Origin of the sequence: Streptococcus infantis (assembly GCF_047463275.1) — a bacterium.
Lineage (GTDB): Bacteria > Bacillota > Bacilli > Lactobacillales > Streptococcaceae > Streptococcus > Streptococcus infantis_AF.
Genome location: NZ_JASHEE010000003.1, coordinates 1 through 115,343 on the forward strand (window position 1 = coordinate 1; position 115,343 = coordinate 115,343).

Sequence of the window (115,343 nt, forward strand, 5' to 3'; positions counted from 1 at the left end):
GTTGTCTTGCCAAAGGCATCGCTGGGTAGCTATGTAGGGAAGGGATAAACGCTGAAAGCATCTAAGTGTGAAACCCACCTCAAGATGAGATTTCCCATGATTTTATATCAGTAAGAGCCCTGAGAGAAGATCAGGTAGATAGGTTAGAAGTGGAAGTGTGGCGACACATGTAGCGGACTAATACTAATAGCTCGAGGACTTATCCAAAGTAACTGAGAATACGAAAGCGTAAGTTTTCTTGTAATTTGATAGATATTCAATTTTGAGTATGTAAGACTCAAAGTTAAGTGACGATAGCCTAGGAGATACACCTGTTCCCATGCCGAACACAGAAGTTAAGCCCTAGAACGCCGGAAGTAGTTGGGGGTTGCCCCCTGTGAGATATGGAAGTCGCTTAGCTTTAGGGAGTTTAGCTCAGCTGGGAGAGCATCTGCCTTACAAGCAGAGGGTCAGCGGTTCGATCCCGTTAACTCCCATATAAGCGGGTGTAGTTTAGTGGTAAAACTACAGCCTTCCAAGCTGTTGTCGCGAGTTCGATTCTCGTCACCCGCTTTGAACTTTGTTCAAGTACCAAGTTTTTAACTTGGGCGCGTAGCTCAGGTGGTTAGAGCGCACGCCTGATAAGCGTGAGGTCGGTGGTTCGAGTCCACTCGTGCCCATTTTTTATAAATATGGTCCGTTGGTCAAGGGGTTAAGACACCGCCTTTTCACGGCGGTAACACGGGTTCGAATCCCGTACGGACTATTTTGTTGGAGGATTACCCAAGTCCGGCTGAAGGGAACGGTCTTGAAAACCGTCAGGCGTGTAAAAGCGTGCGTGGGTTCGAATCCCACATCCTCCTTTATTTATTATTAACGCGGGATGGAGCAGCTCGGTAGCTCGTCGGGCTCATAACCCGAAGGTCGTAGGTTCAAATCCTGCTCCCGCAATATTGGCTCGGTAGCTCAGTTGGTAGAGCAATGGATTGAAGCTCCATGTGTCGGCGGTTCGATTCCGTCTCGCGCCATTTTTTAAATCATACGGAAGGGTAGCGAAGAGGCTAAACGCGGCGGACTGTAAATCCGCTCCTTCGGGTTCGGGGGTTCGAATCCCTCCCCTTCCATCCTCTACGGGCATAGTTTAAAGGTAGAACTAAGGTCTCCAAAACCTTCAGTGTGGGTTCAATTCCTACTGCCCGTGTTTAATAGTATGGCGGGTGTGGTGAAGTGGTTAACACACCAGATTGTGGCTCTGGCATGCGTGGGTTCGATCCCCATCACTCGCCTATTTTATATTATTGGGGTATAGCCAAGCGGTAAGGCAAGGGACTTTGACTCCCTCATGCGTTGGTTCGAATCCAGCTACCCCAGTTACTATTTGCCGGCGTGGCGGAATTGGCAGACGCGCTGGACTCAAAATCCAGTGTCCGCAAGGACGTGCCGGTTCGACCCCGGCCGCCGGTATAGTATTAAAGACAAGGTTTTCGAGCCTTGTTTTTTATTTTTTCTTCTAATTTTTTCTCTCAGAGTTACTTAAAATTACTTATATTTTTTCTATATTTTATTATAAACCTCAATGTTTAATATAACTTTACTATATTTTTACTAAATCTTAATTTATTTCTTTATAAATTTAACTATAATAGGTCTATACCATTTACAAATTACACAGAAAGGTTTATAATGTAATTGACATAATTAATATCAGAAAAATGAATTACGGAGGTTATCATTATGCCTAAATATATTAAAGCGGATCAATTTTTCTATCCTCATGGTGTTCGCCGTGGCGGTTTTCTAGAACTAGTTGATGGTAAATTTGGTAAGCATGTGGATCAAGTATCTGAGGGTGCTGAAATTATTGACTATAGTGGTTATAGTATTGCACCTGGTCTTGTGGATACTCATATTCATGGTTTTGGTGGAGTCGATGTTATGGATAATAACATTGAAGGAACGCTTCATACTATGAGTGAAGGGCTTCTTAGTACAGGTGTTACAAGCTTTTTACCAACAACTTTGACATCTTCATATGAGCAGTTATTAGCAGTAACTGAAAATATTGGGGCTCGTTACCAAGAAGCTACCGGTGCTAAGATTCGTGGTATTTATTTTGAAGGTCCTTATTTTACTGAAAAGTATAAGGGAGCTCAAAATCCAGCTTACATGAAGGATCCTCGAATGGATGAGTTTCGTGCTTGGCAGAAGGCTGCTAATGGTCTTCTTAATAAGATTGCGCTTGCTCCAGAACGTGAAGGTGTAGAAGACTTTGTACGTACTATTACTGGAGAAGGTGTTACCGTTGCTCTCGGTCATTCGAATGCAACATTTGATGAAGCTAAAAAAGCTGTTGATGCCGGAGCAAGTGTTTGGGTTCATGCTTATAATGGTATGCGTGGGTTAACTCACCGTGAGCTTGGTATGGTTGGTGCTATGTATGAATTGCCACATACTTATGCTGAATTGATTTGCGATGGGCATCACGTTGATCCTAAGGCTTGTGACATCCTACTTAAACAAAAAGGTACTGAAAATATTGCTCTTATCACTGACTGTATGACAGCGGGTGGTTTGCAAGATGGTGACTACATGCTAGGAGAATTCCCAGTTGTGGTTGCAAATGGTACTGCACGTCTCAAATCTACTGGGAACTTGGCAGGTTCTATTCTCAAACTTAAAGACGGTTTGAAAAATGTTGTTGAATGGGGCATTGCAAACCCTCATGAAGCTGTTATGATGGCAAGTCTCAATCCTGCAAAATCTGTTCACATTGATGACGTTTGTGGACAAATCCATGAAGGCTACGATGCTGACTTTATCGTTCTTGATAAGGATTTGGAATTGGTAGCAACTTACCTTGATGGTGAAAAACGTTATCAAGCATAATCTCTAAAGTAGAAACTAGTTTAGTTTCTACTTTTTTTAATTTAATTTGTTAATTTTTTCACATATTACTTGATTTTATTTATGAAAAGGCTTACAATTATGATATAAACAATACAAATAAAAAAACGGAGGTAAGCTTTATGAAAGCCTATACTTATGTTAAACCAGGACTTGCTTCATTTGTTGATGTTGACAAACCAGTTATTCGCAAGCCAACTGACGCTATTGTGCGTATTGTAAAAACTACTATTTGTGGAACAGATCTTCATATTATCAAAGGAGATGTTCCTGCATGTAAGAGTGGAACTATCCTTGGCCATGAAGGAATCGGGATTGTAGAGGAAGTTGGAGCAGGCGTTTCAAACTTCAAAAAAGGCGATAAGGTTTTGATTTCTTGTGTTTGTGCCTGTGGTAAATGCTACTACTGTAAAAAGGGAATCTATGCCCACTGTGAAGACGAAGGCGGTTGGATTTTTGGTCATTTGATTGACGGTATGCAAGCCGAATATCTTCGTGTTCCTCATGCTGATAATACTCTCTACCACACTCCAGCTGATTTGTCTGATGAAGCCTTGGTTATGTTATCTGATATCCTACCAACTGGTTATGAAATTGGTGTCTTAAAAGGGAAAGTAGAGCCTGGTTGTAGTGTGGCTATCGTTGGTTCAGGTCCAGTTGGCTTAGCAGCTCTATTGACTGCTCAATTCTATTCACCTGCTAAATTAATCATGGTAGACCTAGACGATAACCGTTTGGATACTGCAGTTTCTTTCGGTGCTACTCATAAGATTAATTCTTCAGACCCTGAAAAAGCAATTCAAGAAATTTATGATTTAACAGATGGTAGAGGTGTGGATGTTGCTATAGAAGCTGTTGGTATTCCTGAAACGTTTGATCTCTGTCAAAAGATTATCGGTGTAGACGGAACAGTTGCCAACTGTGGTGTGCATGGTAAGCCAGTTCAGTTTGATTTGGATACTCTATGGATTCGTAACATTAATGTAACTACCGGTTTGGTTTCTACCAACACAACTCCTCAGCTTTTGAAAGCTTTAGAAAGCCATAAAATTGAACCAGAAAAATTAGTAACTCATTACTTCAAACTAAGTGAAATTGAAAAGGCCTATGAAGTATTTGGTAAGGCTGCAGATCATCATGCGATTAAGGTTATCATTGAAAACGATATTTCAGAAGGTTAATCGAATTTGAATCCAGTTATTCTTTTTAGAATAGCTGGATTTTTTGAAAATATTAGATAATTCGTGAAAGCAAGCAAATTTCTTTCATTGTTCTTAAAATTTCGCTATAATATACGATACAAAGGAAATGAAACTATGTATCGAGTTATAGAAATGTACGGGGATTTTGAACCTTGGTGGTTCATAGAAGGATGGGAAGAAGACGTCATTAGTAGTAAGAAATTTGAAAATTACTATGATGCCTTGAAGTATTATAAATCTTGCTGGTTTGAACTGGAAAAGAAAATTCCACTATATAAAAGTCGAGGAGACTTAATGACCATATTTTGGAATCCGGAGGATAAGCGTTGGTGTGAGGAATGTGATGAATTTCTGCAGCAATATCATTCCTTGGCTTTACTGGAAGATGGTCAAGTTATACCAGATGAAAAATTCAGACCGGGTTATGAAAAACAAACTGGTTTAGAAATCCACTGGACGTGTCGCATCAAAAATGATGGAACAACTTTTTAATAAAGTTGTTCTTTTTTTGTATTTTCTTCGAATAATTAACTGAGGAGGGAATATGGTACAAACACTTGCACAAGAATTGATTAGTCTCGCAAAAAAGGATGGAGCTCAGGATATCTATTTTATTCCCAAGGATAAGGTTTATGAGTTGCATATGCGAATAGGAGATGAAAGGCGTTTGATTAATAGCTATGACTTTGAAAAGTTGGGAGCAGTTATTAGTCATTTTAAATTTATTGCGGGGATGAATGTTGGAGAAAAGCGTCGTAGTCAGCTTGGGTCCTGTGATTATCAGCATGATGGCAAGGTTTCTTCACTACGCTTATCGACGGTAGGAGATTATCGTGGTCATGAAAGTTTAGTTATTCGCCTTTTGCATGATGAAGAACAAGAGTTGCGTTTCTGGTTTCAAGACCTTAAGGAACTGGAAAAGGGCTTTAGGCAACGCGGCCTTTATCTATTTGCAGGACCTGTAGGAAGTGGTAAAACTACCTTAATGCATGAATTAGCTAAGTCGTTGTTTAAGGGACAACAAGTCATGTCCATTGAGGACCCAGTCGAGATTAAGCAAGAAGAGATGCTGCAATTACAACTCAATGAAGCTATTGGACTGAGCTATGAAAACTTGATAAAACTTTCTTTGCGACACCGCCCAGATCTTTTAATCATTGGAGAAATCCGGGATAGCGAAACAGCCCGTGCTGTTGTAAGAGCTAGCTTAACGGGAGCTACAGTGTTCTCGACCATTCATGCAAAGAGTATTCGTGGGGTCTATGAGCGTCTTTTAGAACTTGGTGTCAGTGAAGATGAACTCGCAGTTGTTTTACAAGGTGTTTGCTACCAGAGACTAATCGGGGGAGGAGGAATTATTGATTTTGCAAACCAAAATTATTCAGAACACCAGGCAGAAAAGTGGAATGAGCACATTGATCAGCTTCTTAAAGATGGACATATCACTGCCCTTCAAGCTGAAACGGAGAAAATTAGCTACCAGTAAGCAGAAGAAAATTATCACTCTCTTTAACAATTTGTTTTCTAGTGGTTTTCACTTGGTAGAAATCATTTCCTTTCTTGATAGAAGTCTTTTGTTGGAGAAGGAATATGTTTCACAGATGCGCCTAGGACTATCGAAAGGAAAATCTTTCTCGGAAATGATGGGGAATTTAGGTTTTTCGAGTGCGATTGTCACTCAACTTTCATTGGCTGAAGTTCATGGAAATCTCCATTTGAGTTTGGGGAAAATTGAAGAATATTTGGATAATCTTGCTAAGGTCAAGAAGAAGTTAATTGAAGTTGCGACCTACCCACTTATTTTGCTAGCTTTCTTACTGCTCATAATGTTGGGGTTGCGAAATTATCTCTTGCCCCAACTGGATAGTAGTAACATAGCTACCTTAGTGATTAGTAACCTGCCACAGATTTTTCTTGGGCTTACTCTGGCACTAAGTCTTGCATCTTTAACAGGACTGATATTCTACAGAAAATCTAAGAAGATACAAGTCTTTTCTTATCTGGCTAGAATCCCCTTTTTAGGTGTGTTTGTTCAGTATTATCTAACTGCTTATTATGCTCGGGAATGGGGAAATATGATTGGACAAGGTTTAGAGTTGGCACAGATTTTCCAGATGATGCAGGAGCAAGGGAATCCTCTTTTTAAGGAAATTGGATACGATTTAGATCAATCTTTGCAAAATGGGCATGAATTTTCTAAGGTTGTTCAGACCTATCCCTTCTTTAGAAAAGAGTTGGGATTAATCATTGAATATGGAGAGGTTAAATCCAAGTTGGGAAGCGAATTGGAAATCTATGCGGAAAAAACCTGGGAATCCTTCTTTACCCGAGTCAATCGGACCATGAACCTTGTTCAACCACTGGTCTTTATTTTTGTAGCCCTGCTAATCGTTTTATTGTATGCAGCTATGTTGCTGCCAATGTATCAAAATATGGAGGTGAATTTTTAGATGAAAAAAATGATGATGAAATTAAAAAAAGCTACGGTAAAAGGGTTCACTCTGGTAGAAATGTTAGTGGTCCTTCTTATCATTAGCGTCCTACTCTTACTGTTTGTGCCAAATCTTACTAAGCAAAAGGATGCAGTCAATGATAAGGGGAAAGCAGCTGTCGTCAAGGTGGTAGAAAGCCAAGCAGAACTGTATAGTCTGGATAAAAATGAAGATGCTAGTCTAAGTAAATTACAGGCAGATGGACGTATCACTGCTGAGCAAGCAAAAGCCTATAAGGAATATCATGCAAAACAAAAGACAAGTCAAACAGTTTCGGATTAGGGCTTTTACTATGCTAGAAAGTTTATTGGTCTTAGGAATAGTCAGCCTGTTAGCTTTGGGCTTGTCGAGTTCAGTTCAGTCGACTTTTGCAGCTGTGGAAGAACAGATTTTCTTTATGGAGTTTGAGGAACTTTATCGAGAAACCCAGAAGCGAAGTCTGGCTAGTCAGCAAAAGATGAACTTAATGCTAGAAGAGAGAAGTATTGGGAATGGCTATCAGAAATTAGCCATCCCTAAAGGCATTCAATTGCAGTCCAATCAGTCAATTACCTTTGATAAGGCTGGAGGGAATTCGTCTCTAGCTAGCGTGAGATTTCAAACAAGGAAAGAAGTGGTTCGCTACCAACTATATCTAGGAAATGGAAAGATTAAACGTATTCAAGAAGCAAAAAATTAAGGCGGTTATTTTACTAGAGGCAGTGATTTCGCTAGCCATTTTTGCCAGTATTGCAACCCTCTTGCTGGGACAAATTCAAGAAAGTAGAAAAAGAGAAGTAGAACTTCTAAAACAGGAAGAAGTTTTGCGAGTGGCTCGTATGGCTTTGCAGACTGGACAAAAGCAGTTAACTGTCAATGGCCTTACGGTTCATGTTGTCTCGAATGAGCGAGGTTTGGAGGTATACCATGGAACGGAGAAATTACTGGCGATTCAAGACAAGTAGGGTCAGAGCTTTTACACTTTTAGAATCCTTGGTTGCCCTTATGGTTATTAGTGGTAGCTTGCTCCTCTTTCAAGCTATGAGTCAGCTCTTGGTTTCAGAGGTTCGCTACCAGCAGAGAAGTGAGCAAAAAGAATGGCTCTTATTCGTGGATCAGCTGGAAGCAGAGCTTAACCAATCCCATTATCAAAAAGTGGAAAACAACCGTATTTATCTGAAACAAGATGGTAAAGATATTTCCATGGGTAAATCAAAGTCAAATGATTTCCGAAAAACAGATGCCAGTGGACGTGGTTATCAACCCATGGTCTACGGTCTAAAATCAGCTCGAATTCAAGAAAAAGGGAAGGAGCTGCACTTTCACTTTCAGTTTGAAAAGGGACTAGAGAGGGAATTTATCTATCGTGTTGAAAAAGAAAAAAGTTAGAGCAGGAGTTCTCCTATACGCTATCACTATTGCTGGAATTTTTAGTCTTTTGTTGCAGTTTTATCTAAATCGGCAAGTAGCACATCATCAGGATTATGCCTTAAATAAAGAAAAACTTCTTGCATTTGCTATGGCTAAGAGAACCTATGAAAAAGCTACTTCTGAAAATGGAGAGCAGTCATTTAATGTAGGGACGTCAACTTATCGAAATGACGAGAAATTCTTCACAACGACTATTGACACAGGAAAAAATCAATTTGAATTTTACTTTTCTCCTTTAAAAAAGACCGGTCAAAAGTCTGAGAAAACAGAAAACAAGTCCAAAGAAGGAAATGAGGAGAAAACAGAAGAAGGGAGCAAAAAAGAGACTGCTAGGTCTTCCAAATTAGCACCTTCAAAGAAGGGCACAGAGTAGTTTGGACGAGGTTTTTACCTGAAATCATGCTATAATAGATACATATGGAGGACCAAAAATGGCAAGTGTAAAATTGTATCTAGTGCGTCATGGGAAAACAATGTTTAATACGATTGGGCGTGCTCAAGGCTGGAGTGATACTCCTTTAACAGCTGAAGGTGAGCGAGGCATTCACGAACTGGGAATTGGTTTGCGTGAGTCAGGCTTAAAGTTTGAGCGTGCTTACTCGAGTGACTCAGGACGTACCATCCAGACTATGGGAATTATCCTTGAGGAACTAGGTTTAACAGGTCAAATTCCTTATCGTATGGATAAGCGAATCCGTGAATGGTGCTTTGGTAGTTTTGATGGTGCTTATGATGGGGACTTATTTATGGGGATTATTCCTCGTATCTTTAATGTCGATCATGTGCATCGTTTGTCCTATGCTGAGCTGGCTGAAGGTCTGGTAGAAGTAGACACAGCAGGTTGGGCTGAAGGATGGGAAAAGCTAAGTGGTCGTATCTGGGAAGGCTTTGAAGCCATTGCCAAGGAAATGGAAGCCAATGGTGGAGGAAATGCTCTCGTTGTCAGTCATGGAATGACAATTGGAACTATTGTTTACCTCATTAACGGCATGCATCCACATGGTCTTGATAACGGAAGTGTGACGATTCTAGAGTACGAAGATGGTCAGTTCTCAGTCCAGATTGTTGGGGACTGTAGCTACCGTGAAATTGGACGAGCTGAATTAGACGAGCAAGATAGTTCAGAACAATAACATTCAGCACTAAATTTAGAAGAATTTTTAAAGGATTGATAGAATGCTAATGTCTTAATTCACAAGCTTGAGAGAGCTGAGTGTTTTGACAATAGCATTCTTTTTTGTTAGAATAGCATCAACATGAAAGCATAAGAAGGGACTGACAGAGCTGTCGTTCCCTTTTGTCTATCTTATAAGGGGGAAATATGCTGTTTCAGAAAATAAAAGCCTATAAATGGCAGGCCCTGGCGTCCTTGGTCATGACAGGTCTAATGGTGACAAGTTCACTCTTGCAACCACGATATTTGCAGGAGGTTTTAGAGGCACTGCTAACGGGTGATAATGAAGCTATTTATACTATCGGTTTTTGGTTAATTCTTGTTGCCTTGATTGGTTTGGTCGCAGGTGGCATCAATGTTGTGTTAGCGGCCTATATTGCTCAAGGAGTTTCGTCTGACTTACGTGAAGATGCCTTTCGTAAGATTCAAACTTTTTCATACGCCAATATTGAGAAGTTTAATGCAGGGAACCTCGTTGTGCGTATGACCAACGATATCAACCAGATTCAGAACGTAGTCATGATGACCTTCCAAATTCTCTTTCGACTACCACTTTTGTTTATCGGTTCCTTTATTCTAGCAGTTGTCACCCTACCTTCTCTGTGGTGGGTGCTAGTTCTCATGGTCGTTCTGATTGTTGCCATAATGGGTTTTATGATGGGAGTTGTGGGACCGCGCTTTGCAAAATTCCAGACCTTACTAGAGCGTATCAATGCCATTGCTAAAGAAAATTTGCGTGGTGTGCGCGTGGTTAAGTCTTTTGTCCGAGAAAAAGATCAGTTTGATAAATTTACGCAGGTGTCAGATGAATTGTTGGGAGAAAACCTTTATATCGGTTATGCCTTTTCTGTTATGCAACCTGCAATGATGTTGATTTCTTACGGGGCTGTTTTTCTCTCAATCTGGCTTGTAGCAGGTATGGCAGAGTCAGATCCATCAGTAGTTGGTTCCATTGCTTCCTTTGTAAACTACCTGAGTCAGATTATCTTTACCATCGTCATGGTTGGATTTTTGGGGAATTCAGTCACTCGTGCTATGATTTCCCTTCGTCGTATTCGTGAAATCCTTGATACAGAACCAGCTATGACTTTCAATGATGTGGAAGATGAAGAATTGGAAGGAAGTCTCAGTTTTGAAAATGTTACCTTTACCTATCCAAATGATGAAGAACCTATCCTAAAAGATGTATCCTTCGATATCGCAGCTGGTGAAATGGTTGGGGTTGTCGGAGCAACTGGTGCAGGGAAATCAACCTTGGCTCAGTTGATTCCACGATTATTTGATCCTCAGCAAGGTTCGATCAAGATTGGTGGAAAGGATATTCGGACAGTTAGTGAAGGGACGCTTCGTAAGACAGTTTCTATCGTCCTACAAAAAGCCATTCTCTTTAGTGGAACTATCGCAGATAATCTCAGACAAGGTAAGGGAGATGCGACAGTTTCAGAAATGGAACGCGCAGCTCGCATCGCCCAGGCCAGTGAATTTATTAGTCGTATGGACTTAGCCTTTGAAAGTCCGGTTGAGGAACGTGGGACTAACTTTTCTGGTGGACAGAAACAACGAATGTCTATTGCGCGTGGGATTGTCAGCAATCCTCGTATCTTGATTTTTGATGATTCAACCTCTGCCCTTGATGCCAAATCAGAACGCTTGGTTCAAGAAGCCCTCAACAAGGATTTGAAGGGGACAACTACGATTATCATCGCGCAAAAGATTAGCTCTGTTGTACATGCTGATAAAATTTTAGTGCTTGACCAAGGTCGCTTGATTGGTCAAGGCAAACACGCTGACTTGGTTGCATCAAACCCAGTTTATCGTGAAATTTACGAGACGCAAAAAGGAAAGGAGGAGTAGGATGAAGACATTTGAATTCTTTTGGAACTATTTTAAAGTTTATAAGATATCCTTTGTCGTTGTTATTGCTATGATTATCATTGCAACGGTAGCCCAAGCTCTCTTTCCAGTATTTGCAGGTCAAACAGTCACAGAACTGGCTAATTTGGGTATAGCTTATCAAAATGGAAATCCTGATATGGTTTGGCAAAGTCTATTAGGACTCTTGATGAATCTTGCTTATATTTTGATTGTGCTCGTGGTGTCGAGTCTTATCTATATGGTTTTGATGAGCCGTATTATTGCCGAATCGACAAATGAGATGCGTAAGGGACTTTTTGGCAAGCTTTCTCGCTTGACTGTTTCCTTCTTTGACCGCCATCAAGATGGTGATATCCTGTCACGTTTTACCAGTGATTTGGATAACATCCTACAGGCTTTCAACGAAAGTCTGGTGTCTGTTATGACCAATATTGCCCTTTATATTGGTTTGTTGATTGTCATGTTCGCAAAAAATGTGACCTTGGCTTTGATTACGATTGCTAGCACTCCGATAGCTGTTATCATGTTGATTGTCATTTTGAAATTGGCAAGAAAATACACTAACCTCCAACAAAAGGAAGTTGGGAAGCTCAACGCCTACATGGATGAGAGTATTTCGGGTCAGAAAGCCGTTATTGTTCAAGGCATTCAAAATGATGTGATAGCAGGTTTTGTTGAGCAAAACGAGCGTGTCCGTAAAGCAACTTTTAAGGGCAGAATGTTTTCAGGAATTCTCTTTCCTGTCATGAACGGAATGAGCTTGGTCAATACAGCTATTGTTATTTTTGTCGGTTCAGCTGTCTTACTGAATGATCAGAATATCGAGACAGCAACTGCTCTGGGTTTGATTGTCATGTTTACCCAGTTTTCTCAGCAATATTACCAGCCCATTATCCAATTGGCGGCGAGCTGGGGAAGTTTGCAACTGGCCTTTACAGGTGCTGAACGTATCCAAGAAATGTTTGATGCAGAAGAAGAAATTCGTCCTCAAGATGCTCCAGTTTTCACAGAATTGCGAGAGGGTGTGGAGATTCGTAAGGTGGACTTCTCCTACCTGCCAGGGGAACCGATTCTAAAAGATGTTAGCATATCAGCTCCAAAAGGGAAAATGATTGCGGTTGTTGGTCCGACAGGTTCGGGGAAAACAACCATCATGAACTTAATCAATCGTTTTTATGATGTGGATGCAGGAAGTATCAGTTTTGATGGTAGAGATATCCGAGAATTTGATTTGGATAGCTTGCGAAGCAAGGTGGGAATTGTCTTGCAGGATTCAGTTTTATTTAGCGGAACCATCCGAGACAATATTCGCTTTGGTGTCCCTGATGCTAGTCAAGAAATGGTAGAAGCGGCAGCTAAGGCTACACACATCCATGACTACATCGAAAGCCTGCCAGATAAGTATGATACTCTGATTAATGATGATCAGAGCGTCTTCTCAACCGGTCAGAAGCAGTTGATTTCTATTGCTCGTACCTTGATGACAGATCCCCAGGTCTTAATTTTGGATGAGGCAACATCAAACGTGGATACTGTAACAGAGAGCAAGATTCAAAATGCCATGGAGGCAATTGTAGCAGGAAGAACTAGTTTTGTGATTGCCCACCGCTTGAAAACTATTCTCAATGCCGATCAGATTATTGTCCTTAAGGATGGTGAGGTTATCGAACAAGGAAATCATCATGGATTACTGAAACTTGGTGGATTCTACGCAGAATTGTATCATAATCAATTTGTCTTTGAATAAATAGAAGGTTGTCCTAAACTAGGGCAACTTTTTCTGATAAAAGAAACCTATCACAGTCTTTTAAAATACATATTAGACAGGAAGGAGTTGGAGTGATAAGATAGATTTATCAAAGGAAATTGAAAGGAAAACAGTATGGCGAGAACGGTTGTTGGAGTAGCTGCGAATCTATGTCCTGTGGACGCAGAAGGAAAAAATATTCATTCATCAGTCTCTTGTAAATTTGCTGAGAGTATTCGTCAGGTTGGCGGACTTCCTTTGGTGATTCCAGTGGGTGATGAGTCTGTGGTCCATGACTATGTAGAAATGATTGATAAGCTCATCTTGACTGGGGGACAAAATGTTCATCCTCAGTTTTATGGTGAGGAAAAAACAATTGATAGCGACGACTATAACCTAGCTCGCGACGAGTTTGAGCTAGCTCTTCTACAAGAAGCCTTGCGTCAGAACAAACCAATCTTAGCCATTTGCCGTGGCGTTCAGCTTGTCAACGTTGCCTTTGGTGGAACACTCAATCAGGATATTGAAGGTCATTGGCAAGGCCTACCTTTTGGGACTTCACATTCTATTGAGACAGTGGATGGCAGTGTTGTGTCTAAATTATTTGGTAAAGAAAGTCAGGTCAATTCAGTTCACCGTCAGAGTATTAAAGACTTGGCACCCAATTTCCGTGTGACGGCTGTGGATCCACGTGATCAAACTGTTGAAGCTATCGAATCTATCGACGAACACCGCATTATCGGCTTGCAGTGGCATCCAGAGTTTCTAGTCAATGAAGAAGATGGCAATTTAGAATTATTTGAGTATTTATTAAATGAATTATAACGACTAGAAATTTAGTCGTTTTTTTATTCATTATTTACGAATCTTTATATAATTGTATTTTTACGCAAACGTTTGAATTGTGATAAAAATTGGAAATTTTTAGTATAAAAACTTGAAAAAATTGTTAGTAAGCGTTATGATAGAGAAGAAGAAATATTGGAGGAATACTATGTCACATATTAAATTTGATTATTCAAAAGTATTAGACAAATTTGTTGCCCCGCATGAAGTGGAATACATGCAAGCACAAGTAACAGCAGCAGATGAATTGATCCGTAAAGGAACTGGTGCTGGTAGCGACTTCTTGGGTTGGTTGGACCTTCCTGAAAACTACGACCGCGAAGAATTTGACCGCATCTTGAAAGCTGCTGAACAAATCAAAGCAGACAGCGATGTTTTGGTCGTGATCGGTATCGGTGGATCATACCTTGGAGCGAAAGCTGCCATTGACTTCTTGAACCACCACTTTGCAAATTTGCAAACAAAAGAAGAACGTAAAGCACCACAAATCCTTTACGCTGGAAACTCAATCTCATCTACTTACCTTGCTGACTTGGTAGAGTACGTTTCAGATAAAGATTTCTCAGTAAACGTGATTTCTAAATCAGGTACAACAACTGAACCAGCCATCGCTTTCCGTGTCTTCAAAGAACTCTTGGTCAAGAAATATGGTCAAGAGGAAGCTAACAAACGTATCTACGCAACAACTGACCGCCAAAAAGGTGCTGTTAAGGTTGAAGCAGATGCTAACGGTTGGGAAACATTTGTTGTTCCAGATGATATCGGTGGACGCTTCTCAGTATTGACAGCAGTTGGATTGCTTCCAATCGCTGCGTCAGGTGCAGACATCAAAGCCCTTATGGAAGGTGCTAACGCAGCTCGTAAAGACTACACTTCAGATAAAATCTCTGAAAACGAAGCTTACCAATATGCAGCAGTTCGTAACATCCTTTACCGTAAAGGTTATGCAACTGAAATCTTGGTAAACTACGAGCCATCACTTCAATACTTCTCAGAATGGTGGAAACAATTGGCTGGTGAGTCAGAAGGGAAAGACCAAAAAGGGATTTACCCAACTTCAGCTAACTTCTCAACAGACTTGCACTCATTGGGTCAATTTATCCAAGAAGGAACTCGTATCATGTTTGAAACAGTTGTCCGTGTTGACAAACCTCGTAAGAACGTGATCATCCCTACTTTGGAAGAAGACCTTGACGGACTTGGCTACCTTCAAGGAAAAGACGTTGACTTCGTTAACAAAAAAGCGACTGACGGTGTTCTTCTTGCCCACACAGATGGTGACGTGCCAAACATGTACGTGACTCTTCCTGAGCAAGATGCCTTCACTCTTGGTTACACGATCTACTTCTTCGAATTGGCTATCGCCCTTTCAGGTTACTTGAACGCTATCAACCCATTTGACCAACCAGGTGTTGAAGCATACAAACGCAACATGTTTGCCCTTCTTGGTAAACCAGGATTTGAAGAATTGAGCAAAGAACTTAATGCTCGTCTATAATAGAATAAAAAAGAGTGGTTTTACCACTCTTTTTGCTATTTCTTGAAAAGAGAAATTGGACTCTGGCGAGACTTGTGATATAATATAGAGAGTGAAAAGGCAGACGCCTAGAGACTTTATAGGAGAAGATATGTCAAAAGATATTCGTGTGCGTTACGCACCAAGTCCAACAGGACTATTACACATCGGTAATGCCCGTACAGCATTGTTTAACTATTTGTATGCACGCCACCATGGTGGAACTTTTATCATCCGTATCGAAGATACGGACCGCAAACGTCATGTCGAAGACGGAGAACGTTCACAGCTTGAGAACCTTCGTTGGTTAGGCATGGACTGGGATGAAAGTCCAGAGACTCATGAAAACTACCGCCAGTCTGAGCGTTTGGAACTCTATCAAAAATATATCGACCAACTCTTAGCTGAAGGAAAAGCCTACAAATCTTACGTTACAGAAGAAGAATTGGCAGCAGAACGTGAACGTCAAGAAGCAGCCGGTGAAACACCTCGCTACATCAACGAATACCTTGGTATGAGCGAAGAAGAAAAAGCAGCTTACGTTGCAGAACGTGAAGCAGCGGGTATCATCCCAACGGTTCGTTTGGCAGTTAATGAATCTGGTATCTATAAGTGGCATGATATGGTCAAAGGTGATATCGAATTTGAAGGTGGCAATATCGGTGGGGACTGGGTTATCCAAAAGAAAGATGGCTACCCAACTTATAACTTTGCCGTTGTGATTGATGACCACGATATGCAAATTTCTCACGTTATCCGTGGAGACGACCACATTGCTAACACACCAAAACAGCTCATGGTTTATGAAGCGCTTGGATGGAAAGCACCAGAATTTGGTCACATGACCTTGATCATCAACTCTGAAACTGGTAAGAAGTTGTCTAAACGTGATACCAACACCCTTCAATTTATCGAAGATTACCGTAAGAAAGGTTACCTTCCAGAAGCAGTCTTTAACTTTATCGCTCTGCTTGGTTGGAATCCTGGTGGGGAAGACGAAATCTTCTCTCGCGAAGAACTCATCAAACTCTTTGATGAAAACCGCCTCAGCAAGTCTCCAGCAGCCTTTGACCAGAAGAAAATGGACTGGATGAGCAATGAGTATATCAAGAATGCAGATCTTGAGACTATCTTTGAAATGGCTAAACCATTCCTCGAAGCAGCAGGACGTTTGACAGACAAGGCTGAGAAATTGGTGGAACTCTACAAACCACAAATGAAGTCAGTGGATGAAATCGTTCCATTGACAGACCTCTTCTTCTCAGACTTCCCAGAATTGACAGAAGCTGAGAAAGAAGTCATGGCTGGTGAAACAGTGCCAACGGTACTTGAAGCCTTCAAAGCAAAACTTGAGGCTATGTCAGACGATGAGTTTGTGGTAGAAAATATCTTCCCACAAATCAAAGCGGTTCAAAAAGAGACTGGAATAAAAGGGAAAAATCTCTTCATGCCAATCCGTATTGCCGTTTCAGGTGAAATGCATGGTCCTGAATTGCCAGATACCATCTACTTGCTTGGACGTGAAAAATCAATCCAACATATTGAAAAAATGTTGGCAGAAATTGCGAAATAGCATACAAAAAGAGCTCAAATATTGAGTTCTTTTTATATGTATACTTGTTTGAAAATGCAAAGATTTTAGTGTATAATATGAATTGACAGGGCAAGGAAATAAGTTGATGAGATGGTATTTTTACAACTAGACTCGGCTTAGTCTAACATTATTCCTAATGTTGGTCAGTCTACTTATTTTTTCTTTGCGTTTTGCTGAATAGAAGTAGAAATTCTTTTGTTCATGCAGTTACCATCCCTTACAATGACTTTGTTTTCGATTACCAGAGTTTCTCTACAAAGATTTTGGTCCAATTTGTCCATCTTTTTAGAGAAGTATATCTACTCTTTCTTCTCCAAAAATAGAAAGAAATCGACTTTGCTCTGTTACCTTGCATTATGCAAGGTTTTTTTGTGGAATAGTACTGGGAAATTTACGATTTCGTTTTGGAGTGGTATAATATTAACTATCCTGATGAATAGAGGAACTCGAATGAAAGAATTTAACAAATCAATAAAATTAGAGCATGTGGCTTATGATATCCGTGGTCCAGTTTTGGAAGAAGCTATGCGCATGCGCGCAAATGGAGAAAAAATTCTTCGTTTGAATACAGGGAACCCAGCTGAGTTTGGCTTTACAGCTCCAGATGAGGTTATCCACGACTTGATTATGAATGCCCGTGATAGTGAAGGCTATTCAGATTCAAAAGGTATCTTTTCAGCTCGTAAGGCCATCATGCAGTATTGCCAACTAAAGAAATTCCCCAATGTGGATATTGATGATATCTACCTTGGAAATGGGGTTAGTGAGCTAATCGTTATGTCTATGCAAGGGCTTTTGGATAACGGCGATGAAGTCTTGGTTCCTATGCCTGACTATCCACTTTGGACTGCGGCAGTCAGCTTGGCTGGGGGAAATGCCGTTCACTACGTCTGTGATGAAGAAGCGGAATGGTATCCAGACCTAGATGACATTAAGTCTAAGATTAGTTCAAATACCAAGGCTATTGTTTTGATCAATCCGAATAACCCAACGGGGGCTCTCTATCCTAAAGAACTCTTACTAGATATCATCGAGATTGCTCGTCAAAATGACTTGATTATTTTTGCGGATGAAATCTACGACCGTATGGTTATGGATGGCAATGTCCACACACCAGTCGCAAGTTTGGCTCCAGACCTTTTCTGTGTCAGTATGAATGGTCTGTCTAAATCTCACCGTATCGCTGGTTTCCGTGTTGGTTGGATGGTCTTGTCTGGACCTAAACATCATGTAAAGGGCTACATTGAAGGTCTCAACATGCTTTCAAACATGCGACTTTGTTCGAATGTGCTTGCCCAGCAGGTAGTTCAAACCTCTCTTGGTGGTCACCAGTCAGTGGATGAGTTGCTTCTTCCTGGTGGTCGTATCTATGAACAAAGAAACTTTATTTATAATGCCATTCAAGATATCCCTGGTTTATCAGCTGTTAAGCCAAAAGCGGGTCTTTATATCTTCCCTAAAATCGACCGCAATATGTACCGTATCGATGACGATGAACAATTTGTCCTTAATTTCTTGAAACAAGAAAAAGTGCTTTTGGTACATGGACGTGGTTTTAACTGGAAAGAACCAGATCACTTCCGTATCGTTTATCTACCGCGTGTTGATGAGTTAGCCCAAATACAGGAAAAGATGACTCGCTTCTTGAAGCAGTATCGTAGATAAGGCTTTCATAGCAAAAAAGCTGGAAACATTTGTCAGAGCTATTGACAAATACGTAAGAATCAGATAGAATAGTAAAGTATGTTTAGTAACTGATCACTTTATAGCCGGCTAAACGAATACAAAATCTATGAGGAGGTATTCATCGTGAAACGTACTTATCAACCAAGTAAACTTCGTCGTGCGCGCAAACACGGATTCCGTAACCGTATGTCAACTAAAAACGGTCGTCGCGTATTGGCAGCTCGTCGTCGCAAAGGACGCAAAGTTTTGGCTGCATAATCCAAACAAATGAAACAAAGAAGTCAGTAGGAACTCGAGCCTACTGACTTTTCTGTTTATCTAAAAGAGAGAAACTTCTATGGCAATTGATGTAATCTGCAAACTGTAGAAGATGTATTGGAAAGATGATCAATAGAAAAAGCTCAAAATCAGGAGGGGATTTCTCTGATTTTGAGCTTTTCTTTATTCTTTCAAATGATATGAATAGCTAGCAACGACGACATCTTCGTGCCATCTGAGAGCATATTTTAATTTAAGGCTCATTTGATTGTGGAGAATATTTTGCCAAGGTTTGTTAGGGATAAATTGGGGTACTAGAACTGTAACTGTGTAGTTCTTGTTCTTGGCTTCTTGAGAGATTTTTCGAACATATCGAACTATAGGTGTGATAATATCGCGATAACTAGTATTAATGTTTTTAAGAGTAATATTTGGGAAGTAGTCGGCAAATTCTTGGAGGATTTCTTGGTCTTTTTCCTCAGTTTCCTTGGTGGAAATGTGCATGGCCAAAACTTCATCTCCAATACTTTGAGCGTAATTAATCGCTCCAACACTGACTCGAGTAACATTTCCCACTAAGACAAGGACGACATTGCCATCGTAGGTTTGTTTTTGAATTCCTTCATAAAGTCGAAGTTGTTTGGCCACTTTTTGGTAATGACTGTGGATGGACAAAAATAGGAAGGTTAGGACCAGGATAATTGGGAAGAATGGCCAGATATCTCCAAGCCTGAAGAGGAGTAGAATAAGGACGATAGCGTAACAAATGATAGCGCCGAGGATGTTAGCAAAGGCAGATTTTAAGAAATGGGAGCCTTTTTCTTTTTTCCAGTGGCGAATCATACCTGTTTGAGAAAGTGCAAAGGGGACGAAAACTCCGATAGTATAAAGAGGGATTAAGCGTTCTGTGTTTCCGTTGAAAATAAGCAGAAGGATTATAGCACCAAAAGCTAAGGTTAAAATACCGTTTGAATAACCCAAGCGGTCTCCCTTTTCCATAAAGAGATGGGGCATGTACTTGTTCTTAGCCATATTGTAAGCCAACATTGGAAAGGCAGAAAAACCAGTATTTGCAGCAACGGCTAGGATTAGGGCAGTTGAGAATTGGAAGAGATAATAAACAATCTGACCGAGAGCTGAATCCCCTAAAATCCCTTTAGCCATTTGTGAGAGGATTGTTTCTCCGTGTTGAGGTGTAATCCCCATCCAGTAGTTTAAGAAGGTAATCCCTGCAAATAGAAATCCGAGAATCAGAGACATGATGGTTAGTGTCTGGGCAGCGTTCTTCTCTTTGGGGGTCTTGAAAAATGGAACGGCATTTGAGATAGCTTCAACTCCAGTTAGTGAGGCCGAACCGCTGGTAAAGGCTCTTAAAATTAGGACAATTGAGAGACTTGGGACAGTTTGACCAATTGCAGAAGTTGCATGATAGCTGAGAGAACCTGTCAACAGTTGGAAGATACCAAACAATAAGAGGAAGACCGTACTAAAGATAAAGAGATAGACAGGGATCATCAGAGAACTTGCGGATTCCTTTAGCCCTCGTAGATTTAAAAGCATGAGCAAACATACTAGAAAAATGGAGATGTGGAGGTTGTAAGGATGGAGGGCAGGAAGTGCAGCAGTGATAGCGTCAGCACCTGCTGCCACTGATACGGCTACTGTTAGCATATAGTCAACAAGCAGACTTCCCCCAGCAATCAAACCTAACTCAGGGGAGAGGTTTTCTCGCGTAACCATATAGGCACCTCCACCTTGAGGGTAGGCATGGATGATTTGTCTATAAGAAATGGTCAGGCTAGCTAATAGTAAGAGGACAAAAATGCCAATAGGGAGACTCCACCAGATAGCAAGTGGAGAAAGGCTAGCCAAGACAAGGACGACCTGCTCAGGCCCGTACGCAATAGATGATAGAGCATCGCTTGATAGCATTGCGAGTGCCTGCGTTTTTCCAAGTAGTCCTCCCTCGCCTTCAGTTAAGGACTTAAGGGGACGACCAATAAAGGTATACTTCAGTTTTGTAAACATTTTCTTTCCTTTTCTGAAAAATTTCAACAAGAGTTATTATACTGCTATGAAAAAAAGTCGTCAAGAAAAAATGAGTGATTTCAAAATATTTTTTCCTATAAGGATGAGACTAGTTTTTTTGGTATAATAGAAGGTAGAAAAAACGAGGAAATATAAATGATTTTTGATACTCATACCCACTTGAATGTGGAAGAATTTTTGGGACGCGAAGAAGAAGAACTTGCCTTAGCGGCTGAAATGGGTGTAACTCGGATGAATATTGTTGGTTTTGACAAACCGACTATTGAGCGTGCTCTTGAACTAGTGGACAAGTATGACCAACTCTATGCGACGATTGGCTGGCATCCAACGGAAGCAGGGACATACACAGAGGAAGTGGAGTCTTACTTGCTAGAAAAACTAAAACATCCAAAAGTTGTTGCCTTGGGCGAGATTGGTTTGGACTACCACTGGATGACAGCACCTAAAGAAGTGCAGGAACAAGTTTTCCGTCGTCAGATTCAGCTGTCTAAGGAACTGGACTTACCTTTTGTAGTTCACACCCGTGATGCGCTCGAAGATACCTATGAAATTATCAAAAGTGAAGGAGTCGGTCCCTGTGGCGGTATCATGCATTCCTTCTCTGGTTCTTTGGATTGGGCGGAGAAGTTCGTGGAGCTTGGTATGGCTATTTCCTTTTCTGGGGTGGTGACTTTCAAGAAGGCGACAGATATTCAGGAAGCGGCCAAAGAGTTACCTTTGGATAAGATTTTGGTAGAGACAGATGCACCTTATTTAGCCCCAGTACCCAAGCGTGGGCGTGAAAATAAGACAGCTTACACGCGCTATGTAATAGACTTTATTGCGGACTTGCGTGGTATGACAACAGAAGAATTGGCTGCTGCGACAAGTACCAATGCAGAACGAATCTTTGGATTGGAACGTAAATCATGAAAGAGAAAATTTCCCAAGTCATCGTAGTCGAAGGACGGGATGATACAGCCAATCTTAAACGTTATTTTGATGTGGAGACCTATGAGACTCGTGGCTCGGCTATCAATGAACAGGACCTTGAACGAATCCAACGTCTACACCAACGTCATGGGGTGATTGTCTTTACAGATCCAGACTTTAATGGGGAAAGAATCCGTCGGTTGATTATGACAGCTATTCCAACAGTCCAACACGCCTTTCTCAAACGTGATGAGGCAGTGCCTAAGTCCAAGACCAAGGGGCGTTCTCTAGGAATCGAACACGCTAGCTACGAAGACTTGAAAACAGCGCTGGCTCAGGTGACAGAGCAGTTTGAAGCAGAAAGTGACTTTGATATTAGCCGTAGTGACTTGATTCGCCTTGGTTTTCTAGCTGGAGCAGACAGCCGAAAACGCAGAGAATATCTAGGAGAAAGCCTTCGTATCGGCTATTCCAATGGCAAACAACTCCTCAAGCGTTTAGAGTTATTTGGGATTAGCTTGGCAGAAATTGAAGAGGCTATGAAATCGTATGAGAATTGAGAAACTGCCCCAAAATACCAAGGGAATATGATACAATAGAAGTAATCATATGCTGGTTAACAGGAGATAAAAGGCTACTTGATAGCAAAACTTAGATAAGAGTATTGACAACATCATTTCTTGCCTAAACTGCTAAGGAGTAGTAACAACAAGGAGAAAAAATGGGAATCTTTGACTATTTGAAAAAGACTGAAGCGGAAGAAGAGTCTAAAAACAATGCATGTGTGGGAGTTTTGGACTTTCTCCCTATGAAGGAAACGAATCAATTATTGATCGTTGGGAGTTTAGAAGGCAGTCTCAAGGTTGGGGATCAGTTGCAGTTTTGCAATCCCGACCAAGGATTGGACACTCTTGGTACTGTAGAGGTTAAAAAACTTAGCAGTCAAAACAAAGATGCAGATAGTCTAACGGATCAAGTTCTCGCCCATCTAGTGGTTGATAGGATTCCTTCTTTGGATAAACTGAAAAAAGGAAGTGTGCTCTTTAGTTCAGGTGTTGAGGAAGAGCAAAAATCATCTAGCTATTCAGATGCTCTTTATCGTGCTTTTGTAGCCATCCAAGAGGGGCAATTGACTAATGAAGACTATTTGGCATCTAGCCTTGATGACAGCGTAGAGATTTTACGTCTCTTTTTATGGAAATGCCGTCAAAATCAGGAAACTGAAAGTGAAGAAAGCTATCAAGCCAACACTCGCAAGTTGGAACGTCTAGCGGAAATCGTTAAAGATAAGCTTTTAGAAGCAGATGCAGTTTATGCAGTTTATTCGGAAAAAACGGGCGAACCTTACCTTTTCTCAACCACCTATGATAGGGGGGAAGAAGGGTATTTATGTACTGATCCCATGATTATGCTTCTGACACCATCTTGGTATCGCCAATTCAAGGAAACCATTGACAGCCGACCAAACTCAGTCGTAAAATTGATTGAAAATACGGAAGATAAAAAAGGGATTGAGAATTTCCTTGGGACAGCCTTTTACTTAAACGGTGCCATGGGGGCAATCTTTAATTCCAAGGAAGTCAGCATCAGTGCCTCTGCCTTGGTTCAAAAACCAGATTTTTCTGATTTACCAGAAATACAAGTTCCTGTCATGAATCCTGACCTGGTAAGATGGATGCTCTTGATGGGACAGATGGACCAACCGACTACAGAAGAGCAAGAACTAGTTTATGGGCTTTACTACAAGTTCTTCTCTATGGCTATGCCTAAAGCAAAATTCTTGCTTCCATTAGATGCAACATCAGGATTCCCAGAGGATAATTCAGAAGGAAATTCCTTTGTTTTGGAAAAAGACGCTAACTTTAATATTCCCGTTAGAGAAGGAAAAGATGGGCGAAATTCCGTCCCAGTCTTTACCGATTGGAAACGTCTGAGAATGGTTTTTGATGAAAAGTGGAATGGCATGATTGAAGAAGCTGGAGGCATGATTGAAGGTTTTGACTATGCCATAAACCCAACGGAATACTATGAAGCGGGTGCCTATGTTAGCCTAACAGCTTTTAGAGACATGCAAAAACTTAGTGAGGAACAAGAAGGAAGAGCTCAAGATTAGAAAGATCTTTACATTGGGAAACTTTATAGTTTTATCTACACTTACTTGAACCAGTAACCTTTTTCAAAGATTGTGAAGGGAAACGATATGGCAAATAGAAGTTATATTTACTTAAAAAACGGAGATGAAGTCCGTATTCTAACAGAGGGAATTTACACAATACCTTATTTTTGGCAATTGTTTTGGGATGAAGAAGATTTAAAAGCTCCCATTGCTCTCTGGGAAACAGCAGAAAAACTCGAAGAAGATGAAGAGCAAGCAGAAAAGTTTTACCAAGAGCAGAATGTAGATATCTTGATTCCTATTGAAAAATTCCAGCAAAACGCCCTCCAAAATCGGTCTTTTTTAGAAGAGAATGTTCCACAAGCCTTGAAACTATATGATGCCTTTGTTCGTTATATTCTTGCAAACGTAAAAGATGGTGATGTGTTAGGATTTGATCTTTTGGATGTAGTTTTTATGGACCAAGTCTCTGTAGTCGCTGATAAACTGTTAAAAAATATCCGAGCTATTCGGGAAAATCAACCCAAAGATTTAGATTTTTCTCTAACGGATGAGAACTTAATAGGCCTTGCTATGGGTTTTCCTGATTATTACGCTTCAGAATTATTACCAGAAGACAATATTCTAGATTCGGTTGCCTATCAGGATGAATTGAAGAAAATGAACTCCCAAGAAGATAAAAAACAGTTTGATATGACTGGAGCCGATACAAAAGAGAACAAACATCGTGTTCTATTTGTATTTTGGATTTTGTTGGCAGGAATTATGTTGTTTCTATATATTATTTTTAGCTAATAATTAGAAAAGAGAATAAATGAGAATTGCAGATTACAGCGTGACCAAGGCAGTACTGGAGCGTCACGGTTTTACCTTTAAAAAATCCTTCGGGCAAAATTTCTTGACCGATACCAATATCCTTCAAAAAATCGTGGATACGGCTGAGATTGATGATCAAGTCAATGTTATCGAAATCGGGCCAGGGATTGGTGCCTTGACGGAATTTCTAGCTGAACGTGCAGCTGAAGTCATGGCCTTTGAGATTGATCATCGCTTAGTGCCAATTCTAGCGGATACCCTGCGTGATTTTGACAATGTGACCGTAGTTAACGAGGACATCCTCAAGGTCGACTTGGCGCAGCATATCCAAAATTTTAAAAATCCTGACCTGCCTATTAAGGTAGTAGCCAACTTGCCTTACTATATCACGACGCCTATTCTCATGCACTTGATTGAAAGTGGCATTCCTTTTAGTGAGTTTGTCGTCATGATGCAAAAAGAAGTGGCAGATCGTATCTCCGCTCAGCCAAATACCAAGGCTTACGGTAGCTTGTCGATTGCCGTTCAGTATTATATGACTGCCAAGGTTGCCTTTATCGTACCTCGTACGGTCTTTGTACCAGCGCCAAACGTAGATTCAGCTATCTTAAAAATGGTGCGCCGTCCAGAACCAGCTGTGTCGGTTGAAGATGAGAACTTCTTCTTTAAGGTTTCCAAGGCTAGTTTCACCCATCGTCGCAAGACCTTGTGGAACAACTTGACAGGCTACTTTGGGAAGACCGAGGAAGTTAAGGATAAGTTGACCAAGGCTTTGTACCAAGCAGGCTTGTCACCATCTGTACGTGGTGAAGCTCTCAGCTTAGAAGAATTTGCCAGTCTAGCAGACGCACTTAAAGGACAAGGACTCTAAGATGCAGGGACAAATCATTAAAGCTTTGGCGGGTTTCTACTATGTGGAGAGTGATGGCAAGGTTTATCAAACACGCGCGCGTGGGAATTTCCGTAAAAAAGGCCATACGCCCTATGTTGGGGATTGGGTAGATTTTTCTGCAGAGGAAAATTCCGAAGGTTATATCCTCAAAATTCATGAACGAAAAAATAGTCTGGTTCGTCCACCCATTGTTAATATTGACCAAGCCGTTGTCATTATGTCAGTTAAAGAACCTGACTTTAATAGCAACTTATTGGATCGGTTCTTGGTTCTTTTGGAGCACAAGGGCATTCATCCTATCGTCTATATTTCCAAAATGGATTTACTAGAGGATAGCGAAGAGTTGGATTTTTACGAGAAAACCTATCGTGCTATTGGCTACGACTTTGTGACTAGTAAGGAAGAGCTCTTACCTCTGTTGACAGACAAAGTGACGGTCTTTATGGGGCAGACGGGTGTTGGTAAGTCAACTCTTCTCAATAAAATCGCTCCTGATCTCAATCTAGAAACGGGAGAAATCTCAGACAGTCTGGGTCGTGGTCGTCACACTACTCGAGTGGTTAGTTTTTACAATCTCAATGGTGGGAAAATCGCAGACACACCAGGTTTTTCATCGCTGGATTACGAAATAACAACAGCAGAAGACCTGAATCAGGCTTTTCCAGAGATTGCTAGTGTCAGTCGAGACTGCAAGTTCCGTACTTGTACGCATACTCATGAGCCATCTTGTGCAGTGAAACCTGCAGTAGAAGAGGGCATCATTGCCACTTTCCGTTTTGATAACTACCTACAATTCCTCAGTGAGATTGAAAATCGTAGAGAAACCTATAAAAAGGTCAGCAAAAAAATTCCAAAATAAGGAGAAGCTTATGTCTCAATACAAGATTGCTCCGTCAATTCTGGCAGCAGATTATGCCAACTTTGAATGTGAAATTAAACGCCTAGAAGCAACTGGGGCAGAATACGCCCATATTGATATCATGGATGGTCACTTTGTGCCACAAATCAGCTTTGGTGCAGGTGTCGTCGAAAGCCTTCGCCCTCATAGCAAGATGGTTTTTGATTGTCACTTGATGGTCTCTAATCCTGAACACCATCTAGAAGACTTTGCGCGTGCAGGGGCAGACATCATCAGTATTCATGTAGAGGCAACACCTCATATTCATGGCGCTCTTCAAAAAATTCGTTCTCTAGGTGTCAAACCATCGGTTGTTATCAATCCTGGGACACCAGTTGAAGCGATTAAGCATGTCCTTCACCTAGTTGATCAAGTTTTGGTCATGACGGTTAATCCTGGATTTGGTGGGCAAGCTTTTCTGCCTGAAACCATGGATAAGGTTCGTGAGTTGGTTGCCCTTCGTGAGGAAAAAGGTTTGAATTTTGAAATTGAAGTGGATGGCGGGATTGATGATCAGACCATTGCTCAAGCCAAAGAAGCTGGCGCTACAGTTTTTGTAGCGGGATCTTATGTCTTTAAGGGAGATGTCAATGAACGAGTGCAAGCTCTCAGAAATCAACTGGACTAAAGTTGCAGTTTTTGCAGGGGGAGACCGCGGTCACTACCGAACAGATTTTGACTGTTTTGTCGGTGTGGATCGAGGCTCTCTCTGGGTACTGGAAGAAGAACTTCCTCTTGCTCTAGCAGTTGGTGATTTTGATTCTGTGACTGTAGAAGAACGTCAGTTGATTCAAGAACGTTCGCAACATTTTGTCCAAGCCCATCCAGAAAAAGATGATACCGATCTGGAACTAGCACTGTTAACGATTTTTGAAAAAAATCCTCAAGCTCAGGTGACCATCTTTGGTGCCCTAGGTGGTCGTATTGACCATATGCTGGCCAATGTATTTCTACCCAGCAATCCCAAGTTGGCACCCTATATGCGCCAGATAGAGATTGAGGATGGGCAAAACTTGATTAGCTATTGCCCAGAAGGTACCAGTCAACTAGAGCCGCGTTCGGACTACGATTATCTGGCCTTTATGCCGGTTCGGGATAGCCAGTTGACTATTCTTGGTGCCAAGTATGAACTGACAGAGGAGAATTTTTTCTTTAAGAAAGTTTATGCTTCTAACGAATATATAGATAGGGAAGTTTCGGTGACTTGCCCAGATGGCTATGTGGTCGTACTGCATAGCAAGGACAGGAGATAGGATGGAGATTATATTACTACTGTTACTAATTGCTAACCTAGCCGGCCTCTTTCTTATTTGGCAAAGGCAGGATAGGCAGGAGAAATACCTGACCAAAAGTTTAGAAGACCAGGCAGATAATCTTTCAGACCAGTTAGATTATCGATTTGAACAAGCGCGACAAGCAAGCCAGCTGGACCAAAAAAATCTAGAAGTGGCTGTTAGCGACCGTTTGCAGGAGGTGCGAATCGAATTGCACCAAGGTCTGACTCAGGTTCGACAGGAGATGAATGAAAACCTCCTCCAAACCAGAGATAAGACCGACCAACGACTACAGGCCTTGCAGGAATCAAATGAGCAACGCTTGGAACAGATGCGCCAAACGGTCGAGGAAAAGTTAGAAAAGACCTTGCAGACACGTTTGCAAGCGTCTTTCGAGACAGTTTCCAAGCAATTGGAATCTGTCAATCGTGGCCTTGGAGAAATGCAGACGGTTGCCCGTGATGTCGGCGCTCTTAATAAGGTCTTATCTGGTACAAAAACTCGAGGAATTCTAGGAGAATTACAATTGGGGCAGATTATCGAAGATATCATGACGCCTGCTCAGTATGAACGAGAATTTGCAACTGTTGAAAACTCGAGTGAGCGAGTCGAGTACGCCATCAAGTTGCCTGGGCAAGGTGACCAGGAATATGTTTATCTACCAATTGACTCTAAGTTTCCACTGGCAGATTATTACCGTTTAGAAGAAGCATATGAAGCAGGTGATAAGGAAGAAATCGAAAATTGTCGCAAATCACTCCAAACAAGCGTTAAGCGTTTTGCCAAAGATATCAAGAACAAGTACATAGCACCGCCAAGGACGACCAATTTTGGAGTTTTGTTTGTTCCGACAGAAGGTCTTTACTCAGAAATCGTTAGAAATCCAATTTTCTTTGATGGTTTGAGACGGGAGGAGCAGATTATCGTAGCTGGACCAAGTACCTTGTCAGCCCTTCTTAACTCCCTATCTGTTGGCTTCAAAACTCTAAATATCCAAAAGAGTGCTGACCATATTAGCCAAACTCTAGCCAACGTCAAAACCGAATTTGGCAAGTTTGGTGGTATTCTGATTAAAGCGCAAAAACACCTCCAACATGCCACTGGTAATATTGATGAATTACTAAACCGTCGTACTTCAGCTATCGAGCGAACTCTCCGACATATTGAATTGTCAGAAGGTGAGCCTATGCTTGATTTGCTCCAGTTCCAAGAAGATGAGGAAGAATATGAAGATTAGTCACATGAAAAAAGATGAACTGTTCGAGGGCTTTTACCTGATCAAATCAGCCGATCTGAGACAGACGCGTGCTGGGAAAAATTACCTAGCTTTCACCTTCCAAGATGATAGTGGGGAAATCGAAGGAAAGCTCTGGGATGCCCAACCTCATAACGTTGAGGCCTTTACTGCAGGAAAAGTTGTCCACATGCAAGGGCGTCGTGAAGTTTACAACAACACTCCACAGGTAAATCAAATTACCCTTCGCTTACCTCAGCCTGGCGAACCCAATGACCCAGCAGACTTCAAGGTCAAATCACCAGTGGATGTTAAAGAAATCCGTGAGTACATGGCACAGATGATTTTCAAGATTGAAAATCCCATCTGGCAACGAATCGTTCGGGCCCTCTATACCAAATATGATAAAGAATTTTATTCTTATCCAGCTGCAAAAACTAACCACCATGCCTTTGAAACAGGGCTTGCTTATCACACGGCAACTATGGTTCGTTTAGCAGAGGCAATTGCAGATATCTACCCACAACTCAATAAGAGCTTGCTCTATGCGGGAATTATGCTTCATGACCTGGCTAAGGTTATTGAGTTAACAGGTCCGGACCAGACAGAGTATACAGTGAGAGGAAATCTTATCGGCCATATCGCCTTGATTGATAGCGAGATTACAAAAGCGGTTATGGAACTTGGCATTGATGATACTCGAGAAGAAGTGGTGCTTCTGCGCCATGTGATTCTCAGCCACCATGGATTACTCGAGTATGGTAGTCCTGTTCGTCCTCGTGTGATGGAAGCTGAAATTATTCATATGATTGATAATTTGGATGCGAGTATGATGATGATGTCAACAGCTCTGGCTCTTGTTGATGAGGGTGAAATGACCAATAAAGTCTTTGCAATGGACAATCGTTCCTTCTACAAGCCAAAATTAGACTAGAAACTAAAAAAATGAGCTTTATTTAGACAATAAAGTTCGTTTTTTTTGCTTTAGTGTGTTATAATAGGAAAAAGACTAATTAAAAAGAATGGTGAATAACTAATGAAATTAAGAAGAAGTGATCGGATGGTTGTTATTTCCAATTATTTGATTAACAATCCATACAAATTAACCAGTCTCAATACCTTTGCGGAAAAGTATGAATCTGCCAAATCTTCTATTTCAGAAGATATTGTCATTATTAAGCGCGCCTTTGAAGAAATTGAAATCGGCCATATTCAAACGGTGACAGGTGCTGGTGGTGGGGTTATTTTCACACCTTCTATCTCTACCCTTGAGTCCAAAACAATCATCCAAGAGCTTCGCGATAAACTTTCAGAGAGCGACCGCATTCTTCCAGGAGGCTACATTTATTTGTCTGATCTCCTTAGCACTCCAGCTATTTTGAAAAATATTGGACGTATTATTGCTAAGAGCTTTATGGACCAAAAGATTGATGCTGTTATGACGGTAGCGACCAAAGGGGTTCCGCTTGCAAATGCAGTAGCAAATGTTCTCAACGTACCTTTTGTCATTGTCCGTCGTGACTTGAAAATCACAGAAGGTTCAACTGTGAGTGTTAACTATGTCTCAGGTTCTAGCGACCGTATTGAAAAAATGTTCCTTTCAAAACGTAGCCTTAAAGCAGGAAGCCGTGTCTTGATTGTTGATGACTTCTTGAAAGGTGGAGGAACCATTAACGGTATGATTAGCCTTTTAACAGAGTTTGATTCTGAGTTGGCTGGTGTAGCTGTCTTTGCTGATAATGCGCAGGAAGATCGTGAACAGCAGTTTGACTACAAATCACTCTTAAAAGTTACCAATATTGATGTGAAGAACCAACAAATAGAAGTTGAAGTTGGGAACATCTTCGAAACAGAAAAATAAGAGAGAATAAGATGCTTAAAGGTTGGAACTTTCGTCCCAGCCTTTCTTTGATAATGAATATGAAGGAGCCCTATGAAGACGCCATTTATTAAACGTGAGGACTTAGAAAAGATTGTTGAAGAGTTTCCAACTCCATTCCATCTCTACGATGAAAAAGGTATTCGCGAGAAAGCACGCGCAGTAAACAAAGCCTTTTTTTGGAATAAAGGCTTTAAAGAATACTTCGCAGTTAAGGCAACCCCAACTCCTGCTATCTTGAAGATTTTGCAAGAAGAAGGATGTGGAGTGGATTGTTCTAGTTATGTAGAACTCTTAATGAGTCATAAGCTTGGGTTTACAGGTGCGGAGATGATGTTTTCATCTAACAATACACCAGACCAGGAGTACGCCTATGCCCGCGAATTAGGTGCGACGATCAACTTGGATGCCTTTGAAGATATTGAGCATTTAGAACGTACAACAGGCATCCCTGAGATTATCTCATGCCGTTACAATCCTGGTGGCGTATTTGAACTCGGAACGGACATTATGGATAGTCCTGGTGAAGCTAAGTTCGGGATGACTAAGGAACAGCTCTTTGAAGCCTTTACTATCTTGAAAGACAAGGGAGCAAAAACTTTTGGGATTCATTCCTTCCTAGCTTCCAATACTGTTACTCATCTCTATTATCCAGAATTGGCGCGCCAGCTTTTTGAACTGGCTGTAGAAATCAAGGAAAAATTAGGAATTTCGCTGGACTTCATTAATCTTTCTGGAGGAATCGGGGTCAACTATCGTCCGGACCAGGAGCCTAATGATATTGCTTTAATTGGTGAGGGTGTTCGTCAGGTTTATGAAGAAGTTCTTACGCCAGCAGGTCTTGGTCAAGTTAAGATTTTTACAGAACTAGGACGCTTTATGTTAGCGCCTCATGGAATTCTAGTGACTAAAGTAACCCATAAAAAGAAAACCTACCGAACTTATCTCGGAGTAGATGCATCAGCTGTCAATCTTATGAGACCGGCTATGTATGGAGCTTATCACCACATCACCAATATGATGCATCCTGACGGTCAGACGGAAGTAGTTGATGTTGTTGGCTCTCTTTGTGAAAACAACGATAAGTTTGCAGTTAATCGTGAACTACCTCAAACAGAAATTGGTGATTTGTTAGTCATTCATGATACAGGTGCACATGGCTTCTCTATGGGCTACCAGTACAATGCCAAACTTCGTTCAGCAGAGATTCTCTATACAGAGGACGGTAGTGCACGGCTAATCCGTAGAGCAGAGCGACCTGAGGACTATTTTGCAACTCTCTATGGATTCGACTTTGACAAGGATTAGAAGAATTTTTGAAAATCATGAAAGTTGAAAGTGAAAAACAGTTTGTTTTCTAAAAAATAGACAAAATCTATTGTTTTTCCTTTCAAGCGTGATATAATAAAATTATAAAACGGTTTCAAGGAAGGTGACGTGATGTCAGAAGAAACAATTGACTACGGACAAGTGACAGGAATGGTGCATTCGACAGAGAGTTTCGGGGCGGTAGATGGCCCTGGGATTCGTTTTATTGTCTTTTTGCAGGGCTGTCAGATGCGTTGCCAATATTGCCATAACCCCGACACATGGGCGATGGAAACCAATAAATCTCGTGTACGAACAGTAGATGATGTTCTAGAAGAAGCGCTTCGATATCGTGGTTTCTGGGGAGACAAGGGAGGTATCACAGTCAGCGGAGGAGAAGCCCTCTTGCAGATTGATTTCTTGATTGCCCTCTTTACCAAAGCAAAAGAAAAGGGTATCCATTGTACCTTGGATACTTGTGCCCTTCCATTCCGTAATAAGCCACGTTATTTAGAGAAATTCAACAAACTCATGGCTGTGACAGACTTGGTTCTTCTTGATATCAAGGAAATCAACGAAGCACAACACAAGATTGTAACCAGTCAAACCAATAAAAATATCTTGGCATGTGCTCAGTACTTGTCAGATATTGGGAAACCTGTTTGGATTCGTCACGTTCTTGTGCCTGGATTGACAGACCGTGATGAAGATTTGATTGAGCTTGGTAAGTTCGTAAAAACTCTTAAAAACGTTGATAAGTTTGAAATCCTACCCTACCACACTATGGGAGAATTCAAATGGCGTGAACTTGGGATTCCGTATTCACTTGAAGGGGTTAAACCTCCAACAGCAGATCGTGTCAAAAACGCTAAGGAATTGATGGATACAGAAAGTTATCAAGATTACATGAAACGTGTACATGGATAAAAAGAAGCTTGATGGGAACATCGGGCTTTTCTGATATGAAAAAGAGAGTGGGACAGAAATCGGTAATTCGTTAGAATTCGATTTCGTCGTCCCACCTCCGCACAGTTGAGTAGGGCTGTAAAAGATGATGAAATCAGCGTAGTAGAGCCCACTCAACCACTGTGTCTTGCTCGACAATCCAAAGACAATTGAGAGGCTAGGACTTTTGTCCCAGCCTCCTTTTATTTTTTATCTAGAATGTTGTTTTCCAGAATTGCGTTTTTTATTTTTCTTCTTAGCAGAAGTTGAGATAACTGCTGCTGATTCAGGAGTTACATCTTTACGAGCAGCTGAAGTTTTACTTGCTTTTGGTGGGTTCTTGGCATATTCTTCACGTACTTTTTTACGAAGTTTTGGACGAATGATGTAGTTGACGATGAATTGTTGAAGAATCATCATGAAACCACCGACAACCCAGTAAAGCGTAACGCTGGCGGGTGAGAAAATTGAGAACATGACAATCATCATTGGACTCATATAAATCATCTTCTTGAGTTGTTCTCTTTGAGTCTCGTCTTCAACTCCATGTAGTGAAAGGAGCGATTGGACGTAGTAGAGAACACCTGCACAGGCGATAAGAATCCAACTTGGAGAACCAAGTGCGATTCCTAAGAAGCTAGCTTCAGAAACACCTTCTGTATGTTGAGCTGCAAAGTAGATCGCTGAGAAGAAAGGCATTTGAATGAGGATAGGGAAACATCCTACACCACCAAACATACTGATACCGTGCTCTTTTTGAGCAGCAAAGAGGGCTTGTTGGGCTTCCAGTTTTTCTTCTTGAGTAGTTGCTTCTTTGAGACGAGTTTGATGTGGCTCAAGAACATGCTTGAGGGCGTTCATCTTTTCAGAATGAAGCGTTGCCTTCCATGATTGGTAGATACCAAGTGGCAAAATAATCAAGCGGACGATAATGGTTACAATAATAATAGCGACCCCGAAGCCTAGCCCTTTATCAGTAGCAAAGTACTTGATGGCTTCAGCCATAGGTGCTCCGATTGTATTCCAAATAAATCCTGTTGGTTGTCCAGTTGCTTTATCAACCTGGACACAGCCTGTTAAGACTAATAGCATGGCCACTCCCATGATAGAGAGGGCGATTCGTTTAATTGATTTCACTGTTTTTATTCCTTCTTAAAAATGATACCTTTCTATTCTACTGTTTTTTTTGAAAATATACAATAGTTCTAGAGACCTAATTTGCTACTTTGAAATCTGAATAGGATGGGAAGTTGCTCAATTGAACATCTAGATAAGTTACTTTTGAGAAGGGAGTAGGTCCTTTTCGGATCTCTTGGATGAACTTAGCCATGATAGCTGAAGACTCTGCTTGGGCAAGAATTTCAACGGTTCCGTCATCGTTGTTCCAGACACGTCCAGTGATTCCACCTAGCTCGAGGGCAAGGGTATAGACGCCCCAGCGGAAACCAACGCCTTGAACGCGACCCTGTGCGATCATTTTGACCTTTTGCATACCAAACCTCCTTGGTTGTGTTATAATATATCTATGACTATTATAACCTCTAAAGCCAATTCTGTGGTAAAAAATGCCAAGAAATTGCATCAAAAAAAATATCGAAAATCTTCTTATTTAATTGAAGGATGGCATTTGTTCGAAGAAGCTGTTCAGGCAGGTGCAAAGATAGAGAAAATATTTGCCCTGTCAGAGTATGGTGAAAAATTAGCGGACTACCCTCAGACTGTCTTTGTGGCTGAAGAAATCTTGCTTGATTTGGCAGATTCACAAACTCCTCAGGGCATTGTAGCCATTGTTCAAAAGGAAGAAGAGCAGTTGCCGGATTTGAGCCAAGGGAAATATCTTTTCTTAGAAGACGTGCAGGATCCTGGAAATGTTGGCACAATGATCCGAACGGCAGATGCGGCAGGTTTTTCTGGAGTCATCGTTTCAAGCAAGTCAGCAGATATTTATAGCTTGAAGACTCTTCGATCCATGCAGGGCAGTCATTTTCATTTACCGATTTATCGGATGCCTATTGAAACTTTTGTTGAAGAGGCTAAAAAGGGCAATTTACCAATTCTGGCAACTACTTTGTCCCAAAACTCTAAAGATTATCGTGAGCTTGCTCAGCTAGCAGATTTCGTCTTGGTTATGGGAAATGAAGGTCAAGGCATTAGTCCATTCATGACAAATCAGGCAGATCAACTGGTTCATATTACCATGAAAGGGCAAGCGGAAAGTCTCAACGTTGCCATTGCTGCAGGCATACTCATGTTTTATTTGAGTTAAATTGTTTTATTTTTGTTATAATAAGTAAAAAGATTTCATAAGGAGAAAAAAGATATGAATCAAACAATTATTCAAGAACGTTCTGGTCTGAATCAATTTTATGCAAAAGTCTATGCTTTTGTCGGGATTGGGATTGCCTTATCTGCAATTGTTTCAGCCTTGATGTTAACAACCTTCCAAGATCTTCTTGTTCAGTTAATGCTTAACGCCCGTATATGGCTAATCGTAACAGGAATTGTAGAAGTAGCTCTAGTGATTTTTGCGAGTGGTTTAGCGGTAAAGAATAGTCCAGCAACCTTTCCAATATTTCTGCTCTACTCAGCGGTTAATGGTTTTTCACTAAGCTTCATTGTTTCGCTCTATCTTCCTGGGACAGTTTTGACAGCCTTTATCTCCAGTGCAGCCCTCTTCTTTGTGATGGCTATCGTAGGAGTAGTCATTAAAAAGGATTTGAGTGGAATCGGTCGTGCTTTGATTGCAGCCTTATTTGGTCTGATACTGGCCATGGTTGTTAATATCTTCTTAAATAGTGGCCTAATGGACTACATTATTAGTATTGTTATGGTGCTTGTTTTTGCAGGTTTGATTGCTTGGGATAATCAAAAAATTCGTTATGTTTACGAAGAGTCAGATGGACAGGTAGCTACAGGCTGGGCAATTTCTTTAGCACTTAGCCTCTACCTCGACTTTATCAACCTCTTCCTTAGCTTCCTACGTATCTTTGGAAGAGACGATTAATACTTTTAGAGCTCAAATGAGCTCTTTTTTAATTTTTACTTTCATTTTTACTAGCAAAAGGGTATAATCTTTTTATTATTCAAAAGGAGGGATACATATGAAAAAAAGTTTTATTCACCAGCAGGAAGAGATTTCATTTGTAAAAAATACCTTTACCCAGTATTTAAAAGATAAGTTAGAAGTAGTAGAAGTGCAAGGACCAATCTTGAGTAAGGTTGGTGATGGAATGCAGGACAACCTTTCAGGTATTGAAAATCCAGTTTCAGTTAAGGTTTTGCAGATTCCTAATGAAACCTATGAAGTGGTGCATTCACTTGCCAAGTGGAAACGTCATACCTTGGCTCGTTTTGGTTTCGGTGAAGGAGAAGGCCTCTTTGTTCACATGAAGGCTCTTCGTCCAGACGAAGATTCACTAGATGCGACTCACTCGGTTTATGTGGACCAGTGGGACTGGGAAAAGGTCATTCCTAATGGACAGCGTAATCTAGCCTACCTCAAGGAAACCGTTGAAAAGATTTATAAGGCCATTCGTTTAACAGAGCTGGCAGTCGAAGCCCGCTATGATATTGAGTCAATCTTGCCGAAGCAAATTACCTTTATCCATACTGAAGAATTGGTAGAACGCTACCCAGACTTAACTCCAAAAGAACGTGAAAATGCTATCTGTAAGGAGTTCGGTGCGGTCTTCCTAATTGGTATCGGTGGTGTATTGTCAGATGGAAAACCTCATGACGGACGTGCGCCGGACTATGATGACTGGACAACAGAATCTGAAAATGGCTACAAGGGTCTAAATGGAGATATCCTTGTTTGGAATGATAATTTGGGTGCAGCCTTTGAATTGTCTTCAATGGGGATTCGTGTCGATGAAGACACTCTTCGTCGTCAGGTAGCTATTACAGGAGATGAAGACCGCTTATCTCTTGAATGGCATAAGGCTCTCTTGAACGGACTCTTTCCTTTAACAATCGGTGGAGGAATTGGACAGTCTCGTATGGCCATGTTCTTACTTCGTAAGAAACACATCGGTGAAGTTCAAACCAGTGTTTGGCCACAAGAAGTTAGAGATACTTACGAGAATATTCTTTAATCAATCGAACCGAGAGGTTCGATTTTCTTATTTCATCAGAATTTGGTATAATATACCTTATGAAAATCGTATCAGGAATCTACGGAGGACGTCCTTTAAAGACCTTGGACGGGAAAACAACGCGGCCGACATCAGACAAGGTCCGCGGAGCTATTTTCAATATGATTGGCCCTTACTTTGAAGGAGGGCGTGTGCTAGATCTCTATGCTGGTAGTGGGGGCTTATCCATTGAAGCAGTTTCAAGAGGGATGTCGAGCGCTATCCTAGTTGAGAAGGATCGCAGAGCACAGAATATTGTGGCAGAAAATATCCGGATGACCAAGGAGACCTCTAAATTTCAATTATTGAAAATGGAATCCAGTCGCGCATTGGAGCAAGTGGATGGTGTCTTTGATCTCATCTTTTTGGACCCTCCCTATGCCAAGGAGCAAATCGTATCCGACATTGAAAAAATGGCTGAGAGAAATCTTTTTTCAGAAGATGTCATGGTGGTCTGCGAGACCGATAAATCAGTAGAACTTCCAGAAGAAATCGCCTGTTTGGGTATCTGGAAGGAAAAAATATATGGGATTAGTAAGGTGACGGTTTATGTCAGATAGAATTGGGCTATTCACAGGTTCGTTTGATCCAATGACAAATGGGCATATGGATCTCATTGAGCGTGCAAGTAAGCTCTTTGATAAATTGTATGTAGGGATTTTTTATAATCCACACAAAAATGGATTTTTACCAATAGAAAGTCGGTTAAAGACTGTTGAAAAAGCAGTGGGGCATCTGAAAAATGTTCAAGTCATTGCCTCTCATGATGAATTAGTCGTTGATGTTGCTAGAAAACTGGGTGTCCATGTTCTTGTTCGTGGTTTGCGTAACGCTGCGGATCTTCAGTATGAAGCCAGTTTTGATTTTTACAACCATCAATTAGCAGGAGAGATTGAGACAGTCTATCTCCATAGTCGCCCAGAGCATGTTTACATCAGCTCTTCAGCTGTGAGAGAACTATTGAAGTTTGAACAAGATATTAGCAAGTATGTACCAAATGTAGTCTTGGAGGAGTTAAAGAATGAAGAAAAAAACTAGATGGCCCATATATTTAATCATCGGGCTCATTATCACTTTTACAGCTTTTACGGTACCACTTCCTTATTACATTGAGGTGCCCGGGACTTCAGAAGATATTCGAAAAGTCTTGCAAGTCAATAATAAACCTGACCAAGAGGAAGGTTCTTACCAATTTGTGACGGTAGGAGTTAAACATGCCAGAATGGTGGACTTGGTTTATGCTTGGCTAACACCTTTTACGGATATTCGAAGTGCTAAAGAGATGACAGGTGGTTCTTCAGATGCAGAATTTATGCGAATCAACCAGTTTTACATGGAAACTTCGCAAAATATGGCCAAATATCAAGGTCTGAAGGCGGCGGGCAAGGAGATAGAACTCAAATACCTGGGAGTCTATGTTTTGACTGTGACAGATAACTCGACCTTCAAGGGGATCCTCAATATTGCCGACACTGTAACAGCTGTCAATGATAAGACTTTTGAGAGCTCCAAGGAAATGGTCGACTATGTCAACTCTCAAACGTTAGGTGACAAGGTTAAGGTTACTTACCAAGAAGACGGGAAAGTCAAAACCGCTGAAGGAAAAATCATTACTCTGGAAAATGGGAAAAATGGTATTGGAATCGGCTTGATTGACCGCACAGAAGTGTCAAGTGATGTGCCAATCAAGTTTTCAACTGCTGGCATTGGTGGTCCGAGTGCTGGAATGATGTTTAGTTTATCCATCTATACGCAAATTGCAGATCCAACTCTTCGAAATGGACGTATTATTGCTGGTACAGGAAGTATTGACAGAGATGGAAATGTTGGTGATATTGGTGGAATTGACAAAAAAGTTGTTGCTGCTGCAAAAAAAGGAGCTACTGTATTCTTTGCTCCTAACAATCCAGTAACTGAAGAAGCTAAAAAGGCCAATCCTAATGCTAAAAGTAATTATGACACGGCTGTAGAAGCTGCTGAAATGATTAAGACAGACATGAAGATTGTTCCTGTCAAAACACTTCAGGATGCAATTGATTACTTGAAAAACAACCCATAAAATATAGTGCAAGTCCATAGACTAGCGTAGAAAAAGAGAAGATGGTATAATAGGCAGATGATTCAATTGTTTTTTACCCTCAGTAGTCATATGTTTTTTGTCTACCTAGTTTTTCAACTTTTGAAAGATTTGGTCAAATGGGATCAAATTTTGAAGGTGACTAAGGACAATGCGAGGAAGGTACGACTTTTGGTAGTATTGTGTAGTATCGGTTTAGGATATCTAATCAGTTCTTTTTTCCTAAATCTCTATCAATTATGGCAAGAAGCCGTACGGACATTATTTTAAACTCGAAAGTAAAGGAAAATATTAATGGAAAAAATTGTAGTTCGAGGTGGCGATAATCGCCTAGTCGGAAGTGTCACCATTGAGGGTGCAAAAAATGCAGTCTTACCCTTACTTGCTGCAACTGTTTTAGCAAGCGAAGGAAAAACAGTTTTAAAAAATGTTCCTATCCTATCGGATGTCTTTACCATGAACCAAGTGGTTCGTGGATTAAATGCGAAAGTTGATTTTGATCAAGATGCACATATTGTTGAAGTGGATGCGACAGATGATATCACAGAAGAAGCTCCGTATAAGTATGTTAGCAAGATGCGTGCTTCTATTGTAGTCTTGGGTCCAATCCTGGCTAGGGTTGGTCATGCTAAAGTTTCGATGCCAGGTGGTTGTACGATCGGTAGTCGTCCGATTGACCTTCACCTTAAAGGTTTGGAAGCAATGGGGGCTAAGATCACCCAAACAGCTGGCTATATCGAAGCTAAGGCAGAACGCTTGCATGGAGCCCATATCTATATGGACTTTCCTAGTGTTGGGGCAACCCAAAACTTGATGATGGCTGCAACGCTAGCTGATGGCACAACTGTTATCGAAAATGCTGCGCGTGAACCTGAAATTGTAGACTTGGCTGTCCTCTTGAATAAAATGGGAGCTAAAGTCAAAGGTGCGGGAACAGAGAGCATTACCATCACTGGTGTTGAAAACTTGCATGGTGCAACCCATAACGTTGTTCAAGACCGCATCGAAGCAGGGACATTCATGGTTGCTGCTGCAATGACAGGTGGAGATGTCCTGATTCAAGATGCTATCTGGGAACACAACCGTCCCTTGTTGGCGAAATTACAAGAAATGGGTGTTGAAGTCATCGACGAAGATGAAGGAATCCGCATCCGTTCTCAACGAGACAAACTGAAAGCAGTCCATGTTAAGACACTTCCACATCCAGGATTTCCTACGGACATGCAGGCCCAGTTTACTGCTCTTATGACGGTTGCTCAAGGAGAATCGACTATGATTGAGACAGTCTTTGAGAATCGTTTCCAACATCTAGAGGAAATGCGTCGCATGGGCTTGCATTCTGAGATTATCCGTGACACTGCTCGTATCGTTGGCGGGCAACCTCTCCAAGGTGCAGAAGTCCTGTCTACAGACCTTCGTGCAAGTGCAGCCTTGATATTGACAGGCTTAGTGGCCGAGGGTGAGACTATTGTTGGAAAACTTGTCCATTTGGATAGAGGTTATTATCGTTTTCATGAAAAGTTAGCTCAGTTGGGAGCTAATATTGAACGGGTAAGTGTGGAAGCTGATGAAGATGAATAAACAAGTCTCTTATGTATTACGTAGATTCCTACTAGTTATTATTGTCCTGCTTCTAGGGGTCTTGGCGCTTGGAATTGGCTTGATGATTGGCTATGGTATCGTAGGCAAGGGTCAAGATCCATGGGCGATTTTAGCTCCAGAAAAGTGGCATGAGTTAATTGCGAAATTTACAGGGAAATAGGCTGGGTGACCAGCCTTTTTCTAGGAAGTGAAATGAAGGAGAAAGTATGAACAAAAAAACAAGGCAGGCCCTAATTGGCCTCTTGCTCTTTTTGCTCTTGTCAGCAGGAAGCTACTATATTAAACAAATGCAGTCTTCCAACACTGCACCACAAACACGAGTAAAACAAAAATCCCAGTCGCTTGATACTCCAAGTCAAGAATTGGCAGAGAGTGTACTGACTGATTCGGTCAAAAAACAAATAAAGGGTACTCTTGAGTGGAATGGAGCAGGTGCCTTTATCATAAATGGGAACAAAACGAACTTAGATGCAAAGGTTTCAAGTAAACCCTATGCTGATAACAAGACAAAAACTGTAGGTGGGGAGACGGTCCCAACTGTGGCTAATGCCCTCATGTCAAAAGCAACAAGACAGTACAAAGACCGTGAAGAAACCGGGAATGGTTCAACTTCTTGGACCCCAGCAGGATGGCATCAAGTCAAAAACCTAAAAGGGACTTATAATCACGCTGTAGATAGAGGACATTTATTAGGCTATGCCTTGATTGGTGGTTTAGATGGTTTTGATGCATCTACTAGCAATCCCAAAAATATTGCTGTACAAACAGCCTGGGCCAACCAAGCACGCGCAGAAGATTCGACTGGACAAAACTACTATGAAAGTTTAGTTCGAAAGGCTTTGGATCAAAATAAGCGGGTGCGGTACCGTGTCACATTGCTCTACGCTACAGAAGAAGATTTGGTTCCTTCTGCATCTCAGATTGAAGCCAAATCATCTGATGGTGAATTGGAGTTTAACGTCGTAGTTCCTAACGTTCAAAAGGGAATTCAGTTAGATTACCGAACAGGAAAAGTAACTGTTACAAAGAACTAATAGATGGTCGGTCCCTTATTGTTTCGGTAGGGGATTTACTATAGAAATCACAATTTAATGTGTAGAAGTTGAAAAATATGGTATAATAGTCACAATTATACTTTTTAGGAGAAGGAAAATGGAAGACCCGAGCAGTCAGGATTTGTTACTGCAGTTTGTATTATTAGTTGTTTTGACCTTTTTAAATGCTTTTTTCTCTGCTACAGAGATGGCTATGGTTTCTCTTAGTCGCTCACGTGTTGAACAAAAGGCTGAAGAGGGGGATAAACGCTATATCCGTTTGCTAAAGGTACTTGAAAACCCCAATCACTTTTTATCAACCATTCAAGTTGGTATTACTTTAATTACAATCTTGTCAGGGGCTAAACTAGCAGACTCTCTAGGACAATTGATAGCCTCATGGATGGGAAATAGCGAAACTGCGCACGCAATCGCAAGCTTCCTGTCACTTGCTTTCTTGACCTATATCTCTATCGTTTTTGGTGAACTTTATCCTAAACGCATTGCTCTAAATCTTAAGGATGCCTTGGCAATCCGAACTGTACCATTTATTATTGCTATCGGTAAGATTGTGAGTCCCTTTGTTTGGTTGCTATCTGCATCAACCAATCTTTTGAGCCGTTTGACGCCGATGACATTTGACGATGCAGACGAAAAAATGACTCGTGATGAGATTGAGTACATGCTGACTAAAAGCGAAGAAACTTTGGATGCTGATGAAATCGAGATGTTGCAGGGGATTTTCTCACTGGATGAGCTTATGGCGCGTGAAGTCATGGTTCCTCGAACAGATGCCTTTATGGTAGATATCCAAGATGACACTCAGACCATTATCGAAAGTATCTTAAAACAAAACTTTTCTCGAATTCCTGTTTATGACGGCGATAAGGACAATGTCATTGGTTTGATTCATACAAAGAATCTGCTAAAAGCAGGGTTTACCGATGGTTTTGATAATATTGTATTGAGAAAGATATTACAGGAACCTCTATTTGTACCTGAAACCATTTTTGTGGACGATTTGTTAAAAGAACTGAGAAATTCACAAAGACAGATGGCTATTCTTCTTGATGAATACGGAGGAATGGCTGGTTTGGTAACACTTGAGGATCTCCTTGAAGAGATTGTTGGTGAGATTGATGATGAAACTGACCGTGCTGAAGTCTATGTTCATACTATCGGCGAGGACACTCATATTGTCCAAGGGACAATGAATTTGAACGATTTCAATGATTATTTTGATGTCGAGCTTGAAAGTGACAATGTAGATACCATTGCTGGTTATTATTTGACAGGTGTGGGAACTATTCCAACATCAGAAAAACTCAGTTATGAGTTAGAAAGTGGCAACAAGCATATCACCTTGACAAATGACAAGGTCAAAAATGGTCGTGTAACCAAGCTTAAGGTTCAAATCCAAGAACTTGAATCAGAAGAAGAAACAGAATAAAAACAAAAGCTTTATCAGAGAATACTGATAAAGCTTTTTTGAGCGGTCTTTTTTGTTTACCCTGAAAGCTTGGATTTAAAATCCAAGCTCTAAAAAACACCCTCGCCCCAAACTCGCCCCAAAAGTTTTTTAAAGTTATCCTTTTTTATCCTAAGATAAAAACAAAAAAGCCCGTAAAATCGGGCTTTCTTTTCGGATAAATTCCTATAATAAAAAAGGCGGTAGACGGATTTGAACCGACGATCAAGCTTTTGCAGAGCCGTGCCTTACCACTTGGCTATACCGCCTTAACTTTTATTATTATACCTTGAAAATTGTTTCTCGTCAATAGTTTTCTTTTCTGAAAACATAAGATTCAAATGTTTAAAAAAACATGCGACAAAATATTCTGAAAATTCGTTTACTTTTTAAAAAAACTGTGGTATAATCATCAATATCCACTATTTAAAACGAGGAGTTTAAAAAATGAAAAAAAGTCGGATTCTTGCGGTAGCGGGAGTATCCTTGCTTGCAGTCGGAGTACTTGCTGCATGTTCAAATTCAAATGCAGGTTCAAGCAACACAAAATTAGCATCAGATTATAAATACGTTTATTCAGTTGATCCTGAAACATTGGATTATGTTGTTAACAACGTTGACTCTACTTCTTTTGTTACTACAAATGCGGTAGATGGTTTGCTTGCTAATGATAAATATGGAAACCTTGTACCATCGATTGCTGAATCATGGACAGTTTCACAAGATGGTTTGACTTACACTTATAAGATCCGTAAGGATGCTAAGTGGGTTACTGCTGAAGGAGAAGAATATGCTCCAGTTAAAGCCCAAGACTTTGTGACAGGTTTGAAACACGCGGTAGAAGGCAAATCAAAAGGTTTGTCAGTTATTAGTTCATCAATTAAAGGACTCAACGCTTACATTAATGGTGAAACAAACGACTTTTCAACGGTTGGTGTAAAAGCAGTTGACGACAACACTCTTGAATATACATTGAACCAACCAGAAACTTTCTGGAATGACAAAACAACAAACGGCGTGATGATGCCAATTAACGAAGATTTCCTTAAATCAAAAGGGGAAAGCTTTGGTGCACCTACAGATCCATCTTCTATTTTGTACAATGGACCATTTGTTTTGAAATCAATCACAGCTAAATCATCAATTGAAATGGCTAAGAACGACGCTTATTGGGATAAAGATGCTGTTAAAATTCAAAACATCAAATTTACTTACTGGGATGGTAAAGACCAAGATGTTGTTGCCAAAGGATTCTCAGAAGGACAATACAGTAAAGCTCGTATCTATCCTACTAGTTCAACATATGAAAAATATGCGTCTGAGTTCAAAGATAATATCTTCTTTAATGAACCAGGATCAGCTATCGCTACTGTAAGTGTGAACTATGGTCGTACAACTTATAACCATACTTCAAAAACAACAGATAGCCAAAAAGAATCTACAAGAAAAGCTTTGCTAAACAAGGAATTCCGTCAAGCTCTTAACTTTGCGGTAGACCGTAATTCATACTCGGCTCAGACAAATGGTACAGAGGGAGCTGCGGTTGGAATCCGTAATACTTTCTCACCATATGATCTTCAAGTTGGGGACAAACAGTTTGGTAAACTTGTAGAAGAAAGTCTTGCGAAGACAAACTCAAGCACATGGTCAAACGTATCGCTTGCTGATTCGCAAAATGGTCTCTACAACGAAGAAAAAGCTAAAGCTGCCTTTGCAAAAGCAAAAGAAAGCTTGAAAGCAGAAGGGGTAGAATTCCCAATTCACTTGGATGCTCTAACAATCCAAGAGTCTACAGCAGTTGTAAACCGTGTTCAATCACTTAAACAGTCTATTGAAAACGTACTTGGAGCTGACAATGTTGTCATCGATCTTCAACAAATGACTCAAGCAGAAGCATTACCACTTTCATTTAGTGCTCCAACAGCTAAAGAACAAGACTGGGATATTCATACCTTGACTGGATGGAATCCTGATTACCAAGATCCATCAACTTTCTTAGACCAGTTCACGATTAAAGGCGGTAATACTCGTTTGATTATGGGTATCGATAAAGATACTGATGCATCAGTTATCCAAAAACTTGGTTTGTCTGACTATGAAAAATTACTTGATGAAGCAAACAAAGAAAATCAAGACGTTCAAAAACGTTATGAAAAATATGCCCTTGCACAAGCTTGGTTAACAGACAACGGTTTGACAATTCCTGTAATGGCAGGTCCGAAAGAAACTGCTGTATCATTTGTATCTAAAGTTATTCCATTTACTTCTTCATACTCAGTTGCGGGTCTTAAAGGAGAAACCTCAGGTTACTTGAAGTACACTGAAGTTGGTGAAAAACCTATTACAAAAGAAGAATACCAAAAAGCTCGTGAAAAATGGCTCAAAGAAAAAGCTGAATCAAACGAAAAAGCTCAAAAAGAATTAGCGAGCCACGTGAAATAAATAATGCTCATCAGAACTTTCTCTCCAAAAGGAGAAGGTTCTTTTGGGATTTTAAAGGAAATAATATGAAAAAATATGTTTTTATGCGTATCTTGCGGTCGTTAGTTTCTATCTTTTTAGTAACGACCTTGATTTACACAATCATCTATACGATGGTTCCACGGAAGTTGATCTTCAAACAAGATACTAACTACAATAAAATTGCAACAACAGCTGATAAACGTGATAACTATGAAAATACCGTTTTTGAGCGTATGGGGTATATCGAATATTACGATACGAAAGAGTTGCAGGAAAAAGCTAGTAGCATTGACCCTTCTGTAACCGTTGATGCAAACGATACAAATAAAGCTATCTACGAAAAATATATCCAACAACTTGGTAACGGTTGGACTTTGGGTGTATTCACAGAGAGCGGACAATTCTATGCTACTCGTGAAATCCCTATTTTCGAGCGTGTGTTCAAATTCTATGCAAACTTGCTTGACATTGACCATACAAACAAGATTCAAGACCCGGAAAATCCTAATTTAGAGCGTTATTTGCGATTTGAAAACGATCCGGCTATTGGATGGTCTCTAGTAGGTTCAGGGACTAAACATAAATACCTCTTGTACTTCAACAGTCAATTCCCATTTGTTCACCAAAACTTTGTCAACTTGAACTTAGGAGATTCTTACCCAACTTATGCCAATACTCCTGTTCTTCAAGTTATCACACAAGGTCAAGGACAAACCAAGACTTCAGAAGTTCAATTCCCAACTGGTAAGAAAACATCATCAGTTAACATTTACTCAAGAACCTACAAATCTCCAAGTCAAGCAGATGCACGTGAAGTAGCAAACTATGGTAAGGATGATCCTTATACAGCTACTGAAAGTAACTATCAGTATCCATCAATGATTGCAAGTTCTGCTATCACAGGTTTGATTGGTCTTGCTATTTCATACGCGATTGCAATTCCACTTGGTTCTGCAATGGCTCGATTCAAGAATACTTGGATTGATAGTTTCTCTACAGGAGCTTTAACATTCTTACTTGCTCTTCCAACTATCGCTCTTGTCTATATCATTCGTTTGATTGGTTCTTCAATTGGATTCCCAGATTCATTCCCTATCTTGGGTGCTGGAGACTGGCGTTCATATGTACTACCTGCAGTTATTCTTGGTTTACTTGGTGCACCTGGTTTAGCTATCTGGATTCGCCGTTACATGATTGACTTACAATCACAAGACTTTGTTCGTTTTGCTCGTGCAAAAGGTCTTTCTGAGAAAGAAATTTCAAACAAACACATCTTTAAAAATGCCATGGTACCGCTTGTTTCAGGTATTCCAGGTTCTATTATCGGTGTTATTGGTGGAGCTACTCTTACAGAAACAGTCTTCGCCTTCCCAGGTATGGGTAAAATGTTGATTGACTCTGTAAAAGCGTCAAATAATAACATGGTAGTTGGTCTAGTTTTCATCTTTACTTGCGTCTCAATCTTCTCTTACTTAATTGGGGATATTTGGATGACAATTATTGACCCACGTATTAAGTTGACAGAGAAAGGAGGCAAATAATGTCTACAATGAATAATGATAAATTTCAGTTTGTAAAACGTGATGATTTTGCCTCTGAAGCAATTGATACTCCTGCCTATTCATACTGGGGTTCTGTCTTTAGACAGTTTTTCAAGAAAAAATCAACAGTCATCATGCTCGGTATCTTGATTGCCATCGTTTTGATGAGTTTCATCTATCCAATGTTCTCAGATTTTGACTTTAACGATGTTAGTAAGGTAAATGATTTTAGTGCTCGCTATATCAAACCGAATGGTGAATATTGGTTCGGTACAGATAGTAACGGGAAATCTCTCTTTGATGGTGTCTGGTTTGGAGCTCGTAACTCTATCTTAATTTCTGTAATTGCGACCTTTATCAACCTTGTTATCGGTGTGATTGTAGGTGGAATTTGGGGTATTTCAAAATCGGTAGACCGTATCATGATGGAAGTCTACAACGTTATCAACAATATTCCATCGCTATTGATCGTTATCGTTTTGACTTACTCTATCGGAGCAGGTTTCTGGAACTTGATTTTTGCCATGAGTGTGACTACATGGATTGGTATTGCTTATTCAATCCGTATTCAAATCATGCGTTACCGTGATTTGGAGTACAACCTTGCTTCACGTACACTCGGAACACCAACTTACAAAATCGTCATAAAAAACATCATGCCTCAATTGGTATCTGTTATTGTTACGACTATGTCACAAATGCTCCCTGCATTTATCTCATATGAAGCCTTCCTATCATTCTTTGGACTTGGCTTACCAATCACAGTACCAAGTTTGGGACGTTTGATCTCAGATTATTCTCAGAACGTAACTACAAATGCCTACCTCTTCTGGATTCCATTGACAATTTTGGTTTTGGTTTCCTTATCACTTTTCATTGTTGGACAAAACTTAGCCGATGCTAGTGATCCACGTACACACAGATAGGAGTAGAAATGACGAACAATAAAAATGTAATTTTATCTGCTCAAGATATTGTCGTGGAATTTGATGTTCGTGACAAAGTTTTGACCGCTATTCGCGGAGTTTCTCTTGAGTTGATTGAAGGAGAAGTTCTTGCCTTGGTTGGAGAATCTGGTTCGGGTAAATCAGTTTTGACAAAAACTTTTACAGGAATGTTAGAAGAAAACGGGCGTATCGCTCAGGGGAGCATCGATTACCGTGGACAAGACCTAACAGCACTTTCGTCTCACAAAGATTGGGAACAAATTCGTGGGGCCAAGATTGCAACTATCTTCCAAGATCCTATGACTAGTTTGGACCCAATCAAAACAATCGGAAGCCAAATTACTGAGGTTATCATTAAACACCAAGGTAAAACAGCTAAAGAAGCAAAAGAAATGGCTATCGACTACATGAATAAGGTTGGTATTCCTGATGCTGAAAAGCGTTTTGAGGAGTATCCATTCCAATATTCTGGAGGGATGCGTCAACGTATCGTTATCGCTATCGCTCTTGCCTGTCGTCCAGATGTGCTTATCTGTGATGAGCCAACAACAGCTCTTGACGTAACTATTCAGGCTCAGATTATTGACTTGTTGAAGTCTCTACAAAATGAATACCACTTTACAACAATCTTTATCACACACGACCTTGGTGTGGTAGCAAGTATTGCTGACAAAGTTGCGGTTATGTATGCTGGTGAAATCGTTGAGTATGGTACAGTTGAAGAAATCTTCTACGATCCACGTCACCCATACACATGGAGCCTCTTATCAAGTTTGCCACAGTTAGCTGATGATAAAGGAGAACTATATTCAATTCCAGGTACTCCTCCGTCACTATATACAGAATTAAAAGGTGATGCATTTGCTCTTCGTTCAGATTACGCAATGAAGATCGATTTTGAAGAAAAAGCACCTCAATTTGCTGTGTCAGATACTCATTGGGCTAAAACATGGTTACTTCATGATCAAGCACCAAAAGTTGCAAAACCAGCAGTAATTGCAGATTTACATGACAAGATTCGTGAGAGAATGGGTCTTGTTCATCTAGAAAACTAGGAGGAAGGAAATGTCTGAAAAATTAGTAGAAATTAAAGACTTAGAGATTTCCTTCGGTGAAGGAAGCAAAAAGTTTGTAGCCGTTAAAAATGCTAACTTCTTTATCAACAAAGGTGAAACTTTCTCTCTAGTTGGTGAGTCAGGTAGTGGTAAAACAACGATTGGTCGTGCGATTATCGGTTTGAATAATACCAGTAAAGGGGATATCCTCTTCGAAGGTAAAAAGATCAACGGTAAAAAATCACGAGCTCAAGAAGCTGAAGTAATCCGTCGTATTCAAATGATTTTCCAAGACCCTGCTGCTAGTTTGAATGAACGTGCAACAGTTGACTATATCATTTCTGAAGGTCTTTATAATTTCCATCTATTTAAGGATGAGGAAGAAAGACAAGAAAAAGTTAAAAAAATCATTAGTGAAGTTGGACTTTTGGCTGAACATTTGACACGTTATCCTCATGAGTTTTCAGGTGGACAACGTCAACGTATTGGTATCGCTCGTGCCTTGGTTATGCAACCTGACTTTGTAATCGCAGATGAGCCGATTTCAGCCTTGGACGTTTCAGTTCGTGCCCAAGTTTTGAACTTGCTCAAGAAATTCCAGAAGGAATTGGGCTTGACCTATCTCTTTATCGCCCACGATTTGTCAGTAGTTCGTTTTATCTCTGATCGTATTGCGGTAATTTATAAGGGTGTTATTGTTGAAGTGGCTGAAACTGAAGAATTGTTTAACAATCCAGTTCATCCATACACACAAGCACTTTTATCAGCTGTGCCGATTCCAGACCCAATCTTGGAACGTAAGAAAGTTTTGAAAGTCTATGATCCAGACCAACATGACTATGAAACAGACAAACCTTCTATGGTTGAAATTCGTCCAGGACATTATGTTTGGGCTAACCAAGCAGAATTGGAACGCTATAAAAAAGATATGAAATAATCACTAAAGTTTTATAATCTAGCTAGAAAGCTTCTAGAAAGATTATGAAACTTTTTTATTTTGCAGATAAAAACTTGATAATCTATATAAATTTGATATACTGAATACAATAAGAACTAATCTGTTAGAAATGACATGAACTAGGGGAGAATCACATGGACAACCAACCAAATTTTTTTACAGGAATGGCTAGAATTATTGGGACATGCCTCTGGGTAAAAGGAATGGAAGTACTGACTGAGAAGAAGGAATCTGAGCCAAAAGCCTTAGAGGTCGTTAAATTTCTTGCGGCTTATAAAATGATATCTGCTCTGCCTTGGATTGCGGGACTTCCTAGAAAGGAAGATAAAAAATGAAAATTATTTGGGATATTTTATTTTATATCCTAGTCAAGCCACTGATTACGATTGTAGAATTCATTTGGTATCACATTTGTTTATTTTTTTATGAACTCCTTTTGAATTTGTTATATTCGATTTTTAACTGGATTTATAACTGGCTTTTTAGTTTATTTTAAAAGACTCTGAAAGAAATCAAAAGGATGAGTAATTTACTCATCCTTTTTCTATTTATCTAAATCTTTATAGATTTATTGGGATCACTCTTTTTTACCTTTAAGCAAGAAGGCAGAAGTTAAAGCTAGACTGAGACTTGCCATGAAGAGGAGTGGGCTAGACTCTTCTCCAGTGGCAGGAAGCTGTTTGTCATTTGTAGAATTTTCACCATTGAGCTGGTTTTTATTTGCTAATGGACTAGCTTCTTCGATTTGACTTGAGCTTGGTTGTTGGACTTCTGTTTCAGTCTTGTAGACGATAGCATAAGTAGTCAAATCAATGGTGAGAAACTCAAGCATGCCATTACGAATTGTGAAATCTTGTGCTTTCAAGTCTTTTTCTGGACTGAAGCGATAGAATTCTTGGACTGTGCCAGAAATTGGTAACCGAACCAGTACAGCACCTTTTGCTTGGATTAGTTGACCATTTTCATTCTTGAGTTGAATGTCGTAGGCATCATATTTCTTGCCCAAGAGTTCTTGCTTGTCTACTTTCTGGATTTCAAGATAACTTGCTTCACCTAGCTCATTTGCTCCACTGATGACTTGAACTCCGGTAGCCTGGTCTTTTAAGGCTTTGAGTTTAAACTCAGGAAGAGAGATGATAGGCGCTGATTGGTCGCTCGCAGTACCGATAGGGCCAGTGTATTCAGGAATATCCACGATAGGAGCTGCTTGGTCGCTCGCAGTACCGATAGGCTTAGTATATTCAGGAATATCTACGGTAGGCGCTGCCTGGTCGATCGCAGTACCGATAGGCTTAGTATATTCAGGAATATCCACGACAGGCGCTGCTTGTTCCCCTGCAGTACCGATAGGCTCAGTGTATTCAGGAATATCTACGACAGGCGCTTCCTGTTCTCCCGCAGTACCGATAGGCTCAGTGTACTCAGGGATATCCACAATAGGCGCCGCTTGGTCGCCCGCAGTACCGATAGGCTCAGTATACTCAGGAATATCTACGGTAGGCGCTGCTTGTTCCCCTGCAGTACCGATAGGCTCAGTGTACTCAGGAATGTCCACGATAGGCGCTTCCTGTTCTCCCGCAGTACCAATTGGGTCAGTATATTCAGGAATGGTTACTACTGGAGCAGGCTCGTCCCCTTTGCTTGTAACAACTGGATCTTCTATAGGTGCAGTTTCCCCTTTTGGAAAGACTGTTACAATAGTACTGCTTCGTGTTTCTCCTAGGATAGCATAAGCTTCTATTGGATTGCCAGTTTTACGTTCCGTAGTTTCAGGAATGTCGATTTCTACCTTGTTATCCTTTATGCTTAATACAGTTTGCTCGCCAGAAGTGACAAGATGATTTTCATCGACTTTTCTTAGGAGTAGGGGATCTGTAACACCAGGGAATGTCACAGCAACAGCATCCCAGTTACCAGTTGGTAAAGTTAGGGTAACTGTCTTATCTTCTACCTTTATAGGTTCGAGGCTTGGTGTATTTAATGATACTGATGGAGCTTTTAGAATATCGAATGAATCAAGGGAGATTTTCTTTCGACCGTCTGGAGAATCCGGGTCCACTTTCAAAGTTAGGACATGATCACCATCTGCTAGATTAGTAAACTCTCCAATCAATGCTCCTTTTTCGGTAGCTCCAGCAGTGTAAAAGTCAAGGCTTGGCATTTCTTTTCCATCGAGAGTCACAAGTGCCTTACCAAGGGCAGATGTTTTCAGTCCATAGATACGGATACCTGTACCAGAGAATGGAATTCTTGCAGTTGCTTCAGGGGCGAGACTATCGTCTGCATTAATATCTGCATATTTCTCTGTAGAAGCATAGAGTTCCGCATCAGTCCAGTCTTTAAATGCTGAGCCGTACTGGATACGAGAATCACGATCATCTATCTTCTCAACTGTTTCTCCTTGACCTGGGAAGACCTTGAAGTAGTCTAAGGAAATTTTTGAGCGTTCACTTCCACGTCCCTTATGTTCACGCTTAACAGTGATAGTCATGAGGTGAGGGCCTGAAGAAAGATTTGTATAACGACCAATTAGGACACCCTTTTCAGTAGCTCCATCTGTATAGAAATCAAGCTCACCAACAGATTTGCCATCGATTGTAACCTCAGCAAGTCCTAATTGAGAAGATTTGAGTCCGTAGATTTCAATACCAGGTCCATTGAAAGGAATGGTTGCTGTTGCATCTTTATCGGAATAATTCCCATTTGAGATATCGGCGTATTTTTCTGTTCCGCCAAAGAGTTCTGAGTCAGACCAATCTCCAAAGGCAGCGCCATACTGAATGCGAGAGTCACGATCGTCCATGAGCTCACTAAAGGCGGAAATTGAAGCAACATCAGAAACAGGTGTTGAACGGTCTCCTAGCATAGCCTTAACGGTATAAGTATAGGCATGGCTTGAATCAATAGAACGGTCGATAAAGCGAGTTTGGTTGGTTGTAAACTCACGGACAGTAGAAGTTTGACCAGTTTCATCTCTACTTTCCCGATGGATGACATAATGAGTCGCCCCTTCAACTGTATTGAAGTTGAGTTCAGCAGTCGTTGAATCTTTTCGTTGGGCAGTCAGACGAGTAATACGACCAGGGAAGTTTTCAAAGGTAATGACATCGCCCTTTTGAGTAGCAAGCTGGATGCGATTGTCTTTGATGCGGGTAGCTTGTACTTCCTTACCGTTTACCTTGACAAGGCTAGCTTCGATATTTGGATAGTCTACGACTAAATCTCCACCCACATTAGAAATGAAAGATAGCGTTTCAAGATTCTTTTCTTTCCATTTCATACTGACTTCAAAGTTCCCACGAGCGACTAAACCTGAAACTTGACCGTCTTTCCAGGCATCTGGAAGGGCTGGTAATGGAGCAATGTAGCCTGTGTGAGACTGAAGGAGCATTTCTGCCATACCGCTGGTTGCACCAAAGTTTCCATCAATTTGGAAAGGCGCGTGCGTATCCCAGAGGTTTTCTAGAGTTGAGGATCTGAGTTGTTCTGCCAATAAACGGTGGGCACGATTTCCATCTAGGAGACGAGCCCAGAGGTTGATTTTATTAGCCTTAGACCAACCGGTACCACCATCTCCACGATGGTTTAAGGTTGCGCGTGCTGCTTCTAGATATTCAGGCTGATCCTTGCTAAATAGTGTACCTGGGAAGAGACCAACTAGATGAGAAACGTGACGGTGGTGGTTTTCAATTCCTTCGTTAGTGAATTGAGGACTGTCTTCTTCGTACCATTCCTTGATGCGGCCATCTTGGTTGATATGAAGTGGTTTGAGCTTGTCAAATTTAGCTTTCACTTCGGTAACTAAGTCTTGGTCGACATTGAGATGATTGGCTGCTTCCATATAGTCGTGGAATAGTTGCCAAACCAGAGATTGGTCGAAGGTATTTCCAATCGTGATAGTTCCATGCTCTGGTGAATAGGATGGAGAAGATACCCAACGGTCACTAGCTTTGTCGTAGTGCAAGAAGGAATTCCAGAACTTGGCTGTTTCCTTGAGCATTGGATAAATCTTTTCTTTGAGATAAGTTTCATCCTTGGTGAATTTGTAGTAGTCATAGACGTTCTGCATCATCCAAGCATTGGCAGCAGGAGACCAACCCCAGTAATAATTCCAACCTGGAGTTGTCCAGCCAAATGGTGTTGCCTGAGTATGAACCAACCAACCGTTTTCTTGGCCTTCTTTGGATTCGATACCTGCATATTCTTTAGCAGCGATACGACCATAGTAGCGCATGTCATCAATATAATTGACCATTGGCCTAGCAGTTTCTGCAAGATTGTTCATGTAGGCAGGCCAATAGTTCATTTGAAGGTTGACATTGAGGTGGTAGTCTGAGTTCCAAGGTGGATTGTCTACAGCATTCCAGACTCCTTGCAAGTTGGCAGGAAGGGCATCTGTCCGATCACGGGAAGAACTAATGAGTAGATATCGTCCGTATTGGAAGAAGAGCTCTTCTAGTTTTTGCCCTTTTTCTGGGTTGTAGGTATGCAGAGCTTCTTTTGTAGTTTGGCTAGACTTGCTACCGCCAAGATTTAGTTGAACACGATTGAAGAGACTTTGATAATCCTTGATGTGGTTATTTTTTAGGGTTTCATAATCTTTTGCCTTGGCAGCTTCTACGATAGACTTAACAGTATTTTCTAGGTCAATATCCTTACGATAATTGGTTTTCGGATTTTGAGCAAAGTTGGTCTTGGCACTGAGTAAAAGGGTCGCATAGCTGGCTCCGGTGACAGTTAAATAGCCATCTTGTGCAGTGACTTGTCCGTCTGTCTTGATTCCGAGATAGGAAGCAAATTTCAGACCATTGTCTTTGACAGTTCCTTTGAGCAAAATACCATTAGAATCAGTCGTAACTGCTCCTTGTTTATAATTCGAATATTCCCAGGAGTAGTCGCCATTCGCAATCAAATCTTCAGTCAAGCTATTCCAGAGTGTAAAATCAAGCGTCTTATCCCCTTTTTTACTCAAGTGGGTCACAGTAACATCGTCAGGATAGCTAGAGAAGGTTTCGCGTTTAAAGTTTGTACCGTCTTGGGTATAAGAAGTGGTCGAGATGGCCTCAGAAATATCTAAACCACGATGATAGTCGGTAACATTCTCCAAGCCTTTCTTTTGGTTGTTAAAGACCATAAAGATATCACCAAAAGATAAGTAACGACCATACTGAGCATTGTTTGGTCCGACTAGGTTGCGCTCCGCTAATTGTTTTGCTTTTTGGCGGTTTCCTTCTTCTAATGCCTTACGAATTTCTGCTAAGACCTTATAGCGGTCTTGATAGTTCCCCCCATTATAATCGGTGCTATCCGGTTGCGGCCCACCAGACCAGAGAGTTTTTTCATTGTATTGGATTCTTTCTTCACCGATGAGCCCAAAAACTTTTGCCCCCATTTCTCCATTTCCCACTGGCAGGGCTTGTTTTTCCCAGCCGTCATAAGAAGGAGCAGTTGGTTGGTCGTAATGAAGTTGATAGTTTTCTTGCTTAGTCATAGGAAGTTCTGGTTTTTCACTCTCCTTATTTTCAGAAGGTTCAACTACAGCGTTAGTCTCTGATTGATGATGTATTTGAGGTGTTTCCTTTTCAGGTTTTACCTCTTTGTCAGCTAATTCAGTAGAAGTTTGATTTTCTGTGCTTGGTTGATTTTCCTTACCCTCTTGAGTGGGTTCCTCTACTTTTGTATTCACTTGAACCGTAGTCTCACTGACACTTGCTTGATTTTCTTTCACTTCGATGCCATCGGCAGCTACATTCTGTGTTGCTAGAAAAACAGCTCCCAGTAAAACAGAAGCAGTTCCAACGGTCAATTTTCGGATGCTATACTTACAGGATTTTTCCCAATAGCTCTTCTCCATAAAAACTCCTTTCTCAAATCTGTAAGCGCATACATTTTCTTGTAAAAAAAAATAAGCCTTGCAGAAAGATGTTTCCTTTGTTTTGTATAATCTTAATATAGCAAATAAATCGATTCAATGCAAGGTTTTTTAGGAAAAACTGAATTATTTTACCAAATTTTAGTTCTTTTTTTAATTTTATTGAATTAAAAAAGATAGAGCAGAAAAAGAATCTGAGTAATGTCCTACCCTTTTGAAAGCGTAAATCAAACTAGTCAGGCGTGGGACTTTATGGTATAATATAGAAGATTCAAAAAGAAACAGGAGAAATATTATGGACCTTATTTTAGCAATTGTCTTGATTGTTTTAGCTTTTCTTGGTGGAGCACTTGGAGGAATGTACTTGGTGCGCAAGCAAATTGAAAAAGAATTTGCGGATAACCCACGTTTGAATGCAGAAGCAGTTCGTACTCTGTTGAGTGCAAATGGTCAAAAACCAAGCGAAGCTAAGGTGCAACAAGTGTACCACCAAATCATTCGCCAACAAAAAGCAGCCCTTGCTAACAATAAAAAGAAATAAATAGGAAAAGTCTGGGATGAAAATTCCAGACTTCTCACTATGTTCAACTGATATTTAAGGATAAGACTTTTTCCTTGCATTCTATTGATATTTGATTATGATTAAGAGGGAGATAGTCTGGAGTTTACCAGTCTGTCAGAAATTTCAGTGAGAAATGTAATGATAATGAACTATCAATCAGAAAAATAAGACTAGAAAGAAGACTGTATGGATAATCGACCAATTGGTTTTTTGGATTCGGGCGTTGGAGGCTTGACCGTTGTACGTGAGCTCATGCGCCAGCTTCCTCATGAAGAAATCGTCTATATTGGAGATTCGGCACGGGCACCTTACGGGCCTCGTCCTGCTGAGCAAATTCGTGAATATACTTGGCAGTTGGTCAACTTTCTTTTGACTAAGGATGTCAAGATGATTGTCATCGCTTGTAATACTGCAACAGCAGTTGTTTGGGAAGAAGTCAAGACTAGGTTGGATATCCCTGTCCTGGGTGTCATTTTACCGGGTGCGTCAGCGGCTATCAAATCCAGCCAAGGTGGTAAAATTGGTGTAATCGGAACACCTATGACTGTATCATCTGACATCTATCGTCAGAAAATCCATGATCTGGATCCGGATTTACAGGTGGAAAGCTTGTCCTGTCCCAAATTTGCTCCCTTGGTTGAGTCTGGGGCCCTTTCAACCAGTGTGACCAAGAAAGTAGTTTATGAAACTTTGCGTCCATTAGTGGGCAAGGTAGACAGCTTGATTTTGGGTTGTACCCACTACCCGCTCCTCAGACCCATTATCCAAAATGTGATGGGACCAGAAGTGAAACTGATTGATAGTGGAGCAGAGTGTGTACGGGATATTTCTGTATTACTTAATTATTTCGAGATTAATCGTAGCCGGGATGCTGGCCCTCTACAACACCGTTTTTATACGACTGCAAATAGCCATAGTTTTGCTCAGATTGGAGCGGAATGGCTAGAAAAAGAGATTCATGTGGAGCATGTAACATTATGACAAACAAAATTTATGAATACAAGGATGACCAGGACTGGTATGTAGGTGTCTGGGACGTCTACGGTGGAATCTATAGCCTCATAAAAGATCCTCTTGATCTCGATTTTATGGATTTGGCTCGCATTTTCCGTGATGAGGAAAATGGTTTTCCAATCACGATTACGGTGATGCGCTGGTCTTCCAACTTCCGCTTGCTCTCTTTTATCGTTGAGATTTTAAATGCAGAAGCTGGTCGAAACTTGGAAGTCATTCAACGCCAAGGTGCCTTGCTCTTAGTTGAAAATGGACAACTCTTGCATGTGGAATTGCCTAAAGAAGGAGTAAATGTCGAAGCCTTCTTTGAAACTAGCAAAGTCAGAGAAACCTTGTTGATAGCGACTCGTAATGAAGGGAAGACCAAGGAATTTCGTGCTATCTTTGACAAACTTGGATATGATGTGGAGAATCTCAATGATTACCCAGATCTGCCTGAAGTTGCTGAAACTGGTATGACCTTTGAAGAAAATGCTCGGCTTAAGGCTGAAACCATCTCCAAATTGACAGGTAAGATGGTTCTAGCAGATGATTCTGGTCTTAAAGTCGATGTCCTCGGTGGATTGCCAGGCGTTTGGTCAGCTCGATTTGCAGGAGTGGGAGCCACTGACCAGGAAAACAATGCTAAACTCTTGCACGAATTAGCCATGGTCTTCGAACTCAAGGACCGTTCGGCACAATTCCACACCACTTTGGTTGTGGCTAGCCCAGGTAAGGAAAGCTTGGTGGTCGAAGCCGATTGGCCAGGCTACATTAACTTTGAACCTAAGGGTGAAAATGGTTTTGGCTATGACCCTCTTTTCCTAGTAGGAGAGACTGGGAAATCATCAGCTGAATTAACCCTTGAAGAAAAAAATAGTCAATCTCACCGTGCCTTAGCCGTTAAGAAACTTTTGGAGGTATTTCCATCATGGCAAAGCAAACCATCATTGTAATGAGCGATTCCCATGGAGATAGCTTGATTGTAGAAGAAATACGTGATCGCTATCTTGGGAAAGTTGATGCCATTTTTCACGATGGTGACTCGGAGCTTCGCCCAGATTCACCAATCTGGGAAGGGATTCAGGTAGTTAGAGGAAACATGGATTTCTATTCAGATTATCCAGAACGCTTAGTGACTCAACTGGGTCCTACCAAGATTATCCAGACTCACGGACACTTGTTTGATATTAACTTCAATTTCCAAAAACTAGATTTCTGGGCTCAAGAGGAAGGTGCTGATATCTGTCTCTATGGTCACTTGCATGTACCAAATGCTTGGATGGAAGGGAAGACTCTCTTTCTAAATCCAGGTTCTATCAGTCAACCACGTGGAACCATCAGAGAATGTCTCTACGCTCGTGTGGAAATTGATGACAGCTATTTCAAAGTGGACTTTTTGACACGTAATCATGAGGTTTATCCAGGCTTATCCAAGGAGTTTGCTCGATGATTGCCAAAGAGTTTGAATTCTTTTTGCTGGAGCAAGAGGAAACCTTTTTGACTCCTGCTGAAAATTTGGCTGTGCTCATTGATACTCACAATGCAGATCATGCAATTCTCCTCCTTAGCCAGATGACTTATACACGAGTTCCAGTAGTTACTGCTGAGAAAAAATTTGTTGGGACCATAGGGCTTAGAGATATTTTTGCATACCAAATGGAGCAGGGCTTGAGTCAGGATGTCATGGCAGATATGGATATCGTTCACATGACAAAGAAGGATGTGGCAGTGATCAATCCAGATTATACACTGACGGATGTTTTACATAAGCTAGTGGATGAGTCTTTCCTGCCAGTCGTTGGTAAGGATGGTCTTTTCCAAGGAATTATCACGCGGAAGTCAATCCTCAAGGCTGTCAATGCCCTCCTGCATGATTTTAGTAAGGAATATGAGATTCGAAGCAAATGAGAGAATGGATTTTAACATTTTTAGAAGAAAAGCAAAATCTATCTAGTAATTCTAAACAGTCTTATAAATATGACTTGGAGCAGTTTTTAGATCTTATTGGAGAACGAATTTCTGAGACAAGTTTAAAAATTTACCAAGCTCAACTATCAAATTTTAAAATTAGTGCCCAAAAGCGTAAAGTTTCTGCCTGCAATCAATTTCTTTACTTTTTATACCAGAAAGGAAAGATTGGCACCTTTTATCGTTTGGAATTGCCGAAACAGGCTGAGAAAAAACAAGTCAAGTCAGAGCTTTTGGACTTGAATTCTTTCTGGCAAGAAAGTACCTATGCAGAAGGGCGTTTAATAGCCTTATTGATAGTTGAATTGGGCCTCTTGCCTAGTGAAATTCTAACCATAAAAATTAGTGATGTGAATCTAGATTTCCAAGTATTGAGAATCAATAAAGCCTCTCAACAAAGAATCTTGAGTCTTCCCACAAAATTACTTGCAGAGTTAGAACCCTTGATGGGACAGACCTACCTCTTTGAAAAAACTGGTAAGCCATACTCTCGTCAATGGGCCTTTCGTCAGTTAGAAGCCTTTCTAAAGGAAAAAGGTTTTGCAGATTTATCGGCTCAAGGATTGAGAGAACAGTTTATACTGAGACAAATTGAAGAGAAGGTTGACTTGTATGAAATCGCCAAAAAATTGGGATTAAAAACAGTCATGACCTTAGAAAAATATAGATAATGGATATTAAATTAAAAGATTTTGAAGGGCCTTTGGACTTGCTCTTACACTTGGTTTCAAAGTATCAGATGGATATCTATGATGTACCGATTACAGAGGTTATTGAGCAGTATCTAGCCTACATATCAACCTTACAAGCTATGCGTTTAGAAGTGGCAGGTGAATATATGGTGATGGCTAGCCAACTGATGCTGATCAAAAGTCGTAAGCTCTTGCCAAAGGTTGCGGAAGTGTCTGATTTAGAGGATGACCTAGAGCAGGATCTCCTTTCTCAGATTGAAGAATACCGCAAGTTTAAACTTTTGGGAGAGCAGTTGGAAGTCAAGCACCAAGAACGAGCTCAATATTACTCAAAAGCACCTACTGAGTTGATTTATGAGGATGCTGAACTCGTGCATGATAAGACCACGATCGATCTTTTCTTAGCCTTTTCAACCTTATTGACCAAGAAAAAGGAAGAATTCTCGAAAAACCATACAACCATTTTACGAGATGAGTATAAGATTGAGGATATGATGGTCATCGTTCGGGAATCCTTGGTAGAAGGGCAACAACTATGTCTGCAGGATTTGTTTAAAGAAACCAAGGATTTACAAGAGGTTATTACACTTTTTTTAGCAACCTTGGAGTTGATTAAAACCCAAGAAATTTTCTTGATTCAAAAAGAGAGTTTTGGAGATATCTATCTCGTAAAAAAGAATGAGGAAAATCAAGTAGAGCAAAGTCAGGCTTGATAGAGAGGAAGTATGAGTACTTTAGCAAAAATAGAAGCACTCCTGTTTGTGTCAGGTGAAGATGGAATTAGGGCTCGCCAGTTAGCAGAGCTCTTATCGTTACCACCAACAGGGGTTCAGCAGAGTCTTGAAAAATTAGCCAAAAAGTATGAAAAAGACCAGGATTCTAGTCTGGCACTGATTGAGACAGGAGGGACCTACAAATTGGTAACCAAGCCTCAATTTGCTGATGTTTTGAAGGAATATTCTAAGGCGCCCATTAACCAGAGTCTATCTCGGGCTGCGCTTGAAACCTTGTCCATCATTGCTTATAAGCAACCTATCACACGTATAGAAATCGACGCTATTCGTGGGGTTAATTCGAGTGGGGCCTTAGCTAAGTTACAGGCCTTCGATTTGATAAGAGAAGATGGAAAGAAAGAAGTTCTTGGTCGCCCTAATCTCTATGTAACAACGGATTATTTCCTAGATTACATGGGTATTAACCATTTGGAAGAATTGCCTGTGATTGATGAGCTTGAAATTCAAGCCCAAGAAAGCCAATTATTTGGTGAAAGGATAGAAGAAGATGAGAATCAATAAATATATTGCCCACGCAGGTGTGGCCAGTAGGAGAAAAGCAGAGGAGTTAATCAAGCAAGGCTTGGTGACTGTTAACGGTCAGGTAGTACGTGAATTAGCGACAACCATTAAGTCTGGCGATAAGGTAGAAGTTGAAGGCCAACCCATCTATAACGAAGAAAAGGTCTACTATCTACTTAACAAACCACGCGGTGTGATTTCTAGTGTGACAGATGATAAGGGACGTAAGACTGTTGTCGATCTTTTGCCTAATGTGAAAGAGCGTATCTACCCTGTAGGACGTTTGGACTGGGATACATCAGGTGTCTTGATTTTGACAAATGATGGTGACTTTACAGACGAGATGATTCACCCACGTAATGAAATCGATAAGGTCTATGTGGCGCGTGTAAAAGGGATTGCTAACAAGGAAAACCTCCGCCCCTTAACTCGTGGTCTTGAGATTGATGGTAAGAAAACCAAGCCAGCGGTTTATGAGATTCTTAAAGTAGACCCAGTCAAAAACCGTTCTGTTGTACAGTTGACCATCCATGAAGGACGTAACCACCAGGTTAAAAAGATGTTTGAAGCAGTTGGGCTTCAAGTGGATAAGTTGTCTCGGACACGTTTTGGACACTTAGACTTGACGGGTCTTCGTCCAGGAGAATCCCGTCGTCTCAATAAAAAAGAAATCAGCCAACTACACACCATGGCTGTAACAACTAATAAATAATGAAACGAATTTTAATTGCGCCTGTGCGCTTTTACCAACGCTTTATATCCCCTGCATTCCCACCTTCTTGTAGATTTGAGCCTACTTGTTCAAACTACATGATTGAGGCTATTGAAAAGCATGGATTTAAGGGGGTTCTGATGGGATTGGCACGGATATTGCGATGTCATCCTTGGTCTGAAATAGGTAAGGACCCCGTACCAGATCACTTTTCTTTAAAGAGAAATTCAAAATAAAAAGAATCACAGTCGTGATTCTTTTTTGGTGTAGATAGATCTATAGATTGATGATTTTCACTACCCTTCTCCTATAAAAAGTGGTAAAATGGTTGAAAGAAAGAAGGGATAGAAATGACAACATTATTTTCTAAAATCAAAGAAGTGACAGAACTTTCTGCTATCTCAGGTCATGAAGCACCTGTACGCGCTTATCTTCGTGAGAAAATAACACCTCATGTGGATGAAGTAGTAACAGATGGCCTAGGTGGTATTTTTGGTATCAAACATTCAGAAGTTGCGAATGCACCTCGCGTCTTGGTAGCCTCTCACATGGATGAAGTTGGTTTTATGGTGAGTGAAATCAAACCAGATGGGACCTTCCGAGTAGTCAGCATTGGTGGTTGGAATCCTATGGTTGTTAGCAGCCAGCGTTTTAAACTCTTTACGCGCCAAGGACGTGAAATTCCAGTCATCTCAGGTTCAGTACCTCCACATTTGACTCGAGGCACAGGCGAGCCAACCATGCCAGCTATTTCAGACATCGTCTTCGATGGTGGTTTTGCGGATAAGGCTGAGGCTGAAAGCTTTGGTATCCGTCCTGGTGATACCATCGTTCCAGATAGTAGTGCAATCCTAACAGCTAACGAAAAAAATATCATCTCAAAAGCATGGGACAACCGCTACGGAGTTCTCATGGTGAGTGAATTGGCAGAAAACTTGTCAGGTCAAAAACTAGGCAATGAACTTTATCTTGGTGCCAATGTCCAAGAAGAAGTCGGACTCCGTGGTGCCCATGCATCTACAACAAAATTTGATCCAGAAGTATTCCTTGCGGTGGATTGTTCACCTGCTGGTGATGTTTATGGTGGTCAAGGTAAGATTGGTGATGGAACCTTGATTCGTTTCTACGATCCAGGTCACTTGCTCCTTCCAGGTATGAAGGATTTCCTTTTGACAACAGCTGAAGAAGCTGGCATCAAGTATCAATACTACTGTGGAAAAGGTGGAACTGACGCTGGGGCAGCTCATCTGAAAAATGGTGGCGTACCATCAACAACAATTGGTGTTTGTGCCCGTTATATCCACTCTCACCAAACCCTTTATGCTATGGACGATTTCCTTGAAGCTCAAGCTTTCTTACAAGCCTTGGTAAAAAAATTGGATCGTTCTACAGTAGATTTAATCAAAAATTATTAAACAGAAATGATGGAGGTGATAGGGATGGAAGAACCAAACCTAGAAACCTTGATACGGGATCTTTACAATAATGCCCGTCAAAACCTGAGTGAAGATCTAGTGCTTGCACTTGTAGAGACTGCTAAGCGATTGCCCAGTACCAATGAGCGATTGCTAGCAGTACGGCTATCAGGTCTGGTCACTCTTGAACTTCTCAAGAATCCCAAGACCCCAGCGCCAGAGTTAGTCAATCTGGCCCGCTTTATCCAAAAGGAAGAAGCGAGATACAGGGGTGCAGCCGCATCTTCCTTTATGATTGGAGAGCTATTTAAAATGCTTTGATTCGAAAGAATCAAAGCATTTTTTTCGTTTTAAATTTGTTCTGCCAAAACCTTTTCAGCAAGGTTCATAGCGTGGTCTGATACACGAGTGTAGTGTGAAATAATATCGATAAAGTTGACACCTGCTTGGGTAGAACATTCTCCGTTATTAAGACGTTTGATATGTGTCTTACGAAGAACACGTTCCATATTGTTGATGTCTTCGTGACGTTCCATAAGGGCTTGAGCTTGTTCAAGATCATTATTTTCAACACTCTCAAGAGCATCTTTGACGAATTCACTAGTTTTAAGATAAATCTCTGCTAGTTCTTCTAAGGCAGCCTCAGAGAATTGAACATTCTTGCGTTGCAAGTAATCGTTAAGATTGAGCAGGGCTTCTGCGTGGTCTCCGATACGTTCCAAGTCTCGTGAAGAGTCAAGGATATTGGTTAAGACTTCACTCTCTTTTTGGCTCAAAGCTTCACCAGATAAACTAATGAGGTAACGAGTCAATTTTTCATCAATGGTATTGATAGCTTCTTCAGTCTTATGTCCTTTTTCTGCAACTTTTTCATTAGAGTTGATGATATAGTCGTAAGAGAGGTCAAAGGCTTTCGCAGCATAATTACCCAAGTGTAGAAGTTCTTTTTTAGCATTTCCAAGAGCGATAGATGGAGCTTGTTTGATCAGTTGCTCATCAAGGTAAAGTGGCTCGTATTTGACAACTTCGTCTTCTCCAGGGATAAGTTTGGTTACCAAGAAGGCAAGAGCTCCGATGAATGGAAACTGAATGATTGTATTGGTAATGTTGAAGGTTCCGTGGGCGAAGGCAATGGTCATTTCTGGAGCTAGATTTAAGAAGCTCTCAAACCATTGGATTAAGCCTGTAAATGGAACGAGGAAGATAATACAGATAACAGTCCCGATAACGTTAAAGGCTACATGAGCTGCTGCCACACGTTTGGCTGCAATATTAGCACCCAAGGAAGCTATAATAGCAGTGATGGTTGTTCCAATGTTATCTCCAAAGAGAACTGGTAGTGCACCCTGAAGGTCAATCAGATTACTAGCGTAGAGATTTTGTAGAATCCCGATGGTCGCTGAGGAGGCTTGAATCAGAAGGGTTAAACCTGTTCCGACAAGAACACCCAAGATTGGATTTTTACTAAGTTCTACCATGTAGTCTTTAAAGACTTGTAAATCTTTAAGGGGTTCCATAGCGCCACTCATAAGATTGAGGGCAAAGAAGATACCACCGACACCAAAGACGATTCGTCCGATGTTATTGATGGTTCTATTTTTGGTGAAGAAGAGACAGACTGCTCCGAGAAAGAGCATAGGTAATGCGTAGTCTCCCAATTTAAAACCAATGATAAAGGATGTGACAGTTGTTCCTATATTGGCACCCATGACAATCCCAATGGCCTGACGTAAAGTCAATAGTCCAGCACTAACCAGACCAACTGTAATAACCGTAACACCTGAACTCGATTGAATCAGGGCGGTCATCCCAATTCCAACTAAAATTCCAAAGAAAGGATTGCTAGTATATTTGTCAATGTAAAATCGAAGACGATCTCCAGCTGCTTGTTGCAAACCGTCCCCCATGGTTTTGATACTATATAAGAATAGTCCCAGGCCACCTAAAAAGTGAAATGCAATTTCCTGCCAATTAATGGACATTTTATTTTCCCTCCGAAAACTAATCGCGGAATTTCTCCCATTCTATTTTAAAGGATTAAGAGCAATCTAACAAGTAGTAAACGCATTTTTTTAGAAAAATATCATGAAAATGTAAAAAAGGCAATTGATTGTCTAATTTATATCATTTATTCACCCCTTTATAGATATTTTAGAATGACTGTTGACTCTACTTATAAATATCGTAAAATAAAAATGAACAGTTCTGCTATTTTAAGGGCAGTTACTTTTTTAAAATAAAAATAAAACGCTTACTTTTTTAGAAGTGAAAGGAGAAAAAATGAAGAATCCATTTTTTGAGAAACGTTGCCGCTATAGTATTCGAAAATTATCAGTGGGTGCCTGCTCTTTGATGATTGGTTCGGTTTTATTTGCCAACCAAGCTCTAGCAGAAGAAGTTGCAATCCCAGCGAATGAAACAAGGACTACTGCTGTGGCTACAGAGCAAGCATCGCCTGCCACATCAGAGCAACCAACTACAGCTTCACCAGAGGTATTAAAGCAGTTGGAAGAGACAGAAAACAAGGTTAGTGAACAACCTATTTCAGAAGAAAAACCAACCTTGGACCAATTGACTGCAGCTGATAAGGAAGTAGCTAGTCCGGTTGCTGAAGCGCCTAAGGCTGAAGAAGCACCTGTAGCTACAGAAAATAAGGCTGACGAAGCACCTGTGGCTACAGAAAATAAGGCTGAAGAGAAAGCAACTGTTTCAGATGTTCCTAAGAAAGAAGAAAAAAGTCTTCGACCAAAAGAAATTAAGTTTGACACTTGGGAAGATTTGTTGAAATGGGAACCGGGTGCCCGTGAAGACGACGCTATTAATCGTTCCTCGGTTGAATTGGCTAAACGTTACCGTGGGCATGTAGTTAACGAAAAAGCCAATAAGGATGCCAAGGTTGAAGCTCTTGCTAATACCAACTCTAAGGCTAAAGACCACGCTTCTGTAGGTGGTGAAGAGTTTAAAGCCTATGCTTTTGACTACTGGCAATACTTGAATTCAATGGTCTTTTGGGAAGGGCTGGTTCCAACTCCGGACGTGATTGATGCTGGTCACCGTAATGGTGTCCCTGTATTGGGTACACTCTTCTTCAACTGGTCTAATAGTATTGCAGACCAAGAAAAATTTGCCGAAGCTCTTAAACAAGACGAAGACGGAACTTTCCCTATCGCTCGTAAGTTGGTTGATTTGGCTAAATACTATGGATTTGATGGATATTTTATCAACCAAGAAACAACAGGAGATATCGTAACGCCTCTTGGTAAGAAAATGCGTGACTTCATGCTCTATACCAAGGAATATGCGGCTCAAGTCAATCATCCAGTGAAATATTCTTGGTACGATGCCATGACCTATGAATATGGTCGTTATCATGCAGATGGTTTGGGTGAATACAATTATCAATTCATGGAAAAAGAGGGAGACAAGGTTCCTGCGGATCACTTCTTTGCCAACTTTAACTGGACCAAAGAGAAAAATGACTACTCTGTAACTATGGCAGAATGGCTTGGACGTAGTCAGTTTGATGTTTTTGCAGGTTTGGAATTGCAACAAGGTGGTTCCTACAAGACAAAAGTGAAATGGGATGCTCTTTTTGATGAAAAAGGCAAGCTCCGCTTATCACTTGGACTCTTTGCACCTGATACTATCACTAGTCTTGGTAAAACAGGAGAAGACTATCACAAGAATGAAAATATCTTCTTTACAGGTTACCAAGGAGATCCAACTGGTCAAAAACCAGATGACAAGGACTGGTACGGAATTGCCAACCTTGTAGCTGACCGTACACCAGCAGTGGGACGTACCTTTACAACATCCTTTAATACCGGACATGGGAAGAAATGGTTTGTAGACGGCAAAGTTTCCAAGGATTCTGAATGGAACTACCGTTCTGTATCAGGTATCTTGCCTACATGGCGCTGGTGGCAAACTTCATCAGGTGCTAAACTTCAAGCTGACTATGACTTTGAAGATGCCTACAATGGTGGTAACTCACTTAAGTTTGCGGGTGATTTAGCTGAAAATACCAACCAAGATGTTCGTCTCTACTCTACAAAACTGGAAGTAACAGATAAAACAAAACTCCGTGTTGCTCATAAAGGTGGTAAGGGAAGCAAGGTCTATGTAGAGTTTGCGACCCAGAAAAACTACACCTATGGTGGCGAGAATGCTCGTAAAGAACTGACTCTATCTGACGATTGGACAAAGGATGAATTTGACTTGAGTGCTTTGGCAGGTCAGACTATTTACGGTATCAAGCTCACTTTTGAAAATACTGCTGCCCTTAAGGGCTATCAATTTAACTTGGGTGAGTTGACTGTAACAGATAATCAAGAGGCTCCTCAAGCACCAACAGCTCTCAAAGTAGCTAAACAATCCCTTAAAAATGCCCAAGAAGCAGAAGCCATTGTCCAATTTAGTGGAAATAAAGATGCTGATTTCTATGAAGTTTATGAGAAGGATGGCGATGCTTGGCGCCTATTGACAGGCTCATCTGCTACTACGATCTACCTACCAAAAGTTAGCCGTTCAGCTAGTGCAACTGGTACTAGTCAGGAGTTGAAGGTTGTCGCAGTTGGGAAGAACGGTCTTCGCTCTGAAGCTGCAACTACAAACTTTGAGTGGGGAATGACTGTTCAAGACACAAGTCTTCCAAGACCATTAGCAGAAAACATCGTTCCAGGAGCGACTGTTATCGGAAGTACCTTCCCAGACACAGAAGGCGGCGAAGGTATCGAAGGTATGTTGAATGGAACTATCACTAGCTTATCTGACAAATGGTCTTCTGCTCAGTTGAGTGGTAGTGTTGATATTCGTTTGACCCAACCACGCCGTGTTGTGAGATGGGTCATGGATCATGCCGGTGCTGGTGGAGAATCTGTTAACGATGGTTTGATGAACACTAAAGATTTCGACCTCTACTACAAGGATGAAGCTGGGGAGTGGAAACTAGCTAAGGCTGTTCGTGGCAATAGAGCCCATGTTTCTGATATTACCCTTGATAGCCCAATTACAGCGCAAGACTGGCGTTTGCACGTTATTACATCTGACAATGGAACACCATGGAAAGCCATTCGTATCTACAACTGGAAGATGTATGAAACTCTTGATACGGAGAGCCAAAACATTCCTATGGCTAAAGTTGCAGCGCGTGTTCTAACAGACAATAAGATCCAGCTTGGATTCTCAGAAGTTCCTGCTGGAGCAACAATTACAGTCTATGACAAGGCAGATTCACAAACTCCAATCGCTACCTTAAATACGGTAGTTGGAGGGGATTTAGCAACAGAACCATTGAGCTTTGAAAAACGTCCAAGCCTTCTTTACTATCGTACACAATTGCCAGGGAAAGAAATCAGTAATACTCTTGCTGTAACGATTCCTCAGGATGATAGAAAGATTAAGTCTGTCAGTCTAGAAGCAGCACCTAAAAAGACGACTTACCAAGATGGTGAGGAATTGAATCTTAAAGGTGGTCTTCTCCGTGTCAAATACGAAGGTGAAGAAGCAGATGAAGTCATCAACCTTAGTCATGCTGGTGTTGTAGTCAACGACTACGATGCTCACCATCATGGCGAACAAGAGTTAACAGTAACCTATCTTGGTCTTCCAGTTGCAGGAAGCTTCAAGGTTCAAGTGACTGGTGAAGAAGCTGGTCCAAAAGAAGTCGCAGCCCTGTATATTAGCAAACAACCGAAAATTGACTACTTTGTAGGTGATGCTCTAGACCTATCAGAAGGACGCTTCAAGGTTTTGTATGATGATGAAACTGAGACAGAACATAGCTTTACAGACCAAGGAGTCGAAATTACAGGTTATGATGCTCAAAAAACAGGCCGTCAAAAACTTGAGTTGCACTATCAAGGACAAACTGTCGAATTTGATGTTCTAGTATCACCTAAGGCAGCCATTAACGACGAATATCTGAAACAAGAAATCACATCTGCTCAAGGACGCAAAGAAACATTAGCTTATACATTTGCTGATGCAGAAAAACAAGCAGCTCTCGTTGAGAAGATTGAAGCAGCAAAAGCTGTCCTAGAAAACCATGATGCTAGTCAAGAAGCAGTCAACCAAGCCTTGAACGACTTGAAACAAGCAGGTTCTGACTTGAATGGTGTACAGCTTTATCAAACAGCTAAGGAAGAGCTTGAAACTCTTCTAGGAAAAGTTCGTGAGAAACATGCAGACGATCCAATCATCGCTCAAGCAGAAACTCTTATTGGCTCAACAAATCCAACTCCAGAAGCCTTTGCGGACATGAAAGAAACGCTGAATAAGAAACTAGCTCCTGCAGAAGAAAGCCACCATGTGGGTAGCTTAGAAGAAGGTGAATCTACTCCAACAGTTGAATCTCTACCTGAGCTAGTGGTTGAAACAGAAACTCAAGCCTTCGAACGCCAAGAACGTCCAGCAGGAGACCTCTTATTAGGTGAACGACGCATTGTTCAGGCTGGTGTTGAAGGTCAGACTCGTCGTCTGATTGAAGTTGATGCCAAAGGCAACCGTACTCTTCTTGAGACAGAAGTAGTCAAGGAAGCAGTGGCTGAGATTACTGAAGTTGGTACCAAGGTAGAAAGCCGTGTTCAACCGCTAGACGGACAAAAAGGTTTGACAATTAGTAATCCAGCATTGGAGATTGAGGAAGAAAAAATTGCATACGACCATGAAGAACGAGTAAATCCTAGCCTTCAAGCAGGAGAACGTAGAATCGTTCAGGTAGGTGTAGAAGGCCAAACTCGTCGTCTGATCGAAGTTGATACAAAAGGCAACCGCACTCTTCTTGAGACAGAAGTGGTCAAGGAAGCAGTGGCTGAGATTACTGAGGTTGGTACCAAGGTAGAAAGCCGTGTTCAACCACTAGACGGAGTCAAAGATTTGACAATCAGCAATCCAACATTAGTAGTTGAAGAAGAAAAAGTTGCATACGGCCATGAAGAACGAGTAAATCCTAGCCTTCAAGCAGGAGAACGTCGAATTGTTCAGGACGGTGTAGAGGGTCAGACTCGTCGTCTGATTGAAGTAGATACAGAAGGCAACCGCACTCTTCTTGAGACAGAAGTAGTCAAGGAAGCAGTGGCTGAGATTACTGAAGTTGGTACCAAGGTAGAGAGCCGTGTTCAACCACTAGACGGAGTCAAAGATTTGACAATCAGCAACCCAGCATTGGTTGTTGAGGAAGAAAAGCTTGCATACGGCCATGAAGAACGAGTAAATCCTAGTCTTAAAGCAGGAGAACGTCGCCTCCTTCAAGCAGGAGTTGAAGGACTTCGTCGAAATCTGGTAGAAGTTGACACTGAAGGCAACCGCAGTCTTAAGGGAACAGAGCTTATCAAAGAAACTGTTACTGAGATTGTTGAAATTGGGCCAAAAGAGGATGTCCAAGCTGACAAACCTCTTGCACCTGCTCCAGTAACACAAGCAGCTAAGCAGGAACCAGCAAAAGCAGAAGCACAAGCTGAAAAACCTGAAGGAAAACAACTTCCAAGTACAGGTGAAGGAGTAGATGCAAATCTCCTTGCCCTTGGATTGGTCGGCGTTCTAGGTGGTTTTGGACTACTCGCTCAAAAGAAAAAAGAAGATTAAGCTAGAATTTTGATCTAAAATTGACTTCATACAATAAAAAAGATTTGACTTTTAATGGTCAAATCTTTTTTGCATAGTAGATGAGGAAAAATTGTGGTGTATACTGTCATAGCTTCAAAGGTTATCCTTATTTAATCTTGTGAAATGATTGGAGGAAAAGTTTAAGGTTTTGCTATCTCTTTTATTGATTTTGTGATATAATTAACACGTAAAAAAAAAGAAGGAGTCATATCTAATGGCAAAATTGACTGTTAAAGACGTTGACTTGAAAGGGAAAAAAGTTCTCGTTCGTGTTGACTTCAACGTACCTGTAAAAGATGGCGTGATCACTAACGATAACCGTATCACTGCAGCTCTTCCAACTATCAAGTACATCCTTGAACAAGGTGGACGTGCAATCCTCTTCTCTCACCTTGGACGTGTTAAAGAAGAAGCAGACAAAGAAGGTAAATCACTTGCTCCTGTAGCTGCTGACTTGGCTGCTAAATTGGGTCAAGAAGTTACATTCCTTCCAGGTGTTACTCGTGGTGCTGAATTGGAAGCAGCGATTAACGCTCTTGAAGATGGACAAGTTCTCTTGGTTGAAAACACTCGTTACGAAGATGTTGACGGCAAGAAAGAATCTAAAAACGATCCTGAACTTGGTAAATACTGGGCATCACTTGGAGATGGTATCTTCGTAAACGATGCATTCGGTACAGCTCACCGTGCACACGCATCTAACGTTGGTATCTCAGCAAACGTTGAAAAAGCAGTTGCTGGATTCCTTCTTGAAAACGAAATTGCCTACATCCAAGAAGCAGTTGAAGCTCCAGAACGTCCATTCGTGGCTATCCTTGGTGGTTCAAAAGTTTCAGACAAGATCGGTGTTATCGAAAACTTGCTTGAAAAAGCTGATAAAGTTCTTATCGGTGGTGGGATGACTTACACATTCTACAAAGCACAAGGTATCGAAATCGGTAACTCACTTGTAGAAGAAGACAAATTGGATGTTGCCAAAGCTCTTCTTGAAAAATCAAACGGGAAATTAATCTTGCCAGTTGACTCAAAAGAAGCAAACGCATTTGCTGACTACACTGAAGTGAAAGACACTGAAGGTGAAGCAGTAGACCCAGGATTCCTTGGTTTGGATATCGGTCCTAAATCTATCGCTAAATTCGACCAAGAATTGACTGGTGCGAAAACAGTTGTATGGAATGGTCCTATGGGTGTATTTGAAAACCCTGACTTCCAAGCTGGTACAATCGGTGTGATGGACGCTATCGTGAAACAACCAGGCGTTAAATCAATCATCGGTGGTGGTGACTCAGCTGCCGCAGCGATCAACCTTGGACGTGCAGACAAGTTCTCATGGATTTCTACTGGTGGTGGAGCTTCAATGGAGCTTCTTGAAGGTAAAGTTCTTCCAGGACTTGCAGCTTTGACTGAAAAATAAGAATATAAAAAAGGAGGCTGGGACAAAAGTCCTAGCCTCTCAATTGTCTTTGGAGTTTCGAGCAGGACGCAGTGGTTGAGTGGTCAAAGCACTGCTTTGAGGTGGCGGATAGAACTTGCGAAGCAAGTATCCTAAGTCTTTGTTCGCTTTTTAAGCTTCAAAGATGCCCTATGTTGACGGAAACTATGTTTCCTTTATCTGCAACCTTCAACAGTCTCCCAGACTGTTGAAGCTGTGCGGAGGTGGGACGACGAAATCGAATTCTAACGAATTACTGATTTCTGTCCCACTCTCTTTTTTTTGCGCTCTTTTAAAGTTTGAGAGTCCCGAGGGATAATTGGACAGAATCAAAAAAAAACAGTAAAATAGAGGAATACCAATCTAAATGAAATTTGAGTAATAATCGTGGAAAAAAGAGACAATCATACAAAAACAGCTATTTGCGGTATTATCAATGTCACCCCAGATTCTTTCTCTGATGGGGGCCAATTCTTTGCTATTGAAGAAGCCTTAAAACAGGCTCGAAAATTGATTGCTGAAGGTGCCACTATTTTAGATATCGGTGGAGAGTCTACTCGACCTGGAAGTAGCTATGTTGAGATTGAAGAGGAAATCCAACGTGTCGTCCCAGTCATTGAGACTATCCGTCAAGAAAGTGATGTTTTGATTTCGGTAGACACTTGGAAAAGTCAAGTTGCAGAAGCAGCTCTAAAGGCTGGGGCCCATATAGTCAATGACATTACAGGTCTTATGGGGGATGAGAAGATGGCGGAAGTGGTTGCCAAAGCTGGAGCTCAGGTAGTCATCATGTTTAATCCAGTAATGGCACGCCCTCAGCACCCTAGTTCACTTATCTTCCCTCATTTTGGCTTTGGAGAGCCTTTTACAAAGGAAGACTTAGATGAGTTTGAAAAACTACCAGTAGAAGAATTGATGACAGCTTTCTTTGACCGTGCTCTAGTAAGAGCGGAAAAAGCAGGAATTTCGAAAGAAAAGATCATGCTGGATCCTGGGATTGGCTTTGGCTTGACCAAAAAGGAAAACCTCATACTTCTACGTGACCTTGATAAATTACACGAGATGGGCTATCCTATCTTTTTAGGAGTCTCTCGTAAGCGCTTTGTCATCAATATTCTGGAAGAAAATGGTTTTGAAGTAAACCCGGAAACTGAAGAAGGCTTCCGCAATCGTGATACGGCTTCAGCTCATGTGACTAGTATCGCTGCTAGGCAGGGTGTAGAAGTGGTGCGCGTACACGATGTAGCCAGCCACAAGATGGCAGTCGAAATCGCATCAGCCATTCGTCTGGCAGATGATGCGGAAAATTTAAACCTGAAACAGTATAAATAAGATGAATAAAAACGAAACGAATCAGTGGATAGCTAACTATCGGACAGACCAACCGCATTTTGGTTTGGAGAGGATGGTGAAGCTATTAGCTCTACGTGGCAATCCCCATCTGAAACTCAAGGTTATCCATATCGGAGGAACCAATGGTAAGGGGTCTACTATAGCCTTTTTGAAGAATATACTGGTAAAGATGGGGCTAAGAGTTGGAGTCTTTAGCTCACCCTATCTGATTCATTATACCGATCAGATTGCCATTAATGAGGAATCTATCCCAGAAGCAAGATTAGAGACTTTGATGGTAGACTATCGCTCACTACTTGAGGGGGAGCATGCTCATGATTTGCAGGGAACGACAGAGTTTGAGATTATCACTGCTATAGCCTATGACTATTTTGCTTCTGAGCAAGTCGATGTGGCCATTATGGAAGTAGGTATGGGTGGACTTTTGGATAGTACCAATGTTTGTCAGCCTATCTTAACAGGTATTACGACCATTGGGTTGGACCATGTAGCTCTACTAGGGGATAGCTTGGAAGCTATCGCGGAGCAGAAAGCTGGAATTATCAAACAAGGAGTTCCCCTGGTAACAGGAAATATTGTCCCAGAAGCCTTAGCAGTTATCAACCAAATCGCGAAAGCGAAAGAGGCTCCTAGGCTTGTTTATGGGAAAGATTATCAAGTCAGTCATCAAGGGAGTGTGGGGACGGGAGAAGTCTTTGACTATACAAGCCCGCTTAGACAAGGTCGCTTTCAGGCAGGATTGCTGGGTTTGCACCAAGTAGAGAATGCTGGGATGGCACTAGCTTTACTAGATAGGTACTGCCAGGAGAGTGGACGAGAATTGGCAAGGAATGATATAGTGGCTCAAGCCTTAGAAGAAACAAGTTGGCCAGGACGCTTTGAAGTTGTTTCTAGAAGCCCTTTGATGATTTTAGATGGGGCCCATAATCCCCATGCTATCAAGGCTTTGGTAGAAACATTGCAAGAACGATTTGCTGATTATCACAAGGAAATACTTTTTACATGTATCAAAACCAAGGCCTTGGAGGATATGTTAGACTTGTTAGAAACTTTGCCAGATACTGAGCTGACATTGACTCACTTTGATGACGGTCGAGCGACAGACGAAAAAATACTGAAAAAAGTAGCTTATTCTAGAAATCTAAACTACAAAAGTTGGCAGGCATTTCTAGACCAAAAAATGACAGAAAATGAAGAGAAAAAAACAGTTAGGATAGTAACGGGCTCCTTGTATTTCTTGAACCAGGTGAGAGCCTATCTAATGGAGAGGAAAAACTAGAAAATGGATACACAAAAAATTGAGACAGCTGTAAAAATGATTATCGAAGCGGTCGGTGAAGATGTTAACCGCGAAGGCTTGCAGGAAACTCCTGCACGTGTAGCTCGCATGTACCAGGAGATTTTTTCAGGACTTGGTCAAACTGCGGAGGAGCATTTGTCAAAATCCTTTGAAATTATTGATGACAATATGGTAGTAGAAAAGGATATCTTTTTCCATACCATGTGTGAACATCACTTCTTGCCATTTTATGGGAAAGCTCATATCGCCTACATTCCAGACGGACGTGTGGCAGGTTTGTCAAAGCTAGCACGTACAGTTGAAGTTTATGCTAAAAAGCCACAGATTCAAGAACGCTTGAATATCGAAGTGGCAGATGCTTTGATGGACTATCTAGGTGCCAAAGGTTCTTTCGTTGTTATTGAAGCAGAGCATATGTGTATGAGCATGCGTGGTGTTCGAAAACCAGGAACTGCAACCTTGACAACAGTAGCTCGTGGAGTGTTTGAAACGGATAAAGATCTTCGAGATCAAGCATACCGTCTCATGGGGTTATAAAAATCGATTCAAACGATTTTTTCTAGAAAGGACTAGTTATGGATCAATTGCGCATTAAGGATTTGGAAATTTTTGCCTATCATGGTCTTTTCCCGAGTGAGAAGGAACTGGGCCAAAAATTTATCATTGATGCAAGCTTATCCTATGATATGACCAAGGCTGCTACGGACTTAGATTTGGAAGCTTCTGTCCATTATGGCGAGCTCTGTCAGCAATGGACGACTTGGTTTCAGGAAACCACTGAAGACTTGATTGAAACAGTTGCCTACAAACTAGTAGAGCGCACTTTTGAAACCTATCCAATAGTTCAAGAAATTAAACTGGAACTCAAAAAACCATGGGCGCCTATTCATCTACCACTAGACACCTGTTCAGTAACCATCCATCGCCGCAAACAAAGAGCCTTTATTGCTCTAGGTAGCAATATGGGGGATAAGACGGCTAATCTCGAACTAGCTCTTGGCAAGATGCGTACTCGAGGGATTCGTATTCTCAAAGAATCTAGTGTGATTACAACTGAGCCTTGGGGTGGTGTAGAACAAGATAGTTTTGCCAATCAGGTGGTTGAAGTCGAAACTTGGCTGCCGACTCCAATCTTGTTAGAAACCTTGTTGGACATTGAGGCAGAAATGGGTCGGGTTAGAGAAGTGCATTGGGGACCTCGTTTGATTGACTTGGACTTGCTCTTTGTAGAGGATCAAGTTATTTATACAGATGACCTCATCTTGCCGCATCCTTATCTTGCTGAGCGTCTTTTTGTCCTAGAGTCACTTCAAGAAATAGCGCCTCATTTCATCCATCCAGTCCTAGGACAACCGATTCGTCACTTATATCTTCAATTGGAGAAAGAAAATGGCCAAGGTTTCTGAAACTTATAGTAAATGGAAAAGTATAGGGGAAGGTCTTGTAGCTATTGTCTTAGGCCTTCTCTTAGTTTGTTTTGGGCAGGTAGTTCCGATACTGGGTTACCAACTCCTGATGGCCTACTTTTTCTTGTCGGCAGTTTGGCAACTATTGACGCGATGGTTTCAAGAAAAGTCCCGTAGAGAAAACATATTTGTAACTCTAGCCAAGCTTTTTCTTGCAGTCATCCTATTTGATTCAGTCATCTTACAGGACATCGCTCTCTATATCTTGGTTATCCTCATTGGAAGTTATCAGATTTTTACAGGCCTAATCAGTCTGATTACCTGGTTACTATACCGGAAAAATCATATTCATCCAAGGATTAATTACTTATTTGATGCTGTATGGATGATGGGATTTGGTCTCTATAGTATTTCTCCTTTTCATGATGCGACAAATTTTGAATTACTCTTACTTGGTTTTTACTTGATTATGTTGGGGGCAAGCAGCCTCAGAGATGGATTCTTTTTTGAAAAAGGGAGAAGCAATCCTAAGCTCAAGCGTAGAATGAGAATGACCCTGCCTATATTTATGACAGCCTTGATTCCCATCAGCACCTTACGACGATGGAATGAAAGGTTATCTACTCATCAGACGGAAGAAAGCGAAGTGCATTTGGAGAGAAAAAATGAAAAATCTGTTGATTTAGAAATTTTCATCCATACTTCAGAATCATCTTTCTTCTTGGCCATGGGTCATGTAGATATCTGCTATCAAGGTCAGGTTATTTCCTACGGCTCTTATGACCCACATTCAGAGCGCTTGTTTGGTACAATTGGCGACGGGGTTTTATTTAAGGCCAATCGTGAAAAATATATTGAACTTTGTAAGAGAGAAAGCCAGAAGACCCTATTCACCTATGGTTTAAGCCTGTCTCAACAACAGAAAAAAGCCATCGAAGAACGATTGAGAGAGATAGAAAGCCTCTTGATACCTTGGGAGCCAAGTTCACAACTACTGAAAAGAAGGGAAGGAGAGGTCAAACATACCTACTCTTATCAGCTGAAACACGAGGCTGATGCAACCCTCTATAAGTTCACATCATCTAAATTTAAAACCTACTTTGTTCTCAGTACAAACTGTGTTCTATTGGCCGACTCTATTGTTGGAGAGGCTGGAACTGATATCCTGAGTCCCCAAGGTTTTATCGTCCCTGGGACTTATCAGGACTATCTTGATTTAGAATTTAAAAAACCGAGTGGTATCGTGGTCAGTCGTTCTATTTATTAAAAAAACTCTAGTCAGAAGGCTAGAGTTTTTAAAATAGGTCATTTTCTTCAGGTAGGAGGATGGTTTCCTTACCGTCCATATCCATAACAAGTACTTTCGGTGGGTATAATGGGTCAAAAGGATGATTAAAATCGAAGTCAATCGTAGTCGGTAGATGCTCACTTGAAAAACGGAAGGTGATGGAACCGTTACTGTTTAAGAGCTGAAATTCCAACTCATCTTCTAATTCAAAAACATGCTTTAAAAAATGATCAATAATGTACCAGATTGAGTCAATCACATCGTCTGGGAGATTGGTTACCACACCAAAGCTGGCACAACGTCTATGAGAATCCGTAAAAGCCATCCATTCCTCCTGCTTAATTTTTTATTATCATACTGCAAACTGGCCTAAAAATCAAGAAAAGTAAACTAATTTCAGAAAATATGATTTTTGATACATTTTTTTCAAAGAAAGTTTATATATCCCTTGAAAATGCTTACAATTAGTGGTAAACTAGTAGTGGTGTAAACATGAAAACAAAATTTTCAACATTAGAAAGGAAACGGTATGAACACAGATGATACAGTAACAATTTATGACGTTGCTCGAGAAGCAGGGGTTTCAATGGCAACTGTCAGTCGTGTAGTCAATGGCAACAAGAATGTCAAAGAAAACACTCGTAAGAAAGTTCTAGAGGTGATTGATCGCCTAGACTATCGTCCAAATGCAGTAGCTCGTGGCTTGGCAAGCAAACGAACAACAACTGTTGGGGTTGTCATCCCAGATATCACGAACACTTATTTTGCTGCGTTAGCAAAAGGGATTGATGATATTGCAGAGATGTACAAATATAACATCGTCCTTGCGAATAGTGATGAGGATGATGAAAAAGAAGTGGCAGTAGTGAATACACTCTTTTCAAAACAAGTTGATGGTATTATCTTTATGGGCTATCACTTGACAGAGAAAATTCGCTCAGAGTTTTCACGTTCACGTACCCCTGTAGTTCTTGCAGGAACAGTGGATGTAGAACACCAGCTTCCAAGTGTTAATATTGACTATAAGAATGCTACTGCGGATGCTGTTCGCCATTTGTTGAAGCGTAACAAAAAAATTGCCTTTGTGAGTGGCCCGTTGGTAGATGATATTAACGGTAAAATTCGCTTGGTTGGCTACAAAGAAGCTTTGAAAGCAGCAGGAGTCAACTATAGTGAAGGACTTGTATTTGAATCTAAATATCGCTATGATGATGGTTATGCTTTGGCAGAGCGCTTAGTTTCTTCAAAAGCAACTGCAGCGATTGTGACTGGTGATGAATTGGCAGCTGGTCTCTTGAACGGCTTGGCTGATCATGGAGTTTCAGTCCCAGAAGACTTTGAAATCATTACGAGTGATGATTCTCAAATCGCTCGCTTTACTCGACCAAGCCTTACAACTATCGCACAACCCTTGTATGATTTAGGTGCGATTAGTATGCGTATGTTGACTAAAATTATGCATAAGGAAGAATTGGAGGAACGTGAAGTCCTTCTCCCTCACGGTTTGACAGAACGCAAATCAACTCGCAAAAAGTAATAAAAAACCAGGAATCTAGCTGATTCCCTGGTTTTTTCTCATCCTTCCATATATGTTTGGAGTTGTTCGCCCTTAAGTCCAGCATTGATTGCGATAAGAAGCTTCAGTCGTGCTTTTTGAGCGTTTAGTTCTTTTACAAAATATACACCATCATTCTGAAGACAAACACCACCGCCTTCGTAGGCGTAAACAGGTTCTGCAATCCCATTGAAACAACGTGAGACTAGTGCAATAGGAAGTCCTGCTTGACTGAGAGACTTTAATTTTTCAGCTGTTTCCTTTGGTACATTTCCAGCGCCAAAAGCCTGAATAATCAATCCATCTAGTTGGTCAACAGGAAGTAAATCGAGAAGTTCATCGGTCATGCCCGCATAAACAGGGATAATAGGAACCAATCCTTTAATGCTCTCAAGGTCAAAACGAACACGAGGTTCTGCCGTTTTGAAGTAGAGAATTTCCTGCTTCATAATGAGCCCGAGTGGTCCATGAGTTGGTGTTTGAAAGGTACTAACGTTAGTAGTATGCGTTTTTGTGACATATTTGGCGGCGTGAATTTCATCGTTCATAACGACCAGTACACCCTTATCAGCAGCCTTGTCGTCACTCGCAACGCGTAAGGCGCTAAGATAGTTGTAGACACCATCACTTCCCAGTTCATTGGAGCTTCTCATAGCACCTGTCAGGACGATGGGTATATGAGGTACTTCCATGGTGTCGAGGAAATAAGCCGTTTCTTCTAGGGTATCTGTCCCATGTGTAATAACAACACCATCATAGGCCGATGCCTCTTGTTTAATTTTTTGGTAGAGGGCCAACATATGCTTAGGCTTGATGTGTGGACTAGGCAAATTTAAAAAATCCAAGGAATGGACTTCGATACCTTCGAGAGGATTAGAGATATGATTCATAGGGTTATCAGCACTAGTCCTTACAGCTCCAGATTCATCTGCCTGCATGGAGATAGTGCCACCAGTATGTAAAACAAGGATTTTCTTAGTCATGATTCACTCACTTTTTCTGAAATGTGGTATAATCATTGTATCATAAAAGAAAGGAATGAGATAGAATGGAAGTCAAAGCTGTGTTTTTTGATATTGATGGAACGCTTGTAAATGACAGTAAGAGTGTTTTGAAGTCCACTAAGGAAGCTATCAAGATTGTGAAAGAACAAGGGGTGCTTGTTGGGGTGGCAACAGGGCGAGGACCTTTTTTTGTTAAGGATTTGATGGACGATTTGGACCTGGATTTTGCAGTAACCTACAATGGCCAATATATCTTTAACAAAGATCGTGTTCTTTTTGCTAGCCCTATTGATAAGAGAAGTCTCAGACAAATCATCTCTTATGCCAAGGAAAATCGAAAAGAGATTGCCATGGGAACGCGACAAGACGTTGTCGGTTCTCGGATTATGTCCTTTGGACTCAGCCCTCTTTCACAGCTAGTTAGTCGATTTGTACCTAAATTTTTGACTCGTACTGTTAGTCATTCCTTTAATCGTATGGTCAGTAAGGCCCTTCCTCAGAAGGAAGATGATTTGTTGGACTTAATCAATCAGCCAATCTATCAGGTGCTTATGTTGATGACGCCTGAGGAGACAAACCATGCTGCTGAAGTATTAAATCATTTGAAATTCACCAGAAGTAATCCATTCGCGGCCGATATTATCAATCAAGGAAATTCTAAGTTAGAGGGTATCCGTCGTGTCGGGAAAGAGTATGGTTTTGATCTCAATCAAGTCATGGCCTTTGGGGACTCAGATAATGACTTGGAAATGTTGGCTGGTGTTGGGATGTCTGTTGCCATGGGAAATGGTAGCAGCAGCGTAAAAGAAGTTGCCAAGCATATTACTGCCAGCAACCAAAACGATGGGATTCATAAGGCTTTGGAATATTTTGGAGTTTTGTCTTCTGAAAAAGTCTTTGTCAGTCGTGACTATCATTTTAACAAGGTTAAAACCTTCCATCATATGATGGACGAGCGAACTCAAGAAGAACCAATAGCTTGGGATTTGCAAGGGGCGACCCACCGTTCTAGCTTTAAGATTGAAGAGTTAGTTGAATTTGTCCGTGCTGCAAGCAATTCTGAAGAGGAATTTCAACAAGCTGTACAAGATTTGCACCAGGCACTTGATATAGCTGCCGAAAAAGTATCTCAGTCAACACCAGCTGAGAAAACCCTCGTTGGTCAAGTGGATGCTTTGATTGACACGCTCTACTTTACTTATGGAAGTTTCGTTTTAATGGGGGTAGACCCCGAGAGAATCTTTGAGATTGTCCATCAAGCAAACATGGGTAAAATCTTCCCAGATGGTAAGGCTCATTTTGATCCAGTAACCCACAAAATCTTGAAACCAGATAACTGGAAAGAAAAGTACGCTCCAGAGCCTGCAATCAAAAAGGAAATAGAGCGCCAAATCAAGGCTTATGAACGTCATAAGGAAAGAGAAAATAGAATGAGTTAGAAGCTCCAAGATGAAAAATTAAACTACCTATTGGATTTATTCAATAGGTAGTTTTGTTCATATTAGATTTTGGAGCTAGTTTACACGACTTTTTTCTTTAGATGTTACATCTTTTACAGCTTCGACACCTTCACTTGCTTTTTCTTTAGCAGTTGATACACCACTACTGAAACCAGTTTTAACTTTTTCAAATTGTTCGGATGCAAATTCACCTGTTGACTCTGCTGCGTCAATTACTCTATCTTGAAGACTCACTGAGTCTGCTTCAAATTGTTCTTTTGTTTTGATATCAACAACGTTCACGTTTACTTCAACAACTTCAAGATTTGTCATTTGTGAAACTTCAGAAGTGACAACTTCTTTAATTTTGTTGTATAGTTCAGGAACGTTAATTTTGTATTCTACAACAACATTCAAATCGACAGCAACTTGTGTCTTACCGACTTCGACATTAACTCCGCGAGTAACATTATCTGTGTTAATAATTTTTTCAGTTAAATTAGAGAAAAATCCTCCATCAACGTCCAAAAGACCAGGTACTTTTTCTAATGCTAGACCAATAATTTTTTGGATAACCTTATTTTCATAAGTAAGGCTTCCTTTTACTTCATGAGTAGTAGCAGTAGATTCATTTTTTTCTGTAGAAACGTTTTTTTCCAAGTTTGACATATGCGACTCCTTATTATTTATTTATATAGTTTTTTTGGATATATAATCCAATTACAATTCCTAAAGCTCCGAAAATCAAAACAAATAGTGTTTTGAAGAAACCAAAGGAAATAATTAAACAAGCTAGAATAATACCTATTAAGCCTGATAAAATTGGATACTGATACTTTTTAAGTAATTCCATCTTTTCACTTCCTTAATCTACACGACTTGCAGTTTTTTTGTGTTGAGTTGGAGGTTGATAGTTTTTAACCAAAACTTCAAGTTTTACCTCACGGTCAAGACCAAAAAACTGCCTTAATCCTTGAGTTATTTCATTTTGAATTGACTGGCACTTAGTAGAGACGTTGTCTGATGTAATTATTCTACCTTCCACGTAAACAAAACATTTATTTCTTCTGACATTTACACGGATAGTTGGATTTTTAATCAACTCATAATCATCAACAACACATCTAACGAACCCTTCAATAGCTGAATTTTTTAGTTTAAGCTTATCATCTTTAGTACCTAATTGAATATCCAGATATTGCTTAGGATAAAATAGTATAACTAGGATTGATGATAAAACTAATACTGATAGGATTAATGTCCCCCAAAAGATGTATTTAGAAATGAATGTAGCAAAACTCCATTCTCTCCAGCTAAACAATTGAATGCCTAGGTCACTTGCTTGTTGGTAATCAACCAAGATGGGGAGGAAGACTGTCAAGATAAGAATGCAGAAAATAAGTAAAAGTATTTTCTTTGTTTTTGACATATACAATCCTTTCGAATTAAACTCATAGATTATTGTAACATTTTAGGGAGGTGTACAACAATCTATCATCTTCAAGATAGAAGAATACGGAATTAGTAACTTTGAAAAGTGCTACTATGATAGATGAGGTTAGCTAATTTAGTTAACGAAGGTCTCATATTCCCGAGGGATTGTTAATAGAGAACTAGGAAAATGGAGTAAGTAGTTTCAAAACAAAATGTATGATACCCTTAGACGTAAGAATGCCAAGTCGTCTATAACAAGTGGCAAAATAATGAGTCTCCTTTTCTAAACTGTGATTACATTCTCAGTTGCTTTTAGTATACCACTCTTTGAAACCGCTGTCAATTTTCGAACATCCTCTCCTTTACTTTACAGATTAGTTTAGGATTTTTTGACGAATATAGTCCTTGCTGTATAAAAGGCTATCACTAATAAAAAGCAAGGTCGGGATTTTCCCGACCTCTTTTTTTCTCATTATAAAGTTTTATCCTTGTCTCGAACGACGAGAAGGTCAACGCTTGTATGGCGAAGGATATATTCAGATGAAGAGCCGACAAGCAACCGTTCGAAGGCGTTAAGTCCTGTTGCTCCAACCAAAATCAAATCAACGTGTTCTTGGTCAGGGATTGTTTTAGCCAAAAGAGTTTTAGGATTTCCCATTTCGATGACAACTTGAATATCTTTAAGACCAGCGTCTCTTGCACGCTTTTCATATTCTGCCATCAACTCTTGTGCCTCGACTTGTAACTCTTCGTAAACTTCTGCATCGAATGTTGAAATGCTTTGAAGAGCACGAGTATCAATGACATGGGCAATGGTTAATTTAGCCTGGTTACGCACTGCTGATTGAACTCCTTTGACAAAAGCCAAATCAGCTTCTTTTGAACCGTCGACTGCTACCATGATGTTTTCGTAACGTTGTGTCATAGCAAAAACCTCCTTATTTCTTATCACCTTCATTGTAATCCTTTTCACTAAAAAAGTAAAGTAAAACATGATAGCAAAAATGAGGCTTTTTGACTTTGATTTTGAGAGTGTTATAATTAAAGGATAGAAGGCAAGAGGGGATCATATGACAAAAATTGCGGTACTTTCAGATATTCATGGCAACACAGGAGCATTGGAAGCAGTTCACGCAGATGCGGAAAAGGCAGGAGTTGAGGAATATTGGCTTTTGGGAGATATTCTCATGCCAGGAACCGGTCGAAAAAACATTCTCCAACGATTGGAAGGTTTGCCAATTACGGTTCGAGTTTTGGGGAATTGGGAAGAGAGTTTGTGGCGAGCTGCTCATCGAAAATTAGATACGAGTAGGCCCAGTCATCGCTACCTCTTGCGTCAATGCCAGTATATTATGGAAGAAATTAGTCTAGATGAAATTGAAGCTCTACAGGCATTTCCCATGCACATCCACCGCCAGTTTGGAAATCTGAAGGTAGGGATAAGCCACCATTTGCCAGATAAAAATTGGGGAAGAGAACTGATTCATCTTGGCAAGCAGGAGGATTTTGACCGTTTGGTGACTAATCCTGACTGCGATATTGCCATCTATGGGCATATCCACCAGCAATTTCTACGTTATGGAAGTGGTGGGCAACTTATTTTGAATCCAGGTTCGATTGGGCAACCCTTCTTTTTATCAGCAAATCTACGTAAGGACTTGCGGGCCCAATATATGATTTTGGAATTTGATGACAAAGGATTGAAGGATGTAGACTTTCGTCGTGTTGATTATGATGTTGAGGCAGAATTGCAGCTGGCTAGAGAGTTACAGTTGCCCTACTATAAAATTTACTATGAAAGCTTAGTCAATGGAATTCACCACACTCATAATCAAGAATTACTCCATGAAATTGCTCAAAATGAAGGACATGATGCAGAATTGGATGATTGGCTTAGTCGTAACTCTTGACATTACAACTATAGAAGCTATAATAAATATAAGAGAAGAATGAGTTTAGTTAACGAAAAAGGAGGACTGCATGCAAATTTCAAGTCGATTTACCATCGCAACCCATATGCTAGTTATTATCGCCCTAAAAGGGAAGGAAAGTAAAGTAACCAGTGATTTTCTAGCTAGCAGTGTAGGAGTCAATCCTGTTATTATCCGAAAAACTTTGTCTCAACTGAAAAAAGCAGACTTGATTTCTGTCGCGCGTGGAACTGGAGGGGCAGAGATTATCAAAAATCTTGAGGATATCAGTCTTTTGGATATTTATCAAGCGGTGGAATGCCTTGGAAAGACTGGACAACTCTTTAGTTTCCATGATAATCCTAATCCTGACTGTCCAGTAGGAGCCAATATCCATGGGGTTTTAGATGAAAAGTTAGATAAAATTCAAGAAGCCATGGAAGAAGAATTAAGCCAAACCAGTCTTGCTCAAGTTGTGGCAGATGCAGAGAGTAGGATAGAAGGATAAGAGGACCTAAGGTCCTCTTTTTATTTTTAGCTAATTATGATGAAATGTAATTAGATAAAGGAGAAGAAGATGTATCTTGTTACAGAAATAATATCAGCCTTTATCCGTGAATTTGTAGCTCTATGTGTGACATTAAAGTGGCTCTTTATGTTCTTCTACGGATTATTATTCCTAGCTCTTCTTTTATCCTATAAGGGAATTCTTTGGTAATAAGAAACTCTCCTTATTTTTAAGGAGAGTTTTTATAATAGAAATAGTTGGAAAGAAGTAGACAGAAAAGCTTGATTACTGAAGAAAAAATGAAGTAGAATTATTTCAGCGCTTGTTCTAAGAAGTGATTATCTTATCGCCGATGTGAGAAATAGTTGAGAAGGTTTATCAAGGAAAAGATTGTCGGAACTATAAAGTATTTGGGTCTGAATGTCTGAGAAGCCATGATTTTTAAGAGTCTCCTCAAGTTCCGAAATAATAAAGCCATGGTTTTCTCCATCTGGTACGGTATAATCAGCGATAAATAGTTGTCCTCCGGGAGTCAAATGTTCCTTGAACATAGCTAGACTAGAATCAAGATGAGGCATGTGATGAAGAACACGACTAACGATAATGAGATCGAATGTTTGCTCTAATGGCTTAAGCACTAAGTCTTGTTGAATCAAGTGTAGATTTTCAAGTTTTTGGTTTTTAACCTTGATACGAGCTTGCTCCAGCATTTTTTCTGCGATGTCAACCAAGGTCACTGACTTGGCTTGTTTGGCTAGAGGAAGAGCGATAAGTCCAGTTCCTCCTCCAAAATCCAGGATTGATTTGGTAGATAGTTCAGGGACTTGTTGCTTGATCTCTGCATTTACAAGGTCTGCTAGAAATTGATTTTTGGGAGAATCGAAAGATTCTGCTCGATGATTAAAATGATGTTCCATATCAATAGTGTAGCATAAAGAGAAGATATTTTAAAATGTTGGCTAGGTCTTGTTGGAAAGGGATAGAGTTATCGACTGGTGTTTAGCTTTTTTTTAAGCTTGATAAAGACCGGAGTTTTTTGGGATTTTGATTGAAAGAGTTAAGGAAATAAAGAGGAGAAAAACTAAAAATCATGTTATAATAAAGGGATAGAATCGTAAGAAAGAGTGGATGAATTTTGATTATTCCGACTTATAATTGGCAATTTGCACCTCAAGTTGAGGATGCGGATTTTACAAAAATCGCCAAGAAAGCGGGGCTAGGGCCTGAACCTGCTCGTTTATTATTTAGCCGAGGTATTAAGGATGAGGATAGTTTGTCTCGTTTTTTGGCACCAAGTCTAGATGATTTACATGATCCCTATCTTCTCCACGATATGGACAAGGCAGTGAATCGTATTCGTCGTGCTATAGAGCAGGGGGAATTTATTCTCGTTTATGGAGACTACGATGCAGATGGGATGACATCAGCTTCAATCCTTAAAGAAACATTAGAACAATTAGGAGCTGAGTGTTTAGTCTATCTTCCTAATCGTTTTACAGATGGTTATGGTCCTAATGCCAGTGTCTACAAGTACTTCATTGAGCAACAAGGGATATCCTTAATTGTAACCGTAGATAATGGAGTTGCAGGCCATGATGCTATTGACTTGGCTCAATCTATGGGAGTAGATGTTATTGTAACGGACCACCATTCTCTACCAGAGGTCTTACCTGATGCTTATGCAATCGTTCATCCGGAGCATCCTGAAGCAGACTATCCTTTTAAAAATTTGGCGGGTTGTGGGGTAGCTTTTAAACTAGCTTGTGCCCTCTTGGAAGAAGTGCAGGTTGAGTTGCTTGATTTGGTTGCTATTGGAACGATTGCTGATATGGTCAGTTTGACAGATGAAAATCGTATCATGGTTCAATATGGTCTAGAAGTTTTGCGCAATACCCAAAGACTAGGCCTCCAAGAACTATTTGAAATTGCAGGGATTTCTAGTAGTGACCTTACAGAAGAAACTGTTGGTTTTCAGTTAGCACCACGATTAAATGCCCTAGGACGCTTGGATGATCCTAATCCTGCTATTGAGTTACTAACTGGCTTTGATGATGAAGAGGTGCGTGAGATTGCCCTCATGATTCAAGATAAAAATGAAGAACGTAAGGAAATTGTTCAGGCTATTTATGAAGAAGCTAAAAGCTTGGTAGACCCTAACAAAAGTGTTCAAGTTTTGGCCAAGGAAGGTTGGAACCCAGGAGTTCTTGGGATTGTGGCTGGTCGCTTGTTGGAAGAATTAGGGCAGACAGTTATTGTTCTGAATATTGAAGATGGTCGTGCCAAGGGTAGTGCTCGAAGTATTGAAGCAGTCGATATCTTTGAAGCCTTGGACCCGCATCGGGAACTTTTTATCGCCTTTGGTGGGCATGCAGGCGCTGCAGGTATGACACTTGAAGCGGAACAGCTAGACGCCTTATCGGAAATTTTAGAAATTTATGTAAAAGATAAAGGAATAGATGCCAAGGGCAAGAATACATTATATCTAGATGAAGAATTAGATTTGGAAAGCCTAAGTTTAGAGACGGTTAAAAGTTTTGAACGATTAGCTCCTTTTGGAATGGATAACCAAAAACCTGTTTTTTATATTCGAGATTTTCAAGTTGAAAATGCTCGTTCTATGGGAGCGGGAGATAGTCATCTAAAATTGAAGATTTCTAAAGGGACCGCTAGTTTTGAGGTAGTAGCTTTTGGTCAAGGATCAAAGGCTACAGAGTTTTCTCAGGTAAAACAACTGGAATTGGCAGTTACCCTTTCTGTTAACCAATGGAATGGGCAAACAACCCTCCAGTTGATGATGGTAGATGCCCGTGTGGACGGTGTTCAACTTTTTAACATCCGTAGTAAGAGTGTAGAGATACCAGAGGGAGTACCTGTCCTAGATTTTACCAGTGCTTTGCCAGAAATACTTTCTAGCCCAGCAATCGTTGTAAAAAATATTCCCGAGGATCTCAGTCTACTCAAACAAGTGTTGCAAGAACAGGATTTCTCTGCTATTTACTTTAAAAATGATATCGCTAAAGCATACTATTTGACAGGTTATGGTACAAGAGAGCAATTCGCTAAGCTTTATAAGACAATCTACCAGTTCCCAGAATTTGATATTCGTTATAAGCTCAAGGACTTATCAGCTTTTTTGAAGATAGAACAGATCTTGCTAGTCAAAATGATTCAGATTTTTGAAGAACTTGGTTTTGTTACGATTGAAAATGGTGTAATGAAAGTAAATAAAGATGCTGCCAAGCGGGACATCGCTGAAAGTCAGATTTATCAAAATCTCAAACAAACTGTTAAAAATCAAGAAATGATGGCACTTGGAACAGTACAGGAAATCTATGACTTTTTAATGGAAAAATAGAAGAAAAGAAGCTGAGATAATCTATCTCAGTTTTTTGTTGTCTCTTATAATTTTTAAATTATTTGTTCTTTAGAATGTTATGTAGTAAAAGTATACATATTTGTAACATGACTACAACATAATTCTAAAACAACTGACATGTAAATCAGGTATGATTCTCTTGTCAACAAAAAAATTAAAAATAATCAATAAAATTTTAGGAGAAAATTATTATGAAAAAAACAGTTGCTAAACTGACTCTTGGTTTAACATCTACAGCTATTTTGGCGACAGTTGGAGCTCAAACTGTTAGTGCATCTTCTTACGTTGTCCAAGACGGAGATTCATTTTTTGGTATTGCTACTGCAAATGGCATGGATCCTTATGAGTTGGCAGCAAATAACGGGAAAAGCATTTTTGATATGATCCACCCAGGGGATGTGCTAGAAGTAAGCGGTCCAACTCAGGCTACTTATTCATACGGCGCTCCGGCTTCTGAGGCGACTAGTACTTTGAATCCTGCTTCAGATGATGATGTTGTCGTGAATACTCCGACAGACTATGGGAACTCATATCCTGTTGGTCAGTGTACATGGGGCGTAAAAGAATTGGCTCCTTGGGCTAGTAACTGGTGGGGAAATGCTAATACTTGGGCGATTTATGCTAGTGCTCAAGGTTATCGTGTAGGAGATGTTCCAGTAGTAGGTGCAATCGCCGTTTGGGACGGTGGTGAATATGGACACGTTGCTTATGTGACAGATGTACAAAGTGAAAATTCTATTCAGGTATTGGAAGCAAACTACAGACGTCAAAAACAAATTGCTAACTATCGTGGTTTCTTTAATCCACATGAATTTTTAGGTAAAGTTACTTACATTTATCCCAACTAAAGATGATTAAAAAGATTTAGAGCTTCTAAATCTTTTTTTATTTGTGAGCAAGTTCCTTATTACGATTTTTTGCCGAGTAGCTGTTTGTGAAGTAAGGCCCTAGGTCCTTTGGCGGACAGCGATTTCGCAAAGGGAAAACAAAGCAAAGCGATTCGGTTATTAGTGGTGAATGTTCTCTAGTTGAAATCCTATCTTCATTTTGAAAATTAGTAAAAAAATGGTATAATGAGAGGAAAAGATTCGGATAAAAGTAAATTGGACTTTTACAAAAAGAGAGTTGTGAAGACTCTACAAACACGTTATAGTAATACTTCGGAGGGAAAATGACCAATATTAAATTAACAACTTTAGGCGGTGTTCGTGAAAACGGGAAAAACATGTACATCGCAGAAATTAACGATTCAATCTTTGTTTTAGATGCAGGTTTAAAATATCCTGAAAATGAGCAGTTGGGTGTCGATGTCGTTATTCCAAATATGGAATATCTGTTTGAAAATAGCGACCGTATTGCAGGTGTCTTTTTAACGCACGGACATGCGGATGCGATTGGAGCTCTTCCTTATCTTTTGTCAGAAGTGAAAGTTCCTGTTTTTGGTTCAGAGTTGACAATTGAGCTTGCTAAGCTTTTTGTTAAAGGAAATGATAGTGCTAAAAAATTCGATGACTTCCATGTTATTGATGAAAATACAGAAATCGACTTTGGCGGTACGGAGGTTTCCTTCTTCCGCACAACTCACTCTATCCCAGAGAGTCTGGGTGTCGTTTTGAAAACATCTGAAGGAAGTATCGTTTATACAGGGGACTTCAAATTTGACCAAACGGCTAGCGAATCATATGCGACTGACTTTGGTCGTTTAGCAGAAATTGGTCGCGAAGGAGTTTTAGCTCTTCTAAGCGACTCAGCAAACGCAGACAGTAATATTCAAGTAGCCAGCGAAAGTGAAGTTGGTGATGAAATTACGCAAACCATTTCTGACTGGGATGGACGTATCATCGTAGCTGCCGTTGCAAGTAACCTTTCTCGCATTCAGCAAGTCTTTGATGCTGCTGCAGAGACAGGACGTCGCGTTGTTTTGACTGGATTTGATATTGAAAATATCGTTCGTACAGCCATTCGCTTGAAAAAATTGTCATTGGCTAACGAAAGTCTCTTGATTAAACCTAAAGATATGTCTCGTTTTGAAGACCACGAGTTAATTATCCTGGAAACCGGTCGTATGGGTGAACCGATTAATGGACTCCGTAAAATGTCAATCGGTCGTCACCGCTATGTTGAAATCAAGGATGGAGACTTGGTTTATATCGTTACAACGCCATCAATCGCTAAAGAAGCTGTTATGGCACGTGTAGAAAATATGGTCTACCAAGCAGGTGGTGTCGTTAAACCGATTACTCAAAGTTTGCGTGTATCAGGGCATGGGAATGCGCGTGATCTTCAATTGATGATCAATCTCTTGCAACCTCAGTATCTCTTCCCAATCCAGGGAGAATACCGTGAGTTGGATGCTCATGCCAAGGCTGCTATGGCTGTTGGGTTGCTACCAGAACGTATCTTTATTCCTAAAAAAGGAACTACCATGTCTTATGAGCATGGGGACTTTGTTCCATCTGGTGCCGTTGCTGCAGGTGACGTCTTGATTGATGGTAATGCCATTGGGGATGTTGGAAACGTTGTTCTTCGTGACCGCAAGGTCTTGTCAGAAGATGGTATTTTCATCGTGGCTATCACTGTTAACCGTCGTGAAAAGAAAATCATTGCCAAAGCACGAGTGCATACACGTGGCTTTGTCTATCTCAAGAAGAGTCGAGATATTCTGCGCGAAAGTACAGAGTTGGTGAACCAAACAGTTGAAGACTATCTCCAAGGGGAGGAGTTTGACTGGGCAGACCTTAAAGGTAAGGTTCGTGACAATTTAGCTAAATTCCTTTTTGAACAAACGAAACGTCGTCCAGCCATTTTACCAGTAGTCATGGAAGCAAAATAAGGATTCAATAGCAAGAGAGAAAGTCGAGTTTCGGCTTTTTCTTATCTCAAACGAATAAGGAGCAAGTTATGGCAGTAATGAAGATTGAGTATTACTCAGAAGTTTTAGGTATGGAGTGGGGAGTAAATGTACTCTATCCGGATGCATCTCGGGTGACAGAGCCAAACAGTAAAGATATTCCAGTTCTCTATCTCCTTCATGGAATGTCAGGGAACCACAACAGCTGGCTCAAACGGACCAATGTGGAGCGCTTGCTACGAGGTACCAACCTGATTGTTGTCATGCCAAATACAAACAATGGCTGGTATACAGATACTCAGTATGGCTATAACTACTACACAGCTCTAGCAGAAGAATTGCCTAAGGTGCTCAAACGCTTCTTCTCCAATATGACCAACGAGCGAGATAAAACCTTCATTGCTGGTTTATCAATGGGTGGCTACGGTTCCTTTAAGTTAGCACTGTCAACTGACCGTTTCTCCCATGCCGCTAGCTTTTCTGGGGCGCTTAGCTTCGAGGAGTCTTCTCCTGAGAGTCGAGAGTTAGGAACGCGTGCCTACTGGCGAGGTGTTTTTGGCAAAGTTAATGATTGGGTGAGTAGCCCTTACTCGCTTGAGACCCTTGCCAAAAAGTCAGACAAGGAGACCAAACTCTGGGTTTGGTGTGGCGAACAAGATTATCTCTATTCTGCCAATAATCTAGCAGTTAAAAATCTTAAGAAACTTGGTTTCGATGTGACCTATAGCCATAGTGCAGGAACCCATGAGTGGTATTATTGGGAAAAGCAATTGGAACGTTTTTTGACTACATTGCCAATCGATTTTGTTTTGGAAGAACGCTTGTCTTAATTTTAGCTTTCTTTCAGTTTGTTTTAGTAGAATTAAGAATCTATCTTTAGAATGGGAATCCATGGCTTAAAGATGGGTTCTTATTTTTTTAGAAAGGTGGGCAATTATGGGCTGGATTATTCGTGTGTTATGTCGATTTTTATTAGGGATTTTGCGTATGTTTTGGCGTCTTGTATGGACGCTTATCTTCTTCATTCTCATCACTTTTGGGATTCTCTGGTATGTGACAGGGGATTTATCTGCTACTTTAAATCAAGTTAGCAAAGTGGTCCAAGTCGGCCAAGCAGGTTGGCAACAATGGCAAGAAACTGGTAAATTACAAGGTCTGTCTCAGACGGATCATCATCAAGATTCAGGAGCAAAATGGTCAAAGGCGCAAGCAACTATCTATATTGATCCTCAAATGGATGCCACTTTCCAAAAAGCCTACCTTGAAGCTATTGCTAACTGGAACCAGACAGGGGCTTTTAACTTTGAGCTTGTAACAGAAGCGGACCAGGCCGATATTTTCGCTACCGAAATGAATGATGGTTCGACAGCTGTAGCAGGTGAGGCGGAGAGTCAGACAAATATCCTAACCAAACAATTCATTTCAGTGACCGTTCGCTTGAATCATTATTATTTATCCAATCCAAACTATGGCTATACCTATGATCGTATCATGCATACAGCAGAGCATGAACTAGGTCATGCGATTGGTTTGGAACACACCAATGAAGTTTCGGTTATGCAACCAGCAGGCTCCTATTATGGAATCCAAGCTCAAGATGTAAAAGAAGTTCAAGAACTATATGAGTCTGGGGAATAAGTGATTTTCTAAGGAAACAGGAGCTCTCTGATTTAAGCAATACAGGGGGCTTTTTGTTATAATGGAACTATGAATAACTTGATTAAATCAAAACTGGAGCTCTTGCCGACTAGCCCTGGTTGTTACATTCACAAAGATAAAAACGGCACTATCATTTATGTAGGAAAGGCTAAAAATCTGCGCAATCGGGTGCGATCCTACTTCCGTGGGAGCCATGATACCAAGACAGAAGCCCTGGTGTCTGAGATTGTGGATTTTGAGTTTATCGTGACGGAGTCTAATATTGAAGCTCTTCTTTTAGAGATTAATCTCATAAAGGAAAACAAGCCTAAGTACAATATTATGCTCAAGGACGATAAGTCCTATCCTTTTATCAAAATCACAAATGAGCGCTATCCTCGCTTGATTATCACCCGTCAGGTCAAAAAAGACGGAGGTCTCTATTTTGGTCCCTATCCGGATGTGGGAGCAGCCAATGAAATCAAACGGCTATTGGATCGGATTTTCCCTTTTCGCAAGTGTACCAATCCTCCTTCCAAGGTTTGTTTTTATTACCATATCGGCCAGTGCATGGCTCATACGGTTTGTCGAAAGGATGAAGCCTATTTTAAAGCAATGTCCCAAGAAGTCTCTGATTTTCTCAAGGGACAAGACGATAAAATCATTGATGAACTCAAGAGTAAGATGGCTTTGGCAGCCCAAAGTATGGAATTTGAACGTGCAGCGGAATATCGTGATCTAATCCAGGCCATCGGCACTCTGCGGACTAAGCAACGAGTCATGGCAAAAGATCTTCAAAATCGTGATGTATTTGGTTACTACGTGGATAAGGGTTGGATGTGTGTGCAGGTTTTCTTTGTCCGTCAAGGTAAACTGATTGAACGTGACGTCAATCTCTTTCCTTACTACAACGATCCAGATGAGGATTTTTTGACCTATGTGGGGCAGTTTTATCAAGAAAAGTCTCACTTGGTTCCGAATGAAATCCTGATTCCTCAGGATATTGACGAAGAAGCTATCAAGGCTTTGGTGGATACTAAGGTCCTCAAGCCCCAACGAGGGGAGAAGAAGCAACTGGTTAATCTAGCTATCAAAAACGCTCGTGTTAGTTTAGAGCAGAAGTTTAATCTGTTAGAGAAATCAGTCGAAAAGACTCAAGGGGCTATTGAAAATCTTGGGCGACTTCTACAAATTCCAACCCCAGTCCGTATCGAGTCTTTTGATAACTCTAATATTATGGGGACTAGTCCAGTCTCTGCTATGGTTGTTTTTGTCAACGGAAAACCAAGCAAAAAAGATTACCGCAAGTATAAAATCAAGACTGTGGTCGGACCAGATGACTATGCAAGTATGCGAGAGGTCATTCGTAGACGTTATGGACGGGTTCAGCGTGACGGTTTGACACCGCCAGATCTAATCGTCATCGATGGTGGTCAGGGACAGGTTAACATTGCTAAGCAGGTTATTCAAGAGGAGTTGGGCTTAGATATTCCAATCGCAGGGCTACAAAAAAATGACAAGCACCAAACCCATGAATTACTTTTTGGAGATCCGCTTGAGGTGGTAGAGTTGTCTCGCAATTCTCAGGAATTTTTCCTCTTGCAACGCATTCAGGATGAGGTACACCGCTTTGCTATTACATTCCACCGTCAACTGCGTTCTAAAAATTCCTTCTCCTCTCAGCTTGATGGCATCGAGGGATTAGGTCCAAAACGCAAGCAGAATTTGATGAAATATTTCAAGTCCTTGACTAAGATCAAGGAAGCCAGTGTGGATGAAATTGTGGAAGTTGGCATACCAAGAGCAGTGGCAGAGGCAGTGCATCAACACTTAAATCTAGAAGTAGACTCAGCGCTAGCTCAAGTAGCTGAGAAACCTCTTGAATACAAGGAATAATGTAGCAATGGAATGTTTTGGCTTTAGTGGGTGCAAGCTAGTCGGATTTGTGGTAAAATAGATAAGATATGACAAAAGAATTTCATCATGTAACGGTCATGCTCCATGAGACCATTGATATGCTAGATGTAAAACCTGATGGTATTTACGTTGATGCGACCTTGGGAGGAGCAGGACACAGCGAGTATTTATTAAGTAAGTTAAGCGAGAAAGGGCATCTCTATGCCTTTGACCAAGACCAGAATGCCATTGATAATGCGCAAAAACGTTTGGCTCCCTATATCGAAAAGGGAATGGTCACCTTCATCAAGGATAATTTCCGTCATTTGAAGGATCGCTTACATGACTTAGGTGTGACTGAAATTGATGGAATTTGTTATGATTTAGGTGTGTCAAGTCCGCAGTTAGATCAGCGTGAACGTGGTTTTTCCTATAAGAAGGATGCACCGCTGGATATGCGCATGAATCAGGAAGCTAGTTTGACCGCTTATGAAGTCGTTAATCACTACGACTACCATGACTTGGTACGAATCTTTTTCAAATATGGAGAGGACAAGTTTTCCAAACAGATTGCTCGAAAAATTGAACAGGCGCGTGAACAGAAACCGATTGAGACCACGACGGAATTGGCAGAGATTATTAAATCTGCCAAACCGGCAAAGGAGCTCAAGAAAAAAGGCCACCCAGCCAAACAAATTTTCCAAGCTATCCGTATAGAGGTCAATGATGAACTGGGTGCTGCAGATGAATCAATCCAGCAGGCTATGGATATGCTGGCTCTAGATGGCAGAATATCAGTGATTACCTTCCATTCGCTGGAGGACCGCTTGACCAAGCAGTTATTTAAGGAAGCTTCCACAGTTGAAGTCCCTAAAGGTTTGCCTTTCATCCCAGACGATCTCAAGCCCAAAATGGAATTGGTATCTCGAAAACCGATTTTACCAAGCAAGGAAGAATTGGAAGCCAATAATCGTTCCCACTCAGCCAAGCTTCGAGTGGCAAGAAAAATTCACAAGTAAGAGGAAATAATGGCAGAAAACAGAGGAACAACGAGCCAATTGCTACAAGCTCGTATAAAAAAATTTTCACGTGTTGAAAAGGCCTTTTACTTTTCAATTGCCATCACAGCACTTGTCTTAGCAATCAGTGTAGTCTATATGCAGACTCAACTTTTGCAGGTTCAGAGTGATTTGACAACAGTCAATTCACAAATTGAAGAAAAAAAGACAGAGTTGGATGATGCTAAACAAGAAGTTAATGAATTGATCCGATCAGAACGTTTGACCGGAATTGCAGACTCACAAGACTTGCAATTAAATAATGAAAATATCCGATCGGCGGAGTAGTAAATGAAAAACTGGAAAGAACGAATCATACGCTTTGCCATTAAAAATCGCAAATCTCCAACAGAAAACCGCAGACTAGTGGGAAAGAATTTGAGTCTTCTGGCCGTCTTTCTCTTTGCTGTTTTTTTGGTTAACTTTGCGGTAATTATTGGTACAGGCTCAAAATTTGGTGTTGACCTAGTTAAGGAAGCAAGCAAGGTCCACCAAACAACTCGGACAGTTCCTGCAAAACGAGGAACTATCTATGACCGTAATGGTACACCAATCGCTGAGGATGCAACATCCTACAACATTTATGCGATTATCGATAAGGAATATAAATCTGCAAATGGGAAAATTCTCTATGTAGAGGAGTCTCAGTATAGCAAGGTTGCAGAAGTCTTCCATAAATATCTAGATATGGATGAGTCCTACGTCAAGGAACAACTTTCTCAACCTAATCTTAAGCAAGTTTCCTTTGGGGTAAAGGGAAATGGTATTACCTATGCCAATATGATGTCCATAAAAAAGGATTTGGAAACAGCTAAGGTTGAGGGAATTGATTTTACAACAAGCCCAAATCGAAGCTATCCTAACGGGAAATTTGCTTCATCTTTCATCGGACTAGCGCAGTTGCATGAAAATGAGGATGGTTCAAAGAGTCTCATAGGGACGTCTGGTGTCGAGAGTTCCTTGAATAGCTTGTTAGCGGGAACAGATGGTATCATTACCTATGAAAAAGACCGCTTAGGAAATATTGTTCCAGGTACGGAGCAAGTTACCCGACAGACTGTAAACGGGAAAGATGTCTATACGACCCTATCTAGTCCTTTACAATCTTTCATGGAAAGTCAAATGGATGCCTTCCAAGAAAAAGTCAAGGGTAAATATATGACTGCGACCTTGGTTAGTGCTAAGACGGGAGAGATTCTCGCTACAACTCAAAGACCAACCTTTGATGCTGATACCAAAGAAGGGATTACAGAGGACTTTGTCTGGCGTGATATCCTTTACCAAAGTAACTATGAACCAGGTTCAACCATGAAGGTGATTACTTTAGCTTCAGCAATTGACAATAATACCTTCCCTGGAGGAGAATATTTCAACAGTAGCGAATTGAAGGTAGCTGATGCCACTATCAAGGACTGGGACGTTAACGAAGGTTTGACAAGCGGTGGAATGATGACCTTCTCGCAAGGTTTTGCTCACTCTAGTAACATCGGTATGACTCTCCTTGAGCAAAAGATGGGGGACACTACTTGGCTAGATTACCTCAATCGTTTCAAATTTGGAGTGCCAACTCGTTTTGGTATGAGTGATGAGTATGCTGGGCAATTACCTGAGGACAATATCGTTAATATTGCCATGAGTTCCTTCGGTCAAGGTATTTCCGTTACACAAACTCAGATGCTTCGTGCCTTTACTGCGATAGCTAATGATGGGATTATGTTGGAGCCTAAGTTTATCAGTGCGCTCTATGATCCAAATGATCAAACGGTTCGTAAATCACAAAAAGAAGTGGTGGGGAATCCGGTCTCTAAAGAAGCAGCTAGCTTGACTCGAGATCACATGGTTATGGTTGGTACGGATCCTACCTATGGTACGATGTACAACCACAGTACAGGTAAGGGAACAGTCAATGTTCCTGGCTATAATGTAGCCTTGAAATCAGGGACTGCTCAGATTGCAGATGAAAAAAATGGAGGATACCTCCGAGGGGAAACAAACTATATTTTTTCTGTAGTCTCTATGCATCCAGCAGAAAATCCCGATTTCATCCTCTATGTAACAGTTCAACAACCTCAGCATTATTCTGGGATTCAGTTGGGTGAGTTTGCCAACCCTATCTTGGAGCGTGCTTCTGCGATGAAAGAATCTCTCAATCTTCAATCAACTGCTAAAAGTCTGGATCAGGTTACAACTACGACTAACTATGCTATGCCTTCGACAAAAGACTATAGCCCTGGAGATTTGGCAGAAGAACTACGACGTAACCTTGTTCAACCAATCGTTATCGGTTCAGGAACGAAAATCAAAGAAAGTTCAGCGGCGGAAGGAACCAATCTAGACGCAAATGAGCAGATCTTACTCCTTTCTGACAAGGTAGAAGAGATGCCTGATTTGTACGGATGGTCTAAGAAGAATGTCGAAACTTTTGCAAAATGGCTGGATATCGAAGTAGAATTTGAAGGTACAGGAGAAACTGTAAAAAAACAAAGTGTTCGTACCAATACAGCTTTAAAAAATATACAGAAAATAAAAATAACATTAGGAGATTAGGATGCTAGTTTCTCTCTTTCCTGGAATCCTTACTTTTGTTCTTACAGTGGTAGGAATTCCAGCTTTTATCCGTTTTTATCGTAAAGCACAGATTACTGGTCAGCAGATGCACGAGGATGTGAAACAGCATCAAGCAAAAGCTGGAACACCAACAATGGGTGGAATTGTTTTCCTTATAGTAGGTGTTTTAGTCAGCTTTATCTTTGCACTTTTAACAAATCAATTGACCAACAATGTAGGGATGATTCTCTTTATTCTCGTTTTGTATGGTTTGGTTGGCTTCTTAGATGATTTCCTCAAGGTTTTTCGTAAAATTAATGAAGGGCTCAATCCTAAACAAAAGCTCTTGCTTCAATTAGTAGGAGGAGTTATCTTCTATCTCTTTTATGAAAGAGGAGGGGATGTCTTAAATGTATTTGGGTATCCATTGCACTTAGGCGTTCTTTACATTTTCTTTGCTCTCTTCTGGTTAGTTGGTTTTTCAAATGCTGTTAACTTGACTGACGGAATTGATGGCTTGGCAAGTATCTCAGTAGTGATTAGCCTATCTGCCTATGGAGTCATTGCTTATGTACAAAACCAATTGGATATTCTCCTGGTGATTCTTGCCATGATTGGTGGTCTTCTTGGTTTCTTTGTCTTTAACCATAAGCCTGCTAAAGTTTTTATGGGAGATGTCGGAAGTCTTGCTCTTGGAGGGATGTTGGCCGCTATTTCTATGGCACTGCACCAAGAATGGACGTTACTCCTGATTGGTATAGTGTATGTTTTTGAAACAACATCTGTTATGATGCAAGTTACCTACTTTAAGTTGACTGGCGGAAAACGTATCTTCCGGATGACACCAGTTCATCACCATTTTGAGTTGGGTGGATTTTCTGGTAAAGGTCAAGCCTGGAGTGAGTGGAAGGTCGATTTCTTCTTCTGGGGAGTGGGCTTGCTTGCTAGTCTCGTCACCTTGGCTTTCATGTATTTATTCTAAAAAAGAATATTGGAATATAAAAGAGAAGGATTTATACCCTTCTCTTTTTAGTTCCTATTTTCTTCAATTGAGGAATCCTTTTCTCAAAAAAGTAAAATTATGATAAAATGGAAAAAAAGAAAGATGAAATGATGAGTTATTTTAAAAAGTATACATTTGATAAATCTAAGTTTAAGTTAGGGATGCGCACCTTTAAAACAGGAATCGCTGTTTTTTTGGTCCTCATGATTTTTGGTTTTTTTGGATGGAAGGGTCTTCAGATTGGGGCTCTTACAGCCGTTTTTAGCTTGAGAGAAGACTTTGATAAGAGTGTCCACTTTGGGACATCACGTATTTTAGGGAATAGTATCGGTGGTTTTTATGCGCTGATTTTCTTTCTCTTGAACAACTTTTTTCATGGAGCCTTCTTGGTAACTCTCCTTGTGGTTCCGATATGTACCATGTTAACCATCATGACAAATGTTGCCATGAACAATAAGTCAGGAGTTATTGGGGGAGTTGCAGCTATGTTGATTATTACCCTATCAATTCCGAGCGGAGAGACTGTTTTGTACGTGTTTGCTCGAGTTTTTGAGACTTTTATGGGAGTTTTTGTAGCAATTCTAGTCAATTATGATATTGATCGCTTGCGGAGTCTCATACAGAAAAAATAAAATAATGTCATAAGATATGACATTAACAATTGACGATTGATTTTTTTTAGATTATAATAGACAGAAAGAAGAGGAAGTGCACATGAAGGAAAAAGAATTTCGTCGCAATATGGCAGTTTTCCCCATTGGTAGTGTTATGAAGCTGACCGATCTTTCGGCGCGTCAAATTCGTTATTATGAAGATCAAGAGTTGATAAAACCTGATCGAAACGAAGGTAATCGCCGGATGTATTCTTTGAATGACATGGATCGCTTGTTGGAGATTAAAGATTATATCTCTGAAGGTCTTAACATTGCTGCCATCAAGAAAAAATATGCTGAACGTGAAGCGAAATCTAAAAAACCAGTTAGTCAGACTGAAGTGCGTCGGGCGCTTCGGAATGAGGTTCTCCAACAAAGCCGCTTTGCTTCTCAACAATCACCTTTTGGTCGCGGTTAGGCAACCGCTAGTCGTCATATATAAGGAGAAAAACCATGCCAATCACAGCTGCAGATATTCGTCGAGAAGTTAAGGAAAAAAATGTAACTTTTATCCGCCTCATGTTCTCAGATATTTTGGGAACTATGAAAAACGTCGAAATTCCTGCTACAGATGAACAACTAGACAAGGTCTTGTCAAACAAGGCTATGTTTGATGGATCTTCTATTGAGGGATTTGTACGTATCAATGAATCAGATATGTATCTATACCCTGACTTGGATACCTGGACGGTCTTTCCTTGGGGAGATGAAAATGGTAGTGTTGCGGGATTGATTTGTGATGTTTATACGACAGAAGGAAAACCTTTTGCAGGAGACCCTCGTGGAAACCTCAAGCGTGCTCTTCGTCACATGGAAGAAGTTGGATTCAAATCTTTCAACCTTGGTCCTGAACCAGAATTCTTCCTATTTAAACTGGATGAGAATGGTGATCCAACTCTTGAGGTAAATGACAAGGGTGGTTACTTTGATTTGGCACCTACAGACCTTGCTGATAACACTCGTCGTGAGATTGTTAACGTCTTGACCAAAATGGGATTTGAAGTAGAAGCCAGTCACCACGAAGTTGCCGTAGGTCAACATGAGATTGACTTTAAATACGATGAAGTTCTTCGTGCTTGTGATAAGATTCAAATCTTTAAACTTGTTGTAAAAACAATTGCGCGTAAACATGGCTTGTATGCAACCTTTATGGCTAAACCTAAATTTGGTATCGCTGGTTCAGGAATGCACTGCAATATGTCCTTGTTTGATGCGGAAGGGAACAATGCCTTCTTTGATCCAAATGATCCAAAAGGAATGCAGTTATCAGAAACTGCTTACTACTTCCTTGGTGGTTTGATCAAGCACGCTTACAACTATACAGCTATTATGAACCCAACAGTTAACTCATACAAACGTTTGGTTCCAGGCTACGAAGCCCCTGTTTACATCGCTTGGGCTGGCCGTAACCGTTCGCCACTTGTTCGCGTACCAGCTTCACGCGGAATGGGAACACGTTTGGAATTGCGCTCAGTAGACCCAATGGCAAATCCATATATCGCAATGGCTGTTCTTTTGGAAGTTGGTTTGCACGGTATTGAAAACAAAATCGAAGCACCAGCGCCAATCGAAGAAAATATCTATATCATGACTGCAGAAGAGCGTAAAGAGGCTGGCATTACTGACCTTCCATCAACTCTTCACAACGCTTTGAAGGCTATGACAGAAGACGAAGTGGTTAAAGCAGCTCTAGGTGAACACATCTACACTAGCTTCCTTGAAGCCAAACGTATCGAGTGGGCAAGCTATGCAACCTTTGTCTCACAATGGGAAATTGACAACTACCTAGATCTTTACTAATAACAAATAAGAAGATTGTCCGTGAGGGCAATCTTCTTTTTCTTGCAATTTATATCGAGGTGTGATATATTTTGTATAACGAAGTACGATATATCGAACTGAATAGGAGGTCTTGTTAAATGGGATTAACAGATAAGATTAGACGGGTTTACCTTCCCATGACTGAAACGGGTTTTTATATTCTGTTCTGTCTGCAGAAGGAAAATCATGGCTATGGTATTACACAAAAGGTCAAAGAGATGACAGATTCGCAAGTATCAATTAGTCCTGGAACTATGTATGGAACCCTGTCAAAGATGGAAAAGGATGGCTTGGTTTCCTTTGTCCGAGAAGAGGAAAAGCGTAAAATCTATCAGATAACAGACTTGGGTCGAAAAGTTTTAGACATTGAGTTGAAACGTATTGAACGCCTCTACAGAAACAGTCGGGAGGAACTTTGATGGAAAAGAAAGTTGTTTATAGAATTGCTACCATTGCGGATTATGATAGAGAGGCTCTCTATCTCGGAGAAATGCATGCTCAGGGCTGGAAACTTAAGGAAGTAAGTTATTCTAACTTAGTAGTTGCGGTTAAGTATACTTTTGAAAAGTGCCAACCGGAGCAGGTGGTTTATCAGTTGGACTTTTATCCTATGAAAAAATCAGAGAGAGCTTCCTATTTACAACTATTTAAAGATTGTGGCTGGGAGCATATTACAGACTTTAATGGTTTTTCCTACTTTAGAAAGCTTTATTCTGGAGTTGAGTCGGATGCCGAGTTTGAAATTTATAATGACGCGGCAGGGAAGTTAGCAATGGTCAAGAAGATTTTAACAATGCGGATGCTTCCTATTTTGCTTCTCTTTTTAGCTCTACTACCGGTTTTCTCAAAGTTTGTCAGTGGAGGTAGTTCTTTCAGTTGGGGAATGTTTTTGATTGTTATCATAGACTGTACTTTATTGATAGTTTTCACGATTCAGATTGCTTATATTTTTTGGAGATTGTTTCAAAAGTGGAAAGAATTATCTGATAAATAAAATCATTTTGGAGGTTAGACAATGAATAGCAAAGTACAATTTCGAATGTTTACCATATTTGATTTAGATAAGGTGGAAGATTATTTGCATGAGATGCATTTAAAAGGTTGGAAATTTAAATCGAATCGTTTTGGCTTTTTCTATTTTGAACCATGCCGACCAGATGATGTGATTTACCGTGTGTGGAATACTAGCTACCTTAGAAAAAATGAGGTAGATTTACAAAGTATTAAGGATAGAGGATGGGAATTTGTGGAAAATTGTTCTTATACTGTTTTTAGAAAAGCAACTTGTGATGTAGATTTAAAGGATCAATCTTTCATGAACAATCATCTTAGATGGGCTGGTGTGAAATCTGGACTTCGCACAGCTACAGTTTCTATCTCTGGCGGTCTAGTTGTTTGTATGAGCCTGTTTCGCGAAAGCCTCTCTCAGTCTTTCTTCCTTATTTTTGCCCTATATGCTCTCATGATTTCTTACCTAATCTATAGTTTTTACAGACTTAGACGGAAATATCTGGTTGATTGACATTGGTTTCTAGGTCCTCAGACCGATTTTTAGCACTCTTAATAAAAGAGTGCTAATTTTTTGAGTTTTTGTCTTGACATTCTTTTCTAAGGGTGTATAATAGAATCATAAGTTAGCACTTGGATACATCGAGTGCTAAAAAAAGATCTATCAGAGAGGAGTGACGAGATGGTTACGGAACGTCAGCAGAATATTTTAAATCTGATTATTGACATCTTTACCAAAACGCACGAACCTGTTGGATCCAAAGCCTTGCAAGAGTCTATCAACTCTAGTAGTGCTACCATTCGAAATGATATGGCAGCTCTAGAAAAGCAAGGTTTACTTGAAAAGGCACATACTTCCAGTGGTCGTATGCCGAGTGTGGCTGGTTTTCAATACTATGTCAAACACTCCCTATCCTTTGACCGTTTAGCTGAAAATCAAGTTTATGAGATTGTAAAAGCCTTTGATCAAGAATTCTTCAAGCTTGAGGATATTCTTCACGAGGCAACGAAAATTTTGTCAGACTTGAGTAGTTGTACGGTTGTAGCGCTGGATGTAGAACCAAGTAGGCAGAAGCTAACAGCTTTTGATATTGTTGTCCTCGGGCAACATACAGCTCTTGCTGTTTTTACGCTTGATGAGTCTAGAACAGTTACCAGTCAGTTTTTGATTCCGAGAAATTTCTTGCAGGAAGATTTAAATCGCCTCAAGACCATGATTCAAGAACGTTTCCTGGATCAGACTGTTTTGGATATTCACTACAAGATTCGGACAGAGATTCCGCAAATTATCCAACGTTACTTCACAACAACGGATAACGTTATGGATCTTATTGAGCATATCTTCAAAGAAATGTTCAATGAAAATATCGTGGTTTCTGGCAAAGTCAATCTTTTGAATTTCGCTAATTTAGCGGCCTATCAATTTTTTGATCAGCCACAAAAGGTAGCTTTGGAAATTCGAGAGAATCTGATTGGCGACCAGATGCAAAGTGTCCGAGTTGCGGATAGCCAAGAATCTTGTCTTGCTGACTTAGCAGTGATTAGCAGTAAGTTCCTGATTCCCTATCGTGGATTTGGAATTATTGCGATTATTGGTCCAGTTAATCTGGATTATCAACAATTGGTTAATCAACTTAATGTTGTCAATCGAGTTTTGACTATGAAGTTGACGGATTTTTACCGCTATCTCAGTAGCAATCACTATGAAGTGAATTAAGATTGAAATCATTAAAGGAGGCGAAAATGGCCCAAGATATAAAAAATGAAGAAGTAAAAGAAGAGGAAGTTGTTGAACCAGTAGAAGAAACAACTCCCGAGAAGTCGGAATTGGACTTGGCGAATGAACGTGTCGAGGAATTTGAAAACAAATATCTTCGTGCTCATGCAGAAATGCAAAACATTCAGCGCCGTGCCAATGAAGAACGCCAACTCTTGCAACGCTATCGCAGCCAAGATTTGGCAAAAGCAATTTTGCCGTCACTTGACAACCTAGAACGTGCTCTTGCTGTTGAAGGGCTGACAGATGATGTGAAGAAGGGCTTGGAAATGGTCCAAGAAAGTTTGGTACATGCTCTGAAAGAAGAAGGAATTGAAGAAATTCCAGCAGATGGAGAGTTTGACCATAACTACCATATGGCTATTCAAACAATTCCAGCTGATGATGAGCATCCAGCAGATACCATCGCACAAGTCTTCCAAAAAGGCTACAAACTCCATGACCGCATCCTAAGACCGGCTATGGTGGTTGTGTATAACTAGGCTAGAGAACTTAAAAAACCTTGTCCGAAACGACACTAAACTATGAAAGAAAGATAAAACGCAAGCCGGAGGCTTGCAAGGAAGATATTTCCCGCCGTGGTGAAAGTTTCAGTAGCGTGTGCTACTGAAACAGGGGATTTTTGAGACAGTAGGCTCAAAAATAAGTGATGAAATCCCGAAGGGAGTTGCTCACGTCCCCACCACTTAAGGGGAGTATCAAAAAGAAAAAAGAAGATAAATTTAAGGAGAAAAACACATGTCTAAAATTATCGGTATTGACTTAGGTACAACAAACTCAGCAGTTGCAGTTCTTGAAGGAACTGAATCAAAAATCATCGCAAACCCAGAAGGTAACCGCACAACTCCATCTGTAGTGTCATTCAAAAACGGTGAAATCATCGTTGGTGATGCTGCAAAACGTCAAGCAGTCACAAACCCAGATACAGTCATCTCTATCAAATCTAAGATGGGTACTTCTGAAAAAGTTTCTGCTAACGGCAAAGAATACACTCCACAAGAAATCTCAGCTATGATCCTTCAATATTTGAAAGGTTATGCTGAAGATTACCTTGGTGAAAAAGTAACTAAAGCAGTTATCACAGTTCCTGCTTACTTCAACGATGCGCAACGTCAAGCAACAAAAGATGCTGGTAAAATCGCTGGTCTTGAAGTAGAACGTATCGTCAACGAACCAACAGCAGCAGCCCTTGCTTACGGTTTGGATAAGACTGATAAAGAAGAAAAAATCTTGGTATTCGACCTTGGTGGTGGTACATTCGACGTATCTATCCTTGAATTGGGTGATGGTGTCTTTGATGTATTGGCAACTGCAGGGGATAACAAACTTGGTGGTGACGACTTTGACCAAAAAATCATCGACTACTTAGTAGCAGAATTCAAGAAAGAAAACGGCATTGACTTGTCAGCTGACAAAATGGCTCTTCAACGTTTGAAAGATGCGGCAGAAAAAGCTAAAAAAGACCTTTCTGGAGTGACTTCAACTCAAATCAGCTTGCCATTTATCACTGCTGGTGAGGCTGGACCTCTTCACTTGGAAATGACTTTGACTCGTGCTAAATTCGATGATTTGACTCGCGACCTTGTAGAACGTACTAAAACTCCAGTTCGTCAAGCCCTTTCAGATGCAGGTTTGAGCTTGTCAGATATCGACGAAGTAATCCTTGTCGGTGGTTCAACTCGTATTCCTGCCGTTGTTGAAGCTGTTAAAGCTGAAACTGGTAAAGAACCAAACAAATCAGTTAACCCTGACGAAGTAGTGGCTATGGGAGCTGCCATCCAAGGTGGTGTGATTACTGGTGATGTCAAAGACGTTGTCCTTCTTGACGTAACACCATTGTCACTTGGTATTGAAACAATGGGTGGAGTATTTACAAAACTTATCGATCGCAACACTACTATTCCAACATCTAAATCACAAGTCTTCTCAACTGCAGCAGACAACCAACCAGCCGTTGATATCCACGTTCTTCAAGGTGAACGCCCAATGGCAGCAGATAACAAGACTCTAGGACGCTTCCAATTGACAGATATCCCAGCTGCACCTCGTGGTATCCCACAAATCGAAGTAACATTTGACATCGATAAGAACGGTATCGTATCTGTTAAAGCCAAAGACCTTGGAACTCAAAAAGAACAAACAATCGTTATCCAATCGAACTCAGGTTTGACAGACGAAGAAATCGACCGCATGATGAAAGATGCAGAAGCAAACGCTGAAGCAGATAAGAAACGTAAAGAAGAAGTTGACCTTCGTAACGAAGTAGACCAAGCTATCTTTGCGACTGAAAAGACAATCAAGGAAACTGAAGGCAAAGGCTTCGATGCAGAACGTGATGCTGCACAAGCTGCCCTTGATGATCTTAAGAAAGCTCAAGAAGACAACAACTTGGACGAAATGAAAGCAAAACTTGAAGCATTGAACGAAAAAGCACAAGGACTTGCTGTTAAACTCTACGAACAAGCCGCAGCAGCGCAACAAGCTCAAGCAGGAGCAGAAGGCGCACAAGCAACAGGAAATGCAGGCGATGACGTCGTAGACGGAGAGTTTACGGAAAAATAAGATGCAAAGCCCGTTAAAACCTCACAGTGAAAATAGGAAATCTGACGCAGAAACTTTAGTTTCTAGAAAGATTTACACCTAAAGGTAGCCATATCTGTAATTCGCTAAAGCGAAAACAGCTACGTCTCTTTTTCACCAAGAGGTTAGGGCGTGCTCGATTTAGCCGAAACTCAATTCAGCCTTACTAGTTCTAAAACAAAATATAATCGACTTTGTTTTAGAACGTCGTAATGATAAGAAGAAATCCAGAGGTTGTAACCCAGCCTCTGTTTTTCGGTAAAAAGGGACTGAATCTCATTTATTTGGGAATATAAAAGAAAGGAATTGAACCCGACCTAAATCGTGGTTTGATTCACAATATCAATAGAAAGGAACAAAGAGTGTTCGAGAAATTGAACTCGAGCTCTTAAGTTTCTTACTCAATATGAAAGAAAGGAACTGAACCCGATCTAAATTCTCGGAAAAAAGATAAATCTGTCTAGGAGCATCGCTCCTGTGTCAGATTTCCTATTTTTCAGTCGAATTTTTCGGTCTTGGTATCTTAAATGAACAATACTGAATTTTATGACCGTTTGGGCGTTTCAAAGAATGCATCTCAAGATGAGATCAAGAAAGCCTATCGGAAATTATCTAAAAAATATCACCCAGATATCAATAAAGAGCCTGGTGCTGAGGACAAGTACAAGGAAGTTCAAGAAGCCTATGAGACTTTGAGCGATGAACAGAAACGGGCTGCCTATGACCAATACGGTGCGGCTGGAGCCAACGGTGGCTTTGGTGGTGCAGGTGGTTTCGGTGGCTTCGATGGTGCAGGTGGTTTTGGTGGATTTGAAGATATCTTCTCAAGTTTTTTCGGCGGAGGCGGTTCTTCTCGCAATCCAAACGCTCCTCGTCAAGGTGATGACCTCCAGTATCGCGTCAATTTGACTTTTGAAGAAGCCATCTTTGGTACTGAAAAAGAAGTCAAATACAATCGTGAATCAAGCTGTCGTACTTGTAACGGATCAGGTGCTAAGCCTGGAACAAGTCCAGTTACTTGTAGACGCTGTCACGGTTCTGGTGTTATCAACGTCGATACTCAAACACCGCTTGGTATGATGCGTCGCCAAGTAACCTGTGATGTCTGTCATGGTCGCGGAAAAGAAATCAAAGATCCATGTACAACTTGTCATGGAACAGGTCATGAAAAACAAGCCCACAGTGTCCATGTGAAAATTCCAGCAGGTGTTGAAACTGGTCAACAAATTCGTCTAGCTGGTCAAGGGGAGGCAGGCTTTAACGGTGGTCCTTATGGAGACTTGTATGTAGTAGTTTCTGTAGAAGCAAGCGATAAATTTGAGCGTGAAGGAACAACTATTTTCTACAAGTTAAACCTCAATATCGTCCAAGCAACTCTTGGCGATACTGTCGATATCCCAACCGTTCACGGTGATGTTGAATTGGTGATTCCAGAGGGAACTCAAACCGGTAAACGATTCCGTCTACGTGGTAAGGGAGCTCCAAGTCTTCGTGGTGGTGCTGTTGGTGACCAATACGTCACTGTTAATGTCGTGACTCCAACAGGCTTGAACGAACGACAAAAAGCAGCCTTAAAAGAATTCGCAGCTGCAGGTGATTTGAAAGTCAATCCAAAGAAAAAAGGCTTCTTTGACCACATAAAAGATGCCTTTGAGGGTGAATAAAACAAAAGAGCCATAAGGCTCTTTTTGTGTTATCTTTGAATATTTAGCATCGAAAAATCATTTTCCAGTTAGCCTATTATTTGTACTTTTGCTTGAGTAAGCCAGCTGTATCCATCTCCTGAATGAGTTGCTTGAATTCCGCTTCTTTGCCAGGTTTCACAGTTACGGTATCAATGTGCTTAATCGCCGAATTATCCTGGATATCTACCAAGGTCAACGCCTTTTCGTAGAATGCGATTCCCTTTTTCATGCTTTCCGCATCATTCAAAGTTAGAATTGTGTATGAAGAATGTGATTTCTTTCCGTTTTCTCGGAAATACTTCTCGCCTTCCTCCTCTAAAAATTGTATTAAACCATGGTTAAACAAGTTATCTTCTACTTTTCTATAGGAAATATCTCCTGTGTTTAAGACATAGACTTTGAGTCGGTTTTTTGTAAGGTTTGGGCTTTCTTTTAGGACTGGGTGGCTATTGACGACATCATCAGAGAATGTCACATAAAAATCTAAGCCTCCACCCTCGTAATGATACTTTCCATTTGATTCTACTTTCTCAGGAGGCATGTCAAGGGAGATAAAGATTTGTTTTAAGGCCTCATTTCCTTCTCGGATGTCACTCGGTGAGGCCTTGAAAAGATTGGCCACTAGTAGAAATGCTAGGGCGACAAGAAGACAGAGGCCACCAGAAATAATCAGAACCACTCGCATCAGAACTTTTAAAAATTGTTTCATTTTCATTCCCTCCCTTTTCTGTTAGGAGCTGATAATCCAAGATGGATTTAAGGGGATGTGAGGAAAGTTGGATGCTTTCTGTTTTAGTTTTCTTCAGTTTCTCGTAGTTCTTTTATGACAGCAAGTCTTGTTTGGAGGTCTTTTTCTAAGACTTTAAATTTGTAAGTGAGGTCTTCTTGATACTCCTTGATGACTTCTTTTTGTTGATTGATAATTTGTAAGCTATTTTGGATAACATCTAAATCACCTTTGATTGCTTCAACGCGATCAGTTGTATCTATAACTTCTTCAGTGATAACTTCACGATTCTTAACGAGGAGGTAAGAGCCGACTGCAGAACCTGCAAAAAGTAGTAAGTTTGATAGTTTCATAAGAACTCCTTAAGCGTTTTTGATTGTTTCAGCGACTTGGGCAAGTTTGTCAAAGTCAGGTTCATGGGCAACAAAGTCAATTTTTAGGTCATCATCTGCACTATAGCGAGGGACGAGGTGGACATGGGTATGAAAGACTGTTTGTCCAGCTATCTCTTCGCAGTTGGCAATGATATTCATACCTTCAGCTTGGGTAGCCTTCATAACCTTTTGAGAAATGATTGGAATCTTTGCAAAGAGTTGGCTAGCGCTCGCAGCATCCATTTCTAAAAGATTACGATGGTGTTCTTTGGGTACGACCAAGGTATGACCAGGTGTTACTTGAGAAATATCAAGAAAGGCAAGGACTTGCTCATCCTCATAAACCTTGGCTGCAGGGATTTCTCCTGCGATAATCTTACAAAAAATACAATCTGACATAAAAACCACCTCTAGTGTATTGAATTTTGATATAATATAGCTACATTATACCAGATTCGGAGAAAATATGTTAGAAATTAAAAATCTGACAGGAGGCTATGTTCATGTCCCTGTCTTGAAAGATGTGTCCTTTACAGTTGAAAGCGGACAGTTAGTTGGTTTGATTGGTTTGAATGGTGCAGGAAAATCAACGACTATCAATGAGATTATTGGTCTTTTGACGCCCTATAGTGGGGAGATTAAGATTGACGGATTGACTCTAGGAGAGGATGCTATGAGCTATCGCAAGAAAATTGGTTATATCCCTGAAACTCCTAGCTTGTATGAAGAATTGACTCTCAGAGAGCATATTGAGACGGTTGCTATGGCCTATGGTATCGAGCAAAATCTAGCTTTTGAACGTGTAGAGCCACTTTTAAAAATGTTCCGTTTGGATCAAAAATTGGATTGGTTTCCAGTTCATTTTTCCAAAGGGATGAAGCAAAAGGTTATGATTATCTGTGCCTTTGTCGTGGATCCTAGTCTCTTTATCGTAGACGAACCTTTCCTTGGTCTTGATCCTTTAGCGATTTCAGATTTGATTCAACTTCTAGAAGCGGAAAAGAAAAAAGGAAAGTCTATCCTTATGAGTACCCACGTTCTTGATTCTGCTGAAAAGATGTGTGACTCTTTTGTCATTCTTCACAAAGGTCAAGTAAGAGCCAAAGGAAATCTCCAACAGCTCCGAGACGCCTTTGATATGCCAGAAGCAAGCCTCAATGATATCTATTTGGCTCTGACCAAAGAGGAGGAGCTATGAAGGACTTGTTTTTAAAACGAAAGCAGGAATTTCGCAAGGAATGCTTGGGCTATCTCCGTTATGTGCTCAATGACCATTTTGTCTTATTTTTGTTGGTGTTGTTAGGATTTTTGGCCTACCAGTACAACCAGTTGCTCCAACACTTTCCTGAGAATCATTTCCCAATCCTAATTTTGATTGGGATGATATCTATTTTACTTTTGCTTTGGGGTGGTATTGCGACCTATCTAGAAGCACCTGACAAACTATTTCTTTTAGTTGCTGAAGAAGAAGTGAGAAAACACATCCAGAAGCAAAGTCTGATTTCTTTCATCTTTTGGGTCAGTGTACAGACTCTCTTTTTGCTCCTGTTTGCGCCTTTATTCTTAGCCATGGGTCTTGGTTTGACGGTTTTTGGAGTCTATCTCCTTGTCTTGGGGATAGCAAAATATGTGATTTTTCGCCAAAAGTCTAGCAACTTTTTCCTTGGAAATGGACTTGACTGGGATTATGTCATTGCCCAAGAAAGTAAACGGAAGCAGTTCTTGCTTCGATTCTTTGCCCTCTTTACACAGGTCAAGGGGATTTCAAATAGTGTTAAGCGCCGAGCTTATCTGGACTTTATCCTCAAGGGAGTTCAGAAAGTGCCAGGAAAAATCTGGCAGAATCTTTATCTTCGTTCCTATCTGAGAAATGGAGATTTATTCGCTCTTAGTCTGCGACTCATAATCCTATCTTTGACCGCTATCATCTTCATTGAGCAATCTTGGATTGCAGTCGCAATTGTAATTTTATTCAATTATCTTTTGTTATTCCAACTTCTAGCCCTCTATCATGCCTTTGACTATCAATATTTGACGCAATTATTCCCAGTAGGTAAGGGGCAAAAAGAGAAAGGCTTGAAGGAAATTTTGAGAGCGATTGGGGTCTTTGTATTAATCTTGGAAAGTCTCATAGGATTGCTTGTTTTTAAGGACAAAATTCTTGTTCTAGCACTTGTGGGAGCAAGTCTTGTCTTGCAATTTCTTTATTTGCCGTATCAACTGAGAAGATTGGTTGACGAATAGCATAAAAATTAGTAGAATAATAAGGAAACTTTATTCGGAGGAAAGAAATGGACTTGGGTGATATTGAGCTAACGCTAACCCCGATATCTGGGAAGAGCGGAAAAGCTTATATGGGAAGTTATCCTGATGGAAAACGTGTTTTTATAAAAATGAATACTTCTCCAATCCTGCCTGGTTTAGCTAGAGAGCAAATTGCACCACAATTGCTCTGGAGCCGTCGTTTACCAGACGGCCGTGATATGTCCGCTCAGGAATGGTTGACAGGAAAAATTTTGACGCCAAGTGATATGAACCGTAAACAAATTATCGATATTTTGACACGTTTACACTGTTCACGTCCCTTAATGACCCAGTTGACACGATTGGGCTATGCAATGGAAACACCTTCGGATTTACTTCAGTCATGGGTGAACAAGGCTCCGGATGCTTTAAAAAACAACCAGTATCTACGTATGGTTTTAGGTGATTTACGTGAGAATCTTCCTGGCTTTAGGGAAGATTATGCAACCATAGTCCATGGGGATGTCCGTCATAGCAACTGGTTTGAGACAGAGAGTGGCTTGATTTATTTAGTAGATTGGGATTCCGTTCGCTTGACTGATCGTATGTTTGATGTGGCCTATCTGCTCTGTCACTATATCCCAGAGTATCAGTGGCAAGAATGGCTAACTAATTATGGCTATAAGTATAATCAAACTGTCTTGAATAAGTTATATTGGTATGCTCAACTGTCATTTTTGAGCCTCATTACCAAATACTATGAAAATCAAGATTTGGATAATGTAAATCGGGAAATCTATGCTTTGCGTAGCTTCCGAGATAAGTATGGAAAGAAAAAATGAGAGTTAGAAATCGTAAAGGGGCAACAGAACTGTTAGAGGCTAATCCGCACTATGTTGTCATAAATCCCGCAGAAGCTAAAGGAAAGTGGCGAGATTTATTTGGCAATGACAATCCAATCCATGTAGAGGTTGGTAGTGGCAAAGGTGCTTTCGTAACAGGAATGGCCAAACAAAATCCTGGAATCAACTATATCGGGATTGATATTCAGAAGTCTGTATTAAGCTATGCTTTAGACAAGGTCTTAGAAGTTGGAGTTCCCAACATCAAACTTCTATGGGTTGATGGTTCAGAATTGACCAATTATTTTGAAGATGGTGAAATCGACCGCTTGTATTTGAATTTCTCGGATCCATGGCCTAAAAAACGCCATGAGAAGCGTCGTTTGACTTATAAGAGCTTCTTGGACACTTTCAAACGAATCTTGCCTGAACACGGTGAAATTCACTTCAAGACAGATAATCGTGGCTTGTTTGAATATAGTTTAGTGAGCTTTTCACAATATGGCATGAAACTCAATGGTGTTTGGTTAGATTTACATGCCAGCGACTTTGAAGGAAATGTCATGACGGAGTATGAGCAAAAATTTTCAAGCAAGGGTCAAGTCATTTATAGAGTTGAAGCTCAGTTTTAATGTGAAGACTTGTTAGTGAAAAACTGTCGTTCACTCAAATGGAATGTAAACATGTACCTCAAGGATTTAGTTCTGTCTTCGACAGAACTAAATCCTTGAGTTTTTTAATAGATTTGGGATTTTGATAAATTTGTACTTGTGCCCTGATAAGTGGTATAATGTAGGGGTTATGAGAAGAAGCATAAAACCTGTTGTAGTCTATCTTTTCTTTCTCCTTGTGATAGGTGGTCTGATTTTTTTGGATCATCAACACCATCGACAAGCAGATGTGCAAGTAGAAAAAACTGAGAAAACTACACAAAACAGTGAAACAGATAAGGATAAGGTTGTTGAAGATAGATTAGCTAAGATGACTTTGGAGGAGAAAGTAGGACAATTATTCTGGGCTAGAGTTCCTGCCAATAATCAAATAGAAGATCTCAAATCCTATCATTTGTCTGGTTATATCTTATTTGGACGAGATTTTGAAGGACGAACCTTAGAGGATATGAAGGCTTTGACAAGTCGCTACCAGGCCGTTTCCAAGACACCTTTGTTAATTGGTTCCGATGAAGAAGGAGGAACAGTAACTCGTATCAGTTCGATTTTGGAGACTCCTTTC

At 40.6% G+C, this 115,343-nt stretch carries 112 protein-coding genes, 13 tRNA genes and 2 rRNA genes (1 of these 127 running past the window's edge); 111 read left to right on the forward strand and 16 right to left on the reverse strand.

Translation table 11 applies throughout. From position 1 onward, the window contains the following. The 32 genes from QM923_RS04585 to rpmH form a co-directional block, all read left to right on the forward strand. A 23S ribosomal RNA gene (locus QM923_RS04585) occupies window positions 1–207 on the forward strand; the annotation flags it as partial. 76 nt (window positions 208–283) lie between these two features. Next, a 5S ribosomal RNA gene (rrf, locus tag QM923_RS04590) occupies window positions 284–399 on the forward strand. Window positions 400–403: 4 nt separating this feature from the next. After that, a tRNA-Val gene (locus QM923_RS04595) sits at window positions 404–476 on the forward strand. Between the two features lie 5 nt (window positions 477–481). Continuing rightward, window positions 482–552, forward strand: a tRNA-Gly gene (locus tag QM923_RS04600). Window positions 553–585: 33 nt separating this feature from the next. Beyond that, a tRNA-Ile gene (locus QM923_RS04605) sits at window positions 586–659 on the forward strand. A 14-nt stretch (window positions 660–673) separates the two neighbouring features. Beyond that, window positions 674–745 (forward strand) — tRNA-Glu (locus QM923_RS04610). Between the two features lie 7 nt (window positions 746–752). Then, window positions 753–842, forward strand: a tRNA-Ser gene (locus QM923_RS04615). 14 nt (window positions 843–856) lie between these two features. After that, window positions 857–930: transfer RNA gene (locus QM923_RS04620), tRNA-Met, on the forward strand. A gap of 4 nt (window positions 931–934) precedes the next feature. Continuing rightward, window positions 935–1,007 (forward strand) — tRNA-Phe (locus QM923_RS04625). Between the two features lie 15 nt (window positions 1,008–1,022). Further along, window positions 1,023–1,103 (forward strand) — tRNA-Tyr (locus QM923_RS04630). A gap of 6 nt (window positions 1,104–1,109) precedes the next feature. Further along, a tRNA-Trp gene (locus QM923_RS04635) sits at window positions 1,110–1,180 on the forward strand. A gap of 12 nt (window positions 1,181–1,192) precedes the next feature. Then, a tRNA-His gene (locus tag QM923_RS04640) sits at window positions 1,193–1,265 on the forward strand. A 13-nt stretch (window positions 1,266–1,278) separates the two neighbouring features. Further along, a tRNA-Gln gene (locus QM923_RS04645) sits at window positions 1,279–1,350 on the forward strand. Window positions 1,351–1,359: 9 nt separating this feature from the next. Next, a tRNA-Leu gene (locus QM923_RS04650) sits at window positions 1,360–1,443 on the forward strand. Between the two features lie 270 nt (window positions 1,444–1,713). After that, window positions 1,714–2,865 (forward strand): N-acetylglucosamine-6-phosphate deacetylase, encoded by a 1,152-nt coding sequence (gene nagA, locus QM923_RS04655; RefSeq protein ID WP_414291050.1) that lies wholly within the window; start codon window positions 1,714–1,716, stop codon window positions 2,863–2,865. Between the two features lie 140 nt (window positions 2,866–3,005). Next, window positions 3,006–4,064: a zinc-dependent alcohol dehydrogenase family protein gene (locus QM923_RS04660; protein ID WP_004251543.1), complete on the forward strand. Its 1,059-nt coding sequence runs from the start codon at window positions 3,006–3,008 to the stop codon at window positions 4,062–4,064. Between the two features lie 135 nt (window positions 4,065–4,199). After that, entirely contained in the window at window positions 4,200–4,577 is a 378-nt protein-coding gene (locus tag QM923_RS04665) for a DUF1033 family protein (RefSeq protein WP_016466894.1), read from the forward strand. Window positions 4,578–4,629: 52 nt separating this feature from the next. Next, the gene (gene comGA / locus QM923_RS04670; protein WP_303407199.1) at window positions 4,630–5,571 is read left to right on the forward strand and encodes a competence type IV pilus ATPase ComGA; all 942 of its coding nucleotides are present in this window, start codon (window positions 4,630–4,632) and stop codon (window positions 5,569–5,571) included. After that, window positions 5,519–6,535: a competence type IV pilus assembly protein ComGB gene (gene comGB / locus QM923_RS04675; RefSeq protein ID WP_414291278.1), complete on the forward strand. Its 1,017-nt coding sequence runs from the start codon at window positions 5,519–5,521 to the stop codon at window positions 6,533–6,535. The genes comGA and comGB overlap by 53 nt, the downstream gene beginning before the upstream one ends. Next, window positions 6,536–6,859: a competence type IV pilus major pilin ComGC gene (comGC, locus tag QM923_RS04680; RefSeq protein ID WP_414291051.1), complete on the forward strand. Its 324-nt coding sequence runs from the start codon at window positions 6,536–6,538 to the stop codon at window positions 6,857–6,859. It begins immediately after the preceding gene. Beyond that, on the forward strand, window positions 6,822–7,256 hold the full coding sequence (comGD, locus tag QM923_RS04685; protein ID WP_070460860.1) for a competence type IV pilus minor pilin ComGD: 435 nt from the start codon (window positions 6,822–6,824) through the stop codon (window positions 7,254–7,256). Before comGC ends, comGD begins: the two co-directional genes overlap by 38 nt. Continuing rightward, on the forward strand, window positions 7,219–7,521 hold the full coding sequence (gene comGE, locus QM923_RS04690) for a competence type IV pilus minor pilin ComGE (RefSeq protein ID WP_024053803.1): 303 nt from the start codon (window positions 7,219–7,221) through the stop codon (window positions 7,519–7,521). Before comGD ends, comGE begins: the two co-directional genes overlap by 38 nt. Continuing rightward, a complete protein-coding gene (gene comGF, locus QM923_RS04695; RefSeq protein WP_414291052.1) occupies window positions 7,484–7,945 on the forward strand; it encodes a competence type IV pilus minor pilin ComGF in 462 nt (153 codons plus the stop codon). The genes comGE and comGF overlap by 38 nt, the downstream gene beginning before the upstream one ends. Further along, entirely contained in the window at window positions 7,923–8,360 is a 438-nt protein-coding gene (gene comGG / locus QM923_RS04700) for a competence type IV pilus minor pilin ComGG (RefSeq protein ID WP_414291053.1), read from the forward strand. The genes comGF and comGG overlap by 23 nt, the downstream gene beginning before the upstream one ends. A 58-nt stretch (window positions 8,361–8,418) precedes the next feature. Continuing rightward, on the forward strand, window positions 8,419–9,120 hold the full coding sequence (locus tag QM923_RS04705; RefSeq protein WP_414291054.1) for a histidine phosphatase family protein: 702 nt from the start codon (window positions 8,419–8,421) through the stop codon (window positions 9,118–9,120). Window positions 9,121–9,308: 188 nt separating this feature from the next. Then, window positions 9,309–11,015, forward strand: coding sequence for an ABC transporter ATP-binding protein (locus tag QM923_RS04710; RefSeq protein ID WP_414291055.1), 1,707 nt, complete (start codon window positions 9,309–9,311; stop codon window positions 11,013–11,015). Between the two features lies 1 nt (window position 11,016). Next, the gene (locus QM923_RS04715) at window positions 11,017–12,783 is read left to right on the forward strand and encodes an ABC transporter ATP-binding protein (RefSeq protein WP_414291056.1); all 1,767 of its coding nucleotides are present in this window, start codon (window positions 11,017–11,019) and stop codon (window positions 12,781–12,783) included. A 135-nt stretch (window positions 12,784–12,918) separates the two neighbouring features. Then, the gene (locus QM923_RS04720) at window positions 12,919–13,608 is read left to right on the forward strand and encodes a gamma-glutamyl-gamma-aminobutyrate hydrolase family protein (protein WP_006151433.1); all 690 of its coding nucleotides are present in this window, start codon (window positions 12,919–12,921) and stop codon (window positions 13,606–13,608) included. A 169-nt stretch (window positions 13,609–13,777) separates the two neighbouring features. Beyond that, entirely contained in the window at window positions 13,778–15,127 is a 1,350-nt protein-coding gene (locus QM923_RS04725) for a glucose-6-phosphate isomerase (protein ID WP_004251578.1), read from the forward strand. A gap of 130 nt (window positions 15,128–15,257) precedes the next feature. Then, window positions 15,258–16,718, forward strand: coding sequence for a glutamate--tRNA ligase (gene gltX, locus QM923_RS04730; protein WP_414291057.1), 1,461 nt, complete (start codon window positions 15,258–15,260; stop codon window positions 16,716–16,718). A gap of 471 nt (window positions 16,719–17,189) precedes the next feature. Next, window positions 17,190–18,404, forward strand: coding sequence for a pyridoxal phosphate-dependent aminotransferase (locus QM923_RS04735; RefSeq protein ID WP_004251584.1), 1,215 nt, complete (start codon window positions 17,190–17,192; stop codon window positions 18,402–18,404). 144 nt (window positions 18,405–18,548) lie between these two features. After that, complete coding sequence (gene rpmH / locus QM923_RS04740; protein WP_000831905.1) at window positions 18,549–18,683, forward strand: 50S ribosomal protein L34; 135 nt, start codon at window positions 18,549–18,551, stop codon at window positions 18,681–18,683. A 183-nt stretch (window positions 18,684–18,866) separates the two neighbouring features. Here the strand turns inward: rpmH and QM923_RS04745 are convergent, their stop codons facing one another. Next, window positions 18,867–20,711 (reverse strand): APC family permease, encoded by a 1,845-nt coding sequence (locus QM923_RS04745; protein ID WP_414291058.1) that lies wholly within the window; start codon window positions 20,709–20,711, stop codon window positions 18,867–18,869. Between the two features lie 156 nt (window positions 20,712–20,867). Between QM923_RS04745 and QM923_RS04750 the strand changes: the two genes are divergently transcribed. From QM923_RS04750 to pflA, 13 genes are all read left to right on the forward strand, one after another. Beyond that, window positions 20,868–21,644 carry a TatD family hydrolase gene (locus QM923_RS04750; RefSeq protein ID WP_414291059.1) on the forward strand — a complete coding sequence of 259 codons (777 nt, stop codon included), beginning with the start codon at window positions 20,868–20,870 and terminating at the stop codon, window positions 21,642–21,644. Further along, window positions 21,641–22,204 (forward strand): ribonuclease M5, encoded by a 564-nt coding sequence (gene rnmV / locus QM923_RS04755; protein WP_414291060.1) that lies wholly within the window; start codon window positions 21,641–21,643, stop codon window positions 22,202–22,204. The genes QM923_RS04750 and rnmV overlap by 4 nt, the downstream gene beginning before the upstream one ends. Window positions 22,205–22,365: 161 nt before the next feature. Then, window positions 22,366–23,757, forward strand: coding sequence for an SseB family protein (locus tag QM923_RS04760; protein ID WP_414291061.1), 1,392 nt, complete (start codon window positions 22,366–22,368; stop codon window positions 23,755–23,757). Window positions 23,758–23,844: 87 nt separating this feature from the next. Next, window positions 23,845–24,555 carry a dimethyladenosine transferase gene (locus QM923_RS04765; RefSeq protein WP_414291062.1) on the forward strand — a complete coding sequence of 237 codons (711 nt, stop codon included), beginning with the start codon at window positions 23,845–23,847 and terminating at the stop codon, window positions 24,553–24,555. 19 nt (window positions 24,556–24,574) lie between these two features. Then, a complete protein-coding gene (rsmA, locus tag QM923_RS04770) occupies window positions 24,575–25,447 on the forward strand; it encodes a 16S rRNA (adenine(1518)-N(6)/adenine(1519)-N(6))-dimethyltransferase RsmA (RefSeq protein ID WP_414291063.1) in 873 nt (290 codons plus the stop codon). Window position 25,448: 1 nt separating this feature from the next. Continuing rightward, window positions 25,449–26,327, forward strand: coding sequence for a ribosome small subunit-dependent GTPase A (gene rsgA, locus QM923_RS04775; protein ID WP_414291064.1), 879 nt, complete (start codon window positions 25,449–25,451; stop codon window positions 26,325–26,327). 10 nt (window positions 26,328–26,337) lie between these two features. Continuing rightward, window positions 26,338–26,994 carry a ribulose-phosphate 3-epimerase gene (gene rpe / locus QM923_RS04780; RefSeq protein WP_414291065.1) on the forward strand — a complete coding sequence of 219 codons (657 nt, stop codon included), beginning with the start codon at window positions 26,338–26,340 and terminating at the stop codon, window positions 26,992–26,994. Continuing rightward, on the forward strand, window positions 26,957–27,619 hold the full coding sequence (locus QM923_RS04785) for a thiamine diphosphokinase (RefSeq protein ID WP_414291066.1): 663 nt from the start codon (window positions 26,957–26,959) through the stop codon (window positions 27,617–27,619). The genes rpe and QM923_RS04785 overlap by 38 nt, the downstream gene beginning before the upstream one ends. Before the next feature lies 1 nt (window position 27,620). Beyond that, on the forward strand, window positions 27,621–28,877 hold the full coding sequence (locus QM923_RS04790) for a DNA recombination protein RmuC (RefSeq protein ID WP_414291067.1): 1,257 nt from the start codon (window positions 27,621–27,623) through the stop codon (window positions 28,875–28,877). Beyond that, on the forward strand, window positions 28,867–29,808 hold the full coding sequence (locus QM923_RS04795) for a 3'-5' exoribonuclease YhaM family protein (protein ID WP_371500052.1): 942 nt from the start codon (window positions 28,867–28,869) through the stop codon (window positions 29,806–29,808). The genes QM923_RS04790 and QM923_RS04795 overlap by 11 nt, the downstream gene beginning before the upstream one ends. 102 nt (window positions 29,809–29,910) lie before the next feature. Beyond that, on the forward strand, window positions 29,911–30,735 hold the full coding sequence (purR, locus tag QM923_RS04800; RefSeq protein ID WP_006147832.1) for a pur operon repressor: 825 nt from the start codon (window positions 29,911–29,913) through the stop codon (window positions 30,733–30,735). 72 nt (window positions 30,736–30,807) lie between these two features. Next, a complete protein-coding gene (locus QM923_RS04805) occupies window positions 30,808–32,061 on the forward strand; it encodes a diaminopimelate decarboxylase (protein WP_414291068.1) in 1,254 nt (417 codons plus the stop codon). A gap of 132 nt (window positions 32,062–32,193) precedes the next feature. Further along, entirely contained in the window at window positions 32,194–32,988 is a 795-nt protein-coding gene (gene pflA / locus QM923_RS04810) for a pyruvate formate-lyase-activating protein (protein WP_004251620.1), read from the forward strand. Window positions 32,989–33,216: 228 nt separating this feature from the next. On the opposite strand, the gene yidC is transcribed toward pflA, so the two are convergent. Both yidC and QM923_RS04820 read right to left on the reverse strand, forming a co-directional pair. Continuing rightward, window positions 33,217–34,143, reverse strand: a complete 927-nt coding sequence (gene yidC, locus QM923_RS04815) for a membrane protein insertase YidC (RefSeq protein WP_414291069.1) — start codon at window positions 34,141–34,143, stop codon at window positions 33,217–33,219. Window positions 34,144–34,219: 76 nt separating this feature from the next. Next, the gene (locus QM923_RS04820) at window positions 34,220–34,498 is read right to left on the reverse strand and encodes an acylphosphatase (RefSeq protein WP_001174501.1); all 279 of its coding nucleotides are present in this window, start codon (window positions 34,496–34,498) and stop codon (window positions 34,220–34,222) included. A 33-nt stretch (window positions 34,499–34,531) separates the two neighbouring features. Here QM923_RS04820 and QM923_RS04825 point away from each other — a divergent pair, with 33 nt between their 5' ends. From QM923_RS04825 to QM923_RS04875, 11 genes are all read left to right on the forward strand, one after another. Further along, window positions 34,532–35,272, forward strand: coding sequence for a TrmH family RNA methyltransferase (locus QM923_RS04825; protein ID WP_414291070.1), 741 nt, complete (start codon window positions 34,532–34,534; stop codon window positions 35,270–35,272). Window positions 35,273–35,326: 54 nt separating this feature from the next. After that, window positions 35,327–36,010: a Bax inhibitor-1/YccA family protein gene (locus QM923_RS04830; protein WP_414291071.1), complete on the forward strand. Its 684-nt coding sequence runs from the start codon at window positions 35,327–35,329 to the stop codon at window positions 36,008–36,010. A gap of 97 nt (window positions 36,011–36,107) precedes the next feature. Continuing rightward, a complete protein-coding gene (gene asnA / locus QM923_RS04835; RefSeq protein ID WP_036752234.1) occupies window positions 36,108–37,100 on the forward strand; it encodes an aspartate--ammonia ligase in 993 nt (330 codons plus the stop codon). A 59-nt stretch (window positions 37,101–37,159) separates the two neighbouring features. Beyond that, complete coding sequence (rsmD, locus tag QM923_RS04840; RefSeq protein WP_414291072.1) at window positions 37,160–37,699, forward strand: 16S rRNA (guanine(966)-N(2))-methyltransferase RsmD; 540 nt, start codon at window positions 37,160–37,162, stop codon at window positions 37,697–37,699. Beyond that, window positions 37,689–38,177: a pantetheine-phosphate adenylyltransferase gene (coaD, locus tag QM923_RS04845; RefSeq protein ID WP_414291073.1), complete on the forward strand. Its 489-nt coding sequence runs from the start codon at window positions 37,689–37,691 to the stop codon at window positions 38,175–38,177. The genes rsmD and coaD overlap by 11 nt, the downstream gene beginning before the upstream one ends. After that, entirely contained in the window at window positions 38,161–39,198 is a 1,038-nt protein-coding gene (locus QM923_RS04850; protein ID WP_414291074.1) for a SepM family pheromone-processing serine protease, read from the forward strand. Before coaD ends, QM923_RS04850 begins: the two co-directional genes overlap by 17 nt. 57 nt (window positions 39,199–39,255) lie before the next feature. Further along, window positions 39,256–39,486, forward strand: coding sequence for a DUF1146 family protein (locus QM923_RS04855; protein WP_033587493.1), 231 nt, complete (start codon window positions 39,256–39,258; stop codon window positions 39,484–39,486). A 24-nt stretch (window positions 39,487–39,510) separates the two neighbouring features. Next, window positions 39,511–40,797, forward strand: a complete 1,287-nt coding sequence (gene murA / locus QM923_RS04860) for a UDP-N-acetylglucosamine 1-carboxyvinyltransferase (protein ID WP_414291075.1) — start codon at window positions 39,511–39,513, stop codon at window positions 40,795–40,797. Next, a complete protein-coding gene (locus QM923_RS04865; protein WP_414291076.1) occupies window positions 40,784–40,978 on the forward strand; it encodes a DNA-directed RNA polymerase subunit beta in 195 nt (64 codons plus the stop codon). Before murA ends, QM923_RS04865 begins: the two co-directional genes overlap by 14 nt. Window positions 40,979–41,024: 46 nt before the next feature. After that, window positions 41,025–41,852: a DNA/RNA non-specific endonuclease gene (locus QM923_RS04870; protein WP_006147845.1), complete on the forward strand. Its 828-nt coding sequence runs from the start codon at window positions 41,025–41,027 to the stop codon at window positions 41,850–41,852. 118 nt (window positions 41,853–41,970) lie between these two features. After that, complete coding sequence (locus QM923_RS04875; protein WP_036752256.1) at window positions 41,971–43,302, forward strand: hemolysin family protein; 1,332 nt, start codon at window positions 41,971–41,973, stop codon at window positions 43,300–43,302. Window positions 43,303–43,518: 216 nt separating this feature from the next. Here QM923_RS04875 and QM923_RS04880 read toward each other — a convergent pair. Then, window positions 43,519–43,589 (reverse strand) — tRNA-Cys (locus QM923_RS04880). Window positions 43,590–43,767: 178 nt separating this feature from the next. Here QM923_RS04880 and QM923_RS04885 point away from each other — a divergent pair. From QM923_RS04885 to QM923_RS04910, 6 genes are all read left to right on the forward strand, one after another. Continuing rightward, on the forward strand, window positions 43,768–45,762 hold the full coding sequence (locus tag QM923_RS04885; RefSeq protein WP_414288230.1) for a peptide ABC transporter substrate-binding protein: 1,995 nt from the start codon (window positions 43,768–43,770) through the stop codon (window positions 45,760–45,762). Window positions 45,763–45,827: 65 nt separating this feature from the next. Beyond that, window positions 45,828–47,324, forward strand: coding sequence for an ABC transporter permease (locus QM923_RS04890; RefSeq protein WP_414291077.1), 1,497 nt, complete (start codon window positions 45,828–45,830; stop codon window positions 47,322–47,324). After that, window positions 47,324–48,250, forward strand: coding sequence for an oligopeptide ABC transporter permease OppC (gene oppC / locus QM923_RS04895; RefSeq protein WP_414291078.1), 927 nt, complete (start codon window positions 47,324–47,326; stop codon window positions 48,248–48,250). Before QM923_RS04890 ends, oppC begins: the two co-directional genes overlap by 1 nt. A gap of 8 nt (window positions 48,251–48,258) precedes the next feature. Beyond that, complete coding sequence (locus tag QM923_RS04900; protein ID WP_414291079.1) at window positions 48,259–49,326, forward strand: ABC transporter ATP-binding protein; 1,068 nt, start codon at window positions 48,259–48,261, stop codon at window positions 49,324–49,326. 10 nt (window positions 49,327–49,336) lie between these two features. Next, window positions 49,337–50,263: an ATP-binding cassette domain-containing protein gene (locus QM923_RS04905; RefSeq protein WP_414291080.1), complete on the forward strand. Its 927-nt coding sequence runs from the start codon at window positions 49,337–49,339 to the stop codon at window positions 50,261–50,263. Window positions 50,264–50,418: 155 nt separating this feature from the next. Beyond that, on the forward strand, window positions 50,419–50,619 hold the full coding sequence (locus tag QM923_RS04910; RefSeq protein WP_006147852.1) for a hypothetical protein: 201 nt from the start codon (window positions 50,419–50,421) through the stop codon (window positions 50,617–50,619). Window positions 50,620–50,861: 242 nt separating this feature from the next. Here QM923_RS04910 and QM923_RS04915 read toward each other — a convergent pair whose 3' ends face one another. Next, on the reverse strand, window positions 50,862–56,138 hold the full coding sequence (locus QM923_RS04915; protein WP_414291081.1) for an SIALI-17 repeat-containing surface protein: 5,277 nt from the start codon (window positions 56,136–56,138) through the stop codon (window positions 50,862–50,864). A gap of 313 nt (window positions 56,139–56,451) precedes the next feature. Between QM923_RS04915 and QM923_RS04920 the strand changes: the two genes are divergently transcribed. From QM923_RS04920 to QM923_RS04975, 12 genes are all read left to right on the forward strand, one after another. Then, window positions 56,452–56,697, forward strand: a complete 246-nt coding sequence (locus tag QM923_RS04920; protein ID WP_004251708.1) for a YneF family protein — start codon at window positions 56,452–56,454, stop codon at window positions 56,695–56,697. Window positions 56,698–56,904: 207 nt separating this feature from the next. Continuing rightward, the gene (gene racE / locus QM923_RS04925) at window positions 56,905–57,699 is read left to right on the forward strand and encodes a glutamate racemase (protein WP_414291082.1); all 795 of its coding nucleotides are present in this window, start codon (window positions 56,905–56,907) and stop codon (window positions 57,697–57,699) included. Then, the gene (locus tag QM923_RS04930) at window positions 57,696–58,667 is read left to right on the forward strand and encodes a nucleoside-triphosphate diphosphatase (protein WP_368909445.1); all 972 of its coding nucleotides are present in this window, start codon (window positions 57,696–57,698) and stop codon (window positions 58,665–58,667) included. The genes racE and QM923_RS04930 overlap by 4 nt, the downstream gene beginning before the upstream one ends. Continuing rightward, window positions 58,643–59,164 carry a metallophosphoesterase gene (locus tag QM923_RS04935; protein ID WP_414291083.1) on the forward strand — a complete coding sequence of 174 codons (522 nt, stop codon included), beginning with the start codon at window positions 58,643–58,645 and terminating at the stop codon, window positions 59,162–59,164. The genes QM923_RS04930 and QM923_RS04935 overlap by 25 nt, the downstream gene beginning before the upstream one ends. After that, window positions 59,161–59,622, forward strand: coding sequence for a cyclic-di-AMP-binding protein CbpB (cbpB, locus tag QM923_RS04940; protein WP_414291084.1), 462 nt, complete (start codon window positions 59,161–59,163; stop codon window positions 59,620–59,622). Before QM923_RS04935 ends, cbpB begins: the two co-directional genes overlap by 4 nt. Then, window positions 59,619–60,353, forward strand: coding sequence for a site-specific tyrosine recombinase XerD (gene xerD / locus QM923_RS04945; RefSeq protein WP_414291085.1), 735 nt, complete (start codon window positions 59,619–59,621; stop codon window positions 60,351–60,353). Before cbpB ends, xerD begins: the two co-directional genes overlap by 4 nt. Next, window positions 60,353–61,087, forward strand: a complete 735-nt coding sequence (locus QM923_RS04950) for a segregation/condensation protein A (RefSeq protein ID WP_414291086.1) — start codon at window positions 60,353–60,355, stop codon at window positions 61,085–61,087. Before xerD ends, QM923_RS04950 begins: the two co-directional genes overlap by 1 nt. A 12-nt stretch (window positions 61,088–61,099) precedes the next feature. Further along, complete coding sequence (gene scpB, locus QM923_RS04955; protein ID WP_414291087.1) at window positions 61,100–61,669, forward strand: SMC-Scp complex subunit ScpB; 570 nt, start codon at window positions 61,100–61,102, stop codon at window positions 61,667–61,669. Further along, window positions 61,656–62,381: a pseudouridine synthase gene (locus tag QM923_RS04960; RefSeq protein ID WP_004251725.1), complete on the forward strand. Its 726-nt coding sequence runs from the start codon at window positions 61,656–61,658 to the stop codon at window positions 62,379–62,381. The genes scpB and QM923_RS04960 overlap by 14 nt, the downstream gene beginning before the upstream one ends. Beyond that, entirely contained in the window at window positions 62,381–62,617 is a 237-nt protein-coding gene (gene yidD / locus QM923_RS04965) for a membrane protein insertion efficiency factor YidD (protein ID WP_414275052.1), read from the forward strand. The genes QM923_RS04960 and yidD overlap by 1 nt, the downstream gene beginning before the upstream one ends. A gap of 114 nt (window positions 62,618–62,731) precedes the next feature. After that, the gene (pepA, locus tag QM923_RS04970; protein WP_414291088.1) at window positions 62,732–63,796 is read left to right on the forward strand and encodes a glutamyl aminopeptidase; all 1,065 of its coding nucleotides are present in this window, start codon (window positions 62,732–62,734) and stop codon (window positions 63,794–63,796) included. A gap of 24 nt (window positions 63,797–63,820) precedes the next feature. Further along, entirely contained in the window at window positions 63,821–64,117 is a 297-nt protein-coding gene (locus QM923_RS04975) for a bacteriocin immunity protein (protein WP_414291089.1), read from the forward strand. A 29-nt stretch (window positions 64,118–64,146) separates the two neighbouring features. Here QM923_RS04975 and QM923_RS04980 read toward each other — a convergent pair whose 3' ends face one another. Further along, window positions 64,147–65,778 (reverse strand): Na/Pi cotransporter family protein, encoded by a 1,632-nt coding sequence (locus tag QM923_RS04980; protein WP_414291090.1) that lies wholly within the window; start codon window positions 65,776–65,778, stop codon window positions 64,147–64,149. A gap of 298 nt (window positions 65,779–66,076) precedes the next feature. Here QM923_RS04980 and QM923_RS04985 point away from each other — a divergent pair, with 298 nt between their 5' ends. From QM923_RS04985 to QM923_RS05015, 7 genes are all read left to right on the forward strand, one after another. After that, the gene (locus QM923_RS04985) at window positions 66,077–71,380 is read left to right on the forward strand and encodes an endo-beta-N-acetylglucosaminidase (RefSeq protein ID WP_414291091.1); all 5,304 of its coding nucleotides are present in this window, start codon (window positions 66,077–66,079) and stop codon (window positions 71,378–71,380) included. 235 nt (window positions 71,381–71,615) lie between these two features. After that, the gene (locus tag QM923_RS04990) at window positions 71,616–72,815 is read left to right on the forward strand and encodes a phosphoglycerate kinase (RefSeq protein WP_414291092.1); all 1,200 of its coding nucleotides are present in this window, start codon (window positions 71,616–71,618) and stop codon (window positions 72,813–72,815) included. A 405-nt stretch (window positions 72,816–73,220) separates the two neighbouring features. Next, window positions 73,221–74,165 (forward strand): dihydropteroate synthase, encoded by a 945-nt coding sequence (gene folP / locus QM923_RS04995; RefSeq protein WP_414291093.1) that lies wholly within the window; start codon window positions 73,221–73,223, stop codon window positions 74,163–74,165. Between the two features lies 1 nt (window position 74,166). Further along, window positions 74,167–75,465: a bifunctional folylpolyglutamate synthase/dihydrofolate synthase gene (locus tag QM923_RS05000; protein ID WP_414291094.1), complete on the forward strand. Its 1,299-nt coding sequence runs from the start codon at window positions 74,167–74,169 to the stop codon at window positions 75,463–75,465. A gap of 3 nt (window positions 75,466–75,468) precedes the next feature. Next, the gene (folE, locus tag QM923_RS05005; protein WP_414291095.1) at window positions 75,469–76,023 is read left to right on the forward strand and encodes a GTP cyclohydrolase I FolE; all 555 of its coding nucleotides are present in this window, start codon (window positions 75,469–75,471) and stop codon (window positions 76,021–76,023) included. Between the two features lie 38 nt (window positions 76,024–76,061). Then, on the forward strand, window positions 76,062–76,892 hold the full coding sequence (gene folB / locus QM923_RS05010; RefSeq protein WP_414291096.1) for a dihydroneopterin aldolase: 831 nt from the start codon (window positions 76,062–76,064) through the stop codon (window positions 76,890–76,892). Beyond that, complete coding sequence (locus QM923_RS05015) at window positions 76,876–78,159, forward strand: DUF308 domain-containing protein (RefSeq protein WP_414291097.1); 1,284 nt, start codon at window positions 76,876–76,878, stop codon at window positions 78,157–78,159. Before folB ends, QM923_RS05015 begins: the two co-directional genes overlap by 17 nt. A gap of 28 nt (window positions 78,160–78,187) precedes the next feature. Here QM923_RS05015 and QM923_RS05020 read toward each other — a convergent pair whose 3' ends face one another. Further along, window positions 78,188–78,505: a DUF960 domain-containing protein gene (locus QM923_RS05020; RefSeq protein WP_004251754.1), complete on the reverse strand. Its 318-nt coding sequence runs from the start codon at window positions 78,503–78,505 to the stop codon at window positions 78,188–78,190. 204 nt (window positions 78,506–78,709) lie between these two features. Between QM923_RS05020 and ccpA the strand changes: the two genes are divergently transcribed. Further along, window positions 78,710–79,717, forward strand: a complete 1,008-nt coding sequence (gene ccpA / locus QM923_RS05025; RefSeq protein WP_004251755.1) for a catabolite control protein A — start codon at window positions 78,710–78,712, stop codon at window positions 79,715–79,717. Window positions 79,718–79,755: 38 nt separating this feature from the next. Here ccpA and QM923_RS05030 read toward each other — a convergent pair whose 3' ends face one another. Continuing rightward, a complete protein-coding gene (locus QM923_RS05030) occupies window positions 79,756–80,718 on the reverse strand; it encodes an asparaginase (RefSeq protein WP_414291098.1) in 963 nt (320 codons plus the stop codon). Between the two features lie 65 nt (window positions 80,719–80,783). Between QM923_RS05030 and QM923_RS05035 the strand changes: the two genes are divergently transcribed. Continuing rightward, window positions 80,784–82,178: a Cof-type HAD-IIB family hydrolase gene (locus QM923_RS05035; protein ID WP_414291099.1), complete on the forward strand. Its 1,395-nt coding sequence runs from the start codon at window positions 80,784–80,786 to the stop codon at window positions 82,176–82,178. A gap of 75 nt (window positions 82,179–82,253) precedes the next feature. On the opposite strand, the gene QM923_RS05040 is transcribed toward QM923_RS05035, so the two are convergent. The 4 genes from QM923_RS05040 to QM923_RS05055 all read right to left on the reverse strand — a co-directional run bounded on the left by QM923_RS05040 (window position 82,254) and on the right by QM923_RS05055 (window position 84,537). Beyond that, window positions 82,254–82,847: an Asp23/Gls24 family envelope stress response protein gene (locus QM923_RS05040; protein WP_414291100.1), complete on the reverse strand. Its 594-nt coding sequence runs from the start codon at window positions 82,845–82,847 to the stop codon at window positions 82,254–82,256. Window positions 82,848–82,860: 13 nt separating this feature from the next. After that, window positions 82,861–83,031, reverse strand: coding sequence for a DUF2273 domain-containing protein (locus QM923_RS05045; protein WP_006144923.1), 171 nt, complete (start codon window positions 83,029–83,031; stop codon window positions 82,861–82,863). A 12-nt stretch (window positions 83,032–83,043) separates the two neighbouring features. Beyond that, a complete protein-coding gene (gene amaP / locus QM923_RS05050) occupies window positions 83,044–83,607 on the reverse strand; it encodes an alkaline shock response membrane anchor protein AmaP (protein WP_281137677.1) in 564 nt (187 codons plus the stop codon). 477 nt (window positions 83,608–84,084) lie between these two features. Continuing rightward, window positions 84,085–84,537 (reverse strand): universal stress protein, encoded by a 453-nt coding sequence (locus QM923_RS05055; protein WP_414291101.1) that lies wholly within the window; start codon window positions 84,535–84,537, stop codon window positions 84,085–84,087. A 145-nt stretch (window positions 84,538–84,682) separates the two neighbouring features. Here QM923_RS05055 and QM923_RS05060 point away from each other — a divergent pair, with 145 nt between their 5' ends. The 3 genes from QM923_RS05060 to QM923_RS05070 all read left to right on the forward strand — a co-directional run bounded on the left by QM923_RS05060 (window position 84,683) and on the right by QM923_RS05070 (window position 86,240). Next, a complete protein-coding gene (locus tag QM923_RS05060; RefSeq protein ID WP_414291102.1) occupies window positions 84,683–85,522 on the forward strand; it encodes a metallophosphoesterase family protein in 840 nt (279 codons plus the stop codon). A 70-nt stretch (window positions 85,523–85,592) separates the two neighbouring features. Continuing rightward, a complete protein-coding gene (locus QM923_RS05065; protein ID WP_247912820.1) occupies window positions 85,593–86,030 on the forward strand; it encodes an Rrf2 family transcriptional regulator in 438 nt (145 codons plus the stop codon). A gap of 69 nt (window positions 86,031–86,099) precedes the next feature. Further along, window positions 86,100–86,240: a hypothetical protein gene (locus QM923_RS05070; protein ID WP_414291284.1), complete on the forward strand. Its 141-nt coding sequence runs from the start codon at window positions 86,100–86,102 to the stop codon at window positions 86,238–86,240. 128 nt (window positions 86,241–86,368) lie between these two features. Here QM923_RS05070 and QM923_RS05075 read toward each other — a convergent pair whose 3' ends face one another. Next, window positions 86,369–86,947, reverse strand: coding sequence for a class I SAM-dependent DNA methyltransferase (locus tag QM923_RS05075; RefSeq protein ID WP_414291103.1), 579 nt, complete (start codon window positions 86,945–86,947; stop codon window positions 86,369–86,371). 218 nt (window positions 86,948–87,165) lie between these two features. On the opposite strand from QM923_RS05075, the gene recJ reads away from it, so the two are divergent. The 20 genes from recJ (at window position 87,166) to dnaJ (ending at window position 109,902) form a co-directional block, all read left to right on the forward strand. Beyond that, a complete protein-coding gene (gene recJ / locus QM923_RS05080; protein ID WP_414291104.1) occupies window positions 87,166–89,385 on the forward strand; it encodes a single-stranded-DNA-specific exonuclease RecJ in 2,220 nt (739 codons plus the stop codon). Window positions 89,386–89,597: 212 nt separating this feature from the next. Beyond that, the gene (locus QM923_RS05085) at window positions 89,598–90,254 is read left to right on the forward strand and encodes a COG3942 and LysM peptidoglycan-binding domain-containing protein (RefSeq protein WP_414291105.1); all 657 of its coding nucleotides are present in this window, start codon (window positions 89,598–89,600) and stop codon (window positions 90,252–90,254) included. A gap of 323 nt (window positions 90,255–90,577) precedes the next feature. Further along, window positions 90,578–92,239: a ribonuclease J gene (locus QM923_RS05090; RefSeq protein WP_414291106.1), complete on the forward strand. Its 1,662-nt coding sequence runs from the start codon at window positions 90,578–90,580 to the stop codon at window positions 92,237–92,239. Window positions 92,240–92,307: 68 nt separating this feature from the next. Beyond that, window positions 92,308–93,087, forward strand: a complete 780-nt coding sequence (locus tag QM923_RS05095; protein WP_414291107.1) for an alpha/beta hydrolase — start codon at window positions 92,308–92,310, stop codon at window positions 93,085–93,087. Between the two features lie 106 nt (window positions 93,088–93,193). Further along, a complete protein-coding gene (locus QM923_RS05100; protein ID WP_414291108.1) occupies window positions 93,194–93,895 on the forward strand; it encodes a M57 family metalloprotease in 702 nt (233 codons plus the stop codon). A gap of 69 nt (window positions 93,896–93,964) precedes the next feature. After that, on the forward strand, window positions 93,965–95,791 hold the full coding sequence (gene uvrC / locus QM923_RS05105) for an excinuclease ABC subunit UvrC (protein ID WP_414291109.1): 1,827 nt from the start codon (window positions 93,965–93,967) through the stop codon (window positions 95,789–95,791). A gap of 68 nt (window positions 95,792–95,859) precedes the next feature. Beyond that, window positions 95,860–96,810 (forward strand): 16S rRNA (cytosine(1402)-N(4))-methyltransferase RsmH, encoded by a 951-nt coding sequence (rsmH, locus tag QM923_RS05110; RefSeq protein ID WP_036754792.1) that lies wholly within the window; start codon window positions 95,860–95,862, stop codon window positions 96,808–96,810. 9 nt (window positions 96,811–96,819) lie between these two features. Beyond that, a complete protein-coding gene (gene ftsL / locus QM923_RS05115) occupies window positions 96,820–97,137 on the forward strand; it encodes a cell division protein FtsL (protein WP_024053600.1) in 318 nt (105 codons plus the stop codon). Between the two features lie 3 nt (window positions 97,138–97,140). Further along, entirely contained in the window at window positions 97,141–99,396 is a 2,256-nt protein-coding gene (gene pbp2x / locus QM923_RS05120; RefSeq protein ID WP_414291110.1) for a penicillin-binding protein PBP2X, read from the forward strand. A 1-nt stretch (window position 99,397) separates the two neighbouring features. Further along, a complete protein-coding gene (mraY, locus tag QM923_RS05125; RefSeq protein WP_414291111.1) occupies window positions 99,398–100,378 on the forward strand; it encodes a phospho-N-acetylmuramoyl-pentapeptide-transferase in 981 nt (326 codons plus the stop codon). Between the two features lie 131 nt (window positions 100,379–100,509). Then, complete coding sequence (locus tag QM923_RS05130; protein ID WP_006147890.1) at window positions 100,510–101,031, forward strand: FUSC family protein; 522 nt, start codon at window positions 100,510–100,512, stop codon at window positions 101,029–101,031. 82 nt (window positions 101,032–101,113) lie between these two features. After that, on the forward strand, window positions 101,114–101,470 hold the full coding sequence (gene glnR / locus QM923_RS05135) for a transcriptional repressor GlnR (RefSeq protein ID WP_000659543.1): 357 nt from the start codon (window positions 101,114–101,116) through the stop codon (window positions 101,468–101,470). Between the two features lie 35 nt (window positions 101,471–101,505). Continuing rightward, window positions 101,506–102,852, forward strand: a complete 1,347-nt coding sequence (gene glnA / locus QM923_RS05140; protein ID WP_414291112.1) for a type I glutamate--ammonia ligase — start codon at window positions 101,506–101,508, stop codon at window positions 102,850–102,852. Between the two features lie 119 nt (window positions 102,853–102,971). Continuing rightward, a complete protein-coding gene (locus tag QM923_RS05145; protein ID WP_414291113.1) occupies window positions 102,972–103,292 on the forward strand; it encodes a PadR family transcriptional regulator in 321 nt (106 codons plus the stop codon). Further along, window positions 103,292–103,867, forward strand: a complete 576-nt coding sequence (locus QM923_RS05150; protein ID WP_414291114.1) for a DUF2812 domain-containing protein — start codon at window positions 103,292–103,294, stop codon at window positions 103,865–103,867. The genes QM923_RS05145 and QM923_RS05150 overlap by 1 nt, the downstream gene beginning before the upstream one ends. A 21-nt stretch (window positions 103,868–103,888) precedes the next feature. Beyond that, window positions 103,889–104,395, forward strand: coding sequence for a DUF2812 domain-containing protein (locus QM923_RS05155; RefSeq protein ID WP_414291115.1), 507 nt, complete (start codon window positions 103,889–103,891; stop codon window positions 104,393–104,395). 168 nt (window positions 104,396–104,563) lie between these two features. Continuing rightward, complete coding sequence (hrcA, locus tag QM923_RS05160; RefSeq protein WP_414291116.1) at window positions 104,564–105,598, forward strand: heat-inducible transcriptional repressor HrcA; 1,035 nt, start codon at window positions 104,564–104,566, stop codon at window positions 105,596–105,598. 26 nt (window positions 105,599–105,624) lie between these two features. Then, a complete protein-coding gene (gene grpE, locus QM923_RS05165; protein WP_414291117.1) occupies window positions 105,625–106,140 on the forward strand; it encodes a nucleotide exchange factor GrpE in 516 nt (171 codons plus the stop codon). 256 nt (window positions 106,141–106,396) lie between these two features. Beyond that, window positions 106,397–108,220 carry a molecular chaperone DnaK gene (dnaK, locus tag QM923_RS05170; RefSeq protein ID WP_414291118.1) on the forward strand — a complete coding sequence of 608 codons (1,824 nt, stop codon included), beginning with the start codon at window positions 106,397–106,399 and terminating at the stop codon, window positions 108,218–108,220. A 545-nt stretch (window positions 108,221–108,765) separates the two neighbouring features. Continuing rightward, window positions 108,766–109,902 carry a molecular chaperone DnaJ gene (gene dnaJ / locus QM923_RS05175; protein ID WP_414291119.1) on the forward strand — a complete coding sequence of 379 codons (1,137 nt, stop codon included), beginning with the start codon at window positions 108,766–108,768 and terminating at the stop codon, window positions 109,900–109,902. Between the two features lie 76 nt (window positions 109,903–109,978). Here dnaJ and QM923_RS05180 read toward each other — a convergent pair whose 3' ends face one another. The 3 genes from QM923_RS05180 to QM923_RS05190 form a co-directional block, all read right to left on the reverse strand. Then, entirely contained in the window at window positions 109,979–110,632 is a 654-nt protein-coding gene (locus QM923_RS05180) for a hypothetical protein (protein ID WP_414291120.1), read from the reverse strand. Between the two features lie 83 nt (window positions 110,633–110,715). Then, entirely contained in the window at window positions 110,716–111,003 is a 288-nt protein-coding gene (locus QM923_RS05185) for a hypothetical protein (protein WP_414291121.1), read from the reverse strand. 9 nt (window positions 111,004–111,012) lie between these two features. Then, window positions 111,013–111,423, reverse strand: coding sequence for an HIT family protein (locus QM923_RS05190; RefSeq protein WP_414291122.1), 411 nt, complete (start codon window positions 111,421–111,423; stop codon window positions 111,013–111,015). Window positions 111,424–111,490: 67 nt separating this feature from the next. Here QM923_RS05190 and QM923_RS05195 point away from each other — a divergent pair, with 67 nt between their 5' ends. The 5 genes from QM923_RS05195 to QM923_RS05215 form a co-directional block, all read left to right on the forward strand. Next, a complete protein-coding gene (locus QM923_RS05195; protein WP_414291123.1) occupies window positions 111,491–112,222 on the forward strand; it encodes an ABC transporter ATP-binding protein in 732 nt (243 codons plus the stop codon). Next, window positions 112,219–113,268: an ABC transporter permease gene (locus QM923_RS05200; RefSeq protein ID WP_414291124.1), complete on the forward strand. Its 1,050-nt coding sequence runs from the start codon at window positions 112,219–112,221 to the stop codon at window positions 113,266–113,268. The genes QM923_RS05195 and QM923_RS05200 overlap by 4 nt, the downstream gene beginning before the upstream one ends. A 47-nt stretch (window positions 113,269–113,315) precedes the next feature. Beyond that, on the forward strand, window positions 113,316–114,110 hold the full coding sequence (ccrZ, locus tag QM923_RS05205; protein ID WP_195183828.1) for a cell cycle regulator CcrZ: 795 nt from the start codon (window positions 113,316–113,318) through the stop codon (window positions 114,108–114,110). Next, window positions 114,107–114,742, forward strand: a complete 636-nt coding sequence (trmB, locus tag QM923_RS05210; protein ID WP_254724531.1) for a tRNA (guanosine(46)-N7)-methyltransferase TrmB — start codon at window positions 114,107–114,109, stop codon at window positions 114,740–114,742. The genes ccrZ and trmB overlap by 4 nt, the downstream gene beginning before the upstream one ends. Before the next feature lie 169 nt (window positions 114,743–114,911). After that, window positions 114,912–115,343 carry the start of a glycoside hydrolase family 3 protein gene (locus tag QM923_RS05215; protein WP_414291125.1) on the forward strand. 720 nt of this gene lie beyond the right edge of the window, so only the first 432 of its 1,152 coding nucleotides appear in the window; the start codon lies at window positions 114,912–114,914; its stop codon lies beyond the right edge, outside the window.

What these genes read in the sequence shown, in the direction of transcription:
- folB (WP_414291096.1), top strand. Translation starts at nt 76,062, where the DNA reads ATGGATCAATTGCGCATTAAGGATTTGGAAATTTTTGCCTATCATGGT.
- mraY (WP_414291111.1), top strand. Translation starts at nt 99,398, where the DNA reads ATGCTAGTTTCTCTCTTTCCTGGAATCCTTACTTTTGTTCTTACAGTG.
- comGB (WP_414291278.1), top strand. Translation starts at nt 5,519, where the DNA reads ATGGACATATCACTGCCCTTCAAGCTGAAACGGAGAAAATTAGCTACC.
- QM923_RS04820 (WP_001174501.1), bottom strand. Translation starts at nt 34,498, where the DNA reads ATGCAAAAGGTCAAAATGATCGCACAGGGTCGCGTTCAAGGCGTTGGT.
- pepA (WP_414291088.1), top strand. Translation starts at nt 62,732, where the DNA reads ATGACAACATTATTTTCTAAAATCAAAGAAGTGACAGAACTTTCTGCT.
- rsmH (WP_036754792.1), top strand. Translation starts at nt 95,860, where the DNA reads ATGACAAAAGAATTTCATCATGTAACGGTCATGCTCCATGAGACCATT.
- QM923_RS04735 (WP_004251584.1), top strand. Translation starts at nt 17,190, where the DNA reads ATGAAAGAATTTAACAAATCAATAAAATTAGAGCATGTGGCTTATGAT.
- QM923_RS04825 (WP_414291070.1), top strand. Translation starts at nt 34,532, where the DNA reads ATGACTATTATAACCTCTAAAGCCAATTCTGTGGTAAAAAATGCCAAG.
- QM923_RS04985 (WP_414291091.1), top strand. Translation starts at nt 66,077, where the DNA reads ATGAAGAATCCATTTTTTGAGAAACGTTGCCGCTATAGTATTCGAAAA.
- QM923_RS05145 (WP_414291113.1), top strand. Translation starts at nt 102,972, where the DNA reads ATGGGATTAACAGATAAGATTAGACGGGTTTACCTTCCCATGACTGAA.
- QM923_RS04790 (WP_414291067.1), top strand. Translation starts at nt 27,621, where the DNA reads ATGGAGATTATATTACTACTGTTACTAATTGCTAACCTAGCCGGCCTC.
- murA (WP_414291075.1), top strand. Translation starts at nt 39,511, where the DNA reads ATGGAAAAAATTGTAGTTCGAGGTGGCGATAATCGCCTAGTCGGAAGT.
- QM923_RS05040 (WP_414291100.1), bottom strand. Translation starts at nt 82,847, where the DNA reads ATGTCAAACTTGGAAAAAAACGTTTCTACAGAAAAAAATGAATCTACT.
- QM923_RS04660 (WP_004251543.1), top strand. Translation starts at nt 3,006, where the DNA reads ATGAAAGCCTATACTTATGTTAAACCAGGACTTGCTTCATTTGTTGAT.
- QM923_RS05150 (WP_414291114.1), top strand. Translation starts at nt 103,292, where the DNA reads ATGGAAAAGAAAGTTGTTTATAGAATTGCTACCATTGCGGATTATGAT.
- scpB (WP_414291087.1), top strand. Translation starts at nt 61,100, where the DNA reads ATGAGTACTTTAGCAAAAATAGAAGCACTCCTGTTTGTGTCAGGTGAA.
- rsmD (WP_414291072.1), top strand. Translation starts at nt 37,160, where the DNA reads ATGAAAATCGTATCAGGAATCTACGGAGGACGTCCTTTAAAGACCTTG.
- xerD (WP_414291085.1), top strand. Translation starts at nt 59,619, where the DNA reads ATGAGAGAATGGATTTTAACATTTTTAGAAGAAAAGCAAAATCTATCT.
- QM923_RS04935 (WP_414291083.1), top strand. Translation starts at nt 58,643, where the DNA reads ATGGCAAAGCAAACCATCATTGTAATGAGCGATTCCCATGGAGATAGC.
- dnaK (WP_414291118.1), top strand. Translation starts at nt 106,397, where the DNA reads ATGTCTAAAATTATCGGTATTGACTTAGGTACAACAAACTCAGCAGTT.
- dnaJ (WP_414291119.1), top strand. Translation starts at nt 108,766, where the DNA reads ATGAACAATACTGAATTTTATGACCGTTTGGGCGTTTCAAAGAATGCA.
- QM923_RS04760 (WP_414291061.1), top strand. Translation starts at nt 22,366, where the DNA reads ATGGGAATCTTTGACTATTTGAAAAAGACTGAAGCGGAAGAAGAGTCT.
- rsmA (WP_414291063.1), top strand. Translation starts at nt 24,575, where the DNA reads ATGAGAATTGCAGATTACAGCGTGACCAAGGCAGTACTGGAGCGTCAC.
- ccpA (WP_004251755.1), top strand. Translation starts at nt 78,710, where the DNA reads ATGAACACAGATGATACAGTAACAATTTATGACGTTGCTCGAGAAGCA.
- QM923_RS04885 (WP_414288230.1), top strand. Translation starts at nt 43,768, where the DNA reads ATGAAAAAAAGTCGGATTCTTGCGGTAGCGGGAGTATCCTTGCTTGCA.
- QM923_RS05130 (WP_006147890.1), top strand. Translation starts at nt 100,510, where the DNA reads ATGAGTTATTTTAAAAAGTATACATTTGATAAATCTAAGTTTAAGTTA.
- pflA (WP_004251620.1), top strand. Translation starts at nt 32,194, where the DNA reads ATGTCAGAAGAAACAATTGACTACGGACAAGTGACAGGAATGGTGCAT.
- QM923_RS04710 (WP_414291055.1), top strand. Translation starts at nt 9,309, where the DNA reads ATGCTGTTTCAGAAAATAAAAGCCTATAAATGGCAGGCCCTGGCGTCC.
- QM923_RS05000 (WP_414291094.1), top strand. Translation starts at nt 74,167, where the DNA reads ATGAATAAAAACGAAACGAATCAGTGGATAGCTAACTATCGGACAGAC.
- folE (WP_414291095.1), top strand. Translation starts at nt 75,469, where the DNA reads ATGGATACACAAAAAATTGAGACAGCTGTAAAAATGATTATCGAAGCG.
- cbpB (WP_414291084.1), top strand. Translation starts at nt 59,161, where the DNA reads ATGATTGCCAAAGAGTTTGAATTCTTTTTGCTGGAGCAAGAGGAAACC.
- QM923_RS05190 (WP_414291122.1), bottom strand. Translation starts at nt 111,423, where the DNA reads ATGTCAGATTGTATTTTTTGTAAGATTATCGCAGGAGAAATCCCTGCA.
- QM923_RS05055 (WP_414291101.1), bottom strand. Translation starts at nt 84,537, where the DNA reads ATGACACAACGTTACGAAAACATCATGGTAGCAGTCGACGGTTCAAAA.
- QM923_RS05085 (WP_414291105.1), top strand. Translation starts at nt 89,598, where the DNA reads ATGAAAAAAACAGTTGCTAAACTGACTCTTGGTTTAACATCTACAGCT.
- QM923_RS05095 (WP_414291107.1), top strand. Translation starts at nt 92,308, where the DNA reads ATGGCAGTAATGAAGATTGAGTATTACTCAGAAGTTTTAGGTATGGAG.
- QM923_RS04905 (WP_414291080.1), top strand. Translation starts at nt 49,337, where the DNA reads ATGTCTGAAAAATTAGTAGAAATTAAAGACTTAGAGATTTCCTTCGGT.
- comGC (WP_414291051.1), top strand. Translation starts at nt 6,536, where the DNA reads ATGAAAAAAATGATGATGAAATTAAAAAAAGCTACGGTAAAAGGGTTC.
- QM923_RS04890 (WP_414291077.1), top strand. Translation starts at nt 45,828, where the DNA reads ATGAAAAAATATGTTTTTATGCGTATCTTGCGGTCGTTAGTTTCTATC.
- QM923_RS04665 (WP_016466894.1), top strand. Translation starts at nt 4,200, where the DNA reads ATGTATCGAGTTATAGAAATGTACGGGGATTTTGAACCTTGGTGGTTC.
- QM923_RS05065 (WP_247912820.1), top strand. Translation starts at nt 85,593, where the DNA reads ATGCAAATTTCAAGTCGATTTACCATCGCAACCCATATGCTAGTTATT.
- QM923_RS05075 (WP_414291103.1), bottom strand. Translation starts at nt 86,947, where the DNA reads ATGGAACATCATTTTAATCATCGAGCAGAATCTTTCGATTCTCCCAAA.
- hrcA (WP_414291116.1), top strand. Translation starts at nt 104,564, where the DNA reads ATGGTTACGGAACGTCAGCAGAATATTTTAAATCTGATTATTGACATC.
- QM923_RS04900 (WP_414291079.1), top strand. Translation starts at nt 48,259, where the DNA reads ATGACGAACAATAAAAATGTAATTTTATCTGCTCAAGATATTGTCGTG.
- amaP (WP_281137677.1), bottom strand. Translation starts at nt 83,607, where the DNA reads ATGTCAAAAACAAAGAAAATACTTTTACTTATTTTCTGCATTCTTATC.
- QM923_RS04795 (WP_371500052.1), top strand. Translation starts at nt 28,867, where the DNA reads ATGAAGATTAGTCACATGAAAAAAGATGAACTGTTCGAGGGCTTTTAC.
- QM923_RS05030 (WP_414291098.1), bottom strand. Translation starts at nt 80,718, where the DNA reads ATGACTAAGAAAATCCTTGTTTTACATACTGGTGGCACTATCTCCATG.
- QM923_RS05020 (WP_004251754.1), bottom strand. Translation starts at nt 78,505, where the DNA reads ATGGCTTTTACGGATTCTCATAGACGTTGTGCCAGCTTTGGTGTGGTA.
- QM923_RS04850 (WP_414291074.1), top strand. Translation starts at nt 38,161, where the DNA reads ATGAAGAAAAAAACTAGATGGCCCATATATTTAATCATCGGGCTCATT.
- pbp2x (WP_414291110.1), top strand. Translation starts at nt 97,141, where the DNA reads ATGAAAAACTGGAAAGAACGAATCATACGCTTTGCCATTAAAAATCGC.
- nagA (WP_414291050.1), top strand. Translation starts at nt 1,714, where the DNA reads ATGCCTAAATATATTAAAGCGGATCAATTTTTCTATCCTCATGGTGTT.
- QM923_RS04785 (WP_414291066.1), top strand. Translation starts at nt 26,957, where the DNA reads ATGAACGAGTGCAAGCTCTCAGAAATCAACTGGACTAAAGTTGCAGTT.
- QM923_RS04720 (WP_006151433.1), top strand. Translation starts at nt 12,919, where the DNA reads ATGGCGAGAACGGTTGTTGGAGTAGCTGCGAATCTATGTCCTGTGGAC.
- comGA (WP_303407199.1), top strand. Translation starts at nt 4,630, where the DNA reads ATGGTACAAACACTTGCACAAGAATTGATTAGTCTCGCAAAAAAGGAT.
- QM923_RS05185 (WP_414291121.1), bottom strand. Translation starts at nt 111,003, where the DNA reads ATGAAACTATCAAACTTACTACTTTTTGCAGGTTCTGCAGTCGGCTCT.
- QM923_RS05180 (WP_414291120.1), bottom strand. Translation starts at nt 110,632, where the DNA reads ATGAAACAATTTTTAAAAGTTCTGATGCGAGTGGTTCTGATTATTTCT.
- grpE (WP_414291117.1), top strand. Translation starts at nt 105,625, where the DNA reads ATGGCCCAAGATATAAAAAATGAAGAAGTAAAAGAAGAGGAAGTTGTT.
- QM923_RS05100 (WP_414291108.1), top strand. Translation starts at nt 93,194, where the DNA reads ATGGGCTGGATTATTCGTGTGTTATGTCGATTTTTATTAGGGATTTTG.
- glnR (WP_000659543.1), top strand. Translation starts at nt 101,114, where the DNA reads ATGAAGGAAAAAGAATTTCGTCGCAATATGGCAGTTTTCCCCATTGGT.
- QM923_RS05070 (WP_414291284.1), top strand. Translation starts at nt 86,100, where the DNA reads ATGTATCTTGTTACAGAAATAATATCAGCCTTTATCCGTGAATTTGTA.
- QM923_RS04915 (WP_414291081.1), bottom strand. Translation starts at nt 56,138, where the DNA reads ATGGAGAAGAGCTATTGGGAAAAATCCTGTAAGTATAGCATCCGAAAA.
- QM923_RS04705 (WP_414291054.1), top strand. Translation starts at nt 8,419, where the DNA reads ATGGCAAGTGTAAAATTGTATCTAGTGCGTCATGGGAAAACAATGTTT.
- QM923_RS04875 (WP_036752256.1), top strand. Translation starts at nt 41,971, where the DNA reads ATGGAAGACCCGAGCAGTCAGGATTTGTTACTGCAGTTTGTATTATTA.
- comGD (WP_070460860.1), top strand. Translation starts at nt 6,822, where the DNA reads ATGCAAAACAAAAGACAAGTCAAACAGTTTCGGATTAGGGCTTTTACT.
- asnA (WP_036752234.1), top strand. Translation starts at nt 36,108, where the DNA reads ATGAAAAAAAGTTTTATTCACCAGCAGGAAGAGATTTCATTTGTAAAA.
- QM923_RS05155 (WP_414291115.1), top strand. Translation starts at nt 103,889, where the DNA reads ATGAATAGCAAAGTACAATTTCGAATGTTTACCATATTTGATTTAGAT.
- QM923_RS05195 (WP_414291123.1), top strand. Translation starts at nt 111,491, where the DNA reads ATGTTAGAAATTAAAAATCTGACAGGAGGCTATGTTCATGTCCCTGTC.
- racE (WP_414291082.1), top strand. Translation starts at nt 56,905, where the DNA reads ATGGATAATCGACCAATTGGTTTTTTGGATTCGGGCGTTGGAGGCTTG.
- QM923_RS04975 (WP_414291089.1), top strand. Translation starts at nt 63,821, where the DNA reads ATGGAAGAACCAAACCTAGAAACCTTGATACGGGATCTTTACAATAAT.
- QM923_RS04870 (WP_006147845.1), top strand. Translation starts at nt 41,025, where the DNA reads ATGAACAAAAAAACAAGGCAGGCCCTAATTGGCCTCTTGCTCTTTTTG.
- QM923_RS05090 (WP_414291106.1), top strand. Translation starts at nt 90,578, where the DNA reads ATGACCAATATTAAATTAACAACTTTAGGCGGTGTTCGTGAAAACGGG.
- rsgA (WP_414291064.1), top strand. Translation starts at nt 25,449, where the DNA reads ATGCAGGGACAAATCATTAAAGCTTTGGCGGGTTTCTACTATGTGGAG.
- QM923_RS04765 (WP_414291062.1), top strand. Translation starts at nt 23,845, where the DNA reads ATGGCAAATAGAAGTTATATTTACTTAAAAAACGGAGATGAAGTCCGT.
- QM923_RS05015 (WP_414291097.1), top strand. Translation starts at nt 76,876, where the DNA reads ATGGCCAAGGTTTCTGAAACTTATAGTAAATGGAAAAGTATAGGGGAA.
- comGF (WP_414291052.1), top strand. Translation starts at nt 7,484, where the DNA reads ATGGAACGGAGAAATTACTGGCGATTCAAGACAAGTAGGGTCAGAGCT.
- QM923_RS05200 (WP_414291124.1), top strand. Translation starts at nt 112,219, where the DNA reads ATGAAGGACTTGTTTTTAAAACGAAAGCAGGAATTTCGCAAGGAATGC.
- glnA (WP_414291112.1), top strand. Translation starts at nt 101,506, where the DNA reads ATGCCAATCACAGCTGCAGATATTCGTCGAGAAGTTAAGGAAAAAAAT.
- ftsL (WP_024053600.1), top strand. Translation starts at nt 96,820, where the DNA reads ATGGCAGAAAACAGAGGAACAACGAGCCAATTGCTACAAGCTCGTATA.
- QM923_RS04725 (WP_004251578.1), top strand. Translation starts at nt 13,778, where the DNA reads ATGTCACATATTAAATTTGATTATTCAAAAGTATTAGACAAATTTGTT.
- QM923_RS04750 (WP_414291059.1), top strand. Translation starts at nt 20,868, where the DNA reads ATGATTTTTGATACTCATACCCACTTGAATGTGGAAGAATTTTTGGGA.
- yidD (WP_414275052.1), top strand. Translation starts at nt 62,381, where the DNA reads ATGAAACGAATTTTAATTGCGCCTGTGCGCTTTTACCAACGCTTTATA.
- rnmV (WP_414291060.1), top strand. Translation starts at nt 21,641, where the DNA reads ATGAAAGAGAAAATTTCCCAAGTCATCGTAGTCGAAGGACGGGATGAT.
- QM923_RS04830 (WP_414291071.1), top strand. Translation starts at nt 35,327, where the DNA reads ATGAATCAAACAATTATTCAAGAACGTTCTGGTCTGAATCAATTTTAT.
- QM923_RS04930 (WP_368909445.1), top strand. Translation starts at nt 57,696, where the DNA reads ATGACAAACAAAATTTATGAATACAAGGATGACCAGGACTGGTATGTA.
- QM923_RS04715 (WP_414291056.1), top strand. Translation starts at nt 11,017, where the DNA reads ATGAAGACATTTGAATTCTTTTGGAACTATTTTAAAGTTTATAAGATA.
- QM923_RS05045 (WP_006144923.1), bottom strand. Translation starts at nt 83,031, where the DNA reads ATGGAATTACTTAAAAAGTATCAGTATCCAATTTTATCAGGCTTAATA.
- rpe (WP_414291065.1), top strand. Translation starts at nt 26,338, where the DNA reads ATGTCTCAATACAAGATTGCTCCGTCAATTCTGGCAGCAGATTATGCC.
- QM923_RS04865 (WP_414291076.1), top strand. Translation starts at nt 40,784, where the DNA reads ATGAAGATGAATAAACAAGTCTCTTATGTATTACGTAGATTCCTACTA.
- QM923_RS04950 (WP_414291086.1), top strand. Translation starts at nt 60,353, where the DNA reads ATGGATATTAAATTAAAAGATTTTGAAGGGCCTTTGGACTTGCTCTTA.
- purR (WP_006147832.1), top strand. Translation starts at nt 29,911, where the DNA reads ATGAAATTAAGAAGAAGTGATCGGATGGTTGTTATTTCCAATTATTTG.
- QM923_RS04910 (WP_006147852.1), top strand. Translation starts at nt 50,419, where the DNA reads ATGGACAACCAACCAAATTTTTTTACAGGAATGGCTAGAATTATTGGG.
- QM923_RS04805 (WP_414291068.1), top strand. Translation starts at nt 30,808, where the DNA reads ATGAAGACGCCATTTATTAAACGTGAGGACTTAGAAAAGATTGTTGAA.
- QM923_RS04960 (WP_004251725.1), top strand. Translation starts at nt 61,656, where the DNA reads ATGAGAATCAATAAATATATTGCCCACGCAGGTGTGGCCAGTAGGAGA.
- trmB (WP_254724531.1), top strand. Translation starts at nt 114,107, where the DNA reads ATGAGAGTTAGAAATCGTAAAGGGGCAACAGAACTGTTAGAGGCTAAT.
- QM923_RS04920 (WP_004251708.1), top strand. Translation starts at nt 56,452, where the DNA reads ATGGACCTTATTTTAGCAATTGTCTTGATTGTTTTAGCTTTTCTTGGT.
- QM923_RS04980 (WP_414291090.1), bottom strand. Translation starts at nt 65,778, where the DNA reads ATGTCCATTAATTGGCAGGAAATTGCATTTCACTTTTTAGGTGGCCTG.
- ccrZ (WP_195183828.1), top strand. Translation starts at nt 113,316, where the DNA reads ATGGACTTGGGTGATATTGAGCTAACGCTAACCCCGATATCTGGGAAG.
- comGE (WP_024053803.1), top strand. Translation starts at nt 7,219, where the DNA reads ATGGAAAGATTAAACGTATTCAAGAAGCAAAAAATTAAGGCGGTTATT.
- QM923_RS05035 (WP_414291099.1), top strand. Translation starts at nt 80,784, where the DNA reads ATGGAAGTCAAAGCTGTGTTTTTTGATATTGATGGAACGCTTGTAAAT.
- QM923_RS04745 (WP_414291058.1), bottom strand. Translation starts at nt 20,711, where the DNA reads ATGTTTACAAAACTGAAGTATACCTTTATTGGTCGTCCCCTTAAGTCC.
- gltX (WP_414291057.1), top strand. Translation starts at nt 15,258, where the DNA reads ATGTCAAAAGATATTCGTGTGCGTTACGCACCAAGTCCAACAGGACTA.
- uvrC (WP_414291109.1), top strand. Translation starts at nt 93,965, where the DNA reads ATGAATAACTTGATTAAATCAAAACTGGAGCTCTTGCCGACTAGCCCT.
- QM923_RS04990 (WP_414291092.1), top strand. Translation starts at nt 71,616, where the DNA reads ATGGCAAAATTGACTGTTAAAGACGTTGACTTGAAAGGGAAAAAAGTT.
- QM923_RS05060 (WP_414291102.1), top strand. Translation starts at nt 84,683, where the DNA reads ATGACAAAAATTGCGGTACTTTCAGATATTCATGGCAACACAGGAGCA.
- oppC (WP_414291078.1), top strand. Translation starts at nt 47,324, where the DNA reads ATGTCTACAATGAATAATGATAAATTTCAGTTTGTAAAACGTGATGAT.
- QM923_RS04855 (WP_033587493.1), top strand. Translation starts at nt 39,256, where the DNA reads ATGATTCAATTGTTTTTTACCCTCAGTAGTCATATGTTTTTTGTCTAC.
- coaD (WP_414291073.1), top strand. Translation starts at nt 37,689, where the DNA reads ATGTCAGATAGAATTGGGCTATTCACAGGTTCGTTTGATCCAATGACA.